The following is a 115,343-nucleotide window of genomic DNA, read 5'->3' on the forward strand; positions in this document are numbered from 1 at the left end:
ACAGGTTGTCGAGCTTTTTACCGGATGGCTCGGCCATGTAAAGATTGAGCGATTGCCCCTGGTCGATCCATTTTTGCCGGCGCGATGCTGCTTCGACCAGCCAGCGCGAATCGACTTCAAACGCGGTCGCATATATGGCTTTCAATATTTCCGGTACCCGATCAATGTGCTGTACGCTGCCATCGTAATACTTCAGATCGTTGACCATGACATCGTCCCACAGGCCCTGCTGCTTCAAATCGTCCACCAGGTAAGGATTGACCACGGTAAATTCACCGGAGAGGTTCGATTTGACAAACAGGTTCTGGTATATCGGTTCGATTGACTGGCTGACCCCGCAGATGTTCGAAATCGTCGCTGTGGGTGCAATCGCCATCGTATTCGAGTTACGCATGCCAATGCTCATAACCCGCTGGCGCAGGCTGTCCCAGTTCATGCGTGAACTTTCGTCCTGTTGCAGGTAGTCACTGCGAGATTCCCGCAGTCGCGCTACCGAGTCGATTGGCAGGATACCCTGGCTCCACAGTGAACCCGGGTAGCTGGAGTAGGTGCCGCGTTCCTCTGCAAGCTGGGTGGAGGCCTGGATCGCGTAGTAACTGACGGCTTCCATCGATTCATCGGCAAACTCGATGGCGTCTTCCGAGGCATAGGGAATATGCTGCTTGTACAGGGCGTCCTGGAATCCCATGATGCCGAGTCCGACCGGTCGATGGCGCAGGTTGGAGGTACGCGCCTGCGGCACGCTGTAATAATTGTAATCAATCACGTTATCCAGCATGCGCATTGCGGTGTTAATGGTCTGCTCGAGTTTCGCGAGATTCAGGCCGTTTTCATCGACATGCTGGGGCAGGTTGACGGAGCCCAGGTTACAGACCGCGATCTCGGTATCCGAAGTATTCAGTGTAATCTCGGTGCACAGGTTGGACGAATGCACAACGCCGGCATGTTGTTGCGGCGACCGGATATTGCACGGGTCCTTGAAGGTTATCCACGGGTGGCCGGTTTCAAACAGCATGCCGAGCATTTTGCGCCATAAATCGATTGCCTTGATGCGGCGAAAAGACTTGATTTCGCCACGGTCAGCCTTTTCTTCATAGGCCACGTAAGCGGCCTCGAAATCAGTGCCGTAGAGGTCGTGTAATTCCGGGACTTCACAAGGTGAGAACAGCGTCCACGGTCCTTCCTCGGCAACCCGTTTCATGAATAAATCGGGAATCCAGTTGGCGGTATTCATGTCGTGGGTGCGACGTCGCTCTTCGCCGGTATTTTTCCGTAGATCGAGAAAATCCTCGATATCGAGATGCCAGGTTTCGAGGTAGGCACACATTGCGCCTTTGCGCTTACCACCCTGGTTAACTGCTACGGCGGTATCGTTGGCGACCTTCAGGAATGGAACTACGCCCTGTGATTTACCATTGGTGCCCTTGATGTGCGAGCCCATGCCACGCACCCGGGTCCAGTCGTTGCCGAGACCCCCCGCAAACTTGGACAACATCGCGTCGTCCTTGATCGCACTGAAAATACCATCGAGATCGTCAGGTACCGTTGTCAGGTAACAGCTCGACAGTTGTGGACGCAGGGTTCCCGAATTGAACAGGGTCGGGGTGCTGCTCATGAAATTAAACGAAGACAGCAAGTTGTAAAATTCGATGGCCCGTTCCTCACGCTTTACCTCGTTGATCGCAAGGCCCATGGCGACCCGCATGTAAAATGCCTGCGGTAATTCGAAACGCACGTCGTGATAATGAATAAAGTAACGGTCATACAGGGTCTGCAGCCCGAGATAAGTGAACTGGTGGTCTCGCTCGGATTTAAGGGAATTACCCAGAAGTTCGAGGTCAAACTTGAGCAGTTCCTTGTCGAGCAGTTCGAGCTCGGTCGCTTTTTTGATGTAATTGCCAAAATATTCACAGTAACGATCGGACATTTCGGCAAAAGTTGCGCTAGGTGCGCCATCGTTGATAAAGCTCAGGGATTCGGTGCGTAATTCGTCGAGTAACAGGCGTGCTGCGACCTGCGAGTATTCCGGCTCTCGATCGATCAGTCCGCGTGCACTCATGACCGCCGTAGGACTGATGTCTTTCTGTGATACGCCATCAAACAGGTTCTTGACGGTTCCATTGTAAACCTGCTCGGCACTAACGCTGTCGAGTCCGGTACAGGCTTCATTAATAACCGTTTGCAGGCGCAGGGTGTCGAGTGGTGCAATGCTGCCATCTTCCTGCTTGACGGTGAGCACGACGCACTCGTCCTCGTGGAACTCTTCCGGCGCATCGATTCTGCTCTGCGCGCGTGCGGCAGCACGCTCTTCGCGGTAAAGCACGTAAGAGCGCGCAATTTTCTGTTCGCCATTGCGCATCAGGGCCAATTCAACCTGATCCTGGATATCCTCGATATGGAAAGTACCACCATCGGGCTGACGTCGGGTCAGCGTAACGACCACGAGATCGGTTAACTTTTCGACGGTTTCGTGAACCCGGGTTGAAGCAGCGGCCTGGCCACCTTCGACGGCCAGAAATGCCTTGGTCATTGCCACTGCAATCTTGTCTTTATCAAAACTGGTTAACTTGCCGTTGCGGCGTACAACGTTGTAGTTACTGCTGAGCAAATTGTTCTTGTCTGTGGTGACAGCCGGCACTGACTTGACGGGTGCGTCGGTTGTGTCTGTTAAGGGTGATTCAATATTTTGCATTTAAAGCCCGGTCCGTGATTACCAAATTTACTGCTCGGATAAGATCCGCGTTTCTGACTTTCTGGCTATTTGTTCCTGTGGATAGTTAAAGTAATTTCTAACTATCGCTTACAAGTATTTGTGCTCTTGGTGGATTGGAATCAACCAGCCAGCATTTAATATTTGTTATCGGTTAAATTTAACGTGACACACAATATAATGTGTTTTGACGGAAGGTCAAGTACATTATATTGTGCATGATTCTGTGGAGACGGCGGGAATATCCTGTGGATAAGTCGGATTTTATTACTCGAAATGGCGTCAGCAAAGGCTTCTAGCTTATTGATTTCTCTCACCTCGAAATTTCCCGAATCAAAAAATATTATTTAGTTAAAAATTTCATAAAAAATATGTATAAGCTGATACCTGTGAAATCATATTTGGGCCTTCGCAATGGGATATAGATTGGGAATCGATCTCGGTGGCACTAAAATCGAGGTATTGGTGCTGGACCCGAATCAGCGACCGGTTTATCGGGAACGTGTTGCCACTCCGGCCCACAGTTACGACGAAATACTGGCGACGATTGCCGATCGGGTGATAAGCGCACGTGCTAATGTCAAGCAGGAAATGACGATCGGTATCGGTATCCCGGGTGCGATATCTCCGGCAACCGGATTATTGCGCAATTCAAATACAGTCTGCATGAACGGACGACCTTTTTTAGGTGATATTGAAAAATTGCTGGAATGTGAGGTTCGTGTTGAAAATGACGCCAACTGTTTTACCCTGTCGGAAGCGTTGGGAGGCGCCGCAAAGGATTACAGGATAGTTTTTGGCGTGATTATCGGTACCGGAACCGGGGGTGGTCTCGTGATTGATGGTCGACTGGTGAACGGGCCGCACTCGATCAGTGGGGAGTGGGGGCATAATCCGCTGCCTTGGCATCACAGAGACGACGGGTCGCCAGCTTGTTTTTGCGGCAAGACATCCTGTATCGAAACTTTTATTTCGGGACCCGGATTTGCACAATCTTTCGAGACTCGTTTTGGGCGCAAGCTTTCGAGCAAGGAAATAATTGCCGCCGCCGATAGCGGGGACGCCGAATGCCGTATCATGATGGACATCTATCACGATCAGATGGCACGCGCGTTGGCCCACGTCATTAATATCGTCGACCCGCACGCGATCGTACTGGGTGGTGGCATGTCAAATATCGATTCAATTTATGCCGAGATTCCCAGGCGTCTCCCCGAGTACGTATTTTCAGACTTTGTCGAAACCTCGATACTGAAAGCCGAGCGTGGGGATGCCAGCGGTGTATACGGTGCGGCACTGCTGTGGGAATAATGCCGCTTTTTCGACTAAGCTCATTGCCTGTCGAACAAATAAACATAATATGGCCAGCGTTAATTCATTAAACGTCGCAGCAGCACAGGGAACCGCCGGTCTTCACCTGCTGGTCGAGGAAATCGACAAGCTGGTGAGCCTGCCGGATATCTACTATCGCCTCGAGGAAGCGATAGTCGATCCCGGGTCGACCACTGATTCGATTGCGGAACTGTTGCGCAGTGACCCGGATTTGTGCGCGCGCATGTTACGCATGGCCAATAGCGCTTTCTACAGCTTCCCGACCACGATTGAAACTATCGAACGGGCGGTCAGTACTATCGGCCTGCGCCAGATTCGCGAGCTGGTCCTGGTTACCGCCGTGATAAAGGCATTCGAGGGGATACCCCCGGAAAAGGTGGATATGGCCAGCTTCTGGGAACACAGTGTCGCGGTCGGTATCCTGGCGCGCGAGATTGGCCAGGCTGGTGGAATTCCAGGTGCGCAAAGCTTTTACATACCCGGCCTGTTGCACGACCTGGGACGGCTGGTGATGTATCTGAAACTGCCAGCGCTTATGAATGACTTGCTGGACCAGCGGGAATCGAGCGGACGCGCCATGCATGAACTCGAGCATGAAGTACTAAGCTACTCCCATGCCGATATTGGTGGCTGCCTGCTGGCGTTCTGGAAACTGCCGCCGTCGATATGTGAACCCGTGACGACGCATCATAATCCAGCAGAGGGCGGTGAGTTCATGCTAAGCGCCTGTGCTATTCACATCGCTGATGCCTGGGTCAACTCAAATCAAATCGGTAGTAGCGGCGACAGATTCGAGCTCGACATCAGTGACGAGGCGCTGGCACTGGTTGGGGTCGATCTGGAGGCTGTCGAAGCGGCAGCCTCCAGCGCGGCAGAGCAAATCCGTGCCGTGGCAAGACAGTTTATGGGTCATTAGCCGAGAACCAGGGTTGCGAGTCCCAGGAATGCGATGATACCGACGACATCGGTAATGGTGGTTAATACCACTCCCCCGGCGATTGCCGGATCAATTCCAATCTGACGCAAGACTACCGGAATAACCGCTCCGGCGAATGCCCCGGAGAGCAGGTTCACGACGAGCGCAAAGGCGATGACCATGCCAATTGCGAAATTCTGAAACCAGATGATCGACAGTGATGCTACTACTATTGCCCACAGTAACCCGTTTAATAATCCAACGGATATCTCCTTTCTAATCAGTGAGCGGTAATTAGAGCTACCCAGTTGACCGAGGGCAAGACCGCGAATTGCGATGGTCAGGGTTTGTGATCCGGCGATTCCACCCATGCTGGGCACGATCGTGATCAGGATCGCGAGTGCGACCACCTGGTCGAGGATTTCTTCGAAGAAGCCGATTACGTAGGCGGCCAGAAAAGCGGTTAACAGGTTAATACCCAGCCAGATCCCGCGTCGCTTCGAAGTCACCAGCACCGGGGAAAACATGTCTTCCTCTTCAGAGAGACCGGCCATGCCCATGATGGAGTGATCGCCTTCATCGCGAATGACATCGACGACGTCGTCGACTGTGATACGACCGATAAGCCTGTGTTCTTCATCGACGATTGCGGCGCTCACCAGGTCGTATTTTTCAAATTCACGAGCCACCTCGTTGTCTGACATGTGTACATGCATGGCATCGACATCGGTACGCATAATACTTTTGACCTCGGCCTCCGGGTCGTTGGTCAGCAGGTCACGTAAATACAATGCACCCATGTAATGGTCATGACGGTCGGTGACGAAGAGCTGGTCGGTGTGATCAGGTAACTCACCGCGGATACGCAGGTAGCGTAACACCACGTCGAGTGAAACATCGGCACGCACCGTGACCTGGTCAATGTTCATCAGGCCGCCGGCGGTATCCTCGCTGTATGACAGAACCGATTCGAGCTTTTCACGCTTGTGCGCGTCCAGCGTATGCAGCGTCTTTACAAGCTTGTCGGTGGGAAGGGCCAGGATAAGATCGGCCTGATCGTCCACATCCGGCAGGGTTCCGACAATCGTGGCAATTTCTTCGGGATCGAGCTCTCTGAGCTTGGCGTCGCTGATGTCGTCCTGGGTTTCAAGTAATACGGCACCCAGGTCACCCGGTTCGATCAGCGGCCAGATCGAATCCCGTTGCTGTGCTGGCAATGAGTCAAGCAACAAGGCGATCTCTGCCACGTTGACGGAACTCAATAACTTTAATATCTCAATCCTGTCGCCGGATTCAAGCGCTACCGATACGTCCTGACGCAGTTGCTCGATATCTTCTTCAATCATTTTGCGCTCATTCGGCTTCGCCGAAGCGGTCACCGATCAATTGCAGCAACGCGTCGCGACAGGCCTGCTCGTCGTTTCCCTCAATCTCTAGCTCCAGTTCAGCGCCCTTGCTCGCAGCCAGCATCATAACGCCCATGATACTCTTGGCGTTGATACGATTACCCTTGCGCGTGATGAATACCTCGCTCTCGAACTGGCTGGCGCAATTGACCAGTTTGGATGCTGCACGCGCGTGCAGCCCGAGTTTGTTCACGATGGTTACCTTTTCGGTGATCATTCCTGGCCCAGTTGTATCCCGCTCCTGCCGCCCTTCAGCGCGGTTTCGCTGAGTTGCTCCAGTGGTTGCTGTGCGTAGTTTAATACGCGCAGCAACATCGGCAAGTTTAACCCGCTAACGACCCGCGCATTGCGATCGCCGGCGAAATGCCGGGCCAGGTTATCAGGTGTTGCACCAAAGATATCGGTGAGCACCAGTACACCCTGACCCTGTTCCTGGTCATCGATTGCATTACGGATTAAATCCGCGAATTTACCGAGCACTGCGGGTTCGAGATCCGACGGTACCGACACCAGGGAAACCGGCACGGGGGGCTGTTTGAATATGGTCCTGGCCACAGTAATCAGCTGCGCGCCGATATCCTCGTGAGTTACCAGTAAAATGCCGACATTCATGCCATGTCACGGTGACGGATGGACAGGCTGCTACGGTCTTTTTTGAATTTCGTAGCGATACGTTCCGCCAGGTATACCGAGCGATGTTTGCCCCCGGTACAACCGATCGAGATTGTCATGTAACTGCGATTCTCTTTTTCGAAGCGCGGGATCCAGTCGTCCAGGAAAGAATGAATTGATTCGAACATTTTCTCGACATCCTCGTATTGCTCGAGGTACTTGACCACCGCACGGTCGCATCCGGTCAATGGCCTGAGGCTTTTTTCCCAGTGGGGATTCGGTAGACAACGCACGTCGAATACAAAATCGGTATCCGCTGGAACGCCATTCTTGAAGCCGAAGGACTGAATTAAAATTCCCATTTCGGAGCTTGATTGCGATAGCAGCTGGTCAATGATCATATGCCGCAGTTCATGCACGCTCAAATTTGAGCTATCAATCGAAAGATCTGCATTGGTGTGAATATCTTCCAGCATTTTCTTTTCCTGCTGGATGGCGTCGGCCAGCGGCAGGCCCGTTCTGGAAAGCGGATGTTTGCGACGGGTTTCGCTAAAGCGTTTTAACAGCCGTGAAGTATCCGCGGTCAGGAACAGGATCTTGACCTCTAACGGGTGCTTGTTAATTTTATTCATGATGACGTCGAAACGATCCGAATCATCAATCCCGCTGCGTGCATCGATAGCGATAGCGACCAGGTCATAAGGTTCCGGGGTCGTGTTGATCATGTTATCGATGAGTTGCGGCAGCATTCCGAGCGGCAGGTTATCGATGCAATAGTAACCGGCGTCCTCCAGCGTATGCAGGGCTACGGTTTTTCCAGAGCCGGACAGGCCGCTCACAATCACCAGTTTCACTCTGTGTTCATCCTCGAAGCCGGGTCGGTCGTAGCAGGATTCTGCGCTATTGCCTGGCTTTGACGCGTGATGAAATCCTGCGCGGCATTGTACCCGTTTATCTGTAACAAATGGTTGCGCGTCGCCGCTTCGACCAGTACCGCCAGGTTGCGGCCCTGCGCCACCGGCAGCGCCACCTCTGGAAACTCGAGGCCCAGGATACTGCGCCGTTCGAGATTTTTACCGAGTCGGTCGAACTCGGTTTTGTTTTTCTGATTCAGTTCGACCAGTTTGATGATGAGACCCAGTGGCATGCTATTTTTCAGCGCGTTGGCACCAAACATCGCGCGCACGTTGACAACACCAAGGCCGCGTACCTCCAGGAAATCGGTCAGCAATTCCGGGCTTTGGCCCACAACCATATCGGGGGTGCTGCGTGAAAATAACGTAACGTCATCAGATATCAAATGGTGACCCCGGGAGATCAGCGATAAAGCCAGTTCGCTTTTACCAACTGCCGTTTTACCAGTAATAAAAACGCCGACATTATAGACTTCTAAAAAGACGCCGTGTTCATCGGTTTTTTCAGCCAGGGCGTGCGCGAGCAGGTAACGAGTATTGTCGAGTAAATCGGAATCGTTAAGTCCCGAAACCAGAACCGGCACCTCGTTGGATTCGCACAATTTGATCATGGCCTCCGGAAGCAGGTTGTCCTGGCTACAGATGATCGCGCAAACCGGTCCGTGAAACAGCGTTTTGAACAAGCTGGTTTGTTGACTATTGCTCAGCTTCCGGATATAGCGAGATTCCTGATAGCCGACAACGACGATACTCGAGGTGCGGATAACGTTGAAGTAATCGGCCGCATCGAAAGTGTTCGAAGCCTGGCGCGACAGCTTTATCTCGCGTTCCAGGCCGACCGGGCGAGAATTGAAGTCTAGTTTTAGTTTTTGCTGATACTGGGAGAGAAAGTCACGGATTTTTAAAGCGGATCTCATTGCTCAGCCGACCGAATTATTTGTCCAATTTCATCGCGGTTGGCCGCAGCGCGTATCGCTTCACAAATCTCCGGTTTGGAGAATATGCCGGCAAGCGAAGACAGGATTATCAAATGTTCTTCGGTTGCTTCTTCGGGGATGATTATGGTGAATACCAGGTCAACCGGAATGTTATCGGGCGACTCGAAATTGACCGGTTCATTTAGCCGGAAAAAAAAGCCCAGGGTCTGGTCGAGGTTCTCCAGGCGGGCATGCGGGACCGCAAAGCCGTGACCGAGTCCGGTGCTACCGAGCCGTTCACGATTCAGCAGATTGTTGTAAATCACGGATTCGGGAAGTTGGGTTCGATCAGCTACAATATTTGCGATCAGCTCCAGGAGCTTTTTCTTGCTGGTTAATTCAGTATCGATGAAAATACTTTGTGGTGACAAAAGTGCAGAAATTGTCATTATTCAAGGATTGAACATGGGCGACTTGGAATTGATGCGCGAATCTTAATGCAATTGTACGAGTATGCAAGTGCAATGGATCTCGTTTTGGGCAAAAAAAGGGGGAGCAGTCTCCCCCTGGTTTGATTTCAGGCCAGCTCGGCAGACGTGCCTTTGAGCCGATGGCTCTTCAGTTTTTCTTTGTGTTTTTTTCCCTGGCGATCAAGTTTATCGACGAGACCATCAATTGCGGCATACATATCTTCCTGGACATCGTCGGCATGCAGGTTACTGCCGCTGACGTGCAGTGTGGCCTCCGCCTTGTGACGCAGTTTTTCCACAGTTAGTACGATATGAATGTCCAGCGCCTGGTCGAAGTGCCGATCGAGCTTTCCGACCTTTTCGTTTACATAGTTGCGCATGGATTCCGTTATGTCGACATGATGACCGCTTAGACTGACTTGCATATGTAACCTCCTCGGCTGTGAGGTTCGCATTGCTGCGAACCGTTGGTGTCTCAGAAAAGACGTTTACGCTCGTTGGACGGTGGAATATTTAACGCTTCCCTGTATTTAGCTACGGTTCTCCTGGCTACGTTAATACCCTGTTGCTCCAACAAAGTTGCTATCTTGTTATCGCTTAGTGGTTTCTCCGGTTTTTCCGCGGCAACGAATTTTTTAATAATGGCCCGTATTGCCGTGGCCGAGCATTCACCGCCATCGGCGGTACCCACATGACTCGAAAAGAAGTACTTGAACTCGAGTATACCACGCGGCGTGTGCATGTATTTATGAGTCGTCACTCTCGAGATCGTCGATTCATGCAGCTCCAGCTGTTCGGCAATATCGCGCAGTACCATGGGCTGCATTGCCTCTTCGCCATATTCGAGGAAGGCATGCTGGCGTTCGACGATTGCCGTTGCGACACGCAACAGGGTTTCGTTACGGCTTTGCAGGCTCTTGATAAACCAGCGCGCCTCCTGTAAATGATCTTTTAAATAAGTATTCTGATCGCTAGTGTCGCTACGCTTGATCAGGCTCGCGTACTGGTCGTTAACCCGGAGTCGCGGGGCGTGCTCCGGATTGATACTGACTCGCCAGCGTCCCGATTGCTTGCTAACGTAAACATCCGGTACAACATATTCCGCATGGTTTTGACTGATACTGTGTCCTGGGTGCGGATTGGTCGTCTGGATCAGTTTGATGATTTCTGCCAGTTCGCTATCACTGGCCTGCAAACGACGCTTCAGTAGCGCCACATCGTTACTGGCAAGGTGTTCTAGGTACTTGTCGACCAGCACTTTTGCCTTGGCGAGGCAGGGTGTTTCGGGGTCGTACTGTTCCAGCTGAATCGTCATGCATTCGCTTGGCGATTTGGCCGCAACGCCTACCGGGTCGAATCGCTGCACCAGGTGTAACACCGCTTCGACTTCATCTAGCTCCAGGTTCTCGTGTTGTTGTGCCAGACCTTCGTAAATATCTTCGATGGAATCGCTCAGGTACCCGCTGTCGTTTATAGCGTCGATTATCGCAAGTCCGATATCGTGGTCGATTTCTGAAATATGGGCACAGTCGAGCTGCCAGGTTAGATGATTCTTGAGCGTATCCTCGGCACCCGACTGGTTCTCAAACATATCGCGATTGTCGATGCCTGAAGTGGCGGACTGGGTGGACGAACCCGGCAGGTTGTCGTAGATGTGTTCCCAACGGGCGTCGATTTCAAGTTCATCCGGAAGCGTTTGTTGGGCGCGATTCTCTGACACCGGATTGGGTAGTTTGAAATCGGTCGAATCCTCGCTATTGGAACCACCGCTTGATGCATCGGTATCAAAAACGGTTATCTCACCGAGATTATCTTCCTGTTCGAGTAGCGGATTGGCATCCAGGGTTTCCTGGATTTCGGCCTGGAGTTCCAGCGAGGAAAGCTGCAGCAATTTGATTGCCTGCTGCAACTGAGGCGTCATCGTAAGGCTTTGCCCTATTCGCAGTTGCAGGCTTTGTTTCATAGGCGGGGCCGTTCCTTGTCTAGTAAATTGCCAGGATACTTGTTATCTCCCATGGGTATTGTTATAGCTTAAAATCATCGCCTAAGTAAATCTTTCTTACGATTTTATTATCGAGAATCTGGCTCGGATTTCCCTCGGCCAAAACCTCGCCATTGCCCATGACATAGGCACGATCACATATCCCCAGGGTTTCGCGAACATTGTGGTCGGTGATCAAAACGCCGATCCCGCGCGTGGCGAGCTGACGGATAATTGACTGGATGTCGATCACCGAAATCGGGTCAACCCCGGCGAAGGGTTCATCCAGCAGGATGAACTCGGGTTGATTGGCCAGTGCGCGCGCGATTTCAACACGCCGACGTTCTCCACCGGAAAGCGAGATACCGTCGGTGTCGCGCAAATGTTCTATCTGGAACTCTTCCATGAGTTGTTCCAGCATTTGATTACGGGCGGCCTTATCAAGGTCTTTGCGCAGCTGCAGAATGGCCATGATATTCTGCGCCACCGTGAGACTGCGAAATACCGATGCTTCCTGGGGCAGGTAGCCGATCCCGAGTCTGGCGCGAAGATGCATTGGCAGGTGGTCTATGGATTTATCATTCAGATGAATGGTGCCCGCGTCATTGTTGATCAAGCCGACGATCATGTAAAAACAGGTGGTTTTTCCGGCACCGTTAGGGCCCAGTAATCCAACGATTTCGCCGGCAGCAACCTGCAGTGAAACCGATCTGACAACCTCGCGTTTCTGGTAGGCCTTGGCCAGCCCGGTCGCTTTGAGTAGATTGGTGTTGCTCATCAAAGATTTATTCGGAGGATTTAGAATCCTGGCGGGGCTGGATCAGCATCTTCACACGCTCATCGGACTCTGAACTGCCGGCCTTGATACTGTTACTCTCGGTGTTGACGCGAATCATCTCGCTTTCGATGATATCGCCGGCGTGACTGAAACGTGCGCTGCCACGCAGCACGAGCAGGGACTGGCTTTCGGTGTAGTCGATCTGTGCTGCTTCGCCCAGCATTTCGATTTGATCGTCATCGAGCTGTCGAAACCTGGCCGGGGCACCGGTCATTTCGATGACCTGCAACTCATTATCTGCATTGAAACGAATCACCAGTCGTTCGGAACTGATCTGGAGACTTCCCTGGATCAATTTGACGTTACCCTGGTAAATACTGATGCGCTCCGACTCCCTGACTTCGAGGCTGTCTGCCTCGACCTCAATCGGTTGGTCACCGTCAGAGGCAAGCGCCCGGAGCTGACCGGGAAACAACAGGAAAAGTAATACAATGGTTTTAACTATCGCCGTCATAATAAGTAGCGCGGGTATTTTTGAATCGGTAGACCTTGCCGCCCAGATCGAATACAGCCTGTTCGGCCTCGATCGTGGCCTGATCGCTAAGCATTGAAATCCTGCTATCGCTGATGACCAGGTCTCGATCCGGTTCGAAACTAATGCTTTCGGTGTTGATGCGTAGCGGGTTATCACCCTGCCTTTGCATGACCACGCTTTCCCTCAGATGCAAAATATTAACCTGGTGCTCGAATTCCCCGACATTGGCATCAACCTGCCATTGGTCACGGTCGCGAAATATCTTCAACGACGGAATTTCGATGGTGCTCACATCGGTACGCAGGTAGTGTTCTAGGCGGGGACTGTCGAATTCGTAATCAACATTACCATCCGTATTCATCGAGCGGTAATGCAAATTGGTCAGGTAGTAATCGATATTGTCGGGGATAATCAGGTCAGCTCTTTCGGTGATGGGTCGAAGGTGAATTTCATAGATCCATCCGGCCGCGATCGCTCCGATGCCGAGCACAAAGATAAAAACCAGAATCCGCAATTTCATGACAGGTAGCTATTCTGCCGGTCATCAAGCATGGACTGTGCTTCCAGGATGAAGTCGCATACCTCACGCACCGCTCCCTTGCCACCTGGCGTCTCGGTCACCCAGTCACAGTGTTGTTTGACAAAATTGTGCGCGTTATTTACCGCAATCGCCAGGCCGACTTTTTGCATGATCGGCAGATCCGGCAAATCATCCCCGACGTAAGCCACCTGTGCTGGTTCGAAGCCAGTAGCCTGCAGCAGTTTTTCAAAAGCCGTTAACTTGTCACGGTGACCCTGGTAGATATGTTTGACACCGAGCTCCCCCATGCGATGGTTGACGATATCCGAATTGCGTCCGGTAATGACCGCGACTTCAATGCCACAATCGAGCAACATGCGAATGCCATGTCCATCGAGAGAATTAAAGGTTTTGTATTCTTCTCCCCGGTTATCAAATGTCAGTCCGCCATCGGTGAGCACTCCATCAATATCGACGATGAGCAAACGCACCTGCCTCGCATCATCGCTTGCTCTAGTTGTCATGCATTTCTCCTATACAACACCGGCTCTTAATAAATCATGCATGTTTAATGCACCCTGAACGTTCATCCCGTCATCGACGACCATGAGTGCGTTGATTTTCTTGTCGTGCATAATCTTTAATGCCTCGCTGGCAATACGTTCGGCCTCGATCGTTACGCAGTCTGCCGTCATGAAATCCTGCACCCTGCTGGTAGCAATATCGGGCATGCTCTCAAAGGTACGACGCAGGTCGCCGTCGGTGTAAATACCCACCAGCTTGTTACTGTCGGCATCGATGACACCCGCCATGCCGAGGCCCTTGGCGGTCATCTCCAGTAACGTGTCCTTGAGCGTGGTTTCGGCAGTCACCAGCGGAATCGCATTACCGGTATGCATGATGTCGCTGACGCGCAGCAGCAGGCGCCTGCCCAGGTGACCACCGGGGTGAGACAGCGCAAAATCCTGTTCAGTGAATCCGCGTGCTTCGAGCACCGCCACGGCGAGTGCATCGCCCATCGCAAGTGCTGCCGTGGTGCTTGAGGTCGGTGCCAGACCCAGCGGGCATGCCTCCTTGGTTACGCTTACATCGAGGTGGATATTGGCACTCCTGGCCATGGTGGAAGTCGGGTTTCCGGTTAGCGCGACGAGCGGAATGCCGAGGCGTTTCAGCAGGGGCAGTAACAACGTAATTTCACTGGTTTCACCGGAGTTGGATAGTGCGATGACCAGGTCATCCGCGGTTATCATGCCGAGGTCGCCGTGGCTGGCTTCACCGGGGTGCATGAAAAAAGCGGGCGTTCCGGTGCTTGCCAGTGTCGCCGCTATCTTGTTGGCGATATGCCCGGATTTCCCCATGCCGGTAACAACGATTCGACCTTTGCATTTCAATACCAGTTCGCAAGCGTCATGAAAACCCTGGCCCAATCGATCGGCCAGGCTTAAAACTGCATCTGCTTCGGTTTTTAATACGGCGAGGCCAAGCTCGATATAGGCATGTTTTGTCATAGTTATCCCGCGGCGGCTTGATAATACAAATATAGCTGGTAAATGACAAAAGCCGCGAACAGAAAAATGCCTTTAACACGCGTCAGGTGGCGTGGTATCGCGGCCGGAAATCTTGACATCAGCAACAGTACCAATGTCAAGCCGATAGCGATCGGTAAATCACGCGCACGCGCGGCAGCATCGATGCTGAAAGTTGTGAACAGGGCGGGTAAACCGATTACCGCAAGTGAATTGAACAGGTTGGAACCGATGACATTGCCTATTGCCAGATCGGGCTTGCCTTTTTTCAGGCTTGCGATCGAAGCCGCGAGCTCGGGCAGGCTTGTGCCCAGTGCGACAATCGTCAGGCCGATGATCAATTCACTGACACCCAGGGTTTGCGCGATATTGGATGCGCCCCAGACCAGCAGCTTGGAGCTGCCGACCAGCACCACCAATCCCAGCAACAACCAGCCGATTGCCGCGGGCATCTTCATATCATGGATCATTTCCTCCTGCGCATGTTCCTCCCTGGCATACGCTGCCGGATTGCGTCGGTGTTCGCGTATCAAATAGTGTAGGCTCAGCAGCAACAAGCCGAACAGGGCGAAACCATCCACGATATCGAGCGTTAAATCGAAAAGACTCCAGGTCATCAACACCGTGGCGAGCGCCAGCAATGGGTACTCGGCTTTGAACAGCCGGGTTGCGATCGGAATCGGAGCCAGGATGGCCGTGATACCCAGAATCAAACCGATATTGGCGATGTTGGAGCCGAGCGCGTTACCGATTGCAATATCGGGCGTGTCTTGCAGGACCGCGACAATGGAAACCACGATCTCGGGCGCGGAAGTGCCGAATCCCACGATCGTGATGCCGATGATCATGACCGAAACGCCCAGTAAGTGCGCCATGGCCGCGGCGCCCTCGACAAATTTGTCTGCGCTCCAGATAAGCAATGCCAATCCAGCGAGGACGGCTGCAATGTGGCTAAGCAAGCTCAACATACGATTTGTCTAATAGTTAGAATTCGTCGGTAGAGGTGAATAGGCCGACACGTAAATCTCTAGCGCTGTAGATTTCCCTGTTATCGACTTCCATCGACGCGTCGCCGATGCCCATGACCAGCTTACGCATGATGACGCGTTTCATATCGATCCGGTAAGTGACCAGTTTCGAGGCCGGCAGCACCTGCCCGAAATACTTGACCTCGCCCGCGCCAAGGGCACGCCCGTGCCCCGGACCCCCTTTCCAGCCCAGGAAAAAACCGATCAATTGCCACATTGCATCAAGCCCCAGGCAGCCCGGCATTACCGGGTCGGTCTCAAAATGACACTTGAAGAACCAGAGATCCGGATTGACGTCCAGCTCGGCAATGATTTCACCTTTTTCAAACTTGCCGCCGGTATCGTTGATATTGATGATACGGTCGAACATCAGCATCGGTGGCAAGGGCAGCAGGGCGTTACCGGGACCGAATAAACCACCTTTTCCACATTCGATGAGTTCTTCATAGCTAAAGCTATGTCGATCGGTTAAAGATCTGGACATATAAATGAGCCAACGGGATTAATGGTGCGAACACTAACTTTTATGTGACAAATTTGCCAGTATTTCATAGGAATCATCCTCATTTACCCTGTTCAGCGTTCACTTGCAGGCTGTTAGCGGATAGACTCTGCTGGGTTTCCTTGCCGGTTGGCGATTTGAGTCAGCTATCATTCAGCTTCGCTAGGGAAGAATCACGATCATGATAAAATTAGCTATACAATTAGTCGGGCCTCTGGCCTTGATTTATGCCAGTTTCGCTCTGCACGCGGCGGAAAAGTTAGACCTGGAGCAAGCCATCGAGCTGGCGCTTGCCCACGATCCCCGTATCGATGAAAAGCAGGCCTTTGTGCGCAAGGCGCGGGGCTTACTGCAGGAAGCTGAGGGCTCCGAGGGTTTTCGCTACTCGGTAGACAGTTTCCTTGCACTGTCGACGGGCCTGGACGGCGGCTTTTATGAGGGCGGTGATGATTCCTGCAGTAGCAATTGTGCACCGCGCGATGATGCCTACGACTTCGATGACGGGCTGTCGCTCTGGGCTGGACTGACCTTCAGTATCGTCAAACCGCTGGCAACCTTCGGTCGCCTTGAGAACTACCAGGAGGCCGCGCAAAACAATATTCTGATCAAGCAGCAGGACGTTACCCTGCAGCGTGACGAAGTTGCCCTGCAGGTGGTCAAGGCTTATTACGGTTACCTGACAGCGCGCGATAGCCGTCTGCTGCTCGAGGATACCCGCAAGCGCCTCGACGGAGCGCTTGAACTGGTTGACGGATGGCTCGAAGAAGGTTCGGGCAATGCCAGCCTTTCGGACAAGTATGCACTTCAGGCCGGACTGGGCCTGGTTGATAATTTTCTCGCCGAGGCAAAAGGCCTGGAGCAGATCGCCATGGCGGGACTGAAGTTATTGACCGGCCGTGAAGAAGATGTGATTGAGCTTGCTGATCGACGTTTGCAGCCCCTGCCGCTACCCGAGCAGAGCCTGGAACAATGGATCGATCTGGCGCGTGAAAATCGAGTCGAGTTCAAGCAGGTTGCAGCGGGCCTTAGCGCGCGCCGCGCGCTGGTCGAGGCGACACGGGCGGATAAGAAGCCAATCGTATTTGCCGGAGTCGCCGGCTCGGTGGCGGTCGCGCCGGAACGTGATACGCTGGATAACCCTCATATTTATGATCCGTTTAATCATGCAGCCCTGTCGCCAGTACTTGGCATGCGTTGGCAGTGGGAGCAGGGCGCACAGCCCGCCCGTGTGGTGCAGGCGCAGGCGGACCTCGATGCACTGGTGCATAAAGCGTCGTTTGCGCGCATGGGGATCCCGTTCCAGGTCAGCGAGCAGTATTACTCGATGCAGGCCAAGCATGAAGCGATCGGTTCGATGCGCGCAAGCTCCAGGGCAGCACGCCGCTGGATGATAGCCTCGTATTCCGATTTCGAGGCGGGTCTCGAGGAAGCCGATGATATTATTAACGCGTTACAGGTATACGTGCTCGCTTATGCAGAGTATTTGCGAGCGGTGAATGATTTCAATAATCTTGTGTCTAAACTCAAAAGCGTTAGTGGGGTATTCCAGTGAAAAGAATTTTCACGTTCATGCTGTTACTGGTGGTGTGGCCTGTCTTCGCCGCGATGGGGCCCGAGCAACTGATCAAGCAAACCTCGGACAAGGTGCTGGCAGAAATCAAGGCCAATGCGGATGTTTACCAGAGTGATCCGGAGCGGATTTACCAGCTGGTTGATGACGTGGTGTTACCGCATTTTGACTTTTCCGCAATGACGGATCTCGCGCTCGGGAAATACAAGGATAAAGTTAACGGCGAGCAAAGGCCAACGATCGTCAATGAGTTCCGCTCCCTGTTGGTGCGCACCTACAGTTCCGCCTTGCTCGAATACACCGACCAGGAACTCATCTACCTGCCGATGGAAGGTGTCGAGAGCGACGGTATTGTCACCGTCAGGACTGAAATTGAACAGGCAGGCGGATTTCCGATACCCATCAACTACACGCTGCGCCTCGGCGATGAAGGCTGGAAGGTGTTTGATATCAGTGTTGACGATGTCAGCCTGGTTACCAATTACCGCTCGAGCTTCGCCCGCGCGATTAAAAAGGACGGTGTGGATGGGTTGATCAAAACCCTTCAGGATCGCAACCAGGAGCAGTAGCTAACATCTGTCAGCGGCGTTTTTTCGAGCTCGTCCGCGATCATCGCATCCCGATTCGCAATCTTGCCGGAAATACTTGCGATTCAGTGCCAAGTGAGATTCAAATCCATCATGGCAAGCCGAGGCATATACCTAATACTAACGGCGGTCTTCTGATAGAATGGCCGCCCTTGAATCCAGTGGCTGTACATGAACAAGTTAATCATTAAAGGCGGAGTCCCCCTGTCGGGGGAAGTACGGGTTTCCGGCTCCAAGAATGCGGTTTTACCGATTCTTGCCGGTACTCTGCTTGCAGACAGCCCGGTTATTGTTCGCAACGTGCCGCATTTGCACGATGTCACGACGACGATGGAATTACTGGGCCGCATGGGGGTCTCGCTCACCATCGGTGAGAAAATGAGTATCGAGATCGACCCCGCGACGCTGGAAAATACCTTTGCTCCATATGAACTGGTCAAGACCATGCGCGCCTCGATCCTGGTATTGGGCCCCCTGTTAGCCCGGTTTGGACGTGCTGAGGTATCGCTTCCGGGAGGTTGTGCAATCGGTGCGAGACCGGTTGACATGCATCTCGGTGGCCTCGAGGCAATGGGTGCAGACATCCTGGTCGAGCAAGGTTATATCAAGGCGCGTTGTGACCGGTTGAAAGGCGCGCGTATCGTCATGGACCAGGTGACCGTAACCGGCACTGAAAATCTGATGATGGCGGCCAGTCTCGCCGATGGAACCACGGTCATCGAAAACGCAGCGCGCGAACCGGAAGTCGTTGACCTGGCCGATTTTATTAACGCAATGGGCGGCCAAATCGAGGATGCCGGAACCGACATGATCAAGATTCAAGGCGTCGAGAAATTGCGCGGCTGTGATTACACCGTATTGCCCGATCGTATCGAAACCGGCACTTACCTGGTGGCGGCAGCGATTACCGGGGGTAAGGTCCTGGTCAAGCATACCGATCCGAGACTGCTCGATTCGGTGCTGGCCAAGCTTGAGGAAGCGGGTGCGTCAATCGATAGCGGTGACAACTGGATCGAGCTCGATATGGTCGGCCGCAAGCCGCATTCGGTAAATATCCGAACCGCACCCTATCCCGGATTTCCGACGGATATGCAGGCGCAATTTTGTGCGCTCAACGCGATCGCCGAGGGTACCGGTTCGGTCACCGAGACCGTGTTCGAAAATCGATTCATGCATATCCAGGAATTCATGCGGCTGGGTGCGAATATCCACATTGAAGGTAATACCGCAATTATCAGGGGCGTCGAGGGACTCAATGGGGCACAGGTAATGGCAACCGATCTGCGCGCCTCGGCCAGCCTGATACTGGCGGGCCTGGTTGCAAACGGGGAGACCGTGGTAGACCGTATTTACCATATCGATCGGGGCTACGATCACATCGAAGAAAAACTCGCTGGCCTGGGTGCGAAAATCCAGCGCGTTCCCAGTTAATCGACCATGCCTACCGGGTTAACCATAGCACTCGCGAAGGGCAGGGTTCTCGATGAATCCCTGCCCCTGCTGGCGCGCGCAGGGATTGAGCCTGCCGATGACCTCAGTGGCAGCCGCAAGCTCGTGTTTGCCACCAGTCACGCGGATATCAAGCTGGTGCTGATCCGTTCCGCGGATGTGCCGACCTACGTTCAGTACGGTGCGGCCGATCTCGGTGTGGCTGGCAAAGATGTACTGGCGGAGCACGGTGGTGAAGGCCTGTACGAACTTGTCGATCTGAAAATTGCGCCCTGTAGGATGATGACCGCCGGGTTTGCCGACAAACCGATGCCGCGCGGCCGCCTCAAGGTTGCGACCAAGTACCCGCGAATGACACGCCAGTTTTTCCTGGAGCAGGGGCGTCAGGTTGAGTTGATCAAGCTTTATGGTTCGATGGAACTGGCGCCCGCGGTCGGACTTGCCGACATCATCGTCGATCTCGTGGATACCGGCAATACGCTGAAGGCGAACGGGCTGACACCACTCGACCACATTATGGATATCAGTTCACGCCTGATCGTGAATCGTGCTTCGCTGAAGATGAAGAATCAGGCGGTCAAGAAACTCGTGGGCAAAATCGAAAAAGCGGTGAAGTAGAGTGGATATCAAGCGGCTCGACAGTCTTGACGACAATTTCAGAGCAGAACTCGATCAACTGCTGGCCTGGGATTCCGCGTCCGATGAAGCAGTTTTCAAAACCGTCAGAGAAATATTGAAATCGGTAAAAAACCAGGGCGATAGTGCGGTACTGGATTTTAGCCTGCGCTACGACGGGCTCAAGGCAAAAAACCTGGCCGAACTGGAAATGCCGCTGAATCGACTCCGGCAGGCTTATGATGAAATCGAATACAAGGATCGAGAGGCATTAGAGCAGGCCGCTGCAAGAATTCGCGCTTACGCGGAGCATCAGAAACTCGAGTCATGGGAATATACCGAGACCGACGGGACGCTGCTGGGTCAACAGGTTACCCCGCTGGATCGGGTCGGACTTTACGTGCCGGGTGGTAAAGCGGCTTATCCATCCTCGGTATTGATGAATGCTATTCCAGCGGTCGTGGCCGGGGTCCAGGAATTGATCATGGTCGTGCCGACACCGCGGGGCGTGGTCAACGAACTGGTATTGGCGGCAGCCCACGTTGCCGGCGTCACCCGGGTTTTCACGATCGGTGGAGCGCAGGCTGTAGCGGCGCTGGCCTACGGTACCGAGACGCTGCCGGCGGTGGATAAGATCGTGGGCCCCGGTAATATCTACGTCGCCACCGCCAAGCGCATGGTGTTTGGCACCGTCGGAATCGATATGGTCGCCGGTCCGTCGGAAATACTGGTAATCTGCGATGGCAAAACCGACCCGGACTGGATTGCGATGGACCTGTTTTCGCAAGCCGAGCACGATGAAGACGCACAGGCGATACTGCTCTCGCCCGACGGCGAATTTCTCGATCGGGTGGCGGCAAGTATCGAACGCCTGATCGATGAAATGCCGCGCAAACAGATCATCGACCGCTCGATGAGCACCCGTGGCGCCCTGATCAAGGTCTGTAACCTCGACGATGCCGCGGCCGTGGCCAACCATATTGCGCCCGAACACCTGGAACTCTCGGTCGATAATGCACAGCAATTGGCGAAATCGATTCGCCATGCCGGCGCGATTTTTCTCGGACGCTATACCGCTGAAGCACTGGGCGATTACTGCGCCGGCCCCAATCACGTGTTGCCGACTTCGCGTACCGCGCGTTTTTCTTCGCCGCTCGGGGTCTATGATTTCCAGAAGCGCTCGAGCCTGATCGGTTGTTCCGCGCAGGGCGCGTCCGAGCTCGGCAAGGTTGCCTCGAGGCTGGCACGCGGCGAGGGTCTGGAAGCCCACGCCCGCTCCGCGGAAAATCGCATAAAGTGAAGCCGCCCAAAGGCGGCTTCATCCCGGAAAGTGCGTCAGCACTTACCGCTGCGTCGGACCGCCGGGATCTCGCAAGAGCCTCCAGATACTAGCTATCGACTGGTTCGTGAAGACAGAACTTTCGGCAGCGTCAATTAAATTTTATCGTTGATCACCAATTCGAGCGTTTTACTGAAATTTGAAGGAATCGAATTTGACAGCTGTTCGTAATCTCCTGACTGTCTCTCGGGATTTCCGGATATTGATACCCTGGCCCCCACGATTACATTGTCGACACTGGATATTGTTCGGCCTGGTATCATTGCGTGACTGTCGTTTAGCGCGATGTCGAGAGGGAGTTCTGATACTTTCTTACGTAAAACTGCCAATGGAGGGCCGGGACTCTCAGCCGCGCGCGCAAAAACGAAGACCAGCGATTCGGGCGACAGTTTTTTTTGCAATGCGGGATTCAGTGATAATTTTAGTTGCAATCCAGCAGATTCTTCTGGGCCTGTCTGGCTGACTGCTTCCACAACCTGACTTTTTGCCAGACTCTCGTCTGCATTGGTCTTGTAGTCACGAAAATTGATTGAGGAATCAAAATTCTGTATTGAAGAATTATTCCGACTGAAGGAATCAATTCGAGGAAGGGGCTGCCAACTGCCTGCATAACTCAGGGCTTTAGCTTTTTCGAATGCTGCCTCCGCTTCCTGCCATCGATTCAGGTGATAGTAGGATTTGGACAGCAACACCCAACCGTCGACATCGTCCGGCTGGCTTTCTAAGCGTTGCTTCAGGCCGACCAGCAATACCTCGACCGATGCCAGGCCAGCGTTTGAATCCTGGGTGCCAGGGGTAACAGCTTGGGGGGCCTTGAATTCGCGCATAGGGTCTCGTTCTACGGGATCAGAGAATTGGGTAATCACAAAATAGATTCCCACTCCAACCAGCGTCAGCACAACGAATATCGATATCTTAAACTTTGATAAAAGGATCATGTTCAATCGAATAATCTTGCTAATTGTTGGTAACAGGCTGTGGCGCGAAAATTTTAATCGTTCGTCTCGTATTTTATATGCAGCATTGAGGAATGAGGAAACCTCTGCGCCATTTGCGTTTGGTGGCAGGCAAATGCACTAAAACTCGCTGTCGCTGACTCGATGACAGCCACTGCCACCGCAATTCTTGTTTTGCTCGACGGTGCCGCCCTTTCCACCGTTGTGAGCTCCTTCACTTTCGAAATCATTCGCGTGACAGGCTGCGCAAAAGGGCGCGTACTGGGGCCAGGGATACGGAATCGTACTGCTTATGGGGCTACCGTGGCATACAGTACAGCCCAGGTTCCTTCTGTGGTCGCCCGGATAGTTCCCTTGCGGGTCGTGACTGAAACTGGTCGGCGCCCAGCCGTTGGTGGTATGGCAAACGTCGCACTGTACGGTTGTCGATAAATGATCCGCTGGCTTGAAGGTCGCACCGCCGCCCGGACTATGACAGGTGTCGCAGTTACCGATACTACTGGCATCGTGTGTCCAGGTGCCGCCTACGAAGGTTGCCGTGGTGTGACAGAAGTAGCAGTCGAGACTGGTCGGAATATGCGCGGGCACGGCATCCATCATACCAGTCGCCGTAGTACCGTCGTGACATGAAACGCAATTATTAATGATCCCGGTATGATCGAACGTTGCCGGAATAAAGCTACTGGGGGAGTGACAGACACCGCAGTCCTGATTGGTTGCAACATGGCCGACTTTTTTCGGCGTAGCGAAACCGGCATCGTGACAGGATGCGCAGTTATCCACGATACCCGCATGATCAAATGTCGCCGGCAAAAAGCCCGTGGTCTGGTGGCAATCGACGCAATCACCGTTGGTCGGCACATGGTCGTTGTCTTTGCCTGTGGCGGTAATGCCGTCATGACATGAACCGCAGTTATTCAGGATGCCCTGGTGGTCAAATGTGGCCTGGGCAAATGATGTGGGGGTATGGCACACCGAACAATCCTGGGTGATCGGAATGTGGGGTGGGTTAACCTTGGCATCGGTGCCGGTCGCAATGACGCCATCGTGGCAAGACGCACAGTTGTCGACGATACCGGTATGATTGAACACCGCCGGCGCAAATGTGCCGCCGGGCACGTGACAGACTCTGCAATCCTCGGTTGTTACGACGTGGTTGACCTTGGCGTCCTTGCCGGTCGCATCGGTACCGTTGTGGCAGGAATCACAGCGCACTGCCAGCACGGCGGGATCGCTGTGGTCGACAAACGCGTCGGCAAAATTAGTCGTGTTATGACACAACGCGCAATCGGCAGAAGTTGCCGGATGCGGAGGAGTCGGTGTCTTTCCCCGGGCTCCAAGTGCGACAAAACCGGGGCTGCCATCGTGGCAGGAAGCGCAATTACCGGTAATGCCCTGGTGAGCCAGCATCGTGGTTGGCGTGAAGCCGTTGATGTTATGACAAACGTCACAATCCTGGGCCGTCGGTAAATGGTTTGCATCCTTGACTAGATTGGCGACAGGATTGCTCGGCAAAGGCAAGAATTGGCTGGTATGGCAGCCTTCGCAGCCGCGGGTTATAGAATCGTGAACCGCAGTACGAAATGTTGCCGACGGCGAGAAATCTCCTTGATTAGTCGTATTAGCACTGTGGCACACGACGCATGCTCCAAGTGCCGGGATATGATTCAGCTTTTTACCGATGGCCCCGGCCGCAACAAAGTCGGGATTGCCGCTGTGGCAGGATTCGCAATTGCCGGTGATGCCCGAGTGAACGAAGCCCTGTGCCGGCTTGAATGGAGCCGTGGTAGTGTGGCAAAAACTACAATCCTGGTTTGTCGGCAGATGGGAAGCCGGTTTTCCATAAAGCGTATTACCCGTTGTGCTGAAGTCACCGTTGTGGCACGACGTGCAGTCGTTGGGATTAATGCCGACATGGTCAAAGGTTGCGCCCGCAAAATCCGTGGTGGTGTGGCAATCGACGCAATCCTGGCTCGGGCCGAGCGGGGTGGGAAAGTGATTCAGGAGCATACCCACAGTGATCACATTGTCGTGGCATGTCGCACAATTGTTAACCACACCGGCATGGTCATAGGTGCCGGTTGTAAAGGTACCCGGGGTATGACAGACCCTGCAATCCTCGATGGTTGGCATGTGGTTGGCGTGCATACCGCTTGCCGATCCGGACCCATCTGCAACATGGCAGGAATCACAGCGAGCCGCCAGAACGACAGGATCAGTATGATCGACCCCGAATGCGGGCGTGAAACTGTCGGTGTTATGACAATTAGCGCAGTCGGCACTGGTTACAGGGTGGGTGGGCACCGCGGACGACTTGGCGGGGGCGTTAATACCATTGGTTTCGTTATGGCACGATTCGCAGGACTGTAACGTGGCATCGACCACGCTGTGGTTGAAAATACCGCCCATACTGAAGCTCACGATGCCGTGGCAGGTATCGCAATCGACAACAGTTACCGGATGGCCAATCGGTTGCCCCGTCGCCGAAACGCCATGACAGGAATCGCAGGTTATACCCGGACCGACCACGTCAGAGCCGGTGTGATCGGGGTAGGCGTCCAGGAAACTGGTGGTCGTATGGCAGTATCCACATTCGGAGCTGGTATCAGGGTGGGGAGGCGTGGGCGTCTTACCCCGGGACACGGTGCCGTTGTGGCAACCCGAGCATGATCTGGAAATACCCGTATGATCGAAGCTACCGTCCGCTGCTAGCGCCAGAAAACTCGTGGTATTGTGACAGTCGTCGCATTCGGCGTTCGTCGGCGCATGAAATTCGGACTTGCCGACGGCCAGTATACCGTTATGACATCCGCTACAGTTTCCAAATACTTCCTGATGATCAACGAATGGGGTGATATCAAATCCCGTGGGTGTATGACAGGTTTCGCAGTTATTGGTGGCAGCGACATGATTGCCTGATTTGGGCGGAATACCATTGACGCCATCGTCATGACAATTGACGCAGTTCGAAGACAGGCCTTGATGATTAAATGGACCCGTGGGTCTTTCCGGTGGAATTGTCGCCACGATCAGCTGAATGGCACGCTCACTGGTAAGGGCTCCAGCACTAACCGCCAGCTGCACCCGGAATGAACCTCTGGTATCGGCAACAAAACTGGGATTGGCTGAAGTAGCGTTTTGCAACACGGCGTTACTGCCGTCGGGCCTCGAAGCAAAAGACCAGCGAAAGCTTAGTGGTTGAGACGATGTGGTAAATGAATTGTTGTCGCTTGGGTAGGCAGTCTCACCGACTCGCACGGCAAGGATAGGCCCCGTCCTGGCCACTATGTCGACAGTCTTGTCTACCGCGGTACTCTGCAGGGAGGCTCTTTCGTCCCCGCCTCCACCGCATCCAGCGGCAAGCAAAACCAGCATCAATGCGAGCAAATTGATGCTAGGCCTTATGTACCTCCTATGTGTCGGCGCGGTGTGCATCTTAATCTTGTAAACAGTTACCGGTGTTGCTTCTGATAATGGAATCCATCGCTTTGCTAGTAGAATCCAGGGGAACCAATTCATATTTATTGGGAACTATATCCCAAATTAAGTGAAATGATATGGGAATATTACGCAAAAGTAAGTGTTCAGCAGACCCAGAACAGTCTCATTTTAGTTAAAAAAACACTGCTCGCTGTATACCGTTGGTAACGGAAACTGTACGTTTGGTCTGAAATCAGGTGGTTTCTACCGATGATGGCATCCTGCTGGAATCGACGTATCCTGCTAGCTCCTCGCGGAATCAGGCATAGTAAATTAACCGCAGGCTAGCCTGTTTATATCAGAAGAAATACGAATACCCAAGATACAGCGAATATGCGATCTGCTGGTCGAAATCGGGTAAGTCCAGGTCCGAATACTCGATGCCCAAATCGGCTTCAAAATCGAGGCTTTTTGCTGCCCGGTATCTGATTTTGATCGAAGGCATCAGAATATATTGATCGATCCTGGTACGCTTGCTGCGACGGTGATCCAGTCGAATTCTCGGATCATAGATTAAACCCCCGTCACCCGGGAATCGGCTTCGCAGGCGAACCGATTCGATGTCACTCGAGTCCAGATCAGACAAGCGCAGCCCGAAGGACGTAAAATCCCTGGCAGTGAAAAAGCCGCTGACAGAGTAGTCAAACGATAGCTCAACATCCCTCGATGAGGGAATGGCATCCACGCCGCCGGAGGATTTTGCCGCATCGAGTTCAACAACAGAGAGGTCCATGTTTAACTGTCGGTTATTATCAATAAAATAGCTGGCGCCGAAATACAGGGTATTGCTTTTGCTGCTCCGGTCTTCGGCCAGCTGGTAAATTTCATCCCGGGAAAACGTTTCGTCAAGCTCGTCGATCGAGTCTGCGCCCTGTCCCTGCAGTGCATTCAGCGTGGACAATAGTGGTGAATTAAGGCGACCAAGCGTCAGGTTGAAAGTCCACCGCGGATCGTAGCGGTAGTTCGAGATAAAGGTGACATTGTTCAGTTCTTCATAGAAAACGTCGTAGTCGACAATGCCGTAAATAAATCCGACGTCATTCCGGAGCTGGAATTCGCTGCCGATCGCCTGTCGGTCTGTTAGATCCGAGACCTCCTGATTTACCAGGTACAGATTGATATCGACCCAATCGTACGGGCTAATATCCAGGTTGGCTCCCAGCAGGGGATTATCGGATTCGAGACCGTCATATGGGGACCGGACCAGGTTTCCCGCGAAGTAACTGGGTTGATAGGCCGTGCGCGACAAATCCCTGAAGGTGAACCCGTCAAAACGTCCGTAGACGCCGGTTACGGTGCGATACTGGCGCCCACCGATAATACTGAAACTGTCCCGCGTGTAGCTCAGGTTAGCCTGCGAAATCCGGCTGTCGTTTTCATCTTCGATAAAGTCATTGACCAGACTCGAATCGATCTGAATCGACCATGTGTCTGCATCCGTTCTGCGTTGAATCTGCAGGTTGACATCGGTAACCAGTGCCTGGTTGACTTCCTCGGAACTTTCTCCGGGCCGGTCAATGACATCATCCCGATAATATTGTTGCACTGCGCCGCGAAATATCCAGTTGCCCTGGTCAGGATTCTTGTCCGGATTCGCCAATCGTTGTTTGGGATTGTCACCCATGGTGCGAATACCTTCCAGGCGATTCTGGACTCTTGCCGAGATTTCTGGCGGCGGACTGGTATCGAGCAAGGTTTCATATAGCACCACGGCCTCCGCGAATTTACGCTGGCGTTCGCGGGTGGTGCCGGCAAGCTCAAGGGCGGCACGTGCCTGTTCCAAATCTCCGCTTGATACGATTGCGTCGGTGATCGCAATGACCCGCGCATAGTTTTCATCCAAAAATGCCTGCCTGGCCTTTGACAGTAAAACATCATTCGTTTCGGGACTATTTTGTTCGGATTCAGTTTTCTGCTCGCTACCCACCTGTTTTAAAAAGGCGGTTAACTTTTGTTGCTCGGTCTTCGTTCGTAGATAAATCCTGGCACTCGAAAAATACGGCTTCAGTTTTTTTAGAGCCGCCCGGGCAATGTCGGCAGTTCTAAAATTTCCCAGTACCAGTCGGTGAAAAAATTCCCCATTGACCTTAACCTTGGCCTGATAGACAAAGTAGTTCTGCAGGGTATTCCGGGTATTTTGTGGCAGGCCGTCAAAGGGCTGTCTGCTCGATGCTATGATGATTGCATGAGGTTGCACCTGCATTGGCTGGGGTGGGCTTAAGAACAGGTTTTCAATCGCAATAATTTCGTAACTGGCTGCCGAAACATCGGATACACAAGCGAACCAGGGGATTGCCAGAATGATAGCGACGAAGGCTTTTTTCATCCTTTTACTGCGTCCTTTATTTTTAATTTTCGATCCCGATACATGAGACAGGCTCGACTAGGGTGGCGTTGCTGGAGTCCAGCCCAGGACACTGTGACAAGCCTCGCAGTCATTTCCCGAAGGAATATGCATCGGATCCTTGCCCTCGGCGATGACGCCATTGTGACAACTGAAGCAGGTTCCGATTACCGAACCGTGGTCAACCCGGATTACCGGTATCCAGTCCCGGGTATTGTGACAATCCTCGCAACTCGCCGTAGACGGGATGTGGCCGGGATTTTTACCTTCAGCAAATCCGCCGTTATGACAACTGACACAATTGCTGGTGGTGTCGATATGATAAAATTTCCAGCTCAGTGTAATGTGGCAGGCATCGCAGATATTACTGCTCGGTACATGTCCCGGATTCTTGCCCTCGGCGGTAACCCCATTGTGGCAGCTCGCACAGCTACCGCGGACCGCGGCGTGATCGACCCTGATAATGTTGGTCCATAAAGTGGGCGTGTGACAATAGTCGCAATCACCGGTGACCCGTATATGCTGGCTGGACGGAGCGCTGGCCTTTATTCGCCCCGAGTCGGAATGGCAACTGGCACATTGCCTCGGGGTGCCGACGAAAATCCCGTCTACGTGGCAGGACTCACAGCTAATCAGGGCATGTTTGAAATCCAGCGGAAAACTGGTCTCGTCATGATTAAAATCCGACCCGAGGTCAAGCGCAGCCGTATTGCTTGCATAGCAACCAGCTAACACAAAGAAAATGATTAAAGCCGCACCGAACTTAATAGAAAGTTGAGCGGGAACCCATGAAGATACTTGAATGGCCATATTCATTCTCTTACCTTTTCTGGTTCTTGCTTCCCGAGGTTTCTAAAAGATTGAATATTGATTGTGCTGAAGCCTTGCTCACTGTGGCAGCGGTCGCATGCACCACCGAAGTTTCCGTTATGAACATCGTCACGCCGATGACAATCAATACAGCGCCAATTATCCCTGGTAAACCGGTCTAGAGGTCTGTTGTGACAGGTATGGCAATGCACTTCGGTGTGCGCATGCCTGAGTTTGAAGTCGGTGTCATCGTGGTCGAAGTGCCAGATCAACCAGGCATTGGGATTGTGGCAATCGGCACAATCCTCTCCCAGGCTTTGCTCGTGCACGTCGTCGGGGCGATGACAGTCAACACAAGCGTCGTCGGCCTCAGCAAACACGGAGGACGTATGGCAGGCCTCGCAGCCGAGTGCGGCATGTTGTCCTATGAGGGGGAAACTGCTTAGATCATGATCGAATCGAACGTCTTGTTGCCAGGACTTTTCATTGTGGCATTGATCGCACTCGTTGCCCTGATCATCTTTGTGAACATCGTTCTGCTTGTGACAGCTGTAACAGTCGGTATCAATTTCCTTGGTCCTGGCACCGACCAGGTGACATGCCTCGCAAACCAGGTTTTGATGCGCGCCGTTGAGCGCAAAATCGGTGTTTGCATTATGGTCAAATTCTGCATCCTGCCATCCGGTGACGGTATGACAGTCCTGGCACTTTTTACCATTTAACTCGTTATGAACATCGTCAGTACGATGGCAGCTGTAACAGTCACGTGGTTTTTTGTTAAATTTTTTGGAAACCTCGTAGTCGATGGCATGACAGTCGTTACAGGCCTGCCTGCGATGCCTTCCCTCGAGTTGGTAGCTGGTGTCCCGGTTGTGGTCAAAAATCGATTTATCCCAGGTTCTTTCCTGGTGGCAGGTTGCGCAGTTTTGACCGAAGCGGTTGCTGTGAACGTCTCTTATCGCATGGCAATCGACACAACGCTTGGGTGTGTCCTTGTATTGCTCATTGATGTGGCAAGCGTTGCAAGCCACACGCCGATGTGAGAATTCTAATTTGAAGTCCGTGTTGTCATGGTCAAACTCGGATCTGGACCATCCACTGGTCACGTGACAATCTTTACATTTTTTGCCCAGTTCGCCCTTGTGAATATCATCTTCCGAGTGGCATTCATAACAGGTTCGCTTGGCGTCACGGTATTTCTCGTCTTGCTGATGACAGGCATTACATTCCACCAGCTTGTGCTTGCCGTCCAGCTTAAAATCAGTGAATTGATGATCGAACTTGTCCTTGTCCAGCCAGACTACCCTGGCATCGCGACCCTTGTGATCGCTGTGGCAGGCTTTACAGTCCAGGTCTCTTGCGTTCTTGTCCTTGCCATGAAATCCCTTTTTTTTAAGGATATCCTCGGCAATCGGCTTGTGGTCGTGACAATCAAGGCATAGCTTCTTTTGGGTTGTATCGCGCAATCTGACGTGGCAATTGGTGCATTCTGATTCGAGTTCCTCGTGCCCCGATATCAACTTGCCCGGCATGAAAAATTGTTCAATCTCGGCTGCCTGCGCATTCCATGTGCTGATGACACCCAGCAGTAGGGCCAATAGGTAAATGGTTCTCATCAATAGAGATGCACAACGAGAACATGGATTGTTCCGGACAGGACCAGCATGACTAAAAGTGGGATATGGAAAACGTGCCAGTAAGAGAACAGGATTTCGTTAATTCCAAGTACGCAGATCAAGTGCAGATCCTTCAATCTGCGATAAACCTGTTTTTTCTCGGCGGGTTCCAGTGCACAACGAGCAACTTCGCGACGCAAGCGGCCGATACGCGATTTCATACTGCGGTAGAATCCCAGTGATCGATTTATACCCGTATGCTGATGGGTTAAACTGGTTTCGAGCTCATTAAATTCGTGCGCAATATGAGCGTCAATGGCGGTTGACCTACCTTTCAACAAACCCGATAAATCATCACCCGAGTAGAACTCTTCGAAGCGGATTTTACGGCCATACAAGCCGTGGTGAATGCGCTGATACCAATAACGACCCAGCAAACCGCTAGTGGCAACGATCAGCATGCAGAACAATGCCACGCTGCTGTTAAATGAACCGAGCTTGAAGCCAGAGTGAAAAAGAATAATTACCGGACCGACCAGGCCCAATATCATATGAATCCTGAACCAGAACTTGACGGAACCTATTGATGCCCAGCTTTTGAAACGTTTTCGCAGGGGGTAGGCAAAAATGAGCAACATCATCGACCCCCCGATGATTCCGAACCAGTATCCGATCCCAGATTCTGCAACCAGGTAATTCTGGTCGCGGGCAGCCCAGCCCGCAGCGATCAGCAAGGCGATCGCTGAATACCAGATGATCGAGGTCATGCTGAGCAAATAGGAAGTGAACTTGTTCGACAAAAATCTATCCTGTCTCAACTATGCTTGAGTTGTTCCCTGGGGTCACTGCAATCCATTCGATTCGAACTTTCCCGGCGCCTGTCGAGCCCCTTAACGGGAAATAAAATATAGCAGAAAATACGAAATATTTATGGGAAAAAATTCCCTATTTAAGGTAAATTTAACGAGTTTTAATCGGAAACGCAATTAAATCGCATGACAACGCTGCAATACTGGTTATCCCTGTTGCCCCCACTGTTAATCCTGTTGACCTACTTGGCCTGGTACCGTCGACGCGAGCGAATCAACAGCCAGACTCGCCTGCAGGCTATTGAATCGGGACTTTCCGAGCCGGCTTCATTGCACCCGCTCATCGATCGCAACAAATGCATCGGTTGCAAATCATGTGTTTTTGCGTGCCCGCAACAGCTCGGACATGATGTGCTCGGAATTTTCCATGGCAAAGCCGAACTGCTGGAGCCGGCCAACTGTATCGGGCACGGCGCCTGCAAGACGGTCTGCCCGGTGGGTGCGATCAATTTGGTGTTCGGTAGCGAAAAACGGGGTGTTGATATCCCGCAGGTTGACGATCATTTTGAAACCAACATACCGGGAATCTATATCGCCGGAGAGCTGGGAGGTATGGGCTTGATTCGAAATGGTATCGAGCAGGGCAAAACTGCGATGCTGTCACTTGCAAAAGATTTACCCAGCTCAAGCAGTAATGCACATCAGGTCGTTATTGTCGGTGCAGGCCCCGCGGGATTCGCCGCAACCCTGAAGGCTAAGGAACTCGGTTTGAATTACCTGACGCTGGATCAGGAATCACTGGGCGGTACGGTATACAAGTATCCTCGCGGGAAGATTGTCATGACGCACCCGGTCGACTTACCGATCGCGGGCAAAATGCACTTCAAGGAGACTACCAAGGAAGAGCTGCTGGAATTCTGGCAGGGTGTAAAGAAAAATACCGGGATCAGAATAAATTACCAGGAACTGGTTTCCAATATCACGACCCGGGACGCTGGTTTTGAGCTGAAAACCAGCCGTGGCCAGTACACCGCGGATAAGGTATTGCTCGCAATCGGCAGGCGCGGCACACCCCGTAAACTGGGAGTTCCGGGTGAAGATCATCCCAAGGTTGTTTACTCGCTGATCGATCCCGAGCAGTACCTGGGAAAAAAAGTATTGGTCGTCGGTGGTGGCGACAGTGCACTCGAGGCCGCGTTATCGATTGTTGATGCCGGTGGAGCCGATGTTTCAATTTCATATCGCAGCGATGCTTTCTCTCGAGCCAAGGCAAAAAACCGGGAGCGCGTCGATAACTATGCCGCTGCGTCGAAAGTCAAGCTCTACTTATCATCGAACCTGATCAATATTTCCCCCCACGAGGTGGTTCTCGAGCACAAGGGACAGGCTATTCAGCTTGAAAACGATGCAATTATTATCAATGCCGGCGGTATCTTACCCACCGGCTTTCTCAAGGATATCGGTATATCTGTTGAGACAAAATACGGCACAGCTTGAGATAATTAAGGTCACTCGAATGAAAATAGTCCTGCTGATCCTGACCCTCGTGCTAACTTCGGCTCCCGCCCTTGGCAAACTGGATCAATCACTAGAAGAAATCGAAAAACTGATTCGATTGCGTGATTATTCGCAGGCGGTTAGTCGCCTACAGATCATGGCAGAAAAAGGTGATCCCGAAGCGCAATACCGACTGGCGGGACTGTATCGAGCCGGTAAAGGTGTGAGCAAAGATCTGGATAAAGCAACCGACCTGTACCATGAGTCGGCACAGGGCGGTCATGCGGACGCCCAGTATGCAATAGCGTTAATCATCGAGAAGTCCAACGACTCAGCTGCCTCACGAAATGAAGCGCGGAGATGGTATAAAAAATCTGCAGCCCAGGGTAACCAGCGCGCTTCAATCAAGCTCGAGCAGTTTCAGCAAGCCCCGCAGGTAACGCCGCGGCGAATTAACCGGAAAGACCTCTTTAACGCAATTCAACATAACGATGAAGCCCTGATAAATTCCCTCATTTCGAATGATGTGGATTTGAATTTGACTGACCGACAGGGTAACTCGACGGTAATGGCAGCATTACTCGCTGGATGGCCGCGATTAGCCGGCACATTAATCCCCAAAACGCAGCATCTCGGGCAGGCCAATATATATGGAGATAGTCCGTTGCACGTCGCTTCCAGTCGAGGATACAAAGGCATCGTTAAAGCCTTGCTCGATAGTAACGTGGGTATCGATCAAACCGACTACCGGGGCGATACGGCGCTAATGCTGGCGCTGAAAAACAGGCATGCCGAGATAGCTGAACTGTTATTGGAGCGAGGCGCAGATTACGAACTTACCAACAAGAAGAATCGCTCGGCAGTTGATTTTGCCTTTGCCGATGATAATCCAGCCAGCAAGGCCTTATTCGCGCAGTTTGGTATTAAGCCAAAGGTCGTTACCAGGAAAAAAGCGCCGAATAGCCTCGAAACATTTAAATCGTCGGTCGACAAATATGGGGCGCGTTATGCCGGCTGGCCCTTGCTCAATATTGCGATCGAGCTTGGTGACGATTCAATTTCTAATCAATTAATTGCGCGAAAACCTGACCTGAACGCAGCCGATCCTGACGGCAATAGTGCCTTGCACGTCGCAGCCCGCAAGGGTGATTCCGTAACCTTGAAACAGCTCATCAGAAACGGTGTGAGTAAAAACGGGCTGAACCGCAGAAAGGAAACCGCCCTGTACCTGTCGGTCGAATCCGCCTGTCTGAAATGCGTAAGACTGCTGCTAGGTTATAAGGCCGATCCATCGATCGCGACAAAATTCGAGGTTACGCCACTTGAAGCCGCTATCCGGAATAACCAGGCAAAAATCGCACAGGCGCTGTTGCAAAATAAATCCAATTACCCGGGTATTCATCGAGTGCTGTTACTTGCGATTCAGAAGAAAATGGAGAACCTGAGCAGCGTGTTGATTAAACGCGATAAGCATCTCGACTCTGTCGACGAAAAGAAACGGTCGGCGCTATGGCACAGCGCTGACCAGGGGCTTGAAAAGACCACGGCGTTACTGATTGCATCGGGTGAAATAGACGTTAATCGCAAGGACATCAACGGACACAGTGCACTTGCGCAGGCGGTGATACACGGTCATTTCAAACTAGTGCGGCTGTTGATCGAGCACGGCGCTGACCCGACCACGCGCACGCAAGAGGGCAATACGCTGGTAATGCTGGCCGTGCTATCGCAGAGTCCCGAAATCGTCGAGTTTTTACTGAATCGCGGTATCGAAATGGGTGTTCGGGATATCGACCTCAATGCGCGGGATAATGTCGGAGAAACCGCGTTGATGATGGCCGCGGCTACTGCCCAGGATCAAGTCATTGAGGTGCTATTGCATGCCGGAGCCGATCCACAGCTGCGTAACAATGAGGACTTGAATGCATTTCAAATAGCGACTAATGCCGGACATCGCGATACCGCCCGGTTCATCCACGATAAAAGCAATTTCGTTTTCAAATTGTTTAATTGAATTCTGAAATCGAGCGCCTAACTCCGGCGGCAGTAAAAATTTCTTGCTTTTTATACTAATTTGGGAATATAATCCCAAATTATATAAGTACTCAGTCACAATGTCTGGGTTTTTTAAAGATTTTTATAACAAATGGGAATATAATCCCAAGAGGTTTTAAAATGAAAATTTTACCAACAAAATACTTTACCGGTGTTTCAGCGCTCGTAGCAACAGTTCTGCTAGTTGGCGGTTGCGGTGGGTCATCCTCGAGTGGTGACGGGGATGCCGACAGTACGGTTGTTAGCCGTGGTTTGATAACCGGATTCGGAAGCGTTTACGTTAACGGCATCCGTTTCCATACGGGTAGTGCGCGATTTTCTATTGATGATGACAGCGGTGTAGAGTCCGACCTGAGAGTCGGTATGATCGTGACGGTAAAAGGCACTAGGAATGATAGCTTTAATGGTCACGCAACACATATTGTTTATGACAATGAATTGAAGGGGCCTGTGTCCAGTATTTCCTACGATACACCTAATCCTGTCGATGCAGCCTTGGCAACAATGACCATTCTTGGACAAACTGTAATAGCCAATCGTGATACAACAATCGACAACGACCATGGCCTGACCTTTGACAATATTCAGGTCGGTGATGTACTCGAAGTCAGCGGATTCATCAGCGATTCGGGTTTGCTCGCAACGCATATCGAAAAACAGGATGACGCATCAGAAATCGAAATCAAAGGATATATCGATAACGGCAGCCTGACTTCCAATAGCTTTACCATCAACGGATTCCCCGTGAGTTACGATGGCACTACCCAACTCGATGATATCAGCGCGCTCGCGGAAGGCCTTTTTGTCGAGGTGGAAGGTCGGTTGGATGGACTGGGAACTACCTTGATCGCCGAAGAGATTGAAGCTGAACACGAAGGCCTCGATGATGATACGGATGAGGCCGAAGTAGAAGGCGCCATATCTGACTATAACCCCCTGAACGATACCTTCATGATTCAGGGCCAGTTAGTTGATGCCACTGGTGCCGAGCTGTATCCCTCTACGCTGGTTTTAGCGGACGGTTTGATCGTGGAAGCCGAGGGTCATATTGTGAATGGTATCCTGCAGGCAGATGAAGTCGAACAGAAAGGCAAGAAGATTAAGATTTATGCGACCTTATCGGCGGTAGGTTCGGATTCAGTAAGTTTTAAATTTAACTTGACTGACATTGTTGCCCGGGTCAATCACCAGACCGAACTGGAAGACGATATAAATGATACTGATATTGTATTATCGCAGCTGTCGCCGGGTGATTTCGTCGAGATGGAAGCATTCGATGATGGCAGCGGGATCATTAATGCCGTCGAAATCGAACGTAAAACACCCGATGAAATACGTATTGTTGCCCCGGTAGAGGGGTGGGATGATAGCGCCGAAACCGTGATGTTGCTCGGGGTAGTGTTCGACCTCAGCGCGGCAGTTTACGAAAATGACTTCGACCAGAATATACCGGCCGACACATTTTATAACTCGCTTAGTCCGGGAAGGTTCGTCAAGATCAAGGATACCGATAGTAACGGCATCTTCGATAAAGCGGAACTGGATGACTAGTTAACTCGAAGCCCGTGTGTTGAAATTGCAGCACACGGGTTTCGTCGATTTGAAGATATGCAAGAAATACTGCGCAATACACTGAGAAAAATTCTGATGGCTCTGGTACGCACACTGTTACGCAACGGCATGGCTTACGGAGAGTTCGACCAGATTGCACGCAAGGCCTTTGTTGACGTTGCCTATCGTGATTTTACGCCCAGCGGCAAGAAACAGACCGTGTCAAACGTGGCGATCCTGACCGGATTAAATCGCAAGGAAGTCAAGAAACTATCTGAACTTGATCTGGGGCAATCCCCGGGTGACGACAAGCAATACAATCGGGTGGTGCGAGTGCTGGGAGGCTGGATTAACGATCCTCGCTTTTTACGCAAGGATGGTAATCCGCGCGACCTGGAGCACGAAGGCGAGAATTCGTTTAGCGAACTGGTCAAGCTCTATAGTGGCGATATGCCGGTAGCGGCGATGCAAAAGGTTTTACTCAATTCGGCCAATATCAAGTTTACCGACGATAACAAGGTGCGCTTGCTCAGCCATGCCTACCTGCCGTCGGATGATCCGGTCGAAAAACTGGCGATTCTCGGCACCGATGCGAGCCAGCTGGTGGACACCATCGATTTCAATCTAACCGCCCCGGAAGAGGCGCTGCGTTTTCAGCGCAAGGCTTCGAATCCAAAGGTGGCGCCAGAATCGATACCGGAAATCAAGCAATTTTTAAGACGCAAAGGACAGGCCTTCCTCGAGGAAATCGATTTATACCTGTCTCAGCATGAAACTGAAGATGACTCGAGCGCCGAAGTCAGTGTCAGCGTGTTTTACCACGAGTCGAAAGATGAAGATCGGGACGTTGAAAAATGATTAATAGCCAATGGAATCCCGTTAAAGCGGCCACACTAATTTGCCTGTTAGCGGGCAGCCTTATGCTGAACGGCTGCGGTGGCAGCAGTGGCGGCTCGGACACAAGCGCCGGCATCGGCGGCACCGGCATTGCAGTCGGTAAGATAACCGATTTCGGCAGTGTTTATGTCAACGGCAACATTTTCAATACTAATCAGAGCCAGTTCATCGTCGATGGCAATTCATCCGCAAGCGAAAATGATCTGTCTATTGGTATGGTGGTAATTGTCAAGGCCGAGACCAATAACGGTCTGTTCACCGGTAATGCGCTCGAAGTCTTTTACGACGACGAAGTCGAAGGGCCTGTCACGAGTGTCACGCCTGATCCGATGGACGCGAATTTAAAAACCATCACAGTATTCGGCCAGACCATTACCCTCGATGATACAAGTACATTGTTTAAAGACAGGTCCGTTACTCCCGATCCCAATTACGGCTTTGCTACGATTGCTGTCAATGATGTAATTGAAGTCAGCGGATTTCGCGTTTCACCGACCGAAATCACAGCAACTTATGTCGAGAAGACCGATGATCTGAATCCAGGAGCAAGCGAGGTCGAATTGCGCGGCACCGTCAGTCAGTTCTCGGCGATGAACCAGAATTTCATGCTCGATGGCGTGCAGATTACTTTCGACATGAACACCCAAATCGAAGTTACCGGCAGTCTGGTAGATGGTCTTTTTGTCGAAGTCGAGGGAATTTACTTCGATAATCCATCCGTATTTGTACACGCCGAGGAAATTGAGGAAGAGGAAGAGGGCTTCGGCGATGATGTTGACGATGTAAGCCTGCAGGGAATCATTAGTAACTTTATGGGAGGTCCCCAAACCTTTGAAATCGATGGTCAGATGATCGACTTCAGCGGTGCGCAAATCGAGCCCACCGGTGCGATGCTTGGCGATGGTCTGGAAGTTGAAGTCGAGGGCGACATCGTCGCCGGTGTTTTAATCGCCGAGGAAGTCGAAGTCCGGGAAGGCGAGGCTAAACTCGAGGCTTTTGTGAGTTCTGTTAATCTGGCAAATAACAGTTTTGAGGTTAGCTACTTTGGTGGGCTCGGAACGGTAACGGTCCTTGTCGACACCCAGACTATCTTCGAAGACGAGAAGGGAGCTATGCCACTTGAGGATTTAGAGCTTAGTGGCCTTACTCCCCTTGTTGATTTCGTCAAGCTCGAAGGTAAAGAGATGGTCAATGATGAAGTCGTCGCGAGTACGATCAAAAGAATCGATGATGATGATTATAAGCTCCAGGGTGCGGTTGACGGTTGGATCCCGATAGGCACATCAGCTTCGATCACGGTCCTGGGTATCATTTTTCCAGTGGATACAACCCCGATAACCGGCACGGAATTCGAAGGCTACGCGAACGCGGCAGAATTTTTTACTGCGCTCGCTGCGGCAGTCGATCCTGAAGTAGAAATCGAAGACGATATTCCCGCCGATGGTGTCGCCGACAAAGTTGAATTCGAATAGTCCGGATTACAGTTGCGGGCGTTGGATGACCTTCATGTCGAGGTTTAATTTTTCCGGGCCACGATAGATTGTGACTTTTATCTGCTCGCCGGGTTGGTACGGCGTTATCTGGTTAAGCAAATCGCGGATCCCGAGCACCGGTTTGCCCTCGACTTCAACTACTATATCGCCGGCCCTGATGCCGGCCATGTCGGCGGGGCTATTGATAAATACGCCGACGATTAATGCGCCCTTGATGTCCGGGTCGCCGGTGGCCATCGCCGCACTGGTGGTTACTTCGGTGCCTTCAACCCCGAGCCAGCCGCGCGTCACTTTTCCGAACTTGATGATTTGTCGCATGATGTCGAGCGCCAGCGATATGGGTATTGCGAAGCCGATACCCTGTGCACCGACGGACTGACTGAAAATTGCCGTATTGATGCCGATCAGCTCGCCGCGCGCGTTGATCAGCGCACCCCCCGAATTGCCGGGATTAATTGCAGCATCGGTCTGGATAAAGTTCTCGAAGGTATTGAGCCCGATGCGATTACGCCCGGTCGCGCTGACGATACCCATGGTCACAGTCTGACCGACGTTGAGCGGATTTCCAATCGCCAGCACGACATCGCCGACGCGGATGGCTCGTTCGTCTGCGATCTTGATCCCGGCCAGGTCGGTGATCGGGATCTGTAAAATGGCGATGTCGGTCTCCCGGTCCTCGCCGATCAGAACGGCCTGGCTGCCGCGTCCGTCGGCCAGGGAAATCAGGATTTCATCGGCACCGTCAATAACGTGCTGATTAGTGAGAATGTAGCCGTCGGCACCAATGATGACGCCAGAACCCAGGTTGGTTTCACTGCGGCTGCGTTGGCGCCGTTTTAGTTGATCGCTAAAGAACTGGCTGAATATCGGATCCTCGAGCAATGGATGCGGTTTTTCGGTAACCGTTTTCATTGTATAAATCGTGACTACCGAAGCGCTCGAAGATGCGACTGCATCCGCGTAGGAAAACACCCCTTTACCGTTACCTGGTAGTGGCTGTACCTGCTCCTGTGACGATGACAGGAATGCCAGGATTTCGTCTTTATCCTTGTCACTTACGGTAATCAGGTAGATGGTCGCAAGTGCCAGTCCGATTAATCCGAATTGAAATAAGAAGCCGACGGCTTTGATTAGTTTCATCCTGCGATAGTATCATAGCGATCTTGAATACAGGATCCGGCGCCATGCAACTAAAACGACTCTGTGAGTTCTGCGATGAGTACCTGGGCGTCAGTGAATTTGACGACTATTGCCCAAACGGATTGCAGGTCGAGGCAACGGTCGAAGTCAATAAAATAGTTTGTGGCGTGACCGCGAGCCAGGCCCTGATTGATGCCGCGATTAAGCAGGATGCCGACACCCTGATTGTGCACCACGGTTATTTCTGGAAGGGAGAATCGCAGGCTATCAGCGGCTACAAGGGCAGACGTATCAGCAGCCTGATAAAAAACGGCATCAACATGCTGGCATTTCACCTGCCGCTGGATGTCCATCCCGAGGTTGGCAACAACGTGCAACTTGCCCGGGTCCTGGACTGGGAGGTAACGGGCAGTTTTGGCGAGCAGGGCCTGGTATTCGAAGGTAGTTTACGCATCCAACAGACCCTGGATCAATTCGCGCAGCAAATTGAAACGGGTATCGATACCCGCGCGCTTGCAATCAGTGCCGGCGATCACGCGATAAAGCGGATTGCCTGGTGTACCGGTGCAGCGCAGGGCTTTATCGAAGCCGCGGCCGAACGTGGTGTCGATGCTTTTGTCAGCGGCGAAGTATCGGAACCAACCTTTCACCTGGCCCGGGAAATGGGCATTCACTATGTTGCGGCAGGACATCATGCGACCGAGCGCTACGGAGTGCAGGCACTGGCGAAAGTCATTGCCGAACGGTTCGGTATCGAACAGCAATTTATCGATATTCCGAACCCAGTCTGAAGCCTTGCCGGGAAAGTGATTGAAATCTGCACCAACGGATCCATTTAGGCCTTAAACGCTCTCGACGCAAAAGTGAAAGTAAGCTATCCTAACGACCGTTTTTTGTGCCCGGGCCGAGGGTCGATTGTGCCGGAACTTCAATACTCAATCGAGGAAGAATTCGAATGTCTTCAGATGGTTTAGATAATAATCGCAGGCGCTTTCTGACTGCGGCGACGGTTGTCGTTGGCGCCGTCGGTACCGTGGCCGTGGCGGTACCCTTTCTGTCGAGCTGGAGCCCGAGTGCACGGGCCAAAACTGCTGGCGCGCCGGTGGAGGCAAATATCGGCAAACTCGAACCCGGTCAGCAGATTATCGTTAAATGGCGCGGCAAGCCGGTGTGGGTAGTGCGCCGGGACGAGAAAGCATTGGCGACGTTGGCGAATGTTGCAGACCAGCTGCGCGATGTCGAATCCGATGAAAGTATACAACCGGAATACGCTAAAAATGAGCATCGCTCTCGTAAACCTGAATTTTTGATTATCGAGGGTATTTGCACGCATCTGGGTTGTTCGCCGACCTACGTGCCCGAAATCACTTCGGATTTCGAGGGTGGTTTCTTCTGTCCCTGCCATGGATCAAAGTTTGATTTTGCCGGACGGGTTTACCAGGGCGTACCGGCACCAACAAACCTGCCCGTTCCACCACATTACTTCGTCAGCGACGACGTGATTCTTATCGGCGAGGATGGGGTAGCATAATGAGTGAAAATAAAAACAGCGGCGGGTTCCTCGGCTGGATCGATGCGCGTTTCCCCTTGACGAAGATGTTCGAAGAGCATCTGTCAAAGTATTACGCTCCTAAAAACTTCAACTTCTGGTACTTTTTCGGCTCGCTGGCGCTACTGGTGCTGGTTATTCAGATAGTGACCGGAATTTTCCTGACCATGCATTATAAGCCGGATGGCGACATGGCGTTCAGCTCGGTCGAATATATCATGCGTGATGTCGACTGGGGCTGGCTAATTCGCTACATACACTCAACCGGGTCCTCGGCATTTTTTATCGTGGTTTACCTGCACATGTTCCGTGCGCTGATATATGGTTCTTACCAAAAACCGCGTGAGCTGATCTGGCTGTTCGGCATGTTCATCTTCCTCGCCCTGATGGCCGAGGCTTTCATGGGCTACCTGTTGCCCTGGGGTCAAATGTCTTACTGGGGTGCACAGGTCATCATTTCGCTGTTTGGTGCGATTCCGGTGGTGGGGGATGAATTGACCTTGTGGATTCGCGGCGATTTCGTGGTTTCAGATGCGACCCTGAATCGTTTCTTCGCGTTGCACGTGGTGGCAGTCCCTATCGTACTGCTGTTGCTGGTGGTTATGCATATCATCGCGCTGCATGAAGTCGGCTCGAACAACCCGGATGGCATCGAAATCAAGAAGAACAAGGATGCAAACGGCATTCCGCTCGACGGCATCCCTTTTCACCCCTATTACTCGGTCAAGGATCTTGTCGGCGTCGTGGTATTTTTGATTTTATTCAGCATCGTGGTGTTTTTCATGCCCGAAATGGGCGGCTATTTCCTGGAACACGCCAATTTTGTGCCGGCCAACCAGTTTAAAACACCCGAGCACATCGCGCCGGTCTGGTACTTCACGCCGTTTTACGCGATTTTGCGTGCAATCCCAGACAAGCTCACCGGTGTTATCGCGATGTTTGCGTCAATTGCAGTGCTGTTTGTATTACCCTGGATTGACCGGGGCAAGGTCAGGTCGGTGCGTTATCGCTCTACAACTTTCAAGATGTTGCTGGTGATGCTCGTGATCAGCTTCATCGGGCTGGGATACCTGGGGGCGCTACCCGCAACCGAGACCCGGACCATGTTTGCGCGGATATTCAGCCTCGGTTATTTCGGATTCTTCCTGGGCTTGTGGTGGATCAGCAAGTATGAGGTCACCAAGCCGGTTCCGGAGAGGGTGCGATAATGAACAAGATGTTAATCGTTATTGCGGTTCTGCTATTCCCGGCGATGGTTCATGCTGCCGTTAACGGTCATACCTTTCCGCACGATAAGATTGAGATTGACTGGAGTGACAAGGCCGCGATGCAGCGCGGTGCTCGTACCTTTGTCAACTATTGTCTCAGTTGTCATTCGGCGTCTTACTCGCGATTCAACCGCGTCGGCGCAGATCTGGGGATTCCGGACAATCTGGTGCGTGAAAACCTGATTTTTACCACGGATCTCAATGGTAACAAAACCAAGGTCGGTGAATTGATGAAGACGACCATGACGCCCGATTACGCGGAACAGGCATTTGGAACCGTGCCGCCCGATCTTTCGCTGGTCGCTCGTTCGCGCGGCGTCAACTGGCTTTACAATTACCTGCGGGGTTTTTATATCGATGACACCCGTGTCGGGCTGGGGGTCAACAACGGTGTCTTCAAGAATGTAGGTATGCCCCACGTACTGGCTGAATTACAGGGACTTCAGCAACCAAAATACAAAACCGTGATAGACTCCCACGGTAACGAGAGCGAGGTCATTGTCGATTTCGAAATTATCAAACCAGGTTTGATGACGGAATCCGAGTATGACCAGACCATTTACGACCTGGTGGCATTTCTTGACTATCTCGCGGAGCCCTATAAGCAGACACGCAAGAACGTTGGTACCGGTGTCCTCATTTTTCTATTCGTCTTCCTGATTCTGGCTTATTTCCTCAAGAGAGAATACTGGAAGGACGTTCATTGACCAGGAAATTATTATTATGTCAGTAGTGGCAAATCGCCGTTCGGTGATGAGTTGCTTTTCTTCTCCGACCGATCCCGAGTGTCACCGGGCACGCATAGTGCTCGCGGAAAAAGACATTACGGTTGAAATCCATGATGTAGATACCAACCATCTACCGGAAGATCTGCTCGACTTGAATCCGTACGCAACAGTCCCAACCATGGTCGATCGAGACCTTGTTTTGTATAACGCGCGGGTATTGATCGAATATCTGGACGAACGTTTTCCGCATCCTCCGCTGATGCCGGTTGACCCGGTATCTCGAGCCAAGAGCCGACTGGCCCTGTTTCGTATCGAAAGTGACTGGTTCAGCTTGTTGGGAGATATCGAACGTGGCACCGAAAGGAGAAAAACCCAGGCAAAAAAAGCGCTAACCGAAAGCCTGATTAATTCGAACGATGTGTTTGGTGCAATGCCATATTTTCTGTCTACGGAGTTTAGCCTGCTGGACTGCAGTATTGCCCCGATACTCTGGCGATTGCCCCATTACGGAATCGAGTTGCCAAAGACTAGCAGGCAGATAACAAACTACATGAAACGCGTTTTCTCTCGACCGTCGTTCCAGGCCAGTCTGTCCGAGCAGGAACGGGATATGGTTGCCTAGGATACCGGGTATTCATGTGGGTAGATCTAAAATGTTCGAAGCGTGAAGGTGCCCGGTGACCTCGAGCAAACCTTACCTGGTACGGGCTCTGTACGAATGGATCCTGGACAACGACACCACCCCGTACATCCTGGTGAGTACCAGTAATGACCAGGTGTTAATACCACCTGGAATCTCCAATGATGGCAAGGTCGTGTTGAATCTCGCTCCGGCCGCGATACAGGATCTCGAAATGACAAATGAACATGTCTCTTTTTCGGCGCGTTTCAACGGGGTTGCCGAAAATATCTACTGCCCGATCTCATCTCTGCTGGCAATCTATGCACGTGAAAATGGTGAGGGCATGATGTTCCCGGCCGAAGAATCCGACGACGACGCTGCCCAGTCCGGCGACGCCGAAACGTCGGACCGCGCTAAATCCAAAGGCCCAACCCTCAAAGTCATCAAATAACGCCGTAAGACGTCATCGACGATCAAAGGCAACCGAGGAACCCCCTCTAGCTTCGATCGGTAACCGCGAGTTCCGGTATCTCGCGTTGGTAACCGAATCATCTGGTTATTCGGCATAGAAGGCGTTTCTGATCCAGTTAAATTCGTTAGCGCCATTGGGCTGGCGCTGAATCAGGAACGCGTCAAAGCGCAGCGCCCGATTACCTAAACGCGTGTTTGTCGCGATGTAGAGCCGGGCGGATTTGATAATTTTGCGTTGCTTGCCCTGGGGTAATGCCACAGCAGCGCCGCCAAACGCAAGTGATCTGCGAAACTTCACCTCGACGAAACAAATGACGTCACCATCATGCATGATCAAATCTATTTCGCCAAAGCGACAGCGGTAATTGGATTGTAGTAACCCAAGACCCTGTTCGATCAGGTAATCCCTGGCCAGATCTTCGTATTGCAATCCCTTGCGAAGGTTGGAGTTCATTCAATCAGGGAGAGGTAGTTCGGGAGAGAGCTCCAGGGTATCGGGAGGTTCGAGCAGCTTGGCGCGGCCTTTTTCATAGGTTGCCATCATCAGTGACCGCTTCACCCAACCCTTGTTATCGACCGAGAGGGTGCCAGTGTTATGCGGCAGTGATTCCTCGGGGTTGATCATCAGTCGACGCAGCGACGGAATCATGCGATAGGCGTCGATACCGAGCGCAAACAGGCGGCTGAAGCGTTGGCTTTCATCGGGCCACAGGCGGCTGATTTGCTTGTAGTCCGAATTATCCTGGTTATCGAGCATCCACGGAATGTCGACGAAAAAGATCTCGTCAAGATCACGATCATCATCCGGGTTGCCGCTACTCGAAGAAATATGCGAGGTCGAGTAAACCGGTAAATCCTGCGCACGATGAAATTTGAGCTGCGGCTTGATCAGTCGGGCCTGTCTCGTGTTGGCAGCGATGAAAATCATGTCGACATCCTGTCGACGGCGCTCATCGAATTTAACCTGTTCCTTGATCACCTGTTGCAAAATGCTCTTGCGCTGGCTGCTAGTGGTCAGGTTGAGCAGGCTTTTAATCGACGCCGAATAATCGTTCTGTTTCGCCGGATATATAGTACTGCCAACAACATGTCCGCCCAGTGATTCGAAGCGTTTGCTGAATGCTCGCTGGAGTCGATAACCCCATTCCGTATCGGGCACCAGTACTGCCGCATGGTGTTTGCCTTGCGCAAGCGCGTAGTCTGCAATTTGTACTGCTTCGTCTTCGGGGCGCAGCCCGAACTGGTAGAGATTGAGCCTGGTCTCGTCCTGATCATTGCCGTAATTCAAGGTCAGGGTTGGGACCTCGAGATTCTCGCGTTTTTGCAGCAGGTCTATCAAATCCTTGTTGATAGGCCCGACGATGAAATCAGCGCCATTCTGGATGGCCTGCTCATACTGCAGGTTGAACTCTGCTGGATTGTTGCTGGCATCGATAATCTCGATGTCGGCGACCTGTTCGGGATTCTGGTAATAAGCATAGAGAAAACCATTCTGGATTGCTTCTGCAACTTTTTCCAGGCGCCCGGAAAAAGGCAGCAGTAGCGCAATACGCGTGGGATTAATGTAAATCCGTCTGCTTTCTTCAAGCAGGTTAATCGCGTATCTCGGTGCTGCGGGGTGATCACCGTAGAGTTGGTACCACTGATCGATCCAGGGTTCCATCTTTTCCGGGAGCATATTCGAGCGACGTGCGATCAGATTCAGTTCCAGCCATCCGCGCAGCTCGTCGGTTTGGGGCTCGGCGAGCGTGCGAATCATTGCTGGTTCGGAGATACGTTTTAGTGCATCCCAGACGAAATCATGATTTTCTTCTATTTCCTGCGAGCTGTTCAAATAATTGTCGATTTGCATTCGCAATATGGCACTTTCCAGTGGTTTTCCGATCGCGAGTACTCCGCGCGAGCGAATCCGGAGTGCGAGCGCCTTGTAGCGGAAGTCACTAAGATCCTCGATCTCTGGCAGCGCCAGTAAACTCTGGTAAACCTTACCTTCTCCGAGATACCCGCCCGCCTGGATCGTCGCCTGGTAGTTCAGGTCCTGTGGCAAGATGTCCTGATCGCGCAGACCTTCGAAATAAGGATCAATTTCATCGTAAAACCCCCCCTCGAAATACATGAGCGCAACCTTGAGCAGGTAAGTCGAGCGTTCCGGCTGAATGCTGGACTGCGCCAGTTTGTCATACAGCACCGCGGCCTCGAGCCATTGTTTATCAACCTCGTACTGGAAGGCCCGAATCAGGTCTTCTTCGGTTGGCGTTAAAATCGAGTCGGCCGATTCGAAGTAAAGTGAGCTTGGGTCGGTGCCATCCGTGGCCGTTCGCAGCCCTGTTTGACAGGCAGCGAGCCACAGGCTTAACGCCAGTAGAAGCAGGATTGAACGAGATGGTCTCATTAGTGAATCGAGTAGAAACGGAGGTCAGGCGATTTTCGTAACAGGCGGATAGTGTACACTCTTTTGCATGACCGGCGTACTCTATATTGTCGCAACCCCGATCGGAAATCTGGATGATATTAGTTCGCGCGCGATCGCAACGCTTAACGCGGTGGATGTGATTGCTGCCGAGGATACCCGCCACAGCAGGCACCTGCTGAACCATCACGGAATTAAGACCCGCATGATTTCATGCCACGAGCACAATGAAAAATCGCGCAGCGGGGAGCTGCTTAAAAAGCTGCTGGCCGGGAGCGATGTTGCATTGATATCGGATGCGGGAACGCCCCTTATTTCGGATCCGGGGTATCGACTGGTGCGTGCAGCGCGGCAGGCGGGTATCCGGGTTTCACCCATTCCGGGCGCCAACAGTGCGATAGCGGCCCTGAGCGCTGCCGGCCTGCCGACTGAAAACTTTTATTTTTGCGGCTTTTTATCCTCGCGTACCAAACAACGGGGTGTTCAACTGGAGGCATTACGAGATTTACGCGTCACCCTGGTCCTGTTTGAGTCGAGCCATCGTATCAGGGGCCTGTTGCGGCAACTGGACCAGCTATTTCCGGAAAAACCGTGTGTCATAGCCAAGGAAATCACCAAGGTTCACGAACAATTCATGCACGGCAAGGCCGGCGAGCTGCTGGCACGGCTAAACGATGACAGCGCTTTAAACAAGGGCGAATTCGTCGTGCTGATCGATAATTCGGACGATGCTGCAACTCGCCAGCTGAACACGGACGATATTGAATTGTTAAAGGTTCTGCTCGAGGAAGTTTCTGTTAAAATTGCGGTAAAAATTGCCACTCGATTGACGGGAAAGAAAAAGAATGAACTTTATCCACAGGCGCTTAAGTTGCAGGATTTCTCGGGCTAAAATAAAGCGAAAGGGTAGTTACCATTCTCTAAGCAGTTGATTTTCATAGCATATAGATGATTGATTAGTGGTAGCAGGCCTTTTGTTAGACTATTAGCCATATTTTGTGCGCCAACTTGGTCAAGTTCTTGCATATCGATAAAAAGTTGGCTTCAATTATCGCGCTGATGTCGCAACTTTGGCGATGACCCGTTAGTGAATTAGTTTATGTCTAAATAAATTAATTTTGCGAACGAAATTCACAGGTCTTCGTCTAAAACTTTACTATGCTTAGTAAAGCATAGCCAAATGACGATCCAGTGTAATTTCATCAGGCGGCGCCTGGTCAATAAAAGCGATGTGCGGGGTGCCGGTCCTGATCCGAACTTGGAACAGGTAGCCCAAATGAGTATTTTCGAAAGTTATCGGCAACGATTTGATCAACACCTGCAGGAAGAATACACGCTGCAGGAATACCTCGAACTGTGTAAAAAAGACCCCCTGGTTTACGCAACTGCAGCGGAACGCATGCTTGCCGCAATCGGTGAACCCGAGCTGGTGGATACTTCGCAGGATACGCGGCTAAGCCGCATCTTTTCCAACAAACTGATCGCACGCTACCCGGCATTTTCAGAATTCTACGGTATGGAGGAGGCAATCGAGCAAATCGTTTCCTACTTCAAGCACGCCGCGCAGGGACTGGAGGAAAAGAAACAGATTCTTTACCTGCTGGGCCCGGTGGGCGGCGGCAAGTCATCGCTTGCTGATCGCCTCAAGATTCTGATGGAGAAACTGCCGATCTACGCGATCAAGGATTCTCCCGTATTCGAATCTCCGCTGGGATTGTTTGATGTCAATGAAGATTCCGAAATCCTGGAACAGGATTTCGGAATCTCGAAACGCTACCTCAATAAAATCATGTCACCCTGGGCGGTCAAGCGCCTCAATGAATTCGGCGGTGATATTACCCAGTTCAAAGTGGTCAGGGTTCAGCCTTCCATCCTGAACCAGATCTCCATCGCCAAGACCGAGCCAGGTGACGAGAACAACCAGGATATTTCGGCGCTGGTCGGCAAAGTCGATATCCGCATGCTCGAGCATTACGCGCAAAATGACGCCGATGCCTACAGTTACTCGGGGGCGCTGTGTCGCGCCAATCAGGGTTTGATGGAATTTGTCGAAATGTTCAAGGCCCCGATCAAGGTACTGCATCCATTGCTGACCGCAACCCAGGAAGGTAACTACAACGGCACCGAGGGACTTTCCGCGTTGCCGTTTGAAGGTACCATCCTGGCGCACTCTAATGAATCCGAGTGGCAGGCGTTTCGGAACAACAAGAATAACGAAGCCTTTCTCGACCGGGTTTATATCGTCAAAGTGCCTTATTGCCTGCGCGTGTCCGAAGAAATTCATATTTACGACAAGCTGTTGCACAACAGTTCGCTGGCAGAATCCCCGTGCGCGCCGAGTACCCTCGAAATGCTCGCGCAATTCAGTGTTTTGTCGCGCCTGGTCGTGCCCGAAAATTCGAGTATTTACTCGAAGATGCGCGTCTATGACGGTGAAAGTCTCAAGGATACCGATCCAAAGGCGAAGTCTTACCAGGAATACCGTGACTATGCCGGTGTCGACGAGGGTATGAGGGGTCTTTCCACGCGTTTTGCATTCAAGATCCTGTCGCGGGTCTTTAATTTCGACCAGACCGAGGTAGCCGCGAACCCGGTTCATCTGCTTTACGTGCTCGAACAACAGATCGAGCGTGAGCAGTTCCCACAGGATCTGCATGACCGCTATCTTGAGCACATAAAGGCCTTTCTGGTACCCAACTACGTCGAGTTTATCGGCAAGGAAATCCAGACCTCTTATCTCGAATCCTACTCGGAGTATGGACAGAATATTTTCGACCGCTACGTCACCTATGCTGATTTCTGGATCCAGGACCAGGAATACCGGGATCCGGAAACGGGCGAAAATTTTGGACGGGCATCCCTCAACGAGGAGCTGGAGAAAATTGAAAAGCCCGCGGGCATTTCCAATCCCAAGGATTTCCGCAACGAGGTGGTCAATTTCGTATTACGTGCCCGCGCCCAGAACGACGGTAATAACCCGGAATGGGTGAGTTACGAAAAACTGCGTACCGTCATCGAAAAGAAAATGTTCTCCAATACCGAAGAACTGTTACCGGTCATTTCATTCAGTGCAAAAGCTTCCGAGGAAGACGAAAAGAAGCATGCTAATTTTGTTTCGCGCATGGTCGAGAAGGGCTATACCGAGAAACAGGTACGCCTGTTGTGCGAATGGTACCTGCGGGTACGGAAGTCCTCTTAAATAGGAGGAGACAGTCCTGAGCAGACCGAAATGGCGCAACTCATCGACAGAAGGCCGAATGCTAAGAACAAGAGCACGGTAAATCGGCAGCGATTTTTAAGGCGGTACAAAACGCAGATTAAAAAAGCGATCTCGGAGCAGATTTCCGAGCGTTCGATCACCAACATCGACAGTGGCGAAAGCGTGTCGATCCCCACCCGTGATATCTCGGAACCCACTTTTCGCAATGACAAGGGTGGCGTGCGTGAGGGCGTTTACCCGGGCAACAAGGAATTTGCACCGGGTGATAAGATCAAGCGCCCGCTCAACCAGGGACAGGGAAAGGGTCGACGTGCGAGTGATAGCGGTGAAGGCGAGGACGAGTTTGTTTTTGAAATCTCGAAGGATGAGTATCTCGACATGCTGTTTGACGATCTCGAGTTGCCCAACCTGAAAAAGAACCAGTTGCGTAAGATGACCAAGAGCAAGACCGTGCGCGCTGGTTTCACCAACGACGGTGTGCCGACGAACATCAATATTGTGCGTTCGCTGCGCTCGGCGTTGTCGAGGCGCGTCGCCATGGGCGCCGAACCCAGGCGACAGCTGCACGAACTCGAAGACGAACTTCAGGCCCTGGAACAGGAAGTCGGTGGTGACGAGATTAAACGCCTTGCGCTGCAGGAGGAAATCGAGGCGTTACGCAGCCGTATCCAAAAGATTCCCTTTATCGATACCTTTGACCTGCGTTTCAATAATTTCGTGCAGCGTCCGGAACCGACTGCGCAGGCGGTCATGTTCTGCCTGATGGACGTGTCGGGGTCCATGGACCAGGAAACCAAGGATATCGCCAAGCGCTTCTACATCCTGCTTTACCTGTTCCTGACGCGCAGCTATCGCGACGTCGACGTGGTGTATATACGTCATCACACCCAGGCCAAGGAAGTCGACGAAGAAGAATTTTTCTATTCACGCGAAACCGGGGGCACGATCGTATCGAGCGCGTTAGAACTGACCCGTGATATTATCACGCAGCGTTACCCGCCGACCGACTGGAATATTTATGCTGCCCAGGCGTCTGACGGCGATAACTGGAATGATGATTCTCCGGTTTGCGAACAGATCCTGGCGAAACAACTGTTACCCCAGTTACGCTATTACGCTTATGTTGAAATAACCCGGCGCGACCACCAGGGATTGTGGGACCACTATACCCACCTGTTGGAAAGCCACGATAATTTTGCCATGCAGCATATTCGTGAATACGAAGATATCTACCCGGTATTCCGCGAGTTTTTCAGGAAACATACGCAATGAGCGAACCGATTTCGACAGGCGCCGAGTGGACCTTCGAATTAATCGAGGAATATCACGCCGAGATAGCCGCAATCGCTGAAGAATTCAAACTCGATACCTACCCCAACCAGATCGAGTTGATTACCGCCGAGCAGATGCTTGATGCCTACGCCAGCATCGGCATGCCTATCGGTTACAGCCACTGGTCGTTTGGTAAGCATTTTATTCGCAACGAACAACAGTATCGGCGCGGCCACATGGGGCTGGCTTACGAGATCGTGATTAATTCGAATCCCTGCATTGCCTATTTAATGGAAGAAAATACCATGATGATGCAGGCACTGGTGATTGCACACGCCTGTTTCGGACATAATTCGTTTTTCAAGGGTAACTACCTGTTCCGGGCATGGACCGATGCCGAGGCAATTATTGACTACCTGGTTTTTGCAAAGCGCTATATCAACGAATGCGAAGAGCGTTACGGAATAGAAGAGGTGGAAAATCTGCTCGATTCCTGCCACGCGCTGCAAAATCATGGCGTGGACCGTTACAAGCGTCCCTATCCGATATCGATGCGTGAAGAAAAGGAGCGGCTGAAAGAACGTGAGGCCTACCTGCAGTCACAGGTCAACGACCTGTGGCTAAAAACCGTACCGCAAAAAGAGGCCGCGGAAGAGGATGTCACCCATCCGAATTTCCCGGCGGAACCGCAGGAAAATATCCTTTATTTCATCGAAAAGAATGCCCCGCTGCTCGAGCCCTGGCAGCGCGAGGTGGTGCGTATCGTGCGCAAGATCGGCCAGTATTTTTATCCGCAGCGGCAAACCCAGGTCATGAACGAGGGCTGGGCCTGCTTCTGGCATTATCATTTAATGAACGCGCTATACGACCGGGGCAAGGTTACCGAGGGATTTATACTCGAATTCCTGCAAAGTCATACCAACGTTGTCGCCCAGCCGGAATTCGATAGCCCCTATTTCAGCGGCATCAACCCCTATGCGCTGGGTTACGCAATGATGACCGATATCAAGCGAATCTGTGTCGATCCGGACGAGGAGGACAAAAAGTGGTTTGCCGACATCGCCGGGTCTAACTGGCAGGAAACGCTTGATTTCGCCATGCGTAATTTCAAGGATGAAAGCTTTATCTCGCAATTCCTGTCACCACGACTGATCCGTGAATTCAAGCTGTTCTCGATACTTGATGACGAGGAACGCAGCGAGCTCGAAGTGATCTCGATTCACAACGATGCCGGGTACCAGCATATACGCCAGGCACTGTCTGATCAGTACAACCTGAGTATGAATGAGCCTAATATCCAGGTTTTCAATGTTGATACCCGGGGTGATCGCATGCTTACCCTGCGGCATGTCCCGCACAATAACGTGCCGTTGGCGGAAAACAGTGCCGAGGTGTTGAAGCATTTGCGACGTTTGTGGGGATTTGACGTCAGGCTTGAAACACTCGACGCCGATGGCAATATCAATACTACCGAGGAATGCGCTGCCTGATGCGGGTTATCCGCCCTTGATCGGGGGTAGCAATACTATTTCGTCTTTTTCCTGAATTATGATTTTTGCATAATTCTCACGCGATATTTTTTCATCGTTTAGTATGACAATGTAAGGCTTGTTCTCGGGTATCGGAATTTGCTGCAACAGGGTCTCGAGGCTGGCGCCATCTTCGGTATGGATATCGCACTTGTTGAAGGAACTGCCGGCGGGTAGGAAGTGCCGCAGCCCGCCAAACAGGGTTACCGAGATATCCATCTATGATCCAGGTACTACTCGCCGAATTCAATTCAGGCCGAGACGTTGCAGTGTTTCTTTGGTAGGAACGCCCTCGCTATCCCAGCCGCATAACTCGTAGTACTCGGGCAGCATTTCGTCCAGCCGACAGACCAGGCCCTTGGCGGTGCCGACATCGGCCGGTTCTTCCAGGATGCGCCTTGGCAGGGTGTCGTCTTTCTTGCCCAATCCGGCCTTGAGGTTGAACAGTTTTTCCAGCACCCAGATCCGTTCACCGGTTTCACGCATGCGTTCATCACTGCTCCAGTCGCTCTCGCAGGCGGCATCGACCAGCGTGCGATAGTCTTCCAGTCCCCAGCCACAACCGCCGGGAAACAGGCACAGTCCGCTTGAATCGAGAAAAGCGACATCTCGCTGGGAATCGCGCACGATCTCGGCCTTACCTTCGATTTCGGTAGTTTCGAAATCATGCCCGTAGGGATCGGCGCGCAGATGACAGGCGCCCCGGTTACTGGTTGCGTAGGCGAGACCCATGCCCTGCATCGCACGTCCGTCGTAAGCCGCAAATTCCTGCCCCTTGACCGTCATCGACAGATCTGGTTGTCCATATTTTTCGCACAGGCGTTTTGAACCCAATGCAATATCAGCGCCAAAGCCTTCACCCTTGCCGACCAGCTCTGCTATCTGGCACAGTGCCTCGGCTGAACCGAACTCAAGCTTAATGCCGCCGGTGGTTTTCTCATCGATGGCGCCAATATCAAACAGCTCCATCGCGGCGGCAATCGAACCGCCGAGTGAAATGGGATCCATGCCATACTCGTTGCAGATGAAGCCGGCGAAGGTCGCCGCGTCAATATCGTCAATACCGCAGGCCGCACCCAGCGCGTATGCGGTTTCATACTCGAGACCGCCCGAGGCGCCGTGGTACTCGGGTCTGTCCTTGACCGAAAAATGGGTAGGATCAATTTTACAAATGCGCCCACAACCGATAGTGCAACCGAAGCAAGCGCCGTTGGTAACGATATTGGTATGACCGTTTTCATTCGGCGTGTGCATTGCTTCGGGATTGAGCTTGTTGGCACCTTCGAAGCGTACGCTGCGGTTGTTTCGGGTCGGTAAACTACCGAAACCGTTGGTGACGTCCATCATCGCCAGCGTGCCGTCGCGCGCCATTTCGTCGCGGTCAGTCATACGCGCGTTAACTTCATTGACAATCCGATAGAAAGCCTTGGGGTCCTTGTTGCGTACACCCCTGGTGCCGCGTACCGCAATCGTCTTGATTTTCTTCGAACCCATTACCGCGCCAACACCGGAGCGGCCGGCAGCGCGATGCTTGTCGTTGACCACGCAGGCATAGCGGCACAGTGTTTCTCCCGCCTGACCGATCCCGGCAAAGCGCATCAACGGATCCTGGTATTTCTGCGCCAGTATGTCCTCGGTTTCCCAGACGGTTTTGCCCCAGATTTCGCTTGCGTCGCAGATTTCAACTTTTTCATCTTCGATATGCAGGTAAACCGGTTTTTCCGATTCGCCCTCGATAATGAGCAAATCGTAACCCGCCATTTTTAATTCACCACCGAACTTGCCGCCGGAATTGGAACAGGCGATGGCCCCGGTTAGCGGCCCTTTGGTAATGACGGTATAGCGGCCACCGGTTGAAGCCATGGTGCCGGTCAGTGGACCGGTGGCAAAGATAATCTTGTTTTCTGCCGACAAGGCATCCGCGGCCGGGTCCATTTCCTCGTACAGGTATTTGCTGCCAAGTCCGCGAGAGCCAAGAAATGCTTCGGCCCATTCCATGTTAAGCGGTTCGATATCGCAGCTACCCTTGCTCAGGTTGACGCGAAGAATCTGTTGTTGCCAGGCCATCAGGTTTCCTCCGGTAAGATATTGTTTTCTGATTGCGATTGTATATCCTGCAGATCTGATTTAACACAGGTAAGCGGCCGTAAGGAGGTCGAAAACGAGGTGATAATCAATGATCAGGGTAATCATCGAGCGCGAAATCGCGGAAGGTATCGAGCAATACTACGAATCTGCCATTGCAGACCTGCTCGGCGTGATGGCAAATGCGCCAGGTTATGTGTCGGGCGAGTCGTCGGTCGATATTCGTCGACCCAACCACTATGTGGTGATTACGCGCTGGACCGATGAGGCTGCCTGGCATCGCTGGTTTCAATCCAGTGAACGCCAGGAGTTACTGGATGCGATCAGACCCTTCCTGATGACGGAGGAAAAATTTACACTGCTGAAGCAGCTGATCTTGCACCGGGATGAGTCGGCTGGTTGATGGGTTCGCGAAGATACACTCATTGCGTTATTTCACAGCGAAATAAGTATACTGTCCCTCCTGTTTTTGATTATTATTACGCTCTAGTCAGCTGGATAATCGCTGGTTCCAAATGTGAACTGGAGGAAAGTCCGGGCTCCGCAGGGCAGGGTGCCAGATAACGTCTGGGGGGCGCAAGCCCACGGCCAGTGCAACAGAAAGTATACCGCCGGCTTAGGCCTGGTAAGGGTGAAATGGTGCGGTAAGAGCGCACCGCACTTCTGGTAACAGAAGTGGCAGGGTAAACCCCACCCGGAGCAAGACCAAATAGGAAAACAATGACGCGGCCCGTGTCGTTTTCGGGTTGGTCGCTTGAGGCTGGGGGGTGACCTCCAGTCCAGATGAATGATTATCCTCGACAGAACCCGGCTTATAGGCTGACTATCAATTTAACGGGGGGGCGCAGGGCATTGCGCCCCCTTGTTTTTAATCCGTGAAATTGTGCAAAATCGCACATAATCTGACCCAACTTAATGTATCACTTTAACTATTAGGTATAAGTATCGGTTTTGGCTGGCGTATTGACTTGCGTACTTTAACTCAACAAGCTAAGTTACTGACGCCATTGAGAAAAAACCCGTATTACAGCCCTTAATTTACTTGACTTGTGGCAAAAATCAGCCATATTGTGTCACTAAGTGGGCAATAGTGGCACAAAGTGTCACATAACGGGTTAAGCGTGCACAAATTTCGAGGGGTTTCCAATTTATCTTTGGATGCGAAGGGAAGAATTGTTCTTCCCGCGCGCTACCGTGAGCGGCTGCTTGAGATCTGTCAGAGTCAACTGATCGTCACGATCGATACCGACCAACCCTGCCTGCTGATATACCCGCTCCCTGAATGGGAACTGATCGAGGAAAAAATCGAAGCCTTACCCAGCTTTAATCCGACAACCCGTCGAATCCAGCGCTTGCTGATCGGTCATGCCACCGAGGTTGAGGTTGATGCCAATGGTCGCATGTTGCTGTCCAATCCGCTGCGGGAGTATGCACAGCTCGGCAAGAAGGTGGTACTGATCGGGCAAGGTAAAAAGTTTGAGCTCTGGGACGAAGTTCTCTGGGCCGAGCGCATGGACGACTGGCTGGGTGATGGTACTGGCGATGACATGCCGGCGGCGCTTGCGGATCTAACGCTGTGAGTCAGGAGCATGCACCGGTGCTGCACGCCGAAGTCCTGGCGGCACTCGAAATCAAGCCGGATGGCCGCTACGTCGATGGTACCTATGGCCGGGGTGGTCACGCGCATTCGATTCTGTCGGAACTTGGCGATCAGGGGCGTCTGATCGTAATGGATCGCGATCCGCAAGCAATTGCCGATGCGCAGGAGACGATGGGCTCGGACCGCCGGGTTACGATTATCCACGACGACTACGCCAACATGTATGCGCAAATTGCCGATCTCGATCTGCTAGAGCAGATCGATGGAATTCTGCTCGACCTCGGTGTTTCTTCGCCGCAACTCGATGACGCGGCACGCGGTTTCAGTTTTCAGCTAAACGGGCCACTGGACATGCGGATGAATCCCGGGCAGGGTGAGTCGGCAGCCGAGTGGCTTGCGCATGCCGATGAAGCGGAGATCGCCAGGGTGCTCTGGGAATATGGTGAAGAACGCCATTCGCGACGCATTGCCAAAAAGATCGTCGAGCGGCGCCAGTCAGGCAAAATAGAAGATACCGCGACCCTCGCCGCCTTAATCAGTGAGATAGTACCGCGCCCGAAAAACAATAAACATCCGGCAACCCGCAGTTTCCAGGCCGTAAGAATTCATATCAACCAGGAACTCGACCAGATCCAGCACCTGCTAGAAACGGTACTGGATATTCTGAAAATCGGCGGGCGCCTGCTGATTATCAGCTTTCACTCACTCGAAGACCGCCTCGTAAAACGTTTTTTCAAGGCGCAGAGTTCGCGTGCAAAAATCCCTCGCGGACTGCCGCTACGCGATAGTGAAATCCCCTCCAATATTCGTCTCAGGTTGGTGAACAAGGCTATCAGGGCAGGAGCCAGGGAGCTGGCGTCAAATCCTCGTGCTCGTAGCGCAGTACTTCGTATTGCAGAGCGGGCTGCCTGATGACCGGTAAATTCTGGATCTCACTGCTGCTAACCCTGGTTCTCGGCAGTGCGCTGACCGTGATTTACGTGAAGCACGAGAGCCGGGTTCTGTTCGCTGAATTACGCACCATCCAGAAGCAGCAGGATCAGCAGGTCATTGAATGGGGACGGTTACAGCTGCAAAACACCACCCTGGCGACGCACAGTAACGTTGAATCAAGGGCCCGCAAGGACCTGAAAATGCGTTTACCCGAGAGTGTTGAACTGGTGCCTGTGCAATGAAGCGAAGCAAAAAAACCGCAGGGCAAGAGGACCAGATAGCCTTTCTTGGCACGCGTCATTACTTCGTATTGCTGGTATTGATTTCTTTGCTTGCCGGCCTGATGGCTCGTGCTCTTTACCTGCAGGTTGTCGAGCAGGATTTTCTGACCAGCCAGGGCGGGCAGCGACAAATACGCACCATCGAAACGCCGGCCTATCGAGGTGCAATTCTGGATCGTTTCGGTACGCCGCTTGCGATCAGTACACCGGTCGACTCGGTCTGGGTCAATCCGTCTGAAATTCTGGGAGACCTCGCCGCACTCAAACAGGTAACCCGCAAGTTGAAACTCGATTACCGCACGACGGTCGCCATGCTGAAGCAACGCGCCGACCGGGAGTTTGTTTACCTAAAGCGTCAGCTTGAGCCGGAATTTGCGCGCGACATCGCGGCAGGCTTTGAAGGTGTATACCTGCAGCGCGAGTATCATCGATACTATCCTGCCGGAGAGGTGGTATCACACCTGGTTGGATTTACCGATATTGACGACCAGGGCCAGGAGGGCCTCGAACTGGCCTACCAGGACTGGTTACGTGCCGAACCGGGTGAGCGGCGCGTCATTCGCAGCCGTCGTGGCGAGGTCATCGAGGAACTGGAGCAGCTGAAGCCGGCTGAATCCGGCAACGATATCTACACCAGCATCGATATGCGTTTACAGTACATCGCTTACCGCAGCCTTGCCCGGGCCATTAAGTTCCATGCGGCCAAAGCCGGTTCAGCGGTTCTGCTGGATGCCCGCAGTGGCGAAATCCTGGCGATCGTAAATCAGCCATCCTATAACCCGAACCAGCGCAGTAAAACCACGACCGAACGACTGCGTAACCGGGCCCTTACCGACGTATTTGAACCTGGTTCCGCGATCAAACCTTTCACCCTGGCGGCCGCAATTGATCGTGGCCGTTACCACCGTGGCAGCAGTATAGACACGTCACCCGGCTACATGATGGTGAGTGGTCACCCGGTTAAGGACATCCGTAACTATGGCATACTTGACCTCTCCGGAATTTTACGCAAATCGAGTAACGTCGGTGCATCTCGCATCGCCATGTCGTTACCCAAAAAGGAGCTGTGGGAGAGTTTCAGGGCTTACGGCTTCGGCGAGTTATCTGGTGTTTCCTTCCCAGGCGAATCGGCTGGATACTTCCGTCATCATAGTCAGTGGCAGCCACTGGACCACGCTACCATGGGATTCGGTTACGGCATGTCGCTGTCGATTACCCAGCTCGCGCGCGCCTATGCCGTAATTGCCAACCAGGGCCGCCTGGTGGATCTCACGCTGTTGCGAAAAGAACTGGTTCGAAATCCGAACAATGAAATCTCGCGTCATGTCATGAAATCCTCGACCGCGCGACAGATGATCAGGATGCTAGCTGAAGTTGTCGGCCCCAAAGGGACTGCGCCACAGGCAGCGGTTGATGGCTACAAGATTGCAGGCAAGACCGGGACCGCAAAGAAAAGCATTGCCGGGGGTTACCAGGAAGACGATTACGTGGCCGTATTTGCCGGTCTCGCGCCGGCCAGTAATCCACGCCTGGTAATGGCAGTCATGATTGACGAACCTACCCAGAACGGATACTACGGTGGACTGGTTGCCGCACCGGTGTTCCAGGAAGTGATGTCTAACGCATTGCGGATTCTCGATGTTCCACCCGATGATCTGCCGACCCTGGCGCAAGGTAAGGGAAAGGGGGCATGATGGCGAACACCAATATTCCCGGAATGGCTTTGTCGCAACTGCTATCCGGTTTCGCGGTGGAGGAGTCCGTGCCGTCGATACGGATCAGCGATATCGCCAGTAACAGTGTGAACGTCACGGCAAATTCGGCATTCATTGCGTTGCCCGGGATCAAGTCAAATGGCATCGATTATGCTATCGATGCCGTCAAGGCAGGGGCAGTGGCAGTAATTTATGATGCCGCAGATGAATATAGCCTGCAGCGCATTCCGCTGTTGCGCAAACAGGTAGAGACCTGCTGGATCGGCGTCGATGACCTGGAACGTGCCAATGGCCATATCGTCAGTCGTTTCTTCGGTGACCCGGGGCAAGCCATGACAATCGTCGGCGTCACGGGAACTGACGGAAAATCCAGCGTCGTCCATCTCGTTACCCAGGCTTTGACGCGGATAGGAAAATCCTGCGCCAGTATCGGAACTCTCGGATATGGGATTGGCAACAAGTTGACACCGGATTCGTTAACAACACCAGATGCCGTCAGCTTGCAGGCACGTTTACACCAGTTCCGCCAGCAACGTTGTGAGTACGTGGTCATGGAAGTATCGTCACACGCGCTCGAACAGTATCGCGTCAACGGTTGTGACTTTGATATCGCGGTGCTGACCAATCTGGGGCGCGACCACCTCGATTATCACGGTGACCTGGATAGTTACGCAGCCGCCAAGGCGCGACTGTTTCATGATTTTGAACTTTCCGGGCGAGTGGTAAATATTGATGACAGCTTCGGACAGGCGTTAAGCCGGTCGGTTGAGAAAGATTCGCTGCTGCGCTATTCGGTAGAGACTGAAGCAGGGCGCGAGGCCGAGGTTAAATTGATCTCCAGTGAATTGACCGCTAGTGGAATAAATATCAGGGCTTCGACCCCGTTGGGAGAAGTGACCGCTGTTACCGCACTACTGGGTCATTTCAATATCGAGAATACGTTAGCCTGTATCGCTACCCTGGTTGCATTAGGTCTCGATCACAAGCAGCTCGAACTTGCAGTCAAGGATTTAAAACCGATTCCTGGTCGCATGGAAAAATTCATTGGCCAGCCCGGTAGCGCGTCGGCAGTAGTCGATTTTGCCCATACCGAGCAGGCCCTGCGCGCCTGTCTTGCAGCCTGTCGACAGCATACCAGCGGATTATTGTGGTGTGTATTTGGTTGCGGCGGGGATCGTGACCAGGGAAAACGCAGCGGCATGGGACGCGCCGTGGAAGAGTTGGCGGATCGCATGATTATCACCGACGATAATCCGCGCAATGAATCACCCCAGAAAATCGTCAGCGAAATCATTGCCGGCATGAAACGGCCCGGTCAGGCCTGTATTGTCCATAATCGTCAGGCAGCCATCGAATATGCGATATCACAGGCGGCCCCCGAAGACCTGGTCGTTATTGCGGGCAAGGGTCACGAGCAGGAGCAAATTGTCGGAAACGAGCGCCGCCCCTTTTGTGATCGTCACGTGGTTAGCCGAATTCTGCAGGTGGATCATGATTAGCATGTCGATGATGTCACTGGCCGAGGTTCTCGGGTCTAGTACCGACCAGCTGCCGGAGCTGTCCTTTTCGGGGGTCACAATCGATAGCCGAAAATCCTGCGAGGGCAAGTTGTTCGTTGCCATAAAGGGCGTCAATTTTGACGGTCATAGCTTCGTTGATCAGGCTTACCAGAACGGCGCTGTCATCGCCCTCGTTGAACAGCGTCAGCCCTGCCATATACCCCAGATCGAGGTTGCCGATTGCAAGCAGGCTATGGGCCGGTTGGCCAATCACTGGCGCCGTCACTGTGACCCCTGCGTCATCGCCCTCACCGGCAGTAACGGTAAAACAACGGTCAAGGAAATGCTTAAACAGATATTGTCGAGACAGGCCGCGACCCTTGCGACCATTGGCAATTTCAATAACGACATCGGCGTACCACTGACATTATTCGAACTCGATCAAGATCATGATTTCGCCATTATCGAAATGGGTGCCAATCATCGTGGCGAGATCGCCGGCCTCGCCAGGATTGCAGAGCCCGATATCGTCTACGTCAACAATGTTGCCGCCGCACACCTGGCGGGCTTCGGTGACGTTCAGGGTGTAGTTGAAGCCAAAGGCGAGCTCTATGCTTACTGCACCCCGCAGCACAAGGCGTTGTTCAATGCCGACGAAGTCGCCAGTCAATACTGGCAAAGTATTTGTGCGGCGCAAAACCGGATTAGCTGTGGGCTGCAAAATGAAGCTGACGTGACCGCGACCTGGTCAGTCTCGGGTGAAAACCTGAAGGTTGATTTTTCTTACCAGGGTAGGTCACGGGATTGTGAACTGAATGTGATCGGCGAGCATAACGTCCGCAACGCGCTAGCCGCGGTATCGCTTGCGATCCTGAGCGGTAATGATTTAACCGTGGCCGTTGACAACCTGGCGGGATTCTCCGGGGTAAAAGGGCGATTGCAGATACTGGCCGGTCCGTCCCGCAGTCGCCTGATTGACGATAGCTACAACGCGAATCCGGACTCTCTTGAAGCGGGTATCAAGGTACTTTGCTCATTGCAGGGTTCAGCCTGGCTGGCGCTGGGCGATATGGCCGAACTGGGTGCGGAAGCGGTCGACCTGCACCGCGAGGCCGCGCAGACCGCACGTCGTAACGGAGTAGAAAAATTTTTTGGTATTGGCGAAATGAGTTGTATCGCCAGCGAGGAATTCGGCGATGGCGGCTACTGCAGCGAGCGCATCGAAGACATGGCAGTGGTCATATCGTCGCAAATCCATGAAGGCGTGAATCTCCTGATCAAGGGGTCGCGTGCCGCCGGCATGGAGCGACTAGTCGCCCTGTTAACACGAACCGTGAACGCAGGGGGTGCCAATGCTGTATAGCCTGTCGGAGTTTCTCACCCAGTTCCATAGCGGTTTTAACGTATTCCAGTATCTGACGATGCGCACCATCCTGGGTGTGCTCACGGCACTCGTGATTTCGCTGATCGTCGGACCGTTTATGATTACCTATTTGAGCAGTTCCAAGATAGGGCAGAGCGTGCGCGATGATGGCCCCGAAAGCCATTTTGTCAAGGCAGGCACACCGACCATGGGTGGTGCGTTAATCCTCGTTGCTATTGTCACCAGCACCATACTGTGGAGCGATTTATCTTCACGTTTCGTCTGGATCGTCCTGTTTGTAACCGTCGGCTTTGGTGCAATCGGCTGGATTGATGATTACAAAAAGATCGTTTATGGCAACGCCAAGGGGCTGTCCGTCCGGGTCAAGCTAATCTGGCAATCGCTGATTGGACTGGGTGCAGCGCTGGCTTTGTTTCACACCGCCCAATTTCCAATTGAAACCCAGCTTATTGTCCCGTTTATCAAGGACATCCTGCTTGATCTCGGCTGGCTGTACGTGGTGCTGGCTTATTTCGTCATCGTCGGTAGCAGCAACGCGGTCAACCTGACCGATGGACTCGATGGCCTCGCGATTCTGCCTACCGTGCTGGTCGGCGGCGCCCTTGGAGTTTTTGCTTACCTGACGGGTAACTTTAACTTTTCAAATTACCTGGGCATTCCCTACGTCCCAGGCGTAGGGGAAATGGTCGTTTTCTGCGGCGCCCTGGTCGGCGCAGGTCTTGGCTTCCTGTGGTTTAACACGTATCCAGCCCAGGTCTTCATGGGTGATGTCGGCGCACTCGCGCTGGGTGCCGCACTCGGTACCCTGGCGGTGATTGTGCGCCAGGAACTGGTGCTGTTTATCATGGGTGGTATTTTTGTGGTCGAAACGGTGTCGGTAATGCTGCAGGTCGCATCGTTCAAGCTGACCGGACGCCGCATATTTCGTATGGCGCCTCTACATCATCATTACGAGCTCAAAGGTTGGCCGGAGCCGCGCATTATTGTGCGCTTTTGGATTATTACCGTGGTGCTGGTGTTGATCGGTCTTGCGAGTTTAAAGATTCGGTAATGTTAAACGTGAGCCAACAAAAAACAGCGCTAGCAGACGTTAACTACCTCGTGGTTGGGCTCGGCGTGACCGGGTACTCGGTGGCGCGTTATTTACTCGGGCACGGCTATCGCTGCAAGCTCCAGGATACACGTGAGCTGACGCCCCAGCTGGTTAAGCTGAACGCCGAGTTTGACACGGTTGATTTCAATGCTGGTCCGCTCGACAAGGGCTTGATCGAATGGGCCGAAGTACTGGTGGTCAGTCCCGGGTTGTCGATCCAGCAAGAGGCCATCCTGCAGGCCATCGATCTTGGCAAGACTGTAGTTGGCGATATCGAATTGTTCGCGCGGCTGGTGGACAAGCCCGTTATCGCGATTACCGGCTCCAACGGCAAGAGCACGGTTACCACCCTGGTCGGTAAAATGATCGGGCTTGACAATAAAACGGTTGCGGTGGGTGGCAACATCGGCACTGCGGCACTGGATTTGTTGGAACAGAATCCGGATTTCTATGTACTGGAGTTGTCAAGCTATCAACTCGAGACCACGACGTCGCTGCAACCGCGGGTTGCGGCCCTGCTTAATCTCTGTGAAGACCACCTCGATCGTTATCCAGGGTACGCTGAATACATCCAGACCAAGTTGCGTATCTATAATAACGCTGGTTTGTGTGTCAGCAATCTTGACGACGAGGTGACGCGTCATGATGCCGGAGATATTACATTCAGTCTGAATCCCGACTCGGACGCTGAGTTCCGGGTGCTCGAGCGTGACGGATTGTGGTTGGCTCACCGCGATGAACCCTGGATACAGGTTAATGATATCAAGTTGACCGGTCGTCACAACTGGGCCAACTGCCTGGCCTCGATGGCAATCGCGCACAGCGTCGGCATCTCCAGGGCAGCCATTGTTGCTGCTATGGAAACGTTTGCTGGTATTCCGCATCGTGGTCAATGGATCGCCGAAATCGATGGCGTTGAATGGATTAATGATTCCAAGGCGACCAATGTTGGTGCTGCACAGGCCTCGATCGAGGGGCGTGAACGTCCGGTCATATTGATAGCCGGAGGGCAGTCGAAGGGTGCTGACATGACTGTCATGTCAGAGACGATCAGGCAGAAGGTTAAACTGGCATTACTGTTGGGAGAGGATGCCGACCGCCTGCAGCAGGCCTGGCAGGATATTACCCGGATCGAACGGGTACGAGATATGCAGGAAGCCGTGCAGCGCGCTCACGAGTTTGCCAGCAGCGGCGATTGTGTGTTGCTGGCGCCTGCCTGCGCAAGTTTTGATATGTACCCGAAATTCGAGGCACGCGGCGACGATTTCATGCAGCGTGTGCAGGAGCTGGCATGTTGACTAGCCAGGCCATCAGAACCGACAACACGGCCGTACGTCCGGGTTTTGAGCTGGCGCCGGAATATGACCGCGTTACGCTATTGCTCTACGTAACGCTGATCTGTATCGGGCTGGTGATGGTGACTTCGGCATCGATTGGCATTGCAGATCAACAAAACCACGATCCTTTCTATTTCGCCAAACGCCAGGTCCTGCGGATTTTATTGAGCCTCGCATTGATGTGGTTTGCCTGCAAAATCCCCCTTAAATTCTGGAAGAATAATGGCATGTTGTTGATGCTGGGCTCCGTCATTCTACTCGCCTGTGTATTGATTCCCGGGGTTGGACATACTGTGAACGGCAGCACGCGTTGGCTTGATTTCGGCCTGTTCACGTTCCAGGTCTCGGAGATCGCCAAACTGTTTCTGATCATCTACCTCAGCGGTTACCTGATTCGGCGCAGCGAAGAAGTACAAACCAATACCATGGGATTTGTCAAACCGATGATGATCCTCTCGGTTGCCAGTGGTTTGCTGGTGCTCGAGCCTGATTTTGGTGCTGCCGCGGTACTCCTGATGACCGGGCTCGGATTGATGTTTCTGGGCGGTGTGAGATTCGGGCAATTCGTCCTGTTTATCATTGGCACGCTCTGTATTATGGGCCTGCTGGCAGTTTCGTCGCCCTATCGACTCGCGCGTATTACCTCATTTGTCGATCCCTGGGCAGACCCGTTCAACAGTGGTTTTCAATTGACGCAATCTTTAATTGCGATCGGCAGCGGCGGATGGTTTGGTGCCGGTCTTGGCGGCAGTATCCAAAAGCTGTTTTATCTGCCGGAGGCGCATACCGATTTCATGTTTGCGATATTTGCCGAAGAGTTCGGCTTTGTCGGGCAAGTATTTTTGATTAGCCTGTTTGGCCTGCTCGCCTGGCGGTGCTTTACCATTGCAAAAATGGCCCTGCTGAAGCAGCAGGCCTTCGGTGCCTACCTGGCATACGGTGTGGGATTACTGATCACGTTGCAGGCCGTAATCAATATCGGCGTTAATGTGGGCGCCTTGCCGACCAAGGGTTTGACCTTACCTTTTATCAGCTACGGCGGTAACTCCATTCTCACTATGTCTTTTGCGGTGGGGCTGGTGTTGCGGGTATATTTCGAATACCAGGTCAGTGATTTCGGCAAGAAATCACGCCGGCGAGCGGCGGTGCGCGCATGACCCCGGGTTTGCAGAAACCAATTGTGGTCATGGCGGGCGGCACCGGGGGTCATGTTTTCCCGGCGCTCGCCGTAGCCGAACACTTGCGCCAGCGCGGTGAAAGTATCGTGTGGCTGGGAACCCGTTCGGGTATCGAGGCCCGGGTCGTGCCCGCGGCCGATTTTGCAATCGAGTGGTTGAACGTGCAGGGGCTGCGCGGCAAGGGTTTGATGACATTCATTCTGGCGCCGTTCCGGCTGCTGCGCGCTTGCTGGCAGTCGTTACGACTGTTGCGCAGAATCCGGCCCAAGGCAGTGCTGGGTATGGGTGGATTTGTTTCCGGCCCCGGTGGTTTGATGGCCTGGTTACTCAATATCCCGTTATTTCTGCACGAGCAGAACTCGATTATCGGCCTCACCAATCGTATTTTGAGTCGTCTTGCAACACGTAACTACGCGGCCTTTCCGAACATTGCCAGTTCGGTTCCGCGCTGTGAATGGATCGGTAACCCGGTGCGCGCTAGCCTGGTGGGGCTGGGGGAACCGGATGCACGCCTGCAGTCGAGAATCGATCAACCGATGCAGTTGCTGGTCGTTGGCGGCAGTCTCGGGGCAGCCACATTAAATCGGATTCTGCCACAGGCGATCGCCTGCCTTGACCGCGACCAGCGTCCCAGGATCAGGCATCAATGTGGCGACAAGCACCTGGAGGTCTGCCAGCAAAACTACCGGGAAGCTGGTGTTGATGCGGAGGTCGTCAGTTTTATCGATGACATGCCGCAGGCTTATTGCTGGGCCGACCTGATCGTCTGCCGGGCCGGCGCGCTGACGATAGCGGAACTCACTGCGGTTGGGCTGGCCGCATTACTGGTGCCTTTCCCCTACGCGGTTGATAATCACCAGTACCACAACGCGCTTTACCTGGAACAGAACGGCGCCGCCCAGATCCTGCCGGAAGCCGAGCTCGGCGCCGAGAACCTGGCGCTGAAGTTGAAATTTTTCCAGCAGAACCGCTTGGCACTGGTGGAGATGGCAGTTAATGCACGCGCCCAGTTCAAGCCCGAGGCTGCCGAGCGACTGGCCTCGGGGCTGTTAGCGGGAGCGAAGCCATGACTGTCAGCTCAAAGCACTTCATGCGGCGCATTCGCAATATCCATTTCGTTGGCATCGGTGGCGCCGGGATGAGCGGTATCGCCGAAGTATTCCACAACCTGAACTACCATATCAGCGGCTCGGATATAGCCGAAAACGCGATGGTCAGGCACTTGCGTGACCTCGGTATCGATATCACCATCGGGCACAGTCGAGAAAACGTCGCTGATGCCCACGTGGTCGTGGTCTCGACCGCAATCGACGACGATAATCCGGAAATCGAGGCGGCGCGGGAAATGCGCGTCCCGATCGTCAGACGCGCAGAGATGCTGGCCGAGTTGATGCGCTTTCGGCGGGGAATTGCGGTAGCGGGCACCCACGGCAAAACCACTACCACCAGCCTCGTCGCGAGTGTGCTCGCGAGTGGCGATATTGACCCGACTTACGTGATTGGTGGCAAGTTGATCAGTTCCGGGAGTCATGCCCGGCTCGGTCTCAGCGACTACCTGGTCGCCGAAGCGGATGAGAGCGATGCTTCATTTCTCTACCTGCAGCCAATGATGGCAGTTGTCACCAATATCGACAATGACCATCTTTCCGCCTACGAAGGTGACTTCGAGCGGCTCAAACAGGCATTTATCGAGTTTCTGCACCACCTACCATTTTACGGGCTCGCGGTGCTGTGCCTTGATGATGACGTGGTGCGAGAAATAATGGGTGAAGTGGCACGTCCGGTACTGACCTATGGTGAATCGGAAGACGCCGATGTGCGGATTACCGATATCGTCGCCAGGGGCGCCAGAACCTGCTTCAAGCTCAGGCTTCCCGACCAGACGAAAGCGCTCGATATCGAGCTTAATCTGACAGGCAAACATAATGTGCTCAATGCCACCGCGGCGATCAGCATTGCGTGGGAGCTGGGTGTTTCATCGGCCGCGATTGTTCAGGCTCTGGCTGTATTTTCCGGCATTGGTCGACGCTGCCAGATCAGTGAAAACCTGCAGGTTGCGGGCGGCAATATCATGCACATAGATGATTACGGGCATCATCCCAATGAAATCGCGGCCACCCTGGGCGGCATCCGCGAAGCCTGGCCAGACAAAAGGCTGGCAGTGCTGTTTCAACCGCATCGCTACACGCGTACGCGTGACCTGTTCGAGGACTTTAGCCAGGTATTGGCCGACGTCGATCAATTAATTTTACTCGAGGTATATCCCGCGGGTGAGGCCTATATCAAGGATGCCGACGGACGTGCGCTGGCACGCTCGATTCGGGCGCGCGGCAAGGTTGACCCGGTTTTTGTGGAAGATCTGGATGATCTCGACGAAGTAGTCGATAAGGTTTTGGAGGACGGCGATATATTCCTGACACTGGGCGCCGGGAGCATCGGCGCCTGGGCGGCCGAGTTCCTGGCGCAGCATCGATCAGCAGGGCAGGAGCAATGAACGTGGCCAGTGATCGTTCTATCAACGGAAGCCTGATGTTTGACGAACCCATGTCTAGACATACCAGTTGGCGCCTGGGCGGACCCGCTGATCAATATTACATTCCGGCCGATCTGACCGATCTGCAGTATTTCCTCGCGCAACTGGAGCCGGAGATCGAAATTCTTTGGGTTGGTCTCGGCAGTAACCTGCTGGTGCGTGATGGTGGTTTTCGCGGCGTGGTCATCGCGCCGCTTAATTCACTGCGAGAAATTCACCTGGATCCAGATGGGCTGCTCTACGTCGAGAGTGGAATCAGCTGCGCCAAGATGGCCAAGTTTTGTCAGAAGCAGGGACTTGATGGCGCTGATTTCTTTGCCGGAATTCCGGGCACGGTCGGCGGTGCCTTAGCGATGAACGCGGGTGCTTTCGGTGGTGAAACCTGGGCCGCGGTGGAGCAGGTGATCATGATCGATCGGGCGGGAAGCCTGATCGAGCGAAGTCCTGCCGATTTCGAGATCGACTATCGTCACGTGGGCTTGCCGCGTCAGGAATGGTTCGCTGCGGCACGGTTCCGCCTGCCGGCGCGCGCTGCGGGTGAATCGTCAAACATCCGTGAGCTGTTAAAGCAGCGTAACGCCACGCAACCGATCGGCCAGCCATCATGCGGATCGGTTTTCAAGAATCCCCCGGGAAAGTATGCCGCGCAGCTAATCGAGGCGGCGGGTCTCAAAGGTCACTGTCTGGGTACGGCCTGCGTGTCGGACAAGCATGCCAATTTTATCATCAGTGCCAGTAACACTACCGCCAGCGATGTAGAGGCCTTGATCGCCCATATCCGCGAAACGATTGCCGTGCAGTTTAACGTCGACCTCGAGACCGAGGTTCGCATCGTAGGAGATACGCTGTGAACATGGTGTTGTCAAAGCCGGCCCCGGATAGCGTCACAAAATGTGGCAGGGTTGCGGTCCTGATGGGCGGGCAATCCGCCGAGCGTGAAGTTTCGCTTAATAGCGGCAACGCCGTTTACGAGGCGTTACTTGCCGCCGGCGTCGATGCAGTTCCAGTTGATTTACAGGCGCATGCTTTCCATCAGCTTGCCGATTTGAAAGCCGATCGCGTCTTTAATGTATTGCATGGCCGTGGTGGTGAGGATGGCACTATTCAAGCTGTACTTGAATTCCTTGGCATTCCCTATACCGGTAGCGGCGTATGCTCATCGGCCTTGACGATGGACAAGGTTCTGACCAAGAAAGTCATGCGTTGCAGCGGGATCCCCACGCCTGATTTTTTTGAACTGGACAGCGAAACAGATTGTGAACAGCTGCTGCGTGATTTCGGGTTGCCGGTGTTTATCAAACCGATACTGGAGGGTTCAAGTATCGGCATGACGCCAGTGCACCAGGAAAGCGAGCTATTTCCGGCGTGGAAGAACGCGCGTCGCTACGGTGATGTTTTCGCCGAGCGTTTCATCGATGGTACCGAATACACGGCAGGGTTTGTCGGCGACACAATTCTGCCGTTGATTAAACTGGACACACCCCACGAATTTTACGATTACGATGCCAAGTACCTGGCCGATGACACTGTTTATACCTGCCCCTGCGATCTTGACGACGCAAGCGTCACGGCAATAAACGAAATCGTGCTCGAAACAATTCGTGTTACCGGTGTGAGGGACTGGGGCAGGGTGGACTTGATACTGGATCAACAGCAACAACCCTGGGTGATCGAGGTTAATACGGTGCCCGGGATGACGGATCATAGCCTGGTTCCAATGGCGGGCCGTGCCGCTGGACTGGAAATGCCCGACCTGGTTGTAAAAATTCTTGAAACAACACTGGCGGGAGGTAAACGCAATGGCTAAGTCCCGCAGGCAGATCAAGCAGGCACAACGCAACACGCCGGCATCGACGTCACCATCTTTCCAGTGGCGCAAATCTTACAACTGGATATTTCTGTTGCTGCCGTTGATGCTGGCGGTTGTCTATCTCATCCAGGTGGAAGAGCCGCTGCCGATACGCACGATTCAGCTTTCCGGGACATTTGAAAACCTGGATCAGCAGGCGGTCGAGATGGCGCTGCAACCCTATCTTGGTCAGGGATTCTTTTCCCTCGACATTCACCATGTCAAGCAAACTCTGCACGACAGATCATGGATTGAATCGGTCTCGGTACGCAGGATCTGGCCCGATAAGCTCAGGGTCAATGTCAAGGAAAAGGTACCGGTGGCACGTTGGGATGGGCAGCACCTGCTGAGTGATTCGGCCAGCGTTTATCGCGCGGATACCGCTGCGTTCAGCCATCTGCCTGTGGTGCATGCAACCAACCATCCGCCGGCCTGGGTATTGAAGCAGTTTTACCACCTGGAGGCCCGCTTCCACAGCGTAGACGAGCGACTGATCGCGTTACAGGTCGATAGCCGCGGAGCGCTCGACGTCGAATTGATCAATGGATTGGAAATCAAGCTGGGCAGGAGAGATATCGATCACAAGATCGACCGTCTGGTAGTTATTTACCCGCAGCAGATTCTGCCCCGACGTGAGCAGATCCAGCGTCTGGATTTACGCTACAGCAATGGTTTTGCTGTGGCCTGGAAAAAAGAAGCCCTGCAGGGCAGCGACAAAGCATCAATCTGGAGTAATGGTAATGTCTAAGAAGGCATCGGGAAACCTGATCGTAGGGCTTGATATCGGGACCTCTAAAGTGGTTGCGATAGTTGGCGAAGTCACGGTCGAGGGCGATATCGATATTATCGGTATCGGCACCCAACCCTCGCGGGGTTTGAAGAAAGGTGTCGTGGTCAACATCGAATCGACCGTGCAAACCATCCAACGCGCGGTGGAAGAAGCGGAACTGATGGCGGGTTGCCAGATTCGCTCGGTTTACGCGGGTATTGCCGGCAGCCATATTCGCAGTATCAACTCGCATGGCATCGTCGCAATCAAGGAAAAGGAAGTGACCGCGGCAGACGTGGCTCGCGTTATCGATGCCGCCAAGGCAGTTGCAATTCCGGCTGATCAGAAAATATTACATGTATTGCCCCAGGAGTTTGTCATCGATAACTCTGAAGGCATTCGTGATCCCATCAGCATGTCCGGAGTTCGGCTCGAAGCCAAGGTGCACCTGGTGACCGGTGCGGTCAGTGCCGCGCAAAATATTATCAAGTGTGTGCGTCGTTGTGGTCTCGAGGTCGATGATGTGATTCTGGAACAACTGGCTTCTGCGAGTTCGGTATTGACTGATGATGAGAAGGAACTCGGTGTCTGCCTGGTCGATATCGGTGGCGGTACGACCGACATAGCGGTGTTTTCCGATGGCGCAATTCGTCATACCGCTGTCATACCGATCGCCGGTGACCAGGTCACCAACGATATCGCGGTCGCGTTGCGCACACCCACGCAGTATGCAAACGATCTCAAGGTCAAGTATGCCTGCGCGCTGCGTCAGTTGGCATCGGATAACGAAACCATCGAGGTTCCCAGTGTCGGCGATCGCGAACCTCGACTCCTGGCCCGGCAAACGCTGGCCGAGGTCGTGGAACCACGCTACGAGGAATTATTAAGCCTGGTGCAGGCGGAATTACGCCGTAGTGGGCTTGAGGAGATTTGTGCCGCCGGGGTCGTGTTGACCGGGGGCAGTTCGAAAATGGAAGGCGCAATTGAACTGGCGGAAGAGATTTTCCATATGCCGGTTCGGCTGGGCTATCCACAGTATGTATCGGGATTGGTCGATGTTGTGCGCAACCCGATTCATGCTACGGGTGTTGGATTGCTGTTGTTTGGAAACAGACAGCAATCCGGCTTGTCCGGTTTCCAACTGGACGATCGTAATGAAGCCGGTGTTTTGGCGAGAATGAAGAGCTGGTTTCAGGGTAATTTTTAAATAACGCAAGAGGACTAAAAAATGTTTGAACTGATGGATTCACACTCCAAAGATCCGATTATCAAGGTCATTGGTGTCGGTGGAGGTGGCGGTAACGCCGTCCAGCACATGGTTTCGTCGGGTATTGAAGGCGTCGAATACATGTGCGTCAACACCGATGTACAGGCGCTCAAAAAGATGGATGTGCGAACAACCATGCAAATTGGGTCCAGTATTACCAAGGGACTCGGCGCCGGCGCCGATCCCGGTATCGGCAGACAGGCCGCGCTCGAAGATCGTGAGCGCATCCAGGAAGTGATCGAGGGCTCCAATATGCTCTTTGTTACGGCGGGTATGGGTGGTGGCACCGGCACCGGGGCGGCGCCGGTAATCGCGCAGATCGCCAAGGAAATGGGGATTCTGACGGTTGCCGTGGTCACCAAACCGTTCGGCTTTGAGCGTACCAAGCGGATGTCGCAGGCTGAGGTCGGTATCAAGGAACTTTCCAATGTGGTTGATTCGTTGATTACCATCCCGAACGACAAGCTCATGCCCGTACTGGGTAAACAAACATCGTTGCTGGAAGTATTTGAAAAGGCAAACGATGTATTGCGCGGCGCGGTGCAGGGCATTGCCGAGTTGATCACCTGTCCGGGTTTGATCAACGTCGATTTTGCCGACGTGCGCACGGTCATGTCGGAAATGGGAATGGCGATGATGGGTACCGGATCGGCCACGGGTGATAATCGCGCCAAGGAGGCGGCGATGGCAGCCATCTCGTCTCCGTTGCTCGAGGATATCAATATCTCGGGTGCCCAGGGCATTCTCGTTAATGTCACTGCCGGCCTGGACATGGCCATAGGAGAACTCGATGATGTTGGTACGGCCATAACCGAACTGGCATCGATTGATGCCAACGTCGTGGTTGGAACCGTTATCGATTCGAACATGAAGGATGGCGAGTTGCGAGTCACCATGGTCGCTACCGGTTTGGGTGCCGACAAGATTCTTGCTGATGTACCGGTCGCCGCGGTCCAGCCCGAGCGTAATGGCGAGGTCGATTACAAGAAGCTCGAACGACCTACTGCTATTCGCAAGAAAATTGTTGGTGATAGTGTTGAACTGCCCGAGGACAAAGAGAGCATGGACTACCTCGATATTCCTGCATTTCTGCGTCGCCAGGCGGATTGAACGGCAATTCCTCTTGCCAGGAGATCGGTTCAGGGACGAACCGCTCCATGCTCCTTTCCAGGCGCGCTCGCGGGACGGACGATACGATTTCCTTGCCTGCGTCGTTGCTCGTGGCCGATGGCTTTTATTTCAAGTGTTTTCAGCATCCGACTGCAGCGCACTACTGCATCAAGGTTATGCTTCCGCAACATCACCCGGCTCGTTTCCGGCGCTGCGTAAGGTACTTTAAAGCCCTGCATCGACGTGGTATTTACCTTGATCATATCGCCGCATTTCATGGTCTGATTAATACCAGCCTGGGCAAGGGTGCAATCTTTGAAATGGTGCTCGATGATGACGGGCGGGTGTCTAAATCGCTCGACCATTATCTTGCGCTCAATGACAAACGATTTAACGCCTGGGTAATCCGGGAGATAGAATCGTTGAAACAGTCTCTCCATAACTACTGGATTGCAAGCTACGATTTAAACCCGACTAATGTTCTGGTCAAGCGCCTCGGTTTTGACGAATTTCGCCTGGTCGTAGTGGGTGGTATCGGCGATAACCAGCTATTTCCGCTGGCCAGCTATAGCCGTATATACGCGCGTAAAAAACTGGCCAGCGCCTGGAACCCCGGCTATCAGCAATGGTATGCCGAATATCCGTCGGTGCTAAGAAGGCTAAAACCCTATCTGGTTGTATAAATCCGGTTAGCGCAGGCCGGGAGCGTGCCACAGCGTTTTGGCAACGTCCGTAACCCGTTAACAACTATTCCTCGCCAAGCCGTGATTTGAGCCAATGGTCGATCGAGAAAAATCCACCACCGTAGAGAACACTGGTCAGCAGCATTGAGCCCCAGAGGTAATGCCACACGAGGCCGGCCCCCTTGGCCAGGGTTGCATAGTAAGAAACCACCGCGATGATATTAATGAACGAGACAGCAATCGCGGTAAAGCGAGTGCCCAATCCTATGATTAAAAATACCGGGAACACGAGTTCACCGATGGTCGCGAGGTAAGCTGCTAGTTCAAAGTTTAGCAGTGGTACCTGGTATTCGTACTCGAACAGTACCAGTGTGGTTTCCCAGTCTCCAATCTTGTGCATGCCGGACTTCAGGAATACCCAGGCGACGTAAAGCCTGATAAATAACAGGAATGGCGACTGCAGCTTCGACAGTAAATCGTGAATCGACAAAATCGGCGCACTTAACTTTTCAATGAACCCCATCTTTTTTCTCCCCTGTATTTTTTTGTATAGATTAGTATTTGATTTGAACCCGGGCCTATTGAAAAGTTCACAACCTCCGGGAAGAATTAGATTGCCGAAATTTTTTCTGCCTGCGTGCGCAGGCTGCTGAGCGCCGACTCTGCGTCGGCGAGCTTGCGCTTTTCCTTGTCGACGACGTCTTTCGGTGCGCGCGAGAGAAAGTTCTCGTTCGAGAGCTTCGCGTTGATGCGTTGCGCATCCTGCTCCAGTTTTTCGATATTTCTCTGTAACCGCTGAAGTTCGGAATCTTTGTCTATGAGTCCAGCGAGGGGAATCAACAACTGCATTTCACCCACCAGCGAAGTCGCGGATTCCGGAGCCGGAGCATTCTGTTCCAGCCAGGCTATTGATTCCAGCTTTGCCAGAGACAGCAGAAGTGATCGGTTGTTTTCGATGCATTCACGATCCCGTTCATCACCGTTCCGGCAAATGACTGGCAGTAGCTTGCCCGGTTTAATGTCCATCTCGGAGCGAATCTGCCTGACACCCATGACAAAGGTCTTCACCCACTCCAGTTCCGCCAGCGCTGCCATATCGATGAGTGCAGAATCAGTCTCGGGATAGCGGCGGCGCATGATTGTATCACCCTCGATCCACGCCAGCGGTGCGACGCGTTGCCAGAGCTCTTCGGTGATGTAGGGCATGACCGGGTGTAATAGTCGCAGTATTGCTTCGAGCACCGTTACCAGTGTATGCCGGGCCGCTTTTTTGGCTACTACGGGGTAATCATCACCATACAATACCGGCTTGGATAATTCGATGTACCAGTCGCAATAGTCGTTCCAGACAAATTCATACAGATCGCGCGCAACAAGGTCGAAGCGATAACCGTCGATACGCGTGGCCACGTCCGCGCTCACCTGCTGCAGGCGCGCGATAATCCAGCGATCGGCCAGCGTCGGGCTACCCGCGGTACAGTCCTCGCCCTCGGTGTTTTGCAATACGTAGCGAGTTGCATTCCATAGCTTGTTGCAGAAGTTGCGGTAGCCCTCGATGCGCCCGAGGTCAAAGCGAATGTCGCGCCCGGTTGTTGCCAGTGCGGTGAAGGTAAAGCGCAACGCATCGGTGCCATAAGCCGGGATGCCTTCCGGGAAATGCCGTCGCGTCGCGGCCTCGATCTTCGGTGCCATCTCCGGCTGCATCAGGCCGGTGGTGCGCTTGGTCACCAGGTCATCGAGCGGAATACCATCGATCAGGTCCAGTGGATCGAGAACATTACCCTTGGACTTTGACATCTTGTTACCATCGGCGTCGCGCACCAATCCGTGGATATAGACCTCCCTGAAGGGCACGTCATCCATGAATTTGAGGCCGAACATAATCATGCGCGCGACCCAGAAGAATATAATATCGAAGCCAGTGACCAGCACGCTGGTCGGGTAAAAGGTTTTTAAGGCTGGATCGTTGCGTTCGGGCCAACCGAGCGTGCTGAACGGCCATAGCGCCGACGAAAACCAGGTATCGAGCACATCTTCGTCCTGGGTGAGTTCGATATCTTCGGCAAGTCCATATTTTTTACGCACCGCGTCTATATCGGATGCGACATAAACGTTGCCGTAGTTGTCATACCATGCGGGAATGCGATGCCCCCACCAGATCTGTCGAGAAATGCACCAGTCCTGGATTTCTTCCATCCAGTTGTAATAGGTCTTGCTCCAGTTTTCAGGGATGAAGCGAATCCGGCCATCCTTCACAGCCTCGATGGAAGGTTCTGCCAGCGGTTCGGCACGAACGAACCACTGATCCGTCAGGTAAGGTTCGATGACGACACCGGAACGATCACCATAGGGGCGTTTGTAAACATGCTCTTCCGCTTTGACCAGCAATCCCTCGGCGTCGAGATCCTTGACGATTTGTTCCCTCGCCTCGAAGCGATCCATACCCTGGTATGCCGGTGGTGCGTTTTCATTCATGATCGCATCGATCGTGAACAGGTTGATAACTTCCATCTCGTGGCGCTGGCCAACTTCGTAGTCGTTAAAATCATGTGCTGGTGTGATCTTGACGCAGCCGGTGCCAAACTCCGGATCGACATAATCATCGGTAATAATCGGAATTACGCGAGGCGTCCGGGGCACCTGCACCTGCTTGCCAATAAAATCCCGGTAGCGCTTATCCGATGGATTAACCGCCAGGGCGCCGTCGGCGAGAATCGTTTCTGGGCGCGTGGTGGCTATCTCCAGGTGCGTGATGCCGTTAACCGGCCCATCGACGAGTGGATAACGCACGTGGTAGAGAAATCCCTTTTCTTCTTCATTGATGACTTCCAGATCAGAAATTGCAGTATGCAGGACCGGGTCCCAGTTAACGAGACGCTTGCCCCGGTAAATCAGGTCTTCCTCGTAAAGTTTGATAAAAACTTCCTGCACTGCTGCCGACAGCCCGTCATCCATGGTGAAGCGCTCGCGCGACCAGTCGGGTGATGCGCCCATGCGTCGCAATTGACGGGTAATCGTTCCCCCAGATTCCGCTTTCCATTTCCACACGCGTTCGGTGAACGCGTCACGGCCCAGGTCATGCCGGGTTTTTCCCTCGTGACCTAGCTGTCGCTCAACGACCATTTGCGTTGCGATCCCGGCATGATCGGTGCCCGGCTGCCACAGGGTATTATCACCTTTCATACGGTGATAACGAATCAGGGTATCCATGATCGTGTCCTGAAAAGCGTGCCCCATATGCAGGCTGCCAGTAACGTTCGGTGGCGGGATCACGATGCAGTAGGGGTCGCCGTCTCCATGGGCAGCGAAGTAGCCCTGATCCTCCCAGCGCTGGTACCAGGCTTCTTCAATCGAATGGGGATCGTAAGTTTTTTCCATCAACTCGGTGGCGCAAATCAAAGGGCGCGATTATACCGTGCCCCCCCTCAAAAATGCACTGTTTCTGTTGTCGCGCTGCTTTGGGAGGAGAGTTCGTTATAGAGTCATTGCCGCGACAGCGGCGGTCCGACGTATCGGTATCTTGAGATTACGGCATTGTTGCAGGATCCCGGATATGTGCTTCGCAAATTCCGGGATGACGCCTGGAGGCGTCAATTTTTGAGGTGTTGCTGGATGGCCAGCTTGATTTCCTGCCAGGCACGTTCCACGTGTTCGTCGAAAATGCGACGAACAATCTGCTCGAGTTCCGGGTTATCCTGAAATGGGTCAACGCTTTCGGTTTCGGGAGCCGCGAGTTCAATTTCAACGTTCTCGTTGAAGGGTGCCGCGACGCCGGTATCCAGTTCGTCATCCAGGCCCAGGTCGGACAACTTGATCTCGATGCCTTTTTCTATCAGGTCAGTCAAAATTGGAATGTCGGTCTGATCGCTCATAGATTAATGTGTTTGAGCGGATAACCGCGTTCCTTATAGTAACTGTAATGTGCACGCGCCTGGGTCTTATTTTCTTCGGTGACCAGTTCGATGACGCGCTCGAATTGCGCAAAATAGGATGGAACCGATGCTGATAGATTGATTAATAGTTGGCGCTCTCCGTCGGGGTCGGGATTATCATTGATCAGGATAGGCGTAACCAGGTCCCCGGTTTCCTCCCGGTCGTGGGGCAAGAAGCTGTCATCGGAGTAAGTCCAGAGCCTGTTATCGAGATGCTCGCTCTGTTGCTGGTTTTGTGTCAATAGCAGGGTAAGCTGTCGGTTTTCATATGCTTTCTGGCATAACTGGCAAACCACGCGGTCATAACTGGTGCCTTCGGGATTCAGCTGGTAAAAATCGATTCGCGTCATTACTTGATCTGGTTGAGTATGTACTGTGTGAGCAACGGAACCGGACGACCGGTAGCGCCTTTCTCTTCGCCTGATTTCCATGCAGTACCTGCAATGTCCAGGTGCGCCCATTTGTAATCCTTGGTAAATCTTGCCAGAAAGCAGGACGCCGTAATGGTACCAGCATCGCGGCCGCCGATATTGGCCATATCGGCAAAATTACTTTTTAACTGGTCCTGGTACTCGTCCCACAGGGGCAATTCCCAGATTTTATCGTCGATTTGTTGTCCGCTCTTTATCAGGCCGTCGATCAAGGCTCGGTTGTTACCGAGTACCGCTGAAGGAATTTTCCCGAGCGCGATAATCGCGGCACCGGTAAGGGTAGCAATATCGATAACACAGCACGGTTTGAATTTTCGGGCATAGGTCAGGGCGTCGCAAAGAATCAGGCGTCCTTCTGCATCCGTGTTAAGAATCTCGATGGTTTGTCCCGACATGCTGGTGACAATATCGCCCGGTTTTGTGGCAAGTCCGTCGGGCATGTTTTCAGTGGCTGGAATGATCCCCACCACGTTAATCGGCAATTGCAGCTGGGTAACGGCTTTCAATGTACCGACTACAGCAGCCGCACCGCACATATCAAATTTCATTTCATCCATCGCGGCGCCTGGCTTTAGCGATATTCCACCGGTATCGAAAGTGACACCTTTACCGACCAGTGCAATCGGTTGCTCTTTCGCCGCCGCTCCGCGGTATTCCAGTGTAATCAGCTTTGCCGGTTGCCGACTACCGGCACTGACCGAAAGCAGAGAGCCCATTTTCAGCCGTTTCATATCTGCCTCATCGAGCACGCTAACCCGCAGACGCTTGTCTTCCCTGGCTAACAGCCTGGCCTGCCGGGCGATGTAACTCGGGGTACAAACATTTGCCGGCAGGTTGCCAAGGTCCCTGGTGATGCTCATCCCCGCGCTAATCGCCTGCGCTTCAGCAACGGCCTGTTTTGCCTTGCTTGAATCACTCCTTGGAATATTGAAGTTCAACTTGCGCAAGCCTTTGCGCTGCCGAGATTTATTACTTTTAAGCTGGTCGAACTGGTATTCGCTGTTACTTGCCAGCAGTGTCGCCTGTCTGATTTTCCAGGTCAGGTCACGACTCTTTAGCGCAATATCACCGGGGTAGAGTTCGGCGTCGCGGGCACCGCAAGCCGAGAGTGCATCCATAATCGAATTAATCAACCGGGCAAAGTTACGCTCGTTCATTTCGGTTTGCTTACCGCAGCCTACCAGTAAAACACGCTGCGCCGGGACGCCAGCAACATCTGCTAGCATCAGGGTTTGCCCCAGCTTTCCTTCCATGTCACCGCGCTTGATAATCGACGTCAGGAATCCCTTGCTGGCCCTGTCAACGTGCTGACCGCTGCGAGACAATTTTCGGGGCTGCGAAACGGTAATTATCTGGCAAGCGCTACGCGTATTCTCGGGGCTATTATGCTTCAGGCTGAATTCCATGATATTCCTGGTGTTGGTGGCTGTGATAACGCGATAAGATACGTGAAGCGCCAAAAAAAACCAGCCGTATATGACAAAATACTGTGATTATTCAGCGTAGTTTAAGTAATCGGCAAGCAGACTGCCAGGGGCCTAAATAATCGGATGCCAATCCAGTCATGCGCAACATAATAACATCCTACCTGTCGCAGGAAATTCTTAAAACCAGCGCGGCAACGATGCTGGTTCTGTACATTATTCTAATGAGTAATGCCCTCGGCAGGGTTCTGGCCGATATTGCCGATGGCGATGTTCCTCGGCAGGCTCTGACTGCGGTTATGTTAAGCCAGTCGGTTAACATGCTGGCATTGTTGTTGCCGATAAGTTTTTTCCTCGGAATTATTTTCACTTTTGGGCGCATGTACAAAGATCACGAGATAGTGGTAATGAATGCTTGTGGTATCGGATATCGCGATTTCTACAGACCCGTTGTTATCGTCCTGCTGCCATTGTTACTTTTCACCAGTTTTGCAAGCCTTTCGCTCAATGCGAAAATGCAGGCTAACGCACGAGCGATTGTCGACCGGGAAGAGAATCAGCACGAGTTTCACCAGATAAAGCCAGGTCAGTTCAACCAGGGCGAAAGTGATGATACAGTATTTTTCATGGAGTCGATGAGTACCGACAAGCTTGAATTACAGGAGGTGATTATCGGTGAGACCGGTCAGGATCAGATGATCCTGGAGATCGCGAAAACAGGTCGGCAGAAGCTGGATGAACAAAGCGGCGATTTATTTCTTGTTGTCGGGCCGGGCCAGCGAGTCGAGGGCACGGCTGGACTAAAGAATTTCAAAATTATCGACTACGATCAGCACGGCATTTTACTCGAGAGGCAGGTTAATAAAGTCGAATCACGGGTTCGAAGTAAAGAAAAAACCTTAACCGAGCTCTGGTCGTCGGATCAAAACAATGACCAGGTTGAGCTGCAGTGGCGGATCGCCATCCCAGTGGTACTTGCAGTTCTGGCATTGCTCGCAGTGCCGTTGTCCTACATTTCGCCCCGGCAGGGACGTTTTGGTAAAGTTGGATATGCCCTGGTGGCTTATATCGTCTACCTCAATCTCGTGGTGGTGACTCGCGCTCAACTCGAGGCGGGAACGATACCCATGACTGTTAATTTCTGGGGGGTACACCTGTTGTTTGTTGCATTTACCGGTGTCCTTTTATATCGGCGTAACAACGGTGTTCTGTTTTACATGAACAAGCCAGTGGCATGATACTTAACCGATACATTATTCGCACGATTCACCTCGGAACCTTTACTTCGCTACTGGCACTGGTTGGCCTCGGCCTGTTTTTTCTTTTTGTCGGTGAGCTCGATGATCTTGGTGATGGAAAATATGATTTCCAACAAATCCTCAAGTTCGTAGCACTGAGTTTTCCGGGAAAAGTTGTCGAATTCATGCCGCTCGCAGCTCTGCTCGGCAGCATGCTCGGGTTGGGTGCGCTGGCCAGCAATAGCGAGATTATTGCGATGCAGGCTTCCGGACTCTCACTGAGGAAATTGGTCAGTCCGGTCGTACAGGCAGCGGTAATATTAGCGGTGCTTAATTTTTTGCTGGCGGACTGGGTGGTTCCGGATAGCGAGACTTACGCGCGCAATGTCAAGAATCTTGCACAGGAAAAAACCTCGGCGTTGCTTGTCAGGGAAGGACTCTGGACCAAGGATGAGTCGAGGGTATTACACATCGGGCAACTTCTACCAAATGGAGTCGCGCGTGATATCGAGATATTCGAGCTTGATAACAAGGGAAGACTGTTCTCTGTGCTCAAAGCAGAGCGTGCCATTCCCCTGGAGCAGGGATGGGAGTTACACCGGATCCAGAAGTCGATAATCAGTGATAATCAAGTCGAGACGCTGCGCTATGACCAGCTGGTCTATGAAGGCAACTTGTCACCCCAGTTGCTTGAGGTGTTGATGATAGAACCGAGGCAAATGTCGAGTGGTGATTTACGTGCCTACCTTAACTTCCTGGAGGAGAACAGGCTCGACGGCAGGGTTGAGCGTCTGATTTTCTGGCAGAAAATTTTGGCACCTTTTACCATTGTTGTCATGTGCCTGCTGGCGTTTCCGTTTGTGCTCGGGTCTCAACGCCAGGGCAACACGGGGCAGCGTCTGCTGATCGGAATACTGCTGGGTTTGGCATTTGTGGTTGTCGATCGGCTGGTGATACAGCTGGGGAACCAGTTTGAAGTCAATGCGCTGGCGATTGCACTGATACCCAGCCTGGCTTTTCTCGGAATTGCGGTTTACATGTTGTTAAAGAACCAGTCCCATGGGCCCGGTGGTAGATTACTTTTTAGCCCGATCAAAGCCTGAAATGTCGATAATGCTGGTCTGACTGAGTTTATCGTGCCAGGTGTAGGGCTTGAAAAGTCGCCAAAAATAGCCAAGACCAAAACACAGTATCGAAACCAGGGCAAAAGCAAGGCGCAGGTAACTGCTACCCCAACCCGGATTGCCACCGGACTCGGCGACAATACGAATTTTCCATGCCCGCATTCCCAGGGTTTGTCCTGATCTGTGCCAGAACCAGGCATAGAATGAAAACAGGATGAACAACAGGTAAAGACTGAACAGAGGACTTGATTCGATCGCTTCACCGCGGTTGAAGATTAGCGCAATTGCAGTTGAAAAAAAAAGCACTGCAAAAATTAATAAACTGTCATACAACATGGCCGCAAATTGTTTGAACAAACTTGCAGGAGGGTAGCCATGATAAAAATTGGTTGTCATAACTTTTATTGATTGCGTTTAAGACACATTCAAATTGAAAGAATTCATGTTGATAAAACTAATGAAAAATTTCATACTATTTTTTTGTCAGACAACTATAATACACGACGTAACTCAGTTCGTAGTGTTTGCAATTAGTACCAACTTGCTATTGTATTATTGTGGATGCTTTTTTTAATCACATTCGTAAGTCAACGTGAGGAGACCGGACGATGGCGACAGCAAAGAGAGCAGCAAAGTCGAAACCAAAAGCTAAATCTGCAGCAAAGAAAAAAGCAAGGAAGCCCGCAGTAAAAAGGAAAGCAGTTAAGAGACCCGCGACCAAAAGGAAAGCGGTTAGGAAGTCAGCAGTAAAGAAGAAGGCAGTTAAGAGACCGGCGGCTAAAAGGAAAGCGGTCAAAAAGTCAGCAACAAAGAAGAAAGCAGTTAGAAGACCCGCGGTCAAGAAGAAGGCGGTCAAAAAGTCAGTAGCGAAGAAGAAGGCAGTTAAAAGACCCGCGGCCAAAAAGAAGGCGGTCAAAAAGTCAGCAGTAAAGAGGAAAGCGGCTAAGAGACCGGCGGCCAAGAGGAAAACGGCTAAGAGACCGGCGGCCAAGAGGAAAGCGGCTAAGAGACCGGCGGCCAAGAGGAAAGCGGCTAAGAGACCGGCGGCCAAGAGGAAAGCAGTTAAAAGAGCCGCGCCCAAAAGGAAAGCGGTAAAAAGACCGGCAGCTAAGAAAAGGGCGACTCGTTCCGCTACAAAAAAAAAGCGGTAAAGCCTAAAGTTAAGAAGCGACCCACTGCAATAAAGAAGGCTGCCGCTAATCCAAGGATCAAGGCGCTTGATGATACAGTCAAAACCTTGAAAGAGCAGGTACAGGGATTAAGGAATGAAGTTCGTGACGCCAAAAGGCGTGCCGATGCCCTGGGTAAGTTATCTGACAAGAGAGGCGCTGCTATCTCAAAATTTGTGTATGGATGGGATAAGCAGGCCAAATTGGCGGTTACCAGGTCTACGAGGCCACGAACGAAGAAAAGGTAATTGATCTTCATGTTTGGCAAAATATTAACAGGCACAGTAAGCTGTGCCTTTTTTTATCAATGAAAAAAACTTCCATGCAACCTGGCGATCCGGAAATCGAGCGCTTTATCGATAGCCTTTGGTCGCAAAAAGGTTTGGCTGATCGAACGCTGAGTGCCTATCAGCAGGACATGCGCCAGTTTTCGCGCTGGCTACAGACGCGGCAACAAAAGCTGCAAAATGCCGAGCAGTCAAGTATCCAGCATTTTTTAGCTGAACGCTTTGATCAAGGCGCCTCAGCACGTTCCAACGCTCGCCTGTTGTCGACCCTGAAACAATACTATCGATATTTAATCAAGATCGGGGATCGCCAGGACAATCCCACCGCTTTAATCAGTGCGCCCAGGATTCATCGAACCTTGCCGCAGTCGCTCACCGAAAGCGATGTTGAAAAGTTATTGGCCGCTCCGAACCTTGAATCCAATTTTGGTCTTCGGGATCGCGGTATGCTCGAGCTTATGTACAGCTCCGGGCTGCGTGTCAGTGAACTGGTGGGCCTGCAAGTGAACCAGGTAAATACCAATCTCGGTCTGGTGCGGTTGGTCGGGAAAGGTAGCAAGGAGCGGGTTATTCCCGTCGGTGAGGAAGCATTACACTGGCTCGCACAGTATCTGAAGAGTTCACGCCCCGGTTTGCTGCAGGGGCATGTGAACAATGATGCGCTGTTTATATCGAGTCGCGGTACCGCGATTACGCGTCAGGCGTTCTGGCAAAATATCAAGAAGTACCTGCTCAAGGCGGGCGTTAAAACTGTTTTTTCGCCACACTCGTTGCGCCATGCGTTTGCCACGCATTTGCTTAATCATGGTGCGGATTTACGCACGGTACAGATGTTGCTCGGGCACAGCAGCCTGTCGACAACGCAGATTTATACGCACATCGCCCAGGCACGCCTGCAATCACTTCACGCCGAACACCATCCCCGCGGCTAACAAAATCCTTAACCCGCCTCCGTACCCTACACCTCAAAAATTGCCTGCCTGCTACTATTCATTGCATCATTTGGTTGTCTTCTATCAGTTTCGATGCTGTACCTGGATGGTGATGCTAGCTTGAAGGAAAGATCACAAAAGACGCTCCCGACCGGCGCAAGCACCGGTTGGTCCTTCGATGGAAACGCTTGGAGCCCGATACGTCGGACCATGGCATCCATGCCTCGCTACTCTTTTGTAAACTTTCCCTCGTGCTAGCATCGAACCTAATAAGTGTTGGTTAATGTTGAGGGGGTTAGGTGAGAATACTAGTGGAGCAGGTTGAAGAGTTTGCGACGATACTTTTGCACGCTGGGATGTTCGCCACCGAGCATATCAAATAATTCGAGCATGCTGGTACGACTGATATCATCCTCGAAACCACGATCGGTACGCATGATCGTCAGCAGGCATTCCATGGCGTTGTCGTAATCACCTTGCGCGGTCAAGTGCCTGCTTTTCTGCAACAACGCTTTAAGATCATTGGGATTCTGGGCCAGGCGCTGCTCGATTTCGCTCGGGTCGGGCAAATCGGCAAGCTGTGCCGCGAGGTTGATTTCGGCGCGCAGCTTGATTGCCGCATCCAGTTTAGCGCCTTCGTTGTCGAGGCTGTCCAGTAACGCCTGCGCACTCTCGGTATCGCCCTCGCCATAAACCATTTGTGCGATTGTAACCTTGAGTTCGGCATTATCGGGGTCCTTGGCAAGCACATTATTAAGCACTTCAAGCGCCTGTGCGGTATTGCCCTGCTGATAAGCCATCATGGCGGCCTGAACCATTTGATCGGATTCTGACACGATGTGCTTGTCGATCATCGCGCGAATATCCGATTCCGGCACCGCACCCATGCGTTCATCGACGATTTGCCCCTGGTAGAAAAGTTTCATCGTGGGCAGGCTCTTAATACCGAAATGCGCGGCCAATTCCTGCTCCTCGTCAGCATTCACCTTGGCCAGTTCGAACTTTCCTGCATATTCTTCAGCGAGTTTGGCCAGCATCGGCATAATGGTTTGGCAGGGTTGGCACCAGTCCGCCCAGAAATCGACCAAAACAGGCTTATTAACCGATTTTTCCAGCACCAGATTCTGGAAATTCTGCATACCGACATTGTGAATATAAGGTGACTCGCCCATAATAGAGAACCTGAAAAAAGATGCGCATTATATCAGGCAGATGGTCACTAAATACAAGGATCTGTGTTAGTGCGATCGTTTAAACTCAGGAAGCACTTCATTTGAAAAATCAGTACGACGCCGCCTCGATAGAAGTCCTCACGGGGCTCGAACCGGTCAAGAAGCGACCGGGGATGTATACAGACACTACTCGTCCCAATCATCTTGCTCAGGAGGTGATTGACAATAGTGTCGATGAGGCCATTGCCGGCTATGCCACGCAAATCGGTGTGATTTTGCACACCGACCAGTCGCTTAGCGTCATCGATAACGGACGCGGTATGCCGGTTGATATACATCCACAGCAGAAAATCCCCGGGGTCGAGGTAATCCTGACCAAGCTGCATGCCGGTGGCAAGTTTTCAAATAAGAATTACCAGTTCTCGGGAGGACTGCACGGCGTCGGTGTCTCGGTCGTCAACGCGTTATCAAAAAAACTCGATGTGCGCGTCCGTCGTGACAGCAAGGAATACACGATCAGTTTCACCAATGGCAATAAAAAAGACAAACTGAAGCAGACCGGCACGGTTGGAAAAAAGAACTCCGGCACCAGTTTACGCTTTTGGCCTAATCCCAGGTATTTTGACAGCCCTAATTTCTCGGTAGCGCGACTTAAACATGTATTGCGCGCCAAGGCGGTCCTGTGCCCGGGATTGCGTGTAAAATTTTATGTTGAAAAGACCAAGGAAACGGTCGAATGGATATACGAGGACGGACTTTCCGATTATTTACTCGCGTCACTAGCCGATTTCGAGCTATTACCATCACAACCTTTTGTCAATTCTCTCCAGGGTGAGCATGAGGCGGTAGACTGGGCAGTGCTATGGCTGCCGCAGGGTGGTGAATCCATTACCGAAAGCTACGTTAACCTGGTCCCCACGTCACAGGGCGGCACCCATGTCAACGGACTGCGTACGGGTATTACCGATGCGATCCGCGAGTTTTGTGAATTTCGCAACCTGCTGCCGCGTGGTGTCAAGATCGCACCGGACGATGTCTGGGACAAGGTCAGTTTCATACTCTCGGTAAAAATGGAGGAGCCGCAGTTTTCGGGGCAAACCAAGGAACGCCTGTCATCGCGGGAAACCGCGGCCTTTGTATCCGGGGTTGCCAAGGATTCCTTTAGCCTTTGGCTTAATCAGCACGCGGATGTTGGTGATCAGCTCGCACAACTGGCAATAACAAGCGCGCAAAGCCGATTAAAAAGTGCCAAGAAAGTCGTACGCAAGAAGGTAACAACCGGTCCCGCGCTGCCCGGTAAACTGTCAGACTGCAGCAGCCAGGACGTGGCGCGTACCGAAATTTTTCTGGTGGAGGGCGATTCGGCCGGCGGCTCGGCGAAACAGGCCCGTGATCGCGTGTTCCAGGCGATCATGCCGCTACGCGGTAAAATTCTGAACACCTGGGAAGTGCCTTCGGACCAGGTGCTGGGTTCGCAGGAGGTGCACGACATATCGGTTGCGATAGGGGTGGAACCCGCGTCGGATAACTTGTCCAATCTGCGCTACGGGAAAATCTGTATTCTTGCCGATGCCGATTCCGATGGTGCACATATCGCCACCTTGTTATGTGCGCTGTTCTTGCGGCATTTTAAACCTCTGGTTGAAAAGGGGCATGTTTACGTGGCCAAGCCACCCCTGTATCGAATTGATATTGCGAAGGACAAGTATTACGCGCTCGATGAAGCCGAGCGTGACGGCATTCTCGATCGTATCACGGCAGAAAAGCGCAAGGGCAAGGTAACGGTAACCCGCTTCAAGGGGCTCGGGGAAATGAACCCGATGCAGCTACGTGAAAGTGCCATAGCACCCGAAACCCGGCGCCTGGCGCAGCTGACGATAGCTCCAGGGGATAAGACCTTTAAAATCATGGACATGATGCTGGCCAAGAAACGCGCCGCGGATCGCAAGGACTGGCTGCAAACCAAGGGAGACCTGGCCGAAGTATGAATGAGAACCTGGAACTCAACTACGAGGGCGTCGAGGAACAGCCGCTCCATGTCTTTACCGAAAAAGCTTATCTCGACTACTCGATGTACGTCATCCTCGACCGTGCACTACCGCACATCGGCGATGGGCTGAAACCGGTACAGAGACGCATTATCTATGCAATGTCGGAGCTGGGGCTTTCGGCGAGTTCCAAGCACAAGAAATCGGCCCGCACGGTCGGCGACGTGCTGGGTAAGTATCATCCGCATGGCGATAGCGCCTGCTACGAAGCGATGGTGCTGATGGCGCAGCCGTTTTCTTACCGTTACCCGCTGATCGATGGCCAGGGTAATTTTGGCTCCCCCGATGATCCGAAATCGTTTGCCGCGATGCGTTACACCGAATCGCGTTTGTCTGAATTTGCACGGGTATTGCTGCAGGAACTTGGCCAGGGTACCGTCGACTGGGTTGCGAACTTTGATGGCACCATGGAAGAGCCGTCGCTATTGCCCGCCCGCCTGCCGCATATTCTACTCAACGGCACCACCGGGATCGCGGTTGGAATGGCCACCGATCTGCCGCCGCACAACCTGCGAGAAATTGCCAAGGCCTGCATCATGTTGCTGGACAAGGTTAAAACACCGCTCGATGATTTACTCAAGCACGTCAAGGGCCCGGATTACCCGACCGAGGCAGAAATCATCACACCGCAGGACGAGTTACGCGATCTTTATGAAAGCGGCCACGGCTCGATTCGCATGCGCGCAATATATGAACGCGAAGATGGCGACATTATCGTCACCGCGTTGCCACACCAGGTTTCCGGCGCACGTGTAATGGAACAGATTGCGCAACAAATGCTGGCCAGGAAATTGCCCATGGTGGACGATTTACGCGACGAGTCAGATCATGAAAACCCGACCAGACTGGTAATTGTGCCACGCTCCAACCGGGTCGATGTCGAGGCTCTGATGGGGCATTTGTTTGCGACTACCGATCTTGAACGCACCTACCGCGTCAATATGAACATGATCGGTACCAACGGTCGCCCGCAGGTTAAAAACCTGAAGCAGATTCTGCAGGAATGGATTGCTTTTCGGGTGACCACAGTGCGCCGTCGGCTGCAATGGCGGCTTGATAAAGTTGACAAGCGTCTGCATGTTCTCGAAGGCCTGTTGATTGCCTTTTTGAACCTGGACGAGGTTATTCGTATTGTGCGCAATGAAGACGACCCCAAGGCGGCGTTGATCAAGACATTCAAAATCAGTGATATCCAGGCCGAAGCGATACTTGAAACCAAGTTGCGGCATCTGGCCAAGCTCGAAGAAATGAAGATACGTGCCGAACAGGACGAACTCAGCGATGAGAAAAAAGAGCTTGAAAAATTACTGGGATCCGATCGACGGATCAAGACAATGATCAAACAGGAAATCAAGGAAGATGCTGCAACCTACGGCGACGACAGGCGTTCGCCGATTGTCAGTCGAGACGCGGCACGGGCACTCGACGAAGCCGACCTGGTGCCATCCGAGGCAATTACGGTCGTGTTATCAGCGATGGGATGGGTGCGCGCTGCCAAGGGGCACGATATCGACGTGCGTGCGCTTAACTATAAGTCTGGCGATAGTTTTCAGGACATGGCGCAAGGCAAGAGCAACCAGAACGTGGTGTTCGTCGATTCCTTCGGTCGTGCTTATGCCCTGGCGGCGCATTTACTGCCGTCGGCACGTGGACAGGGTGAACCGCTTACCGGGCGTTTCAAACCGGCAAGCGGGGCCGAGTTCAAGAGCTGTGTAATGGGGCGCGACGACGATCAATTTCTCATGTCCTCGTCGCATGGCTACGGCTACGTCTGCAAGTTTGAAAACATGTTGACCCGAAGCAAGAATGGCAAAGCCCAGATCAGCTTGCCTCGTGGCGCGCAAATGATGCAGGTGGTAGCGGTAACCGACTACAACAAAGATCAGATCGTATCGATCACCAGTGACGGTTACATCGCTTTGCTTGATGTTGAATCGATTCCACAGCTGGCCAAGGGCAAAGGTAACAAGATCCAGGGGATACCGCCGCGACGTATTAAATCAGGGGATGAGGAGATCGCTTTTATCACTTGCCTAACGGGCAAACAAAAGCTCGTAATCCATTGCGGCAAAAAATATAAAACCATGAACTTGAAAGAACTTGAGGACTATCGCATCGAACGGGGTAAGCGTGGGCGCAAATTGCCGCGCGGTTATCAAAATGTAACTGCAATTGAGGTCGTTGATTAAAATCAGGCAATCGGTGTGTGTTTGCCGCTTCAGGTACCATTTTTTATATCGTTAAAATCCCCGTGTATCTGCACAAACTTTTTTTGGTAATTCGCGCCATCGCCATAGGCTAGAAATTTGTGGTAGCGACTGTGGATCGCGGATAGTTTTCTTGCATGCTTGATTGGGCACCAGTATTGCTCAGTCCTGGCGGCAATTTCCTGGACCCAGGCAATCAGCCCGTTAAAGTAACTGCAGTAAACACAGTTCACTTTTTCAATCCAGTTCAGATATTGGAGGCTTTGCTGATCGATGACTATATAGTCACTGCGCTTGACTCGGGGAATGTCATATACCCTGAAACAAATTGAATGATAAAAGGATACGACGATATCTAAAAAAAGCGCAGGAACCAGGCAAAACCAGATGATTGGCAGCGTCAATATGTTAAGTATTGATGCGTTCGCAAAATAGGCATGTATTTTGGTAGCAAGTGTCTGATGGTAGCGCCGGGTTTCTGCTTCGAACTTGACCCGTTTACCTTCGATGATATAAAGGTATTCATCCTGCTTTTTTTGCAGTTCCTGCAAAAGCTCCTGCTCGAGCTGCTTGATTTCGGTGATTATTTCCTCGAGTTTGTTCATAACGACTCCGACCGGGTCAATATAAGGAATAGATTGCGAGACAGTATGACCTGTTTCGGCAGAGCCAGGTCACATCTTTGGGCCGCGCCTACATGGAGCTGAAATCGTAATTCAATTCCTTGTCCGGTGCCTGCAGGAATTCGCCCTGCACGAAGTCGACATTCAATGTCCACAAGACACTCAGTACTGCCGCGTCAGTGACACCGGGAGTGATCGTATTAACACCCAGATCGTCCGACTGGTAGGCGAGTTCGCGAATACTTTCCTGATTCTCTTTATTCTGCGCGAGATTATCCATATAGGCATGGTTGATGCGTACGTAGTTCGCGTTGACGTGCTTGACCAACTGAAACGGATTCAGTCCAGTGCCAAACTCGTCGATGGCGAACTTACAGTGGATTTGCTGGAGGCCCTTGGCCAGGATTTTGGCAGCTTTCAATTGATTCACCGCCTGCGCCTCGTTGATCAGGAACACGAGTTGCTCTCCGCTTACCTTTGCCTTGCTCAGGTTTTCCGATATCCAGACCGCGAGCCCGGAGTCCTGGAATGAATCAGCGCTCAGGGCCACGAAGAATTCGATTTTACGGCCGTGTTTGCTGGTTTCGGAAATCTTTTTGATGGCGTGCAGTATCCTCCAGCGATCAAGCATTTTGGCAGTGCCGGTGCGTTCCGCGGCGCCCAGGAAATCATGCTCGTAAAGCGTGCGCCCATCCTTGGTGATGATTTCAAGACTCGAGATGTAGCGTTCTCCTCCCTGAGCCTTGACGCCAATAATGGGCTGATAAAGCCCGCTGATCCGGTTACTATTAAGCGCTTCCTTGATAAGGCTGGCCGTATTCCGGTCGTCTTCTTCCTGGGTCATTTCCCCCGCTTTCGGGATATAGGTTTTTGATTGATTGCCGCCGTTATCCTGAATTTCCTGACAGGTTTTCTCGGCACGGGATATGATTTCATTTGGATTATCAGGAGTATTCTCGTCGATAAACACGACTGAGGTGCTGCAGGTTGTACTGATCGATTGATTACCGATTTCCGATATGTGTCCCTCAACCAGGCTGGGTATCCTGTCAGCGAGCTCCTCGGCGGCCTTTCGTTCCTTAATTTTAATCAGGCAGGTGTAGGAGCAAGCGCCAAAGCGGGCGATGATGTCTTCATCGCCAGTGTTTTTGGTCAGGATTCCGGCGATATCTTTAATCAATGTATCGCAACCTGAAATTCCGATCATATCGCGTATCGACTGGAAATTATCGATGGCAATGTAAATTAAGGCTGACTGACTTTTGCCATTGACTGCCAGGGTGATCGCAGTTTTCAGTTCGTCCATGAAAAACGGGCGGTTTAATAGTCCGGATATCAGGTCGTGCTGGTGCAGGTAGTTGATCTGTTCCTCGAGTTCCGAGGTATCAGAGCCAGAGCGAATCAGGATCTGGGTACAGGGTTCTCCATCATAACTGGCGCGAGAAAATTCAAGCTTTGCAGAAATTCTCTCACCGCTGCTATGAATGAGCTGCAGCTCGAGCTCGTTGGTTTCATTTTCGTTTTTGCTGAGTTCACGTAAAAAGGTTTTCAGTTCGCTTTGTTGCGACGTGTCAACCATATCAATGATCGGGGTACCCTCGAGTTCATCGAAGTCAGCATTACCAAACAATTCCATGTAAACCTCGTTGGCAAAAATATGCATTCCTTCATGGACATAGGCCACGGCATCTTTTGAATGGGAAAGCAGGTTCTGGCAACGTTTCTCGCTCTCCTGGAATTCGAGCTCGAGCCGCATAGCGCGCCGCCACATATTAATATTGTAAGCCTCGCGTTTTATCACGTGAATCAGGTGCTCGAGACTGTCACTGGCGACAACATCCTGTGCGCCTTCCTCAATCGATCTGACGATGACCTTGGAATCCAGTTTTTTTGCCATCGCGATGAGTGATACATGGCGCCCGCATTCGCGGATCAGGTGTTGACCCTGGCCCAGCGTGAAATCAGTCAGATCGACTGAAAACAGTACCAGGTCCAGAACCTTGTTTTCCAATAGATCGCACATGTCTTCGCTGTTTTCAGCAAATTCAGCGCGCACATGCATGCCGGCGGCACGCAAGGAACTGGTTATTTGCTCCGCCTTGTGAAAGCCCTCGTCCACAATAAGCAGGCGAATCAGTTTTTCTTCGTTTTCCATAGTCTCCAGCAGTGATAATGTAACCACTCTTCCTGCAATCAATAATAGTCGATATATTTCGAATCAAACATAGAATCCGGTATGATTAGCCTTTTCCCACCAGGACGGCAATGGCTAGTTATAGTACAAACGAATTTCGCGGCGGATTGAAAATCATGCTTGACGGAGATCCTTGTGCCATTATCGAAAACGAATTCGTCAAACCGGGCAAGGGGCAGGCATTCAATCGCGTCAAGATTCGTAATCTGAAGACGGGGCGAGTGCTGGATAAGACCTTTAAGTCGGGCGATACCGTCGATGCAGCCGACGTCGTCGATACCGAAATGCAGTATCTCTACAGCGATGGCGAGTTCTGGCATTTCATGGATCCACAAACTTACGAACAGCAGGCCGCCGACGCCAATGCAGTAGGCGATGCAAAGCTGTGGCTCAAGGCCCAGGACAACTGTGAAGTGACGCTCTATAACGGTAGCCCGATTGGCGTTACGCCGCCTAATTTCGTCGAACTTGAAATCACCGATACCGATCCCGGTTTGAAAGGTGATACCGCCCAGGGCGGTACCAAGCCGGCGACGCTGGAAACCGGCGCCGTGGTCAAGGTGCCGTTATTCCTCGAGATAGGCGAACTGGTGAAAGTGGACACCCGGTCCGGTGAATACATGTCGCGGGTGAAAAAATAGCCGGGAAAACAAACTCCCCATGAACTGGCAGCCATGCGCGAATCTGCCGGTTATTCGCGAAAGAGCAAGAATTTACCGACAAATCCGGTCATTTTTCAACACCCGTGGTTGTCTCGAAGTAGATACTCCCTTGCTGATGCCGACCACGACTACTGATGCGCAGATCGCTTCCATTGGAATACCGGATGGTGATCAAAAGCGTTTCCTGCAAACTTCGCCCGAATTTGCGATGAAGCGCCTGTTGGCTGCAGGCAGTGGCTCGATTTTCCAGCTCGGTCATGCCTTTCGTCAGGGTGAGGCCGGACGCCTGCATCATCCCGAGTTCAGCTTGCTCGAGTGGTACCGGGTAGGATATGACTACCAGCAACTCATGGACGAAATAGAATTGCTGATTACAACACTGAGCCTACGGCAGTGCAGCTTTACCCGAATCAGCTACCGGAATTTATTCAGGGAGAAACTGGACCTCGTATTTGAAGAAATATCCCTGGAAGAACTTCGCGGCCAATGTGCAAGCCGGGTTCCTGACATGAACAGTTCATCACTTGACTATGATCAGTGTCTCGATTTATTGCTGGGTACGGTCATCGCACCGGCGATGCGAGGTTACCAGTTCGTCTACGATTACCCGATTTCACAGGCCGCACTGGCGCGCATCCGCAAGGACGATGGCAATGTTGCGGAACGGTTCGAACTTTTTTTCGACGGGATTGAACTCGCAAACGGCTTTTCCGAGCTCACTGACGCCGCGGAACAGCGGTCGCGCTTTGAGCGGGATAATGCCTTGCGTCTTGAAAGAGGATTGCCGCAGCACCCGATTGATGAGCGTTTGCTGGCAGCGCTTGAATCGGGCATGGAAGATTGTGCCGGGGTCGCGCTGGGGCTCGATCGCTTGCTGATGGTGTTACTCGAACTAGATTCTATCGACCAGGTTCTGACTTTCACCGACTAAACCGGCATCACGTTCCGCCCCCTCAGGGGTAATTCAGCTAAAGATGTAATCACGCGGACGCTACCTAAGGGGTAAACACGGAAAAGTGTAGCGCGGCAGGGATGCCGCGCTCCAAGCGATTCCATGGACGGACCAACCGGCGCTTGCGCCGGCTGGGAGCGCCTTTTACGTGCTTACCCCTTAGGTAGCCGAATCATAGGGGCGTGGGCATTGGGGCTTGTTTGCGAGAAGCTGTGCGACGGAGTGCCGTATCACGACATCCCGCGCGCGAGCCTACATGGATGTATCGGTCCGACGCATCGGCACGGCGCTACCGCAAACAAGTCTCGATGACCGCGCCGTTGGTCAGAGCATTAATGGAGATCGGTATTAGCAGGTATCAGGTCGGGAATTGACCGATGGGCTGGCCCATTTTTACGCTTTTGCCAGGGGCGAGATTCGGTAACCATTCGACCTGCCTGGTGGTTAGCAGGATCACCGTTGAACCCATGTTGAAGCGACCCATCTCGGCACCCTTGGAGATTTCCTTGCGGGTATGGCTATAGTCGTACTCGCTGATTTTCTTGCCTATTGGCGGCGTTACCAGGCCACTCCAGACGGTTTCGATTGCGGCAACGTTGAATGCCCCGACCATCACCATTACCATTGGTCCGACCGCGGTTTCAAAGTAACAGGCAAGTCTCTCGTTGCGCGCAAACAGGCGGGGAATTTCTTCGACCGTCCACTGTGCGACACTGAACAAACGGCCGGGAACGTGAATCATGCGCTGCATATTTGCATCCATCGGCATATGCACGCGGTGATAATTGTACGGGGCAAGATAAATGGTTGCGAAATTGCCATCGGCAAATTCAGCTGCCATTGCCTTGTCGCCGCCGAGCAATTCGAGCGCGCTATAACCGCGCCCCTTGGCCTGCATAATGGCGCCCGCACGAACCGGCCCCGACTGTGATACGGTGCCGTCGCAGGGGCAGGCGAGGGTATTTTCGCCCGCTGCAATGGGTCGAATACCGTGTTTCAGGGGCCGGACAAAGAACTCGTTGAATGTCTGGTAGTAATCGATTTCTGGTTCTTCGGCCTCGTCCATGTTGACGCCGTATTTTTTCACAAACCAGTTAATCATTGGCCCTACCTGTGGACCACGCAGGCGCGTAATAAAATAAACCACGCGCGATACTGCATGGTGCGGCATTACCATGAACAGTGCTTTTAAAAACTTCTGTTTTTTAGATAACTCGGCCATCGCTACTTTTTCACCCACATCTCGAGCTTTTGTTCAGATCCGTCGTCGAACAGGATAAGAATTTCTATCGAATCGCCAATCTGCGTGGGTTCGCCTGGATTCATCATCATTAAATGTAGTCCACCCGGGGTGAGCTGCACAGTAGAATCAGGTTCTATTATTAAAATTGGAATCCTCTCCATGCGCATCATGCCATCCTGCGCGATAGTCTGGTGAATTTCGATACTGTCAAAGGCGTCGCTGCTCAAAGAAACGATGCTCACCGTTTTGGATTGCGGATTATGAATCGTCATGTAGCCGGCGCGAACCGGCACTGACGGGGGCAGGTTCTTGATCCAGGAATCGCGGATTTCAAGCTGCGCGAGTGCGAAGCCCGGAAACACCAGCAGCAGAAGCAGCGTCAGGCGGATCATCATGGTTTGAAAGTCTCTAGTTATATTCAACAATGCGGGTCAGGTCGCGCGCCATTGCCAATGGATCATGCGGTGCGCTGAATAGCCCGGCAAATTCGGCCTGCGGGTTAATCAGGACAATGGCCGAACTATGGTCAACGTCATAACTGGGATTGTCACCGGCTTTATTCCGTATATTGTGGGCGATGCCGAGCGAGCTGGTTAGCAAGGTTAGTTTTTCCATGACCGCTGTTGCGCCGGTAAAGCCGGGATTGAAATAGTTGACATAAGTTGCCAGAGTCTCGGCATTATCGCGCTCGGGATCTACCGATACAAAATATATACGCACGGCTTTGGTGACATTCGGATCCTCGATAGCATTGGCCATGTCGCTCAGAGTCTGCAGGGTGGCGGGGCAGATATCGGGACAATGGGTATAGCCAAAAAACATCAGGCTCCAATTTCCGCTTAACGTCGTGCGGTCCATCACCTGTCCATGGTGATCGACGAGCTCGAAATCTGGTAAGGCTCGAGCCTGTTCACCAAACCAGAGGCCAGCTTCCAGTTCGATTGGTTTGTTGCTACTGAGATACCAGGAAATCGAGAATCCGCCGATCAGGGCGAGCAGTGCGACGATTGCGATACTCGATTTATTCATGGTCGTTATGGTGTAAAATCCGCGGCATTATATTTCAATTGGTAGTAAACACAACGTGTCGATTCCGGAACCTTTGCAAGCCCTGACCACGATTCGCGATTTCATTCGCTGGGGGAGTAGCGAGTTTTTACGCAGCGAATTAACCTTTGGTCACGGTTTCACCAGCGCGATTGACGAAGCCCGGTACCTCACCTTGCATGCGCTGGCCCTGCCGTATGACTGGCCGGATGAATACCTGGATACAGTACTGACAGCCCCAGAGCGTGAGCAGGTCATCGATATCTTGCGCTTGCGGGTCAATTCGCGTCAACCAGCAGCCTATATCACGGGTGAATCCTGGTTCTGTGGCCTCAAGTTCTACGTCGATGAGCGCGTGCTGGTACCGCGCTCACCGATTGCGGAGCTCGTCTCGGATAAATTTGAACCCTGGATTGATAGTAATCGGGTGCGTCGGATTCTCGATCTTTGCAGCGGCAGCGGTTGTATCGCGATCGCTGCAAAATATCATTTTCCCGATGCCGAGGTTTTTGCGTCGGATGTGTCACTCGATGCGCTTGAAGTCGCGAGGACGAATCTTGAACTGCACGATCTCGTTGACGAGGTAACGCTTTTTGAATCCGATCTCTTTGACACGATACCGGTGCAGCAGTTTGACGTCATCGTCTGCAATCCGCCCTATGTCGATGCGGAAGACATGGCACGGCTGAGCGACGAGTTCCAATATGAACCTGAAATAGGCTTGCGTGCAGGTGGCGACGGTTTGTTGCTGGTTGACCGAATCCTGGCCCGTGCCGGTGAGTTCCTCAGCGATCGTGGTGCGCTCTTTATCGAAGTGGGTAACACCCGGGCGGCAATGGAAAGCAAGTTTGATTTTTTACCGATGACCTGGGTTGAATTTGAATTTGGCGGTGGTGGAGTATGCTTTATCGGGGCACAAGACCTGAAGCAGCAGCAACCGGCGATTATGGCCATTGCCAGTTAGCCGGCTTTAATATGAACGCGAAAGTAGATTCCAGGGAAGTCGGACTAGTCGCCGGACTCAACCTGTTTAATTTTTTCCTGGGCACCCGTGATTTGCATTATGGTTTTTGGGAGGATGACCTGGAAGTCTGTATCCAGAACCTGCCCGAGGCCCAGAAACGCTACTCGGATTTTCTGATCGGTCATATCCCGCAAGGGGTTCAGCGTATTCTGGACGTTGGTTGCGGCGCCGGCGGTGTCGCCACCGAATTATTGGCCCGCGGCTATAAAGTTGAAGGGGTCTCCCCGAGTCCGCTGTTATCGGAGGCCGCACAGCAACAGGCTGGAGACAGCTTCAAGATCCATCACGGCCGTTTCGAAGATGTTTCATTTGACGCCGATGAAAAATTTGACCTCGTGTTGTTCAGTGAAAGCTTTCAGTACATCACGCTCGACACGGTCCTCGAAAACGCCCGACAGCTTCTCGGTCCGGGCGGGTATATTCTGATTTGTGATTTTTTCAAGACCAACGCGGCCGGCAAATCGGTGATCGGTGGTGGGCATCCGATCGACAAGTTCATCGGGGCCCTGGACCGATCGGGTCTGGAGGTGCTGGAGGACAAGGATATAACACAGCAGACCGCACCCAACCTGGATATTGTTAATCAAATGGGACACGAACTGCTGTTACCGACCTTCAAGCTGGTCGGTTATGCCTTCGATCGAAATCATCCCTGGTTGTCCAGAATACTGCGTTGGAAATACCGCAAAAAAATCAGAAAAATAGATCGCAAGTATCTCAGTGGTGAACGCAGCGGTGAAAATTTTGCCCGCTACAAGGTTTACCGCCTGCTGCTGCTGCGTAAACCGGAGCACTAATTATGGCCTGGTGGGGTAAAGCGCTCGGTGGTGCATTTGGCTTCATGATCGGCGGGCCGCTCGGGGCCCTGATGGGCATCGCTTTCGGACATAGTTTCGATCGTGGTCTGGGCCAGCTCGGTGTTGGCGAATCCGGGGCGGACCAGGAGCGTACCCAGGCCGCATTCTTCACCGCTACCTTCTCGGTGATGGGGTATATCGCCAAGGCCGATGGCAGGGTAACGCCAGACGAGATAAAACTCGCGGAGGCGGTCATGGATCGCCTCGGTCTCAGTGCTGAAATGCGCAGTTCCGCAAAGAAACTGTTCAATGAAGGGAAGGCGAATGACTTTCCCATCGACGAGGTTATGGAGCAGTTCCGACGCGAAACGCACCGACGTACGACCCTGATCCAGATGTTTCTCGAAATCCAGCTACAGGCAGCTTATGCCGATGGTGTCATGCACCCGGCCGAGAAAGACGTGCTGGCCAGGATTTGTGAGCACCTGGGGATCCCCGCTTCGCAGCTGGATCGGCTTGAAGAAATGTTGCGCGCCGGTTTCGGACGCCCCGATTATGATCCCGCAACAACCAGAACATCGCTTAAGGATGCATATCGACTGCTGGGTGTCGACGAAAGCGTCAGCGATGCCGAGCTCAAGAAGTGCTATCGCCGCTTAATGTCGCAACACCATCCCGATAAACTGGTTGCCAAGGGCCTCCCTGAACAGATGATTGCGGATGCTACCGCGAAAACACAACAGATCAAGGCTGCTTACGAACTGATTCGCAAATCCCGCAAGTGATGAAGAAGGTCTACACACACGAAAACCGCATGATTGTTTTCAACATGAAAAACGTGCTGCAGGGAGCCGGCATAGAAACGGTCGTGGTTAACGAGTTTGCCGCGGGAGGTGCCGGCGATTTACCGACGTTCGATACCTGGCCCGAACTGTGGATCGAGGATGAAACCATGCTCACGCAGGCCCAGGCGATCGTGAAGGAAATTCTCTCGGATGAAGGGAATGCCGCACGGTTTTGTCAAAAATGCGGAGAGCAAAATGAGGCGGCGTTTCGAATCTGCTGGAACTGCGGCAACGCGTTGGAATAGCGAGGAACAGGCTGATGAGATATGTGATTACCGGTTTGATATTACTGTCGACCCACGCCTACGCGGGCGAGGTCGACATTGTCGAGGTCACCGTGGAATGCCCTGGCAGTTGCACTTTTTCGGTCACGCTCGAGCATGCCGACCAGGGCTGGGGTCATTATGCCAACCAGTGGGACGTGATGACGCTGGACGACAAGCTACTGAAATCGCGCGTGCTGCACCATCCGCATGATAATGAACAACCTTTCACCCGCTCATTGTCCGGCGTAATAATTCCTGACGGAACCAACCGGGTGAAAATACGTGCACGGGATTCAAAGCACGGTTACAGCAGCGAGGAATTTATCGTCGATATCCCGGCACGCAACTAGCGTTCCTGCCAAATCAGGCGTAAGCCCAGGAAAACCAGTACGCCACCGGGAAGCCAGCGCCGTACCAGGACCGCGAATTTGCCACGGGTACGCGTTACCCCGGCGGCCACCAGGTAGGCAATCGACCCGTTGACGATGGCCCCGGTTAACAGGAACACCGAGCCCAGAGCCAGCGAAATCAGGAAACCCGGGGTTGCCACCGAGTTTAAGAACTGAGGAATAAATGCGATAAAGAAAAGCGCTATCTTGGGATTGAGGGCATCGACCAGCAGTCCACGGCGAAAGAACTGCCAGTCGTTGACGCCATCCTGGTAAGCTGCTGTGGGCTCGACTTGGTGCCTGTTTCTCAACAGGTCGATCCCCAGGTAAATCAGGTAAGCCGCGCCGAGATACTGAATGATCTTGAACGCAATCGGCGCGGTCGCCAACACGGCGGCAACACCGCTCGCGGCGAGTACCACGTGAACAAAGGCGCCTGCCGTCATGCCAAGGACCGCAAATATCCCCGCTCTGAATCCGCGTGCTGCGCTTACCGATGTAACCAGCAGCACCGAAGGACCCGGAGACAGATTGACCGCGAGACAGGCAATGATGAGTAAAATAAAACTTTCAGGGTTCATGCTGACGTGGCGAGTGCCTGTGCGCGTGCATCGACGAAAGCCTTAACCGAGCGCGAAATATCCGTCGGCATAGTGGCCCAGGAGCAAATGCTGACACGAATCACGTTACGTTGTTGCCATTGGGTGCCACCGACCCAGCATTCGCCGGATTGTTGAATATTCTTTATTGTCTCTGTGGTTATCGCATCACTGCCGCAAGCCACCAGGACCTGGTTGAAGACGACATCGTTAAGAATTTCGAAACCCTGTTGTTCGAGTTCCTCGGCAAATTGCCGCGCACGCAAATGAAATCCGTAAACCAGGTCGTCGAGGCCGGATTTGCCCAGGTATTTCAGTGCCGCCCAGAGTTCGCATATGCGCGCGCGGCGCGACATTTCAGGGGTATGCAACATGCCGTCACGATTGTCGCTGTAGACGATATAGGCACCCGAGGCATGCAGCGCGTTTACCAGCGCGTCACGATCCCGACACATGATGACACCGCTGTCATAGGGCGTGTTTAGGGTTTTATGACCATCGAATGACCACGAATCCGCGAGTTCGATGCCCGCGGTCAGGTGTTTCAAGTGCTGACTGGTAGCGGCCCAGAGTCCGAAGGCTCCATCCACATGCACCCAGGCCCCGGCTTGTTGTGCCCTGGTGCAAAGGATCTTAAAGTCGTCGAAGGCGCCCGAGTTAACGTTACCGGCCTGCAGGATGAGGATAGTCGACTGGTCAAGCTCCGGGACCTTGTCGGTTTCGATTCGGCCCGCGGCATCGGTATCGATCCATTCGACATTATCGATACCGAAGCCGAGCAATGCGATTGCCTTCGATACGGTACCGTGCGCCTGTTTACCGGTAATTACACGCAACCGGGGTGCGCCTGCGAATCCCCTGCGGTTTATGTCCCAGTCCAGGCGTTCAAAATTGCGTTGCCTGGCTGCTGCTAAACCACAAAAAATCGACATTGAAGAACCGCTGACGAATCCGGCAACACTTGATCCGGGTAGCGCAAACAGTTCGCGCAGCCAGCCTTCGGTGATTTCTTCGAGTCGCGATGCAAGCGGTGACGACAGGTACAGCGGCGTATTCTGATCCCAGAAATCGGTGAGCCAGCGCACCGCCAGTACCGCCGGTATCACACCGCCGTTGACCAGGCCGAAATAACGCCCACCGATTTGAGCCACGGTAGCCGGTGAACCGAACTCGTGCAGCTGCTTCAATATCTCGAGCGAGTCCCCCGGATTGTCTGGCAAAGGTTCATCGAAGCGGGCCAAATTTTCGAGCGCCGCAGGGGTTGGAAAAACATTGCGCTGCAGGGCCTGGTCGGCATAGTTATAGGCGGCATCGCGTGCCACGTCGAAAATAGCCTTCTGCTCCATTTCGCGGAACATTTGGCTGCGAATTTCATCACTCATCAATTTAATCCGTTAACGCCTGTTTTATCCTGGTTTTCAGAGTCGGCAGCAGCTCGGCTTCGAACCAGGGATTAGCCTTAAGCCAGCGATTGTTCCTCGGGCTTGGATGCGGCAAGGGTATCATGGTTGGCCAGTAATCCTGCCAGGACTGCACCAGTTCGGTCAGGGAACGTGAACCCGAATCAAAGTGATAGCGTTGGGCATATTGCCCCATGACCAACGTCAATTTAATTTGTTGCATATGGCCAAGCAGTTGCGCCCGCCATTGGGTTGCGCATTCAGGGCGCGGCGGCAGGTCACCCGATTTACCGGTACCCGGATAGCAAAATCCCATCGGCAAAATGGCGATCTTGGCCGCATCGTAGAAAATCTCGCGACTGATCCCCATCCAGTCGCGTAGCCGATCTCCACTTGGATCGTCGAAAGGAATACCGGTTGCATGAACCTTACTGCCGGGTGCCTGCCCGGCGATCAGGATTCTGGCAGTTTCCGAGCACTGCAACACCGGATTGGGACCCAACGGCAGATTCGGTTCGCATAACCGGCAATCGGCAACTTCGGTGAGGAGTGATTCAAGTGTAACCATTAAGATACCTCAAGCTCCTGGAAAACCGGGTGTCGCAATAGTCAGATCACTGTAATTTGATAACTGGCCGGATTCAAGTTGTTAATCGAACGCACAATCCCCCGCGCTGTCGCTGAATGGCGCGGTCGTAGTCATTAAATTAGCGAATCGGATTAAAAAAATACCGGAAGGGATCCAAACACGTACTGACAACGTACAATCAGAGGCAGTTCAAAGTGGTTAGTGAGTGTTAAGCGCGGCTTTCTCCGGTAGCATAATACCCAGATTGTCGACGTCGATACTACCGCTTACGTTGAAATTAAATCCTTCACCCTGGACCCGAGTTATGAAAGCTTTGATGTTAATTGCGCACGGCAGCCGCAAACAGGCGGCAAATGATGAAGTGAGCCGGCTTGCGCAACAGATTTCGCGGCTTGAAGACAGTGAATATGACGCCGTTGTGCCGGCATTTCTCGAGTTTGCCGAGCCCGATATTCACCAGGGCGTGGAGCGCTGCGTCGAACAGGGCGCCGACACCATCATTGCTATGCCATATTTTCTGGCCGCAGGCAGGCACGTCGCGGAAGATATCCCGAAGGAGATCGAGTGCGCCCGGGCCGGCAATCCGCAGGTTAATATCGAGATATCGCAGTACCTGGGTGAGAGCGAAGCCATGGCCCGCCTGATAGTTCAGTGCTCGCATCAGGCCAGTCGAACTGGCGAATCATCTGCAACCTAGGTGGCGCAGTCTCACAATACTTATTTCCCGGTAGCGACAATACCGCGATCGTTCAATATCCCTGACGCGATACCATTGCCATTGTTCGCAACAGGGGCATGTTATTTTTCCGGTTGAATGAAATAGTTACTGGTAATCCGCCAAAGCGGGTTCCATCAATCCGGTGAACCCCTATAATGTGATGTTTCGCGGCGCAGCCCCGACGGCGTCGATCCTAATCCCGAAACAGAGAGTAATCCTATGAATGCTCCACTCAGCAATAGCGCCTTGATCGAGAAAGACCAGGCACACATGATCCATCCGCTGCATCATAATCCCGCGCACGCCGCTGGTGGACGGGTCTGGATCAAGGCGGAGGGGTCGCATCTGATTGATGCAGACGGCAATCGCTTCATTGACGGGTTGTCCTGTTTGTGGAATGTCAGTTGCGGTCACGGGCGCGAGGAACTGGCCGATGCGGCATCACGGCAGATGCGCCAGATGGCGTTTTGCTCGAGCTACAATGGCAGCTCGAATCCACCCGCGATCGAACTCGCCGACCGGCTTGCCGCGATGTGTTACCCGCAAATCAATAACTTCTATTTTACCTCGGGCGGTGGGGAATCCACCGATAGTAACTTCAAGCTCGCGCGTTATTACTGGAAGGCCAAAGGCAAACCCGAAAAGACCAAAGTCATCAGCCGGATCTGGGGCTATCACGGGGCCACCTTCGCCGCGATGTGCGCCACTGGGATTGCAGGCTACTGGACCTCTTTCGAACCTCGTATTCCCGGATTCAGCCATATCCCGGCGCCCGATCCCTATCATTACCCGGTGCCGGAAGACGGTTCCTCGCAGGGCATCGCTGCCGCCAACGAGCTTGAAAAAGAGATTCTCAAGCAGGGGCCTGAAACCGTGGCGATGTTTATTGCCGAACCGGTGCAGGGCGCGGGTGGCGTAATCGTGCCGCCGGACGACTATTTTCCGCGCATCCGCGAGATTTGCGATAAGTACGAGGTGCTGTTTGTCGCGGATGAAGTCATCACCGCTTTCGGTCGAACCGGCAAACTGTTCGCGCTTGATCACTGGGGTGTGCAACCCGACCTGGTGCAGTTCGCCAAGTCGATTACCTCCGGCTATTTACCGCTTGGCGGCATTGGCATTAGCGATGAAATCGCCGAAACCATTCGCAGCAGTGAAAAGCCCTGGATGCACGCCTATACCTACAGCGGTCACCCGACTACCTGCGCCGTTGGCCTGGCAACCCTCGACTTTATCGAGAAGCACGATCTACCGGCACAGGCGGCCAGCAAGGGTGATTACCTGCTTGAGAAGTTGCACCATGAACTGGATGGTCATCCGCAGGTGGGTAACGTGCGTGGCAAAGGCATGATGTGCGGGGTTGAACTGGTTGAAGACAAGACCGCTAAATCCTGGTATCCACCCGAGTGGGGCGTCGGCCCCAAGATGACAAAGGCGTTGATCGATCACGGGGTATTCACGCGTATGCGTAGCGAAGTTATCTGTATCGCGCCACCACTGACTACCGACGAGGCCACCCTCGATGAGCTGGTTGCCGGAGTGCGCAGCGCAATCGTCGACGTGTTTGGCGAATAGAGACAGGCCTTAAACCCGGCCTGAAAATCGGCTGCCCATGTTTTTTTTTCTGCTCGGAGTCAGTCTGCTGGCAGCAATTCTGGGTCTTTTCTGGATCAAGGATCGGTTGCAGAGCCCGGTGCTTGCCCGCATCGCTTTTTCCGAACCGATTGCCCGTCTCGCGGTGGTTGCTGCCGTTTTCATTGTATTAGGACTCTTGCTTTTTCTGTCTGATTTCAGCGCGAGTGTCCTGGAATAACCCGAAAGCGCGGACGGTTATTAATCACCGTTTGGATTCATCTGGCATTTGCTTGATGTACAGGTCGTGCTTGGAGTAGGGGATCTCGATATTTTCCTCGATAAAGCGCTTGTAAACCTTGCTGTTCAGGATATCGAGAACCCGGCCGCGCAGCACCGGCTGCTCGATCCAGCAGAGTAATTCGAAGTCGAGGCTGGAAGCACCGAACTGGCGGAAGCGTACCCTCGGTTCGGGTTCCTCGCAGACGTTCTCGTCCGCCAGCGCGATATCCATCAGGATTTCCCGTACCTTGTCGATATCGGATCCATAGGCAACACCGACCACGACGCGAATGCGAAATTTCACTTCGGGCCCACCGGATTCGTTGATAATTTTAGTATTCCCCATGACCGAATTAGGTACGGTAATTTCGATGTCATCACGGGTTCGCATGCGCGTGCTGCGAATGCCGATGTGGGTAATTTCCCCTCGCTCACCGGTTTCCAACACCACGAAGTCGCCGATTTTGTAGGGGGCATCGGCCATGATAAACACCCCGGAAAACAGGTTTGCCAGTGTGTCCTTGGCGGCAAAACCAACCGCGATACCGACGATTCCGGCCGATGCCAGCCACGCGGTCATATCGACATTCCAGGCCGAGAAAATGACATAAACCGCGAGCACCACGATGATGATCATGGCAATATTTTCAAACAGGGGCAGGGTCTGGGGATGCAGGATCGCCACGCGCTTTTGATTGGCAGCGACAGCTCGCAATATGGATCGCACCACGCGCATCAGGAATACTGTCCAGACGATAAAGGCGATGGTCTGCAGGCTCGAAAAAATAATGGATTCGAAAGGAGCCGCGATTGCCAGCAGGTTAACCGAGAGCGCAATGCCAATCAGGATGACGCTGATATAAATTGGACTGTGAAAGTATTCGATTATCTGGTCATCAAACGTAAACCGTGTGCGTGCCGAGAGCTTTTTTAACGTGGCACTAATAAACTTATCGAAAATCCAGGCAAGAATTAGAAAGACAAAAACAACGACCACTGCTTTGAGCCAGGGATGATCGCCAAACACCCCGAGGTAGGGAGCCATCCAGGTTTGCAGATCGCTCAGCATTCGATGATATTCACCGCGAGACCACCGCGCGCGGTTTCCTTGTACTTGGTTTTCATGTCGGCGCCGGTTTCGCGCATGGTCTTGATGACCTTGTCGAGCGATACGAAGTGCTGGCCATCCCCACGCATCGCGATTCTGGCAGCGTTAATCGCCTTGACCGACGCCATTGCGTTACGCTCGATACAGGGCACCTGCACCAGCCCGCCGACGGGATCGCAGGTTAATCCGAGGTTATGCTCCATGCCGATCTCGGCTGCGTTCTCGACCTGTTCGGGGGTGCCACCCAGGACCTCGGTCAGGGCACCCGCCGCCATCGAACAGGCGCTGCCGACTTCACCCTGGCAACCGACTTCGGCGCCCGATATCGACGCGTTTTCCTTGTACAGAATGCCGATTGCGCCGGCGGTCAGTAAAAATCGCACGATACCGTCGTCATCCGCGGCCGGGTAGAAGTGCTGGTAGTAATGCATGACCGCCGGGATGATACCCGCGGCACCATTGGTGGGTGCGGTAACCACGCGCCCGCCGGCTGCATTCTCTTCGTTGACCGCGAGTGCCCAGAGATTGACCCAGTCCAGCGTCACCAGCGGGTCTTTATAGGTAATACCGGGCTCACCCCTGAGTTTGCGGTACAGGTCGGCAGCACGTCGCTTGACCTTCATGCCGCCCGGTAAAATCCCCTCGTTGTGACAGCCGTTTTTGACGCAGGTACGCATTGTTTTCCAGATGTCGAGCAGTCCCTGGCGGATCTCGGCCTCGTCGCGCCAGGTTTTTTCATTTTCGATCATTACATCGCTGATCGACAGGTCGTGGTTGGCACAGTGAATCAGCAGGTCAACTGCGCTCAGGAACGGATAGGGCAATTTGGTATCGTCCTCGACGATGCGATCGCTCCCCTGCGCACTTTCGTCAACGATAAAACCGCCGCCGACCGAGTAGAAAGTCGATTTCCTGAGTTCTTCGCTATTGGCATCGAAGGCACTGAAGGTCATGCCATTGGAATGAAACGGCAGCGTCTGGCGACGATGCATGATGAGCTGCTTTTTCTCGTCGAACTTGATATTTCGCTCGCCGAGTAAATTCAGTTGCTGGCCGGCACGAATCGATTCGAGACGGGAGTCGACGCTACCGGTATCGACCGATTCGGGCAGCTCTCCCTCGAGACCGAGCATCACTGCCTTGTCACTGCCGTGCCCCTTGCCGGTCGCACCGAGCGAGCCGTACAGATCGGCTTTTACTTTTACGACCTCGCCCAGCAGGCTATCTTGCTTGAGATCCTGCACGAATTTATGTGCGGCGCGCATCGGCCCTACCGTGTGGGAGCTCGACGGTCCGATACCAATTGAAAACAAATCGAAGACACTAATCGCCATCGGGCAATCCTATCTTAGTGTGAGGCCGCTGTATAACACCAGAACAAGGCAACAAATACGCCAGAACACCGCTGCTAACGCCGGGTTGTCGTCTGGCTACGCTTCGTCTTGTTCCAGGTAGGCGGACAGCGGCGGGCAGGAACAGACGACATGGGTATCGCCATAGACATTATCGACCCGGCCTACCGGCGACCAGTACTTGTCGTTACGCAGCGAGGGCAGCGGGTATGCTGCCAGTTCACGACTGTAGGCATGATCCCATTCGTCGGCACAGACCATGTCGACCGTGTGCGGAGCGTTTACCAGCGGATTGTCATCGGGACCCATTCGGCCTTCCTCGATATCGCGAATTTCCTGCCGGATCGAAATCATCGCGTCACAGAAGCGGTCCAGTTCCTCCTTCGACTCCGACTCGGTCGGCTCGATCATCAGCGTGCCGGCCACCGGGAAAGACATGGTCGGTGCATGAAAACCGTAATCGATTAAACGTTTCGCGATATCGTCGACGCTGACCACGTCCTTGACCACGCGCGTATCGATTATGCATTCGTGCGCGATCAATCCGTTCGGACCGGTGTAAAGTATCGGAAAATGGTCTTTTAAGCGATTGGCGATATAGTTAGCATTCAAAATCGCGGTGGCGGTAGCCTGGGGTAAGCCGTCGCGGCCGAGCAGGGAAATATAGGCCCAGCTGATCGGCAAAATCCCCGCGCTGCCGAACGGCGCCGCAGCCACTTTGTTGATGCCGCCGTCTGATTTCAGGTTGGTTGACGGCAGGAAGGGTTTCAAGTGTTCCCGGACCCCGATCGGGCCTACCCCGGGACCGCCGCCACCGTGCGGAATGGCGAAAGTCTTGTGCAGGTTCAGGTGTGACACGTCGCCGCCAAATTTGCCCGGGGCGCAAACGCCGACCATCGCGTTCATGTTGGCGCCGTCGATGTATACCTGCCCGCCGTGCTGGTGCACGATATCGCAGACCTCGCGCACGTCGTCCTCGAACACGCCGTGGGTCGACGGGTAAGTGATCATGATCGCGGCGAGCTCGTTGCTGTGTTTCTCACACTTGGCGCGCAGTTCGTCGAGATCGATGTTGCCGTTTTTCGCCGAGCCGACGACCACGACCTTCATCCCGGCCATTTGCGCCGACGCCGGGTTGGTGCCGTGGGCCGAAGCCGGTACCACGCAGATATTGCGATGCCCCTCGTCACGGCTCTCGTGGTAGGACTTGATGGCGAGCAGACCGGCATACTCACCCTGCGAGCCCGCGTTCGGTTGCAGTGAAATTGCGTCGTAACCGGTGCAGGCGCATAACATTTGCTCGAGCTCGACGATTAACTGCTGGTAACCCTGTGCCTGGTCCAGCGGTACAAACGGATGAATGCGTGCGAAACCGGGCCAGGTGACCGGGATCAACTCGGTTGCCGAGTTCAGCTTCATCGTGCACGAGCCGAGCGGAATCATTGTCCGATCGAGCGCCAGATCCTTGTCCGCGAGCTTGCGCATGTAACGCATCAGGTCGGTTTCAGAGTGATGGCTGTTAAAAACCGGGTGGGTCAGGAAATCGCAGCTGCGGATCAATTGCGGTGGCAATGCCGGCTGTATTTTATTATCCAGCTCATCGATGGAAACGTCGCTACCGTGGTCGTGGGTAAAAACATCGTACAACCTGGCGACGTCACCGCGGGTCGAGATTTCATCGAGCGAAATTCCAATTGTATGCGCGTCGACCTTGCGCAGGTTCATCTGCTTCGAGCGCGCCGCGGCGAGAATGAATTCAGTGGCATTACCGGTATTTATCGTAATCGTATCGAAGTAATGCCGGGTGTTGACCTCCAGTCCGAGGGCACGTAACCCCTCTGCCAGCAGTGCGGTCAGACGATGTACTCGTTGCGCGATCCGGGTAATTTCACCGGGGCCGTGGTAAACCGCGTACATGCTGGCCATGATCGCGAGCAGGGCCTGCGCGGTGCAAATGTTACTGGTGGCCTTTTCCCGGCGGATGTGTTGCTCGCGCGTTTGCAGCGTCAGGCGCAACGCGGTCTTGCCGCGGCTGTCCCTGGAAACACCGATCAGGCGCCCGGGCAGAGAGCGTTTGAAAGCATCGCGCGTGGCCATGAATGCCGCATGCGGCCCTCCATAACCTAGCGGTACGCCGAAACGCTGGGACGAACCAACCACGATATCGGCATCGAATTCCCCGGGCGGGGTCAGCAGGGTCAGGCTCAGCAAGTCGGCCGCCACCGTCACCAGTCCCTTTTTCTCGTGGATCTGTGCTACCAGGTCGCGGTAGTCGTGAACTTCACCGGTCGAGCAGGGATACTGCAACAGGACTCCGAATAGCTCCGGGTTATCGGCCGCGGCAAACGGGTCGCCGATCACGCACTTGATATTCAAATGCCTGGCGCGGTTCGTGACTACCTCGATGGTTTGCGGGTGACAGGTATCGGCGATATAAAACACGTCGCTCTTGCTTTTAGACAGTCGGTGGCACATGGTCATGGCCTCGGCCGCGGCGGTGGCTTCGTCCAGCACCGACGCGTTGGCCATCTCCATTCCGGTCAGGTCGCTGACCATGGTCTGGAAATTGAGCAGCGCTTCGAGGCGGCCCTGCGATATTTCAGCCTGGTACGGCGTATACGAGGTGTACCAGGCCGGATTACGTAACAGGTTGCGCTCGATGACCGTGGGTGTCTGTGTGTTGTAATAACCCATGCCGATAAAAGACTTGTAGAGCTGGTTGCGAATCGAAATTTCATACAGACGCAACAGCACTTGGCGCTCGCTGAGGCTGCTCTTGACCTCCAGGGGCTTACGCCGGCGGATCGATTCCGGCACGACCTTGTCGAGTAACTCATCCATGTTTTTCATGCCGAGCTCGGTTAGCATCGCGTTTTCCTCATCTTCACTATTGCCGATATGGCGGCGGATAAAACCGTGGAAGATATCGAGATCCGTTAACTTGAGTTCAGGATTTGGCATTTGAGTGGTCCTTTATACGGGGACGTAAGAAATAAACCATGTTGTTCATGTTTTGATGATGCTGACAAGCTTACCCTTTTAGAGCGCTCATATTAACACTAAAAATAGCGCTTCACGCTAGTCATTGCTGAGGCTTAAAACCAGCTGGTCTCCTATCCATTGCTTCAGAAATCCCGCGGCCACCAGCCCTACCTGCGAAGCATCGATCCATTCAAGTAAACCTTCACAGATTGTCGCAAAATTCGCCCCGTTTGCAGCTTGATCGAGGGCCCAGGCTTCGTGAACCTCGAGCGAACGCCACTGGATTTTCAGGTCCCGTCGCCACAGCATCCAGCGTTGCGCAATCTCGGCGCGCTGTTTTGGCGGTACCTCGGTATCGGTATCCAGCGCGTTCTCGATCAGCGGCACATTCCAGTGCAGATCGAGCCAGGTGAGTGCCGTTATGAATTTAAACGTAAATTCTGGCCATGCTTCGGCGGGAACCGCCGCCACGTCTTCCAGCTGAACTGGTTGCGGGCAATCAGCGGCGTCGAAGATCATCGTTTGCGCCCACTCGTAACGCGCCAGCTCCTGCAAAAACCCGGCGTCCTCACCGTCATAAATATTGTCGAGATAAGTGGGCAGGTAACGGCCGAACCAGCGTACCGAGGGATCGCTGGAAGGGAAGTGGCGCAGGTAGTCTAGCGCCAGGTTTTCAAATGCCTCCCGGCCGATGGTTTTCTGCAGCGCGGAATAATCGACGGCGAGACAGTCGATGAGACGAATGCGATAGGCATTGTAGTAAGTGCCGAGCCGATGTTCGGCAAGCGCATTTTCGGTGCTGGTTATGTCCTGCTCGATATCATCCGATCCGTCAATCAGGTAGTGCTGGAAGCGCAGCTGCAAATCACGCAAGTGAGACATGGTCAGACCCGGTAGTAGGGTTCGGCGATTCGGCGAGCGTGCTCCAGCTCTGCCAGCACGGTATCGAGCTCGGGGATATTGCCATCGCGTTCGATCATCGTGGAAACCGGGCCGAAACGTTTCGCGGTCTCTTCGTAAAGTGCCCATACGGGCTCTATGACATCCTGGTCATGGGTATCGATAATCAGGTTGCCATCATTGGTATGGCCCGCCAGGTGGTGCTGCCAGACTCGTTCGACGGGCACGCCGTCAAGGTATTCGACGGGATCGTAATGGTGGTTATAGCTACTCACGTAGATATTATTGACGTCGAGCAGCAGGTAGCAATCGGCCCGGTCGGCAATCTCGCTAAGAAATTCCCATTCAGGCATCGCGTCTTCGCAGTAGGTAATATAACTCGAAAGATTTTCGATCAGCATTTGCTGGCCGAGGAAGTCCTGCACCCGTGAAATCCGGTCTGCGACGTGATTAATGGCTTCCTCGGTGTAGGGCAGGGGCAATAGATCGTGCATGTTTTTATGATCGACACCAGTCCAGCAAAGATGATCTGAGAACCAGCGGGGCTCGATGCGTTCAATCAGGGCCTTTAGTTTTTTCAGGTATTCAAAATCAAGCTCGTCGGTAGTGCCCAGTGACATCGACACGCCGTGCATCACCATCGGGTAATCCTGGCGGATTGCATCGAGAAAATAGAGCGGCTTGCCGCCTTCGATCATGTAGTTTTCGCTTAAGACTTCAAACCAGTCGATGTTTGCTGGTTTGCGGTCGAGAATATCCTGGTAATGCTCGGCCCGCAGTCCCAGGCCGAAGCCAAGAAATGGTTTAGACGAGGGCTCTGTCATAGCTGCAGGTCCAGACTTTTAACGATATTTATTGTATCCGGCAGGCAAAAAAAATGCACCGACAGGGCCGGTGCATTTTCACTAGCTGAGAAAGACAGCTTAGGCTTCGAAGTTGCCGCCAGCTGATTCACATTCTGACTTGGTACGCTTAACCCAACCCTGTCCCGCGCAAGAGTTTTGACCCGCGCAGCTGGTGGTAGCGGTTGCGCAGGCGCTGGTGCCTTTGCATGAGTTGACGTTAAAGCATTTACCAGCCTTTTCGGTTGCAGAAGCGCTCATGGGTGCAACGGCAAACATAGCGGCTGCCGCGGCGGCAAGTGCGATCCCAGTGGTTTTCTTAGCTGTAATCATTATATAGATCCTCACGTTTGATAAAGTTGGTTGTACTGGTTTTTCCCCATTACGCGAGCTTAGAGAAGCCCTATTTCGAGAAAGTTCATAAAAAATCCCGATTTTTTTGAATTTTTCGCTTAAATTACCGGGTGGGACCTTTATCGATATTGCCGGATGATCAGCTGGTCGCCCCTTTGAACCAGTTCGAAGTGTTTTAAAACGTTCATACCAAGCAGGATTTCACCAACCTCCATACCCGGGATAATGCTGGCATTGACGTCGAAAAGTTCGATTTGTCCGATCGAGAGCTGTTCCAGGCGCGTCAGGTAGGCGGTGGTGATGCCATTTGCCGTCGATACCGAGGTCGCGGGGCCCTGTTTCAAGCCGAGCGCCTGCTGCAGGCGACCAGGTATCGCCGTGATGGTGGCGCCGGTATCAACCAGGAAAGTTACCTTTTGACGGTTGATTTCGCCATCAAACCTGTAGTGGCCACCGCGGTTACGTGTCAGCACTACTTCCTGGAAATCGGACGTTTGTAAGGTTGAAACTGATTGATTGGGGTTACTTTGCTGGTCAAGTATTTTTGAAAAGACTAAAGCCAGTAGCAAAAAACCGAGGATCCACGCCGCGGCAGTGAACATCATGCCGAGTTTTTTAGTAGAATGGGACATTACGCTATCTACGTAGTGTCAAATCCCTGGAAATCAATATAGGTCAGGTTTAATGTCGGGAAACAGTTTCGGCAAGTCATTTGTGGTGACATCATTCGGCGAAAGTCACGGCGCCGCTATCGGGTGTGTCGTAGACGGCTGTCCGCCAGGGCTTGCGCTCGAAGAGGCTGACCTGCAGGCTGATCTCGACAGGCGCAAACCGGGTACCTCCCGACACACCACGCAACGGCGCGAGGATGACGCCGTAACCATTGTATCGGGTACTTTCGAGGGCAAGACTACCGGCACGCCAATTTGCCTGTTGATTCATAACCAGGATCAGCGCCCGAAAGATTACAGTGCCATCATGAACCAGTTTCGTCCTGGTCATGCCGACTACAGTTATACCCAGAAATACGGTTTTCGGGATTACCGTGGCGGTGGACGTTCTTCAGCAAGGGAGACCGCAATGCGCGTTGCGGCGGGGGGAATTGCCAAGAAGTACCTCGGGGCTCGATGCGGCATCACGGTGCGCGGCTATTTATCACAACTCGGACCGCTCAAACCTGTCAACTTCGACTGGGACGAGGTCAACAACAATGCTTTCTTTTGCCCGGATGCCGACATGGTTCCCGAGATGGAGAAGTACATGGACGCGTTACGTAAAGAAGGAGAGTCAATCGGAGCCAGGGTGTCGGTGGTTGCGAGCGGGGTGCCGCCTGGTCTTGGAGAGCCTGTCTTTGATCGAATTGATGCGGACATCGCACGTGCGATGATGAGTATCAATGCCGTCAAGGGAATCGAAATCGGCGCCGGGTTTGCCAGTGTCGAGCTCAAAGGTACCGAAAATAGAGACGAAATCACGCCGGAAGGTTTCCTGTCGAACAACGCTGGGGGTACCCTTGGCGGTATTACCTCGGGACAGGATATTCTGGTCAGCATTGCACTCAAACCGACTTCCAGCATTCACCTCCCCGGAAAGAGCGTGGATGTTGATGGTAACGCGGTCGAGATCCGAACCAAGGGCCGTCACGACCCCTGCGTTGGAATCCGCGCAACGCCTATCGCCGAAGCCATGCTCGCGATCGTGCTCATGGATCACTACCTGCGCAACCGCGCCCAGAACGCCGACGTCGTCAGCAAAACCCCGATCATCCCCGCCAGCCCTGATTAAGCTCTGTCGGCGCGATTGTAGAGTTACCCGTCCGCAAGCAGCCCGGGGAGACTGCCCGCAAAAGGCGCTCCCAACCGGCGCTAGCGCCGGTTGGTCCATCCATGGAATCGCTTG

Annotated in this window: 105 protein-coding genes, 1 other RNA gene and 1 pseudogene; 58 read left to right on the forward strand and 49 right to left on the reverse strand. The window is 52.9% G+C overall.

The window, feature by feature from the left end; all coding sequences use genetic code 11:
* Positions 1-2,593: pseudogene (locus OES20_03030) on the reverse strand (ribonucleoside-diphosphate reductase subunit alpha).
* Between the two features lie 531 nt (positions 2,594-3,124).
* On the opposite strand from OES20_03030, the gene OES20_03035 reads away from it, so the two are divergent.
* Positions 3,125-4,021 (forward strand): ROK family protein, encoded by an 897-nt coding sequence (locus tag OES20_03035; protein MDH3633656.1) that lies wholly within the window; start codon positions 3,125-3,127, stop codon positions 4,019-4,021.
* 49 nt (positions 4,022-4,070) lie between these two features.
* Entirely contained in the window at positions 4,071-4,958 is an 888-nt protein-coding gene (locus OES20_03040; GenBank protein MDH3633657.1) for an HDOD domain-containing protein, read from the forward strand.
* On the opposite strand, the gene mgtE is transcribed toward OES20_03040, so the two are convergent.
* The 15 genes from mgtE to fabA all read right to left on the reverse strand — a co-directional run bounded on the left by mgtE (position 4,955) and on the right by fabA (position 16,129).
* Entirely contained in the window at positions 4,955-6,304 is a 1,350-nt protein-coding gene (gene mgtE / locus OES20_03045; GenBank protein MDH3633658.1) for a magnesium transporter, read from the reverse strand. The genes OES20_03040 and mgtE overlap by 4 nt on opposite strands.
* Before the next feature lie 7 nt (positions 6,305-6,311).
* Positions 6,312-6,581: an HPr family phosphocarrier protein gene (locus OES20_03050; protein MDH3633659.1), complete on the reverse strand. Its 270-nt coding sequence runs from the start codon at positions 6,579-6,581 to the stop codon at positions 6,312-6,314.
* Positions 6,578-6,976: a PTS fructose transporter subunit IIA gene (locus tag OES20_03055; protein MDH3633660.1), complete on the reverse strand. Its 399-nt coding sequence runs from the start codon at positions 6,974-6,976 to the stop codon at positions 6,578-6,580. The genes OES20_03050 and OES20_03055 overlap by 4 nt, the downstream gene beginning before the upstream one ends.
* Entirely contained in the window at positions 6,973-7,830 is an 858-nt protein-coding gene (gene rapZ / locus OES20_03060) for an RNase adapter RapZ (protein MDH3633661.1), read from the reverse strand. The genes OES20_03055 and rapZ overlap by 4 nt, the downstream gene beginning before the upstream one ends.
* Positions 7,827-8,807 (reverse strand): HPr(Ser) kinase/phosphatase, encoded by a 981-nt coding sequence (hprK, locus tag OES20_03065; protein MDH3633662.1) that lies wholly within the window; start codon positions 8,805-8,807, stop codon positions 7,827-7,829. Before hprK ends, rapZ begins: the two co-directional genes overlap by 4 nt.
* Positions 8,804-9,256 (reverse strand): PTS IIA-like nitrogen regulatory protein PtsN, encoded by a 453-nt coding sequence (ptsN, locus tag OES20_03070; protein ID MDH3633663.1) that lies wholly within the window; start codon positions 9,254-9,256, stop codon positions 8,804-8,806. Before ptsN ends, hprK begins: the two co-directional genes overlap by 4 nt.
* Before the next feature lie 128 nt (positions 9,257-9,384).
* Positions 9,385-9,702 carry a ribosome-associated translation inhibitor RaiA gene (gene raiA / locus OES20_03075; GenBank protein ID MDH3633664.1) on the reverse strand — a complete coding sequence of 106 codons (318 nt, stop codon included), beginning with the start codon at positions 9,700-9,702 and terminating at the stop codon, positions 9,385-9,387.
* Between the two features lie 50 nt (positions 9,703-9,752).
* A complete protein-coding gene (locus OES20_03080) occupies positions 9,753-11,240 on the reverse strand; it encodes an RNA polymerase factor sigma-54 (GenBank protein MDH3633665.1) in 1,488 nt (495 codons plus the stop codon).
* 61 nt (positions 11,241-11,301) lie between these two features.
* Entirely contained in the window at positions 11,302-12,036 is a 735-nt protein-coding gene (lptB, locus tag OES20_03085; GenBank protein MDH3633666.1) for an LPS export ABC transporter ATP-binding protein, read from the reverse strand.
* A gap of 7 nt (positions 12,037-12,043) precedes the next feature.
* Complete coding sequence (gene lptA / locus OES20_03090; protein MDH3633667.1) at positions 12,044-12,550, reverse strand: lipopolysaccharide transport periplasmic protein LptA; 507 nt, start codon at positions 12,548-12,550, stop codon at positions 12,044-12,046.
* Positions 12,534-13,091: an LPS export ABC transporter periplasmic protein LptC gene (lptC, locus tag OES20_03095; GenBank protein ID MDH3633668.1), complete on the reverse strand. Its 558-nt coding sequence runs from the start codon at positions 13,089-13,091 to the stop codon at positions 12,534-12,536. The genes lptA and lptC overlap by 17 nt, the downstream gene beginning before the upstream one ends.
* Complete coding sequence (gene kdsC, locus OES20_03100; GenBank protein ID MDH3633669.1) at positions 13,088-13,615, reverse strand: 3-deoxy-manno-octulosonate-8-phosphatase KdsC; 528 nt, start codon at positions 13,613-13,615, stop codon at positions 13,088-13,090. The genes lptC and kdsC overlap by 4 nt, the downstream gene beginning before the upstream one ends.
* Before the next feature lie 9 nt (positions 13,616-13,624).
* Entirely contained in the window at positions 13,625-14,599 is a 975-nt protein-coding gene (locus OES20_03105; GenBank protein ID MDH3633670.1) for a KpsF/GutQ family sugar-phosphate isomerase, read from the reverse strand.
* Positions 14,600-14,601: 2 nt separating this feature from the next.
* Positions 14,602-15,585, reverse strand: a complete 984-nt coding sequence (locus OES20_03110) for a calcium/sodium antiporter (protein MDH3633671.1) — start codon at positions 15,583-15,585, stop codon at positions 14,602-14,604.
* Positions 15,586-15,601: 16 nt separating this feature from the next.
* Positions 15,602-16,129 (reverse strand): 3-hydroxyacyl-[acyl-carrier-protein] dehydratase FabA, encoded by a 528-nt coding sequence (fabA, locus tag OES20_03115; protein ID MDH3633672.1) that lies wholly within the window; start codon positions 16,127-16,129, stop codon positions 15,602-15,604.
* A 199-nt stretch (positions 16,130-16,328) separates the two neighbouring features.
* Here fabA and OES20_03120 point away from each other — a divergent pair, with 199 nt between their 5' ends.
* The 5 genes from OES20_03120 (at position 16,329) to hisD (ending at position 21,668) form a co-directional block, all read left to right on the forward strand.
* Positions 16,329-17,699 (forward strand): TolC family protein, encoded by a 1,371-nt coding sequence (locus OES20_03120; GenBank protein ID MDH3633673.1) that lies wholly within the window; start codon positions 16,329-16,331, stop codon positions 17,697-17,699.
* On the forward strand, positions 17,696-18,286 hold the full coding sequence (locus OES20_03125) for an ABC transporter substrate-binding protein (GenBank protein MDH3633674.1): 591 nt from the start codon (positions 17,696-17,698) through the stop codon (positions 18,284-18,286). Before OES20_03120 ends, OES20_03125 begins: the two co-directional genes overlap by 4 nt.
* Before the next feature lie 189 nt (positions 18,287-18,475).
* Positions 18,476-19,735 (forward strand): UDP-N-acetylglucosamine 1-carboxyvinyltransferase, encoded by a 1,260-nt coding sequence (gene murA, locus OES20_03130; GenBank protein MDH3633675.1) that lies wholly within the window; start codon positions 18,476-18,478, stop codon positions 19,733-19,735.
* 6 nt (positions 19,736-19,741) lie between these two features.
* The gene (gene hisG / locus OES20_03135; GenBank protein MDH3633676.1) at positions 19,742-20,371 is read left to right on the forward strand and encodes an ATP phosphoribosyltransferase; all 630 of its coding nucleotides are present in this window, start codon (positions 19,742-19,744) and stop codon (positions 20,369-20,371) included.
* Position 20,372: 1 nt separating this feature from the next.
* Positions 20,373-21,668 (forward strand): histidinol dehydrogenase, encoded by a 1,296-nt coding sequence (gene hisD, locus OES20_03140; GenBank protein MDH3633677.1) that lies wholly within the window; start codon positions 20,373-20,375, stop codon positions 21,666-21,668.
* A gap of 134 nt (positions 21,669-21,802) precedes the next feature.
* On the opposite strand, the gene OES20_03145 is transcribed toward hisD, so the two are convergent.
* The 6 genes from OES20_03145 to OES20_03170 all read right to left on the reverse strand — a co-directional run bounded on the left by OES20_03145 (position 21,803) and on the right by OES20_03170 (position 31,713).
* Positions 21,803-22,651, reverse strand: a complete 849-nt coding sequence (locus OES20_03145; GenBank protein MDH3633678.1) for a hypothetical protein — start codon at positions 22,649-22,651, stop codon at positions 21,803-21,805.
* Between the two features lie 132 nt (positions 22,652-22,783).
* Positions 22,784-26,038, reverse strand: a complete 3,255-nt coding sequence (locus OES20_03150) for a hypothetical protein (protein ID MDH3633679.1) — start codon at positions 26,036-26,038, stop codon at positions 22,784-22,786.
* Between the two features lie 403 nt (positions 26,039-26,441).
* The gene (locus OES20_03155) at positions 26,442-28,469 is read right to left on the reverse strand and encodes a hypothetical protein (protein MDH3633680.1); all 2,028 of its coding nucleotides are present in this window, start codon (positions 28,467-28,469) and stop codon (positions 26,442-26,444) included.
* Positions 28,470-28,526: 57 nt separating this feature from the next.
* Entirely contained in the window at positions 28,527-29,297 is a 771-nt protein-coding gene (locus tag OES20_03160; protein MDH3633681.1) for a hypothetical protein, read from the reverse strand.
* A gap of 2 nt (positions 29,298-29,299) precedes the next feature.
* The gene (locus OES20_03165; protein ID MDH3633682.1) at positions 29,300-30,913 is read right to left on the reverse strand and encodes a cytochrome c3 family protein; all 1,614 of its coding nucleotides are present in this window, start codon (positions 30,911-30,913) and stop codon (positions 29,300-29,302) included.
* On the reverse strand, positions 30,913-31,713 hold the full coding sequence (locus OES20_03170) for a hypothetical protein (protein ID MDH3633683.1): 801 nt from the start codon (positions 31,711-31,713) through the stop codon (positions 30,913-30,915). Before OES20_03170 ends, OES20_03165 begins: the two co-directional genes overlap by 1 nt.
* Positions 31,714-31,908: 195 nt before the next feature.
* Between OES20_03170 and OES20_03175 the strand changes: the two genes are divergently transcribed.
* The 5 genes from OES20_03175 to OES20_03195 all read left to right on the forward strand — a co-directional run bounded on the left by OES20_03175 (position 31,909) and on the right by OES20_03195 (position 39,194).
* Positions 31,909-33,219, forward strand: coding sequence for an NAD(P)-binding domain-containing protein (locus tag OES20_03175; protein MDH3633684.1), 1,311 nt, complete (start codon positions 31,909-31,911; stop codon positions 33,217-33,219).
* A gap of 19 nt (positions 33,220-33,238) precedes the next feature.
* On the forward strand, positions 33,239-35,233 hold the full coding sequence (locus OES20_03180) for an ankyrin repeat domain-containing protein (protein ID MDH3633685.1): 1,995 nt from the start codon (positions 33,239-33,241) through the stop codon (positions 35,231-35,233).
* A 161-nt stretch (positions 35,234-35,394) separates the two neighbouring features.
* Positions 35,395-36,825 carry a DUF5666 domain-containing protein gene (locus tag OES20_03185; GenBank protein ID MDH3633686.1) on the forward strand — a complete coding sequence of 477 codons (1,431 nt, stop codon included), beginning with the start codon at positions 35,395-35,397 and terminating at the stop codon, positions 36,823-36,825.
* Positions 36,826-36,882: 57 nt separating this feature from the next.
* A complete protein-coding gene (locus OES20_03190; protein MDH3633687.1) occupies positions 36,883-37,683 on the forward strand; it encodes a DUF6502 family protein in 801 nt (266 codons plus the stop codon).
* Positions 37,680-39,194, forward strand: a complete 1,515-nt coding sequence (locus OES20_03195; protein MDH3633688.1) for a DUF5666 domain-containing protein — start codon at positions 37,680-37,682, stop codon at positions 39,192-39,194. Before OES20_03190 ends, OES20_03195 begins: the two co-directional genes overlap by 4 nt.
* 6 nt (positions 39,195-39,200) lie before the next feature.
* Here OES20_03195 and OES20_03200 read toward each other — a convergent pair whose 3' ends face one another.
* Positions 39,201-40,355, reverse strand: coding sequence for a trypsin-like peptidase domain-containing protein (locus OES20_03200; GenBank protein MDH3633689.1), 1,155 nt, complete (start codon positions 40,353-40,355; stop codon positions 39,201-39,203).
* A 44-nt stretch (positions 40,356-40,399) separates the two neighbouring features.
* On the opposite strand from OES20_03200, the gene OES20_03205 reads away from it, so the two are divergent.
* The 6 genes from OES20_03205 (at position 40,400) to OES20_03230 (ending at position 44,973) form a co-directional block, all read left to right on the forward strand.
* Entirely contained in the window at positions 40,400-41,146 is a 747-nt protein-coding gene (locus OES20_03205; GenBank protein MDH3633690.1) for a Nif3-like dinuclear metal center hexameric protein, read from the forward strand.
* 164 nt (positions 41,147-41,310) lie between these two features.
* Positions 41,311-41,886 carry a ubiquinol-cytochrome c reductase iron-sulfur subunit gene (gene petA, locus OES20_03210; GenBank protein ID MDH3633691.1) on the forward strand — a complete coding sequence of 192 codons (576 nt, stop codon included), beginning with the start codon at positions 41,311-41,313 and terminating at the stop codon, positions 41,884-41,886.
* Positions 41,886-43,112 (forward strand): cytochrome b N-terminal domain-containing protein, encoded by a 1,227-nt coding sequence (locus tag OES20_03215; protein ID MDH3633692.1) that lies wholly within the window; start codon positions 41,886-41,888, stop codon positions 43,110-43,112. The genes petA and OES20_03215 overlap by 1 nt, the downstream gene beginning before the upstream one ends.
* Positions 43,112-43,879, forward strand: coding sequence for a cytochrome c1 (locus OES20_03220; protein MDH3633693.1), 768 nt, complete (start codon positions 43,112-43,114; stop codon positions 43,877-43,879). Before OES20_03215 ends, OES20_03220 begins: the two co-directional genes overlap by 1 nt.
* A 16-nt stretch (positions 43,880-43,895) precedes the next feature.
* Positions 43,896-44,522, forward strand: a complete 627-nt coding sequence (locus OES20_03225; GenBank protein MDH3633694.1) for a glutathione S-transferase N-terminal domain-containing protein — start codon at positions 43,896-43,898, stop codon at positions 44,520-44,522.
* Between the two features lie 55 nt (positions 44,523-44,577).
* Positions 44,578-44,973: a ClpXP protease specificity-enhancing factor gene (locus tag OES20_03230; GenBank protein ID MDH3633695.1), complete on the forward strand. Its 396-nt coding sequence runs from the start codon at positions 44,578-44,580 to the stop codon at positions 44,971-44,973.
* A gap of 105 nt (positions 44,974-45,078) precedes the next feature.
* Here OES20_03230 and OES20_03235 read toward each other — a convergent pair whose 3' ends face one another.
* Positions 45,079-45,447 (reverse strand): YraN family protein, encoded by a 369-nt coding sequence (locus OES20_03235; GenBank protein MDH3633696.1) that lies wholly within the window; start codon positions 45,445-45,447, stop codon positions 45,079-45,081.
* On the reverse strand, positions 45,448-47,385 hold the full coding sequence (locus OES20_03240; GenBank protein MDH3633697.1) for a penicillin-binding protein activator: 1,938 nt from the start codon (positions 47,383-47,385) through the stop codon (positions 45,448-45,450).
* Positions 47,386-47,452: 67 nt separating this feature from the next.
* Between OES20_03240 and rsmI the strand changes: the two genes are divergently transcribed.
* The 4 genes from rsmI to OES20_03260 all read left to right on the forward strand — a co-directional run bounded on the left by rsmI (position 47,453) and on the right by OES20_03260 (position 53,385).
* Positions 47,453-48,295 carry a 16S rRNA (cytidine(1402)-2'-O)-methyltransferase gene (gene rsmI / locus OES20_03245; GenBank protein MDH3633698.1) on the forward strand — a complete coding sequence of 281 codons (843 nt, stop codon included), beginning with the start codon at positions 47,453-47,455 and terminating at the stop codon, positions 48,293-48,295.
* A gap of 384 nt (positions 48,296-48,679) precedes the next feature.
* Positions 48,680-50,602 carry a PrkA family serine protein kinase gene (locus OES20_03250; GenBank protein ID MDH3633699.1) on the forward strand — a complete coding sequence of 641 codons (1,923 nt, stop codon included), beginning with the start codon at positions 48,680-48,682 and terminating at the stop codon, positions 50,600-50,602.
* Positions 50,603-50,632: 30 nt separating this feature from the next.
* The gene (locus tag OES20_03255; protein MDH3633700.1) at positions 50,633-51,895 is read left to right on the forward strand and encodes a YeaH/YhbH family protein; all 1,263 of its coding nucleotides are present in this window, start codon (positions 50,633-50,635) and stop codon (positions 51,893-51,895) included.
* Positions 51,892-53,385, forward strand: coding sequence for a SpoVR family protein (locus OES20_03260; protein ID MDH3633701.1), 1,494 nt, complete (start codon positions 51,892-51,894; stop codon positions 53,383-53,385). Before OES20_03255 ends, OES20_03260 begins: the two co-directional genes overlap by 4 nt.
* Positions 53,386-53,391: 6 nt before the next feature.
* Here the strand turns inward: OES20_03260 and OES20_03265 are convergent, their stop codons facing one another.
* Both OES20_03265 and OES20_03270 read right to left on the reverse strand, forming a co-directional pair.
* Complete coding sequence (locus OES20_03265) at positions 53,392-53,643, reverse strand: MoaD/ThiS family protein (GenBank protein ID MDH3633702.1); 252 nt, start codon at positions 53,641-53,643, stop codon at positions 53,392-53,394.
* 27 nt (positions 53,644-53,670) lie between these two features.
* Positions 53,671-55,491 carry an aldehyde ferredoxin oxidoreductase family protein gene (locus tag OES20_03270; protein MDH3633703.1) on the reverse strand — a complete coding sequence of 607 codons (1,821 nt, stop codon included), beginning with the start codon at positions 55,489-55,491 and terminating at the stop codon, positions 53,671-53,673.
* A gap of 109 nt (positions 55,492-55,600) precedes the next feature.
* Here OES20_03270 and OES20_03275 point away from each other — a divergent pair, with 109 nt between their 5' ends.
* The 19 genes from OES20_03275 (at position 55,601) to OES20_03365 (ending at position 74,740) form a co-directional block, all read left to right on the forward strand.
* On the forward strand, positions 55,601-55,912 hold the full coding sequence (locus tag OES20_03275) for an antibiotic biosynthesis monooxygenase (protein ID MDH3633704.1): 312 nt from the start codon (positions 55,601-55,603) through the stop codon (positions 55,910-55,912).
* A gap of 83 nt (positions 55,913-55,995) precedes the next feature.
* Positions 55,996-56,340, forward strand: an RNA gene (rnpB, locus tag OES20_03280) — RNase P RNA component class A.
* Positions 56,341-56,630: 290 nt separating this feature from the next.
* Entirely contained in the window at positions 56,631-57,089 is a 459-nt protein-coding gene (gene mraZ / locus OES20_03285; protein ID MDH3633705.1) for a division/cell wall cluster transcriptional repressor MraZ, read from the forward strand.
* Positions 57,086-58,021 carry a 16S rRNA (cytosine(1402)-N(4))-methyltransferase RsmH gene (gene rsmH / locus OES20_03290; protein MDH3633706.1) on the forward strand — a complete coding sequence of 312 codons (936 nt, stop codon included), beginning with the start codon at positions 57,086-57,088 and terminating at the stop codon, positions 58,019-58,021. The genes mraZ and rsmH overlap by 4 nt, the downstream gene beginning before the upstream one ends.
* Positions 58,021-58,284 carry a cell division protein FtsL gene (gene ftsL, locus OES20_03295; GenBank protein ID MDH3633707.1) on the forward strand — a complete coding sequence of 88 codons (264 nt, stop codon included), beginning with the start codon at positions 58,021-58,023 and terminating at the stop codon, positions 58,282-58,284. The genes rsmH and ftsL overlap by 1 nt, the downstream gene beginning before the upstream one ends.
* The gene (locus OES20_03300) at positions 58,281-60,017 is read left to right on the forward strand and encodes a penicillin-binding protein 2 (protein MDH3633708.1); all 1,737 of its coding nucleotides are present in this window, start codon (positions 58,281-58,283) and stop codon (positions 60,015-60,017) included. The genes ftsL and OES20_03300 overlap by 4 nt, the downstream gene beginning before the upstream one ends.
* Positions 60,014-61,537, forward strand: coding sequence for a UDP-N-acetylmuramoyl-L-alanyl-D-glutamate--2,6-diaminopimelate ligase (locus tag OES20_03305; GenBank protein MDH3633709.1), 1,524 nt, complete (start codon positions 60,014-60,016; stop codon positions 61,535-61,537). Before OES20_03300 ends, OES20_03305 begins: the two co-directional genes overlap by 4 nt.
* On the forward strand, positions 61,530-62,900 hold the full coding sequence (gene murF / locus OES20_03310; GenBank protein MDH3633710.1) for a UDP-N-acetylmuramoyl-tripeptide--D-alanyl-D-alanine ligase: 1,371 nt from the start codon (positions 61,530-61,532) through the stop codon (positions 62,898-62,900). Before OES20_03305 ends, murF begins: the two co-directional genes overlap by 8 nt.
* A complete protein-coding gene (gene mraY, locus OES20_03315; GenBank protein ID MDH3633711.1) occupies positions 62,890-63,972 on the forward strand; it encodes a phospho-N-acetylmuramoyl-pentapeptide-transferase in 1,083 nt (360 codons plus the stop codon). The genes murF and mraY overlap by 11 nt, the downstream gene beginning before the upstream one ends.
* Positions 63,972-65,312 (forward strand): UDP-N-acetylmuramoyl-L-alanine--D-glutamate ligase, encoded by a 1,341-nt coding sequence (gene murD, locus OES20_03320; protein ID MDH3633712.1) that lies wholly within the window; start codon positions 63,972-63,974, stop codon positions 65,310-65,312. Before mraY ends, murD begins: the two co-directional genes overlap by 1 nt.
* The gene (gene ftsW, locus OES20_03325) at positions 65,306-66,508 is read left to right on the forward strand and encodes a putative lipid II flippase FtsW (GenBank protein MDH3633713.1); all 1,203 of its coding nucleotides are present in this window, start codon (positions 65,306-65,308) and stop codon (positions 66,506-66,508) included. Before murD ends, ftsW begins: the two co-directional genes overlap by 7 nt.
* Positions 66,505-67,599 (forward strand): undecaprenyldiphospho-muramoylpentapeptide beta-N-acetylglucosaminyltransferase, encoded by a 1,095-nt coding sequence (gene murG / locus OES20_03330; GenBank protein MDH3633714.1) that lies wholly within the window; start codon positions 66,505-66,507, stop codon positions 67,597-67,599. The genes ftsW and murG overlap by 4 nt, the downstream gene beginning before the upstream one ends.
* Positions 67,596-69,023, forward strand: coding sequence for a UDP-N-acetylmuramate--L-alanine ligase (murC, locus tag OES20_03335; GenBank protein ID MDH3633715.1), 1,428 nt, complete (start codon positions 67,596-67,598; stop codon positions 69,021-69,023). The genes murG and murC overlap by 4 nt, the downstream gene beginning before the upstream one ends.
* Positions 69,020-69,913 (forward strand): UDP-N-acetylmuramate dehydrogenase, encoded by an 894-nt coding sequence (gene murB, locus OES20_03340; protein ID MDH3633716.1) that lies wholly within the window; start codon positions 69,020-69,022, stop codon positions 69,911-69,913. Before murC ends, murB begins: the two co-directional genes overlap by 4 nt.
* Positions 69,914-69,915: 2 nt before the next feature.
* Positions 69,916-70,869, forward strand: a complete 954-nt coding sequence (locus OES20_03345; GenBank protein MDH3633717.1) for a D-alanine--D-alanine ligase — start codon at positions 69,916-69,918, stop codon at positions 70,867-70,869.
* Entirely contained in the window at positions 70,862-71,659 is a 798-nt protein-coding gene (locus OES20_03350; protein ID MDH3633718.1) for an FtsQ-type POTRA domain-containing protein, read from the forward strand. Before OES20_03345 ends, OES20_03350 begins: the two co-directional genes overlap by 8 nt.
* Positions 71,652-72,887, forward strand: a complete 1,236-nt coding sequence (gene ftsA, locus OES20_03355; protein MDH3633719.1) for a cell division protein FtsA — start codon at positions 71,652-71,654, stop codon at positions 72,885-72,887. Before OES20_03350 ends, ftsA begins: the two co-directional genes overlap by 8 nt.
* 21 nt (positions 72,888-72,908) lie before the next feature.
* Complete coding sequence (gene ftsZ / locus OES20_03360) at positions 72,909-74,057, forward strand: cell division protein FtsZ (GenBank protein MDH3633720.1); 1,149 nt, start codon at positions 72,909-72,911, stop codon at positions 74,055-74,057.
* Between the two features lie 47 nt (positions 74,058-74,104).
* Positions 74,105-74,740, forward strand: a complete 636-nt coding sequence (locus OES20_03365; GenBank protein ID MDH3633721.1) for a YrbL family protein — start codon at positions 74,105-74,107, stop codon at positions 74,738-74,740.
* A 64-nt stretch (positions 74,741-74,804) separates the two neighbouring features.
* Here OES20_03365 and OES20_03370 read toward each other — a convergent pair whose 3' ends face one another.
* The 5 genes from OES20_03370 to OES20_03390 form a co-directional block, all read right to left on the reverse strand.
* Positions 74,805-75,263 (reverse strand): DoxX family protein, encoded by a 459-nt coding sequence (locus OES20_03370; protein ID MDH3633722.1) that lies wholly within the window; start codon positions 75,261-75,263, stop codon positions 74,805-74,807.
* 86 nt (positions 75,264-75,349) lie between these two features.
* Positions 75,350-78,118: a valine--tRNA ligase gene (locus OES20_03375; protein MDH3633723.1), complete on the reverse strand. Its 2,769-nt coding sequence runs from the start codon at positions 78,116-78,118 to the stop codon at positions 75,350-75,352.
* Positions 78,119-78,330: 212 nt separating this feature from the next.
* The gene (locus OES20_03380; protein MDH3633724.1) at positions 78,331-78,612 is read right to left on the reverse strand and encodes a hypothetical protein; all 282 of its coding nucleotides are present in this window, start codon (positions 78,610-78,612) and stop codon (positions 78,331-78,333) included.
* Positions 78,609-79,022 (reverse strand): DNA polymerase III subunit chi, encoded by a 414-nt coding sequence (locus OES20_03385; protein MDH3633725.1) that lies wholly within the window; start codon positions 79,020-79,022, stop codon positions 78,609-78,611. Before OES20_03385 ends, OES20_03380 begins: the two co-directional genes overlap by 4 nt.
* Positions 79,022-80,509, reverse strand: a complete 1,488-nt coding sequence (locus OES20_03390; GenBank protein MDH3633726.1) for a leucyl aminopeptidase — start codon at positions 80,507-80,509, stop codon at positions 79,022-79,024. Before OES20_03390 ends, OES20_03385 begins: the two co-directional genes overlap by 1 nt.
* A 158-nt stretch (positions 80,510-80,667) precedes the next feature.
* Between OES20_03390 and lptF the strand changes: the two genes are divergently transcribed.
* Both lptF and lptG read left to right on the forward strand, forming a co-directional pair.
* On the forward strand, positions 80,668-81,765 hold the full coding sequence (gene lptF, locus OES20_03395) for an LPS export ABC transporter permease LptF (protein ID MDH3633727.1): 1,098 nt from the start codon (positions 80,668-80,670) through the stop codon (positions 81,763-81,765).
* Positions 81,762-82,868, forward strand: a complete 1,107-nt coding sequence (gene lptG / locus OES20_03400; protein MDH3633728.1) for an LPS export ABC transporter permease LptG — start codon at positions 81,762-81,764, stop codon at positions 82,866-82,868. The genes lptF and lptG overlap by 4 nt, the downstream gene beginning before the upstream one ends.
* Here lptG and OES20_03405 read toward each other — a convergent pair.
* The gene (locus OES20_03405) at positions 82,842-83,285 is read right to left on the reverse strand and encodes an RDD family protein (protein MDH3633729.1); all 444 of its coding nucleotides are present in this window, start codon (positions 83,283-83,285) and stop codon (positions 82,842-82,844) included. The genes lptG and OES20_03405 overlap by 27 nt on opposite strands.
* A 212-nt stretch (positions 83,286-83,497) precedes the next feature.
* Between OES20_03405 and OES20_03410 the strand changes: the two genes are divergently transcribed.
* Positions 83,498-84,040 carry a hypothetical protein gene (locus tag OES20_03410; GenBank protein ID MDH3633730.1) on the forward strand — a complete coding sequence of 181 codons (543 nt, stop codon included), beginning with the start codon at positions 83,498-83,500 and terminating at the stop codon, positions 84,038-84,040.
* A gap of 325 nt (positions 84,041-84,365) precedes the next feature.
* Positions 84,366-85,277 (forward strand): site-specific tyrosine recombinase XerD, encoded by a 912-nt coding sequence (xerD, locus tag OES20_03415; GenBank protein ID MDH3633731.1) that lies wholly within the window; start codon positions 84,366-84,368, stop codon positions 85,275-85,277.
* Positions 85,278-85,585: 308 nt separating this feature from the next.
* On the opposite strand, the gene trxA is transcribed toward xerD, so the two are convergent.
* Positions 85,586-86,449, reverse strand: coding sequence for a thioredoxin (gene trxA / locus OES20_03420; protein MDH3633732.1), 864 nt, complete (start codon positions 86,447-86,449; stop codon positions 85,586-85,588).
* A gap of 101 nt (positions 86,450-86,550) precedes the next feature.
* On the opposite strand from trxA, the gene parE reads away from it, so the two are divergent.
* Together parE and parC are read left to right on the forward strand one after the other, a co-directional pair.
* Positions 86,551-88,437 (forward strand): DNA topoisomerase IV subunit B, encoded by a 1,887-nt coding sequence (gene parE, locus OES20_03425; protein ID MDH3633733.1) that lies wholly within the window; start codon positions 86,551-86,553, stop codon positions 88,435-88,437.
* Entirely contained in the window at positions 88,434-90,686 is a 2,253-nt protein-coding gene (gene parC, locus OES20_03430) for a DNA topoisomerase IV subunit A (GenBank protein MDH3633734.1), read from the forward strand. Before parE ends, parC begins: the two co-directional genes overlap by 4 nt.
* A 29-nt stretch (positions 90,687-90,715) precedes the next feature.
* Here the strand turns inward: parC and OES20_03435 are convergent, their stop codons facing one another.
* Entirely contained in the window at positions 90,716-91,309 is a 594-nt protein-coding gene (locus OES20_03435) for a hypothetical protein (protein MDH3633735.1), read from the reverse strand.
* Between the two features lie 88 nt (positions 91,310-91,397).
* On the reverse strand, positions 91,398-93,482 hold the full coding sequence (locus OES20_03440) for an EAL domain-containing protein (protein ID MDH3633736.1): 2,085 nt from the start codon (positions 93,480-93,482) through the stop codon (positions 91,398-91,400).
* Between the two features lie 110 nt (positions 93,483-93,592).
* Between OES20_03440 and efp the strand changes: the two genes are divergently transcribed.
* Positions 93,593-94,162 carry an elongation factor P gene (gene efp, locus OES20_03445; protein MDH3633737.1) on the forward strand — a complete coding sequence of 190 codons (570 nt, stop codon included), beginning with the start codon at positions 93,593-93,595 and terminating at the stop codon, positions 94,160-94,162.
* A gap of 19 nt (positions 94,163-94,181) precedes the next feature.
* The gene (gene epmA / locus OES20_03450; protein MDH3633738.1) at positions 94,182-95,114 is read left to right on the forward strand and encodes an EF-P lysine aminoacylase EpmA; all 933 of its coding nucleotides are present in this window, start codon (positions 94,182-94,184) and stop codon (positions 95,112-95,114) included.
* Between the two features lie 379 nt (positions 95,115-95,493).
* On the opposite strand, the gene asd is transcribed toward epmA, so the two are convergent.
* The 3 genes from asd to OES20_03465 are packed head-to-tail and all read right to left on the reverse strand — an operon-like array spanning position 95,494 to position 97,407.
* Positions 95,494-96,375 (reverse strand): archaetidylserine decarboxylase, encoded by an 882-nt coding sequence (asd, locus tag OES20_03455; GenBank protein ID MDH3633739.1) that lies wholly within the window; start codon positions 96,373-96,375, stop codon positions 95,494-95,496.
* The gene (locus OES20_03460) at positions 96,360-96,800 is read right to left on the reverse strand and encodes a copper chaperone PCu(A)C (protein MDH3633740.1); all 441 of its coding nucleotides are present in this window, start codon (positions 96,798-96,800) and stop codon (positions 96,360-96,362) included. Before OES20_03460 ends, asd begins: the two co-directional genes overlap by 16 nt.
* The gene (locus OES20_03465) at positions 96,787-97,407 is read right to left on the reverse strand and encodes an SCO family protein (GenBank protein MDH3633741.1); all 621 of its coding nucleotides are present in this window, start codon (positions 97,405-97,407) and stop codon (positions 96,787-96,789) included. Before OES20_03465 ends, OES20_03460 begins: the two co-directional genes overlap by 14 nt.
* Positions 97,408-97,462: 55 nt before the next feature.
* Between OES20_03465 and prmB the strand changes: the two genes are divergently transcribed.
* Genes prmB through OES20_03490 form a run of 5 tightly spaced genes read left to right on the forward strand, consistent with a single transcriptional unit; the run spans position 97,463 to position 100,707 of the window.
* Positions 97,463-98,389: a 50S ribosomal protein L3 N(5)-glutamine methyltransferase gene (gene prmB, locus OES20_03470; protein MDH3633742.1), complete on the forward strand. Its 927-nt coding sequence runs from the start codon at positions 97,463-97,465 to the stop codon at positions 98,387-98,389.
* Between the two features lie 11 nt (positions 98,390-98,400).
* On the forward strand, positions 98,401-99,246 hold the full coding sequence (locus OES20_03475; GenBank protein ID MDH3633743.1) for a class I SAM-dependent methyltransferase: 846 nt from the start codon (positions 98,401-98,403) through the stop codon (positions 99,244-99,246).
* 2 nt (positions 99,247-99,248) lie between these two features.
* Entirely contained in the window at positions 99,249-100,031 is a 783-nt protein-coding gene (djlA, locus tag OES20_03480; protein ID MDH3633744.1) for a co-chaperone DjlA, read from the forward strand.
* Positions 100,031-100,336, forward strand: coding sequence for a DUF2007 domain-containing protein (locus tag OES20_03485; GenBank protein MDH3633745.1), 306 nt, complete (start codon positions 100,031-100,033; stop codon positions 100,334-100,336). Before djlA ends, OES20_03485 begins: the two co-directional genes overlap by 1 nt.
* Positions 100,337-100,350: 14 nt before the next feature.
* Positions 100,351-100,707, forward strand: coding sequence for a hypothetical protein (locus OES20_03490; GenBank protein MDH3633746.1), 357 nt, complete (start codon positions 100,351-100,353; stop codon positions 100,705-100,707).
* On the opposite strand, the gene OES20_03495 is transcribed toward OES20_03490, so the two are convergent.
* Genes OES20_03495 through OES20_03505 form a run of 3 tightly spaced genes read right to left on the reverse strand, consistent with a single transcriptional unit; the run spans position 100,704 to position 103,313 of the window.
* Positions 100,704-101,327: a LysE family translocator gene (locus OES20_03495; protein MDH3633747.1), complete on the reverse strand. Its 624-nt coding sequence runs from the start codon at positions 101,325-101,327 to the stop codon at positions 100,704-100,706. The genes OES20_03490 and OES20_03495 overlap by 4 nt on opposite strands.
* A complete protein-coding gene (locus tag OES20_03500; protein MDH3633748.1) occupies positions 101,324-102,727 on the reverse strand; it encodes an aminotransferase class V-fold PLP-dependent enzyme in 1,404 nt (467 codons plus the stop codon). Before OES20_03500 ends, OES20_03495 begins: the two co-directional genes overlap by 4 nt.
* Positions 102,728-102,731: 4 nt before the next feature.
* Entirely contained in the window at positions 102,732-103,313 is a 582-nt protein-coding gene (locus OES20_03505) for a uracil-DNA glycosylase family protein (GenBank protein ID MDH3633749.1), read from the reverse strand.
* Between the two features lie 325 nt (positions 103,314-103,638).
* Between OES20_03505 and OES20_03510 the strand changes: the two genes are divergently transcribed.
* From OES20_03510 to OES20_03520, 3 genes are all read left to right on the forward strand, one after another.
* Positions 103,639-104,031 (forward strand): CbiX/SirB N-terminal domain-containing protein, encoded by a 393-nt coding sequence (locus OES20_03510; protein ID MDH3633750.1) that lies wholly within the window; start codon positions 103,639-103,641, stop codon positions 104,029-104,031.
* 240 nt (positions 104,032-104,271) lie between these two features.
* Positions 104,272-105,627, forward strand: a complete 1,356-nt coding sequence (locus tag OES20_03515) for an aspartate aminotransferase family protein (GenBank protein ID MDH3633751.1) — start codon at positions 104,272-104,274, stop codon at positions 105,625-105,627.
* Positions 105,628-105,664: 37 nt separating this feature from the next.
* The gene (locus tag OES20_03520) at positions 105,665-105,865 is read left to right on the forward strand and encodes a hypothetical protein (protein MDH3633752.1); all 201 of its coding nucleotides are present in this window, start codon (positions 105,665-105,667) and stop codon (positions 105,863-105,865) included.
* A 24-nt stretch (positions 105,866-105,889) separates the two neighbouring features.
* Here the strand turns inward: OES20_03520 and OES20_03525 are convergent, their stop codons facing one another.
* The 7 genes from OES20_03525 to OES20_03555 all read right to left on the reverse strand — a co-directional run bounded on the left by OES20_03525 (position 105,890) and on the right by OES20_03555 (position 114,076).
* On the reverse strand, positions 105,890-106,975 hold the full coding sequence (locus OES20_03525; GenBank protein MDH3633753.1) for a mechanosensitive ion channel family protein: 1,086 nt from the start codon (positions 106,973-106,975) through the stop codon (positions 105,890-105,892).
* Complete coding sequence (locus OES20_03530) at positions 106,969-108,348, reverse strand: L-serine ammonia-lyase (protein ID MDH3633754.1); 1,380 nt, start codon at positions 108,346-108,348, stop codon at positions 106,969-106,971. The genes OES20_03525 and OES20_03530 overlap by 7 nt, the downstream gene beginning before the upstream one ends.
* 96 nt (positions 108,349-108,444) lie before the next feature.
* Complete coding sequence (gcvP, locus tag OES20_03535; GenBank protein ID MDH3633755.1) at positions 108,445-111,327, reverse strand: aminomethyl-transferring glycine dehydrogenase; 2,883 nt, start codon at positions 111,325-111,327, stop codon at positions 108,445-108,447.
* A 117-nt stretch (positions 111,328-111,444) separates the two neighbouring features.
* A complete protein-coding gene (locus OES20_03540) occupies positions 111,445-112,230 on the reverse strand; it encodes a putative DNA-binding domain-containing protein (GenBank protein ID MDH3633756.1) in 786 nt (261 codons plus the stop codon).
* Positions 112,231-112,232: 2 nt separating this feature from the next.
* Positions 112,233-113,072: a DUF692 domain-containing protein gene (locus tag OES20_03545; protein MDH3633757.1), complete on the reverse strand. Its 840-nt coding sequence runs from the start codon at positions 113,070-113,072 to the stop codon at positions 112,233-112,235.
* A gap of 99 nt (positions 113,073-113,171) precedes the next feature.
* Positions 113,172-113,423: a hypothetical protein gene (locus OES20_03550; protein MDH3633758.1), complete on the reverse strand. Its 252-nt coding sequence runs from the start codon at positions 113,421-113,423 to the stop codon at positions 113,172-113,174.
* 140 nt (positions 113,424-113,563) lie between these two features.
* Complete coding sequence (locus OES20_03555) at positions 113,564-114,076, reverse strand: TIGR02281 family clan AA aspartic protease (protein MDH3633759.1); 513 nt, start codon at positions 114,074-114,076, stop codon at positions 113,564-113,566.
* Positions 114,077-114,128: 52 nt separating this feature from the next.
* On the opposite strand from OES20_03555, the gene aroC reads away from it, so the two are divergent.
* Positions 114,129-115,229 carry a chorismate synthase gene (gene aroC / locus OES20_03560; GenBank protein MDH3633760.1) on the forward strand — a complete coding sequence of 367 codons (1,101 nt, stop codon included), beginning with the start codon at positions 114,129-114,131 and terminating at the stop codon, positions 115,227-115,229.
* Positions 115,230-115,343 lie beyond the last annotated feature (114 nt).

Source organism: Gammaproteobacteria bacterium, assembly GCA_029862005.1.
GTDB lineage: Bacteria > Pseudomonadota > Gammaproteobacteria.

What these genes read in the sequence shown, in the direction of transcription:
- OES20_03035 (MDH3633656.1), top strand. Translation starts at nt 3,125, where the DNA reads ATGGGATATAGATTGGGAATCGATCTCGGTGGCACTAAAATCGAGGTA.
- OES20_03040 (MDH3633657.1), top strand. Translation starts at nt 4,071, where the DNA reads ATGGCCAGCGTTAATTCATTAAACGTCGCAGCAGCACAGGGAACCGCC.
- mgtE (MDH3633658.1), bottom strand. Translation starts at nt 6,304, where the DNA reads ATGATTGAAGAAGATATCGAGCAACTGCGTCAGGACGTATCGGTAGCG.
- OES20_03050 (MDH3633659.1), bottom strand. Translation starts at nt 6,581, where the DNA reads ATGATCACCGAAAAGGTAACCATCGTGAACAAACTCGGGCTGCACGCG.
- OES20_03055 (MDH3633660.1), bottom strand. Translation starts at nt 6,976, where the DNA reads ATGAATGTCGGCATTTTACTGGTAACTCACGAGGATATCGGCGCGCAG.
- hprK (MDH3633662.1), bottom strand. Translation starts at nt 8,807, where the DNA reads ATGAGATCCGCTTTAAAAATCCGTGACTTTCTCTCCCAGTATCAGCAA.
- ptsN (MDH3633663.1), bottom strand. Translation starts at nt 9,256, where the DNA reads ATGACAATTTCTGCACTTTTGTCACCACAAAGTATTTTCATCGATACT.
- raiA (MDH3633664.1), bottom strand. Translation starts at nt 9,702, where the DNA reads ATGCAAGTCAGTCTAAGCGGTCATCATGTCGACATAACGGAATCCATG.
- OES20_03080 (MDH3633665.1), bottom strand. Translation starts at nt 11,240, where the DNA reads ATGAAACAAAGCCTGCAACTGCGAATAGGGCAAAGCCTTACGATGACG.
- lptB (MDH3633666.1), bottom strand. Translation starts at nt 12,036, where the DNA reads ATGAGCAACACCAATCTACTCAAAGCGACCGGGCTGGCCAAGGCCTAC.
- lptA (MDH3633667.1), bottom strand. Translation starts at nt 12,550, where the DNA reads ATGACGGCGATAGTTAAAACCATTGTATTACTTTTCCTGTTGTTTCCC.
- lptC (MDH3633668.1), bottom strand. Translation starts at nt 13,091, where the DNA reads ATGAAATTGCGGATTCTGGTTTTTATCTTTGTGCTCGGCATCGGAGCG.
- kdsC (MDH3633669.1), bottom strand. Translation starts at nt 13,615, where the DNA reads ATGACAACTAGAGCAAGCGATGATGCGAGGCAGGTGCGTTTGCTCATC.
- OES20_03105 (MDH3633670.1), bottom strand. Translation starts at nt 14,599, where the DNA reads ATGACAAAACATGCCTATATCGAGCTTGGCCTCGCCGTATTAAAAACC.
- OES20_03110 (MDH3633671.1), bottom strand. Translation starts at nt 15,585, where the DNA reads ATGTTGAGCTTGCTTAGCCACATTGCAGCCGTCCTCGCTGGATTGGCA.
- fabA (MDH3633672.1), bottom strand. Translation starts at nt 16,129, where the DNA reads ATGTCCAGATCTTTAACCGATCGACATAGCTTTAGCTATGAAGAACTC.
- OES20_03120 (MDH3633673.1), top strand. Translation starts at nt 16,329, where the DNA reads ATGATAAAATTAGCTATACAATTAGTCGGGCCTCTGGCCTTGATTTAT.
- murA (MDH3633675.1), top strand. Translation starts at nt 18,476, where the DNA reads ATGAACAAGTTAATCATTAAAGGCGGAGTCCCCCTGTCGGGGGAAGTA.
- hisG (MDH3633676.1), top strand. Translation starts at nt 19,742, where the DNA reads ATGCCTACCGGGTTAACCATAGCACTCGCGAAGGGCAGGGTTCTCGAT.
- OES20_03150 (MDH3633679.1), bottom strand. Translation starts at nt 26,038, where the DNA reads ATGCTGGTTTTGCTTGCCGCTGGATGCGGTGGAGGCGGGGACGAAAGA.
- OES20_03155 (MDH3633680.1), bottom strand. Translation starts at nt 28,469, where the DNA reads ATGAAAAAAGCCTTCGTCGCTATCATTCTGGCAATCCCCTGGTTCGCT.
- OES20_03160 (MDH3633681.1), bottom strand. Translation starts at nt 29,297, where the DNA reads ATGGCCATTCAAGTATCTTCATGGGTTCCCGCTCAACTTTCTATTAAG.
- OES20_03165 (MDH3633682.1), bottom strand. Translation starts at nt 30,913, where the DNA reads ATGAGAACCATTTACCTATTGGCCCTACTGCTGGGTGTCATCAGCACA.
- OES20_03175 (MDH3633684.1), top strand. Translation starts at nt 31,909, where the DNA reads ATGACAACGCTGCAATACTGGTTATCCCTGTTGCCCCCACTGTTAATC.
- OES20_03180 (MDH3633685.1), top strand. Translation starts at nt 33,239, where the DNA reads ATGAAAATAGTCCTGCTGATCCTGACCCTCGTGCTAACTTCGGCTCCC.
- OES20_03185 (MDH3633686.1), top strand. Translation starts at nt 35,395, where the DNA reads ATGAAAATTTTACCAACAAAATACTTTACCGGTGTTTCAGCGCTCGTA.
- OES20_03190 (MDH3633687.1), top strand. Translation starts at nt 36,883, where the DNA reads ATGCAAGAAATACTGCGCAATACACTGAGAAAAATTCTGATGGCTCTG.
- OES20_03195 (MDH3633688.1), top strand. Translation starts at nt 37,680, where the DNA reads ATGATTAATAGCCAATGGAATCCCGTTAAAGCGGCCACACTAATTTGC.
- OES20_03200 (MDH3633689.1), bottom strand. Translation starts at nt 40,355, where the DNA reads ATGAAACTAATCAAAGCCGTCGGCTTCTTATTTCAATTCGGATTAATC.
- OES20_03205 (MDH3633690.1), top strand. Translation starts at nt 40,400, where the DNA reads ATGCAACTAAAACGACTCTGTGAGTTCTGCGATGAGTACCTGGGCGTC.
- petA (MDH3633691.1), top strand. Translation starts at nt 41,311, where the DNA reads ATGTCTTCAGATGGTTTAGATAATAATCGCAGGCGCTTTCTGACTGCG.
- OES20_03215 (MDH3633692.1), top strand. Translation starts at nt 41,886, where the DNA reads ATGAGTGAAAATAAAAACAGCGGCGGGTTCCTCGGCTGGATCGATGCG.
- OES20_03220 (MDH3633693.1), top strand. Translation starts at nt 43,112, where the DNA reads ATGAACAAGATGTTAATCGTTATTGCGGTTCTGCTATTCCCGGCGATG.
- OES20_03225 (MDH3633694.1), top strand. Translation starts at nt 43,896, where the DNA reads ATGTCAGTAGTGGCAAATCGCCGTTCGGTGATGAGTTGCTTTTCTTCT.
- OES20_03235 (MDH3633696.1), bottom strand. Translation starts at nt 45,447, where the DNA reads ATGAACTCCAACCTTCGCAAGGGATTGCAATACGAAGATCTGGCCAGG.
- OES20_03240 (MDH3633697.1), bottom strand. Translation starts at nt 47,385, where the DNA reads ATGAGACCATCTCGTTCAATCCTGCTTCTACTGGCGTTAAGCCTGTGG.
- rsmI (MDH3633698.1), top strand. Translation starts at nt 47,453, where the DNA reads ATGACCGGCGTACTCTATATTGTCGCAACCCCGATCGGAAATCTGGAT.
- OES20_03250 (MDH3633699.1), top strand. Translation starts at nt 48,680, where the DNA reads ATGAGTATTTTCGAAAGTTATCGGCAACGATTTGATCAACACCTGCAG.
- OES20_03255 (MDH3633700.1), top strand. Translation starts at nt 50,633, where the DNA reads ATGGCGCAACTCATCGACAGAAGGCCGAATGCTAAGAACAAGAGCACG.
- OES20_03260 (MDH3633701.1), top strand. Translation starts at nt 51,892, where the DNA reads ATGAGCGAACCGATTTCGACAGGCGCCGAGTGGACCTTCGAATTAATC.
- OES20_03265 (MDH3633702.1), bottom strand. Translation starts at nt 53,643, where the DNA reads ATGGATATCTCGGTAACCCTGTTTGGCGGGCTGCGGCACTTCCTACCC.
- OES20_03270 (MDH3633703.1), bottom strand. Translation starts at nt 55,491, where the DNA reads ATGGCCTGGCAACAACAGATTCTTCGCGTCAACCTGAGCAAGGGTAGC.
- OES20_03275 (MDH3633704.1), top strand. Translation starts at nt 55,601, where the DNA reads ATGATCAGGGTAATCATCGAGCGCGAAATCGCGGAAGGTATCGAGCAA.
- ftsL (MDH3633707.1), top strand. Translation starts at nt 58,021, where the DNA reads ATGACCGGTAAATTCTGGATCTCACTGCTGCTAACCCTGGTTCTCGGC.
- OES20_03300 (MDH3633708.1), top strand. Translation starts at nt 58,281, where the DNA reads ATGAAGCGAAGCAAAAAAACCGCAGGGCAAGAGGACCAGATAGCCTTT.
- OES20_03305 (MDH3633709.1), top strand. Translation starts at nt 60,014, where the DNA reads ATGATGGCGAACACCAATATTCCCGGAATGGCTTTGTCGCAACTGCTA.
- murF (MDH3633710.1), top strand. Translation starts at nt 61,530, where the DNA reads ATGATTAGCATGTCGATGATGTCACTGGCCGAGGTTCTCGGGTCTAGT.
- mraY (MDH3633711.1), top strand. Translation starts at nt 62,890, where the DNA reads ATGCTGTATAGCCTGTCGGAGTTTCTCACCCAGTTCCATAGCGGTTTT.
- murD (MDH3633712.1), top strand. Translation starts at nt 63,972, where the DNA reads ATGTTAAACGTGAGCCAACAAAAAACAGCGCTAGCAGACGTTAACTAC.
- ftsW (MDH3633713.1), top strand. Translation starts at nt 65,306, where the DNA reads ATGTTGACTAGCCAGGCCATCAGAACCGACAACACGGCCGTACGTCCG.
- murG (MDH3633714.1), top strand. Translation starts at nt 66,505, where the DNA reads ATGACCCCGGGTTTGCAGAAACCAATTGTGGTCATGGCGGGCGGCACC.
- murC (MDH3633715.1), top strand. Translation starts at nt 67,596, where the DNA reads ATGACTGTCAGCTCAAAGCACTTCATGCGGCGCATTCGCAATATCCAT.
- murB (MDH3633716.1), top strand. Translation starts at nt 69,020, where the DNA reads ATGAACGTGGCCAGTGATCGTTCTATCAACGGAAGCCTGATGTTTGAC.
- OES20_03345 (MDH3633717.1), top strand. Translation starts at nt 69,916, where the DNA reads ATGGTGTTGTCAAAGCCGGCCCCGGATAGCGTCACAAAATGTGGCAGG.
- OES20_03350 (MDH3633718.1), top strand. Translation starts at nt 70,862, where the DNA reads ATGGCTAAGTCCCGCAGGCAGATCAAGCAGGCACAACGCAACACGCCG.
- ftsA (MDH3633719.1), top strand. Translation starts at nt 71,652, where the DNA reads ATGTCTAAGAAGGCATCGGGAAACCTGATCGTAGGGCTTGATATCGGG.
- ftsZ (MDH3633720.1), top strand. Translation starts at nt 72,909, where the DNA reads ATGTTTGAACTGATGGATTCACACTCCAAAGATCCGATTATCAAGGTC.
- OES20_03365 (MDH3633721.1), top strand. Translation starts at nt 74,105, where the DNA reads ATGCTCCTTTCCAGGCGCGCTCGCGGGACGGACGATACGATTTCCTTG.
- OES20_03370 (MDH3633722.1), bottom strand. Translation starts at nt 75,263, where the DNA reads ATGGGGTTCATTGAAAAGTTAAGTGCGCCGATTTTGTCGATTCACGAT.
- OES20_03375 (MDH3633723.1), bottom strand. Translation starts at nt 78,118, where the DNA reads ATGGAAAAAACTTACGATCCCCATTCGATTGAAGAAGCCTGGTACCAG.
- OES20_03380 (MDH3633724.1), bottom strand. Translation starts at nt 78,612, where the DNA reads ATGAGCGATCAGACCGACATTCCAATTTTGACTGACCTGATAGAAAAA.
- OES20_03385 (MDH3633725.1), bottom strand. Translation starts at nt 79,022, where the DNA reads ATGACGCGAATCGATTTTTACCAGCTGAATCCCGAAGGCACCAGTTAT.
- OES20_03390 (MDH3633726.1), bottom strand. Translation starts at nt 80,509, where the DNA reads ATGGAATTCAGCCTGAAGCATAATAGCCCCGAGAATACGCGTAGCGCT.
- lptF (MDH3633727.1), top strand. Translation starts at nt 80,668, where the DNA reads ATGCGCAACATAATAACATCCTACCTGTCGCAGGAAATTCTTAAAACC.
- lptG (MDH3633728.1), top strand. Translation starts at nt 81,762, where the DNA reads ATGATACTTAACCGATACATTATTCGCACGATTCACCTCGGAACCTTT.
- OES20_03405 (MDH3633729.1), bottom strand. Translation starts at nt 83,285, where the DNA reads ATGACAACCAATTTTTATCATGGCTACCCTCCTGCAAGTTTGTTCAAA.
- OES20_03410 (MDH3633730.1), top strand. Translation starts at nt 83,498, where the DNA reads ATGGCGACAGCAAAGAGAGCAGCAAAGTCGAAACCAAAAGCTAAATCT.
- xerD (MDH3633731.1), top strand. Translation starts at nt 84,366, where the DNA reads ATGAAAAAAACTTCCATGCAACCTGGCGATCCGGAAATCGAGCGCTTT.
- trxA (MDH3633732.1), bottom strand. Translation starts at nt 86,449, where the DNA reads ATGGGCGAGTCACCTTATATTCACAATGTCGGTATGCAGAATTTCCAG.
- parC (MDH3633734.1), top strand. Translation starts at nt 88,434, where the DNA reads ATGAATGAGAACCTGGAACTCAACTACGAGGGCGTCGAGGAACAGCCG.
- OES20_03435 (MDH3633735.1), bottom strand. Translation starts at nt 91,309, where the DNA reads ATGAACAAACTCGAGGAAATAATCACCGAAATCAAGCAGCTCGAGCAG.
- OES20_03440 (MDH3633736.1), bottom strand. Translation starts at nt 93,482, where the DNA reads ATGGAAAACGAAGAAAAACTGATTCGCCTGCTTATTGTGGACGAGGGC.
- efp (MDH3633737.1), top strand. Translation starts at nt 93,593, where the DNA reads ATGGCTAGTTATAGTACAAACGAATTTCGCGGCGGATTGAAAATCATG.
- epmA (MDH3633738.1), top strand. Translation starts at nt 94,182, where the DNA reads ATGAACTGGCAGCCATGCGCGAATCTGCCGGTTATTCGCGAAAGAGCA.
- OES20_03465 (MDH3633741.1), bottom strand. Translation starts at nt 97,407, where the DNA reads ATGAATAAATCGAGTATCGCAATCGTCGCACTGCTCGCCCTGATCGGC.
- OES20_03475 (MDH3633743.1), top strand. Translation starts at nt 98,401, where the DNA reads ATGAACGCGAAAGTAGATTCCAGGGAAGTCGGACTAGTCGCCGGACTC.
- djlA (MDH3633744.1), top strand. Translation starts at nt 99,249, where the DNA reads ATGGCCTGGTGGGGTAAAGCGCTCGGTGGTGCATTTGGCTTCATGATC.
- OES20_03485 (MDH3633745.1), top strand. Translation starts at nt 100,031, where the DNA reads ATGAAGAAGGTCTACACACACGAAAACCGCATGATTGTTTTCAACATG.
- OES20_03490 (MDH3633746.1), top strand. Translation starts at nt 100,351, where the DNA reads ATGAGATATGTGATTACCGGTTTGATATTACTGTCGACCCACGCCTAC.
- OES20_03495 (MDH3633747.1), bottom strand. Translation starts at nt 101,327, where the DNA reads ATGAACCCTGAAAGTTTTATTTTACTCATCATTGCCTGTCTCGCGGTC.
- OES20_03500 (MDH3633748.1), bottom strand. Translation starts at nt 102,727, where the DNA reads ATGAGTGATGAAATTCGCAGCCAAATGTTCCGCGAAATGGAGCAGAAG.
- OES20_03505 (MDH3633749.1), bottom strand. Translation starts at nt 103,313, where the DNA reads ATGGTTACACTTGAATCACTCCTCACCGAAGTTGCCGATTGCCGGTTA.
- OES20_03510 (MDH3633750.1), top strand. Translation starts at nt 103,639, where the DNA reads ATGAAAGCTTTGATGTTAATTGCGCACGGCAGCCGCAAACAGGCGGCA.
- OES20_03515 (MDH3633751.1), top strand. Translation starts at nt 104,272, where the DNA reads ATGAATGCTCCACTCAGCAATAGCGCCTTGATCGAGAAAGACCAGGCA.
- OES20_03520 (MDH3633752.1), top strand. Translation starts at nt 105,665, where the DNA reads ATGTTTTTTTTTCTGCTCGGAGTCAGTCTGCTGGCAGCAATTCTGGGT.
- OES20_03525 (MDH3633753.1), bottom strand. Translation starts at nt 106,975, where the DNA reads ATGCTGAGCGATCTGCAAACCTGGATGGCTCCCTACCTCGGGGTGTTT.
- OES20_03530 (MDH3633754.1), bottom strand. Translation starts at nt 108,348, where the DNA reads ATGGCGATTAGTGTCTTCGATTTGTTTTCAATTGGTATCGGACCGTCG.
- gcvP (MDH3633755.1), bottom strand. Translation starts at nt 111,327, where the DNA reads ATGCCAAATCCTGAACTCAAGTTAACGGATCTCGATATCTTCCACGGT.
- OES20_03540 (MDH3633756.1), bottom strand. Translation starts at nt 112,230, where the DNA reads ATGTCTCACTTGCGTGATTTGCAGCTGCGCTTCCAGCACTACCTGATT.
- OES20_03545 (MDH3633757.1), bottom strand. Translation starts at nt 113,072, where the DNA reads ATGACAGAGCCCTCGTCTAAACCATTTCTTGGCTTCGGCCTGGGACTG.
- OES20_03550 (MDH3633758.1), bottom strand. Translation starts at nt 113,423, where the DNA reads ATGATTACAGCTAAGAAAACCACTGGGATCGCACTTGCCGCCGCGGCA.
- OES20_03555 (MDH3633759.1), bottom strand. Translation starts at nt 114,076, where the DNA reads ATGTCCCATTCTACTAAAAAACTCGGCATGATGTTCACTGCCGCGGCG.
- aroC (MDH3633760.1), top strand. Translation starts at nt 114,129, where the DNA reads ATGTCGGGAAACAGTTTCGGCAAGTCATTTGTGGTGACATCATTCGGC.